The sequence below is a fragment of the Mucilaginibacter auburnensis genome (assembly GCF_002797815.1).
Lineage (GTDB): Bacteria > Bacteroidota > Bacteroidia > Sphingobacteriales > Sphingobacteriaceae > Mucilaginibacter > Mucilaginibacter auburnensis.
In genome coordinates this window covers 749,731-865,073 of record NZ_PGFJ01000001.1, presented here as the reverse complement: position 1 = coordinate 865,073, position 115,343 = coordinate 749,731, and the positions used below count along the sequence as shown (strand labels likewise).

General features: G+C 41.8%; 109 protein-coding genes (2 of these 109 only partly in view). 31 read left to right on the top strand and 78 right to left on the bottom strand.

Annotation, left to right across the window (positions count from 1 at the left end; genetic code table 11):
- The 4 genes from CLV57_RS03825 to CLV57_RS03810 form a co-directional block, all read left to right on the top strand.
- Window positions 1–846 carry the 3' end of a TonB-dependent receptor gene (locus CLV57_RS03825; protein WP_100340023.1) on the top strand. It extends 1,944 nt beyond the left edge of the window, so 846 of the gene's 2,790 nt are visible here — the last part of the coding sequence; its start codon lies off the left edge, out of view; the stop codon is at window positions 844–846.
- A 9-nt stretch (window positions 847–855) separates the two neighbouring features.
- Window positions 856–1,626, top strand: a complete 771-nt coding sequence (locus CLV57_RS03820; protein WP_100340022.1) for a GLPGLI family protein — start codon at window positions 856–858, stop codon at window positions 1,624–1,626.
- A gap of 30 nt (window positions 1,627–1,656) precedes the next feature.
- A complete protein-coding gene (gene nhaA / locus CLV57_RS03815; protein WP_100340021.1) occupies window positions 1,657–2,970 on the top strand; it encodes a Na+/H+ antiporter NhaA in 1,314 nt (437 codons plus the stop codon).
- 81 nt (window positions 2,971–3,051) lie between these two features.
- Window positions 3,052–3,648, top strand: a complete 597-nt coding sequence (locus CLV57_RS03810) for a hypothetical protein (RefSeq protein ID WP_100340020.1) — start codon at window positions 3,052–3,054, stop codon at window positions 3,646–3,648.
- Here CLV57_RS03810 and CLV57_RS03805 read toward each other — a convergent pair.
- On the bottom strand, window positions 3,645–4,406 hold the full coding sequence (locus CLV57_RS03805; protein ID WP_100340019.1) for a glycosyltransferase family 2 protein: 762 nt from the start codon (window positions 4,404–4,406) through the stop codon (window positions 3,645–3,647). The genes CLV57_RS03810 and CLV57_RS03805 overlap by 4 nt on opposite strands.
- The gene (locus CLV57_RS03800; RefSeq protein WP_100340018.1) at window positions 4,403–5,668 is read right to left on the bottom strand and encodes a glycosyltransferase family 4 protein; all 1,266 of its coding nucleotides are present in this window, start codon (window positions 5,666–5,668) and stop codon (window positions 4,403–4,405) included. The genes CLV57_RS03805 and CLV57_RS03800 overlap by 4 nt, the downstream gene beginning before the upstream one ends.
- 48 nt (window positions 5,669–5,716) lie before the next feature.
- On the opposite strand from CLV57_RS03800, the gene CLV57_RS03795 reads away from it, so the two are divergent.
- Window positions 5,717–6,238 (top strand): serine acetyltransferase, encoded by a 522-nt coding sequence (locus CLV57_RS03795; protein WP_100340017.1) that lies wholly within the window; start codon window positions 5,717–5,719, stop codon window positions 6,236–6,238.
- 20 nt (window positions 6,239–6,258) lie between these two features.
- Window positions 6,259–7,005: a class I SAM-dependent methyltransferase gene (locus CLV57_RS03790; protein ID WP_100340016.1), complete on the top strand. Its 747-nt coding sequence runs from the start codon at window positions 6,259–6,261 to the stop codon at window positions 7,003–7,005.
- 40 nt (window positions 7,006–7,045) lie between these two features.
- Here the strand turns inward: CLV57_RS03790 and CLV57_RS03785 are convergent, their stop codons facing one another.
- The 8 genes from CLV57_RS03785 to typA form a co-directional block, all read right to left on the bottom strand.
- The gene (locus CLV57_RS03785; RefSeq protein ID WP_100340015.1) at window positions 7,046–7,972 is read right to left on the bottom strand and encodes a glycosyltransferase family protein; all 927 of its coding nucleotides are present in this window, start codon (window positions 7,970–7,972) and stop codon (window positions 7,046–7,048) included.
- A complete protein-coding gene (locus tag CLV57_RS03780; protein WP_100340014.1) occupies window positions 7,972–9,462 on the bottom strand; it encodes an oligosaccharide flippase family protein in 1,491 nt (496 codons plus the stop codon). Before CLV57_RS03780 ends, CLV57_RS03785 begins: the two co-directional genes overlap by 1 nt.
- Before the next feature lie 8 nt (window positions 9,463–9,470).
- Window positions 9,471–10,235: a TylF/MycF/NovP-related O-methyltransferase gene (locus CLV57_RS03775; RefSeq protein ID WP_100340013.1), complete on the bottom strand. Its 765-nt coding sequence runs from the start codon at window positions 10,233–10,235 to the stop codon at window positions 9,471–9,473.
- Window position 10,236: 1 nt separating this feature from the next.
- Window positions 10,237–11,364: a glycosyltransferase gene (locus CLV57_RS03770; protein WP_100340012.1), complete on the bottom strand. Its 1,128-nt coding sequence runs from the start codon at window positions 11,362–11,364 to the stop codon at window positions 10,237–10,239.
- On the bottom strand, window positions 11,365–12,051 hold the full coding sequence (locus CLV57_RS03765; RefSeq protein ID WP_100340011.1) for a class I SAM-dependent methyltransferase: 687 nt from the start codon (window positions 12,049–12,051) through the stop codon (window positions 11,365–11,367). It abuts the gene before it with no gap.
- Between the two features lie 42 nt (window positions 12,052–12,093).
- The gene (locus CLV57_RS03760) at window positions 12,094–13,107 is read right to left on the bottom strand and encodes a LamG-like jellyroll fold domain-containing protein (RefSeq protein ID WP_100340010.1); all 1,014 of its coding nucleotides are present in this window, start codon (window positions 13,105–13,107) and stop codon (window positions 12,094–12,096) included.
- A gap of 73 nt (window positions 13,108–13,180) precedes the next feature.
- Window positions 13,181–13,942, bottom strand: a complete 762-nt coding sequence (locus CLV57_RS03755; protein WP_157799058.1) for a hypothetical protein — start codon at window positions 13,940–13,942, stop codon at window positions 13,181–13,183.
- A 98-nt stretch (window positions 13,943–14,040) separates the two neighbouring features.
- A complete protein-coding gene (typA, locus tag CLV57_RS03750; RefSeq protein WP_100340008.1) occupies window positions 14,041–15,849 on the bottom strand; it encodes a translational GTPase TypA in 1,809 nt (602 codons plus the stop codon).
- Between the two features lie 179 nt (window positions 15,850–16,028).
- On the opposite strand from typA, the gene CLV57_RS03745 reads away from it, so the two are divergent.
- Complete coding sequence (locus CLV57_RS03745; protein WP_100340007.1) at window positions 16,029–16,184, top strand: FeoB-associated Cys-rich membrane protein; 156 nt, start codon at window positions 16,029–16,031, stop codon at window positions 16,182–16,184.
- A 66-nt stretch (window positions 16,185–16,250) separates the two neighbouring features.
- Window positions 16,251–19,613, top strand: coding sequence for a glycosyltransferase (locus tag CLV57_RS03740; protein WP_100340006.1), 3,363 nt, complete (start codon window positions 16,251–16,253; stop codon window positions 19,611–19,613).
- Window positions 19,614–19,874: 261 nt separating this feature from the next.
- Here CLV57_RS03740 and ispF read toward each other — a convergent pair whose 3' ends face one another.
- Together ispF and porV are read right to left on the bottom strand one after the other, a co-directional pair.
- On the bottom strand, window positions 19,875–20,357 hold the full coding sequence (ispF, locus tag CLV57_RS03735; RefSeq protein WP_100340005.1) for a 2-C-methyl-D-erythritol 2,4-cyclodiphosphate synthase: 483 nt from the start codon (window positions 20,355–20,357) through the stop codon (window positions 19,875–19,877).
- A gap of 8 nt (window positions 20,358–20,365) precedes the next feature.
- On the bottom strand, window positions 20,366–21,529 hold the full coding sequence (gene porV, locus CLV57_RS03730; RefSeq protein ID WP_100340004.1) for a type IX secretion system outer membrane channel protein PorV: 1,164 nt from the start codon (window positions 21,527–21,529) through the stop codon (window positions 20,366–20,368).
- Between the two features lie 246 nt (window positions 21,530–21,775).
- On the opposite strand from porV, the gene CLV57_RS03725 reads away from it, so the two are divergent.
- Window positions 21,776–23,416, top strand: a complete 1,641-nt coding sequence (locus tag CLV57_RS03725; protein ID WP_100340003.1) for an SUMF1/EgtB/PvdO family nonheme iron enzyme — start codon at window positions 21,776–21,778, stop codon at window positions 23,414–23,416.
- Window positions 23,417–23,548: 132 nt separating this feature from the next.
- Here CLV57_RS03725 and CLV57_RS03720 read toward each other — a convergent pair whose 3' ends face one another.
- From CLV57_RS03720 to CLV57_RS03585, 28 genes are all read right to left on the bottom strand, one after another.
- Window positions 23,549–24,208, bottom strand: coding sequence for a DUF4159 domain-containing protein (locus CLV57_RS03720; protein ID WP_100340002.1), 660 nt, complete (start codon window positions 24,206–24,208; stop codon window positions 23,549–23,551).
- Between the two features lie 2 nt (window positions 24,209–24,210).
- Window positions 24,211–24,921, bottom strand: a complete 711-nt coding sequence (locus CLV57_RS03715) for a 16S rRNA (uracil(1498)-N(3))-methyltransferase (protein ID WP_100340001.1) — start codon at window positions 24,919–24,921, stop codon at window positions 24,211–24,213.
- A gap of 15 nt (window positions 24,922–24,936) precedes the next feature.
- Entirely contained in the window at window positions 24,937–26,277 is a 1,341-nt protein-coding gene (locus CLV57_RS03710; protein ID WP_100340000.1) for a hemolysin family protein, read from the bottom strand.
- Window positions 26,277–26,828: an inorganic diphosphatase gene (locus CLV57_RS03705; RefSeq protein WP_100339999.1), complete on the bottom strand. Its 552-nt coding sequence runs from the start codon at window positions 26,826–26,828 to the stop codon at window positions 26,277–26,279. The genes CLV57_RS03710 and CLV57_RS03705 overlap by 1 nt, the downstream gene beginning before the upstream one ends.
- Window positions 26,829–26,837: 9 nt before the next feature.
- Window positions 26,838–27,476, bottom strand: coding sequence for a DedA family protein (locus CLV57_RS03700; RefSeq protein ID WP_100339998.1), 639 nt, complete (start codon window positions 27,474–27,476; stop codon window positions 26,838–26,840).
- A 62-nt stretch (window positions 27,477–27,538) separates the two neighbouring features.
- Window positions 27,539–28,915, bottom strand: coding sequence for an NADH-quinone oxidoreductase subunit N (locus CLV57_RS03695; protein ID WP_100339997.1), 1,377 nt, complete (start codon window positions 28,913–28,915; stop codon window positions 27,539–27,541).
- Window positions 28,916–28,921: 6 nt separating this feature from the next.
- Window positions 28,922–30,370, bottom strand: a complete 1,449-nt coding sequence (locus tag CLV57_RS03690; protein WP_100339996.1) for a complex I subunit 4 family protein — start codon at window positions 30,368–30,370, stop codon at window positions 28,922–28,924.
- Between the two features lies 1 nt (window position 30,371).
- On the bottom strand, window positions 30,372–32,279 hold the full coding sequence (nuoL, locus tag CLV57_RS03685; protein WP_100339995.1) for an NADH-quinone oxidoreductase subunit L: 1,908 nt from the start codon (window positions 32,277–32,279) through the stop codon (window positions 30,372–30,374).
- A 97-nt stretch (window positions 32,280–32,376) separates the two neighbouring features.
- The gene (nuoK, locus tag CLV57_RS03680; protein WP_100339994.1) at window positions 32,377–32,706 is read right to left on the bottom strand and encodes an NADH-quinone oxidoreductase subunit NuoK; all 330 of its coding nucleotides are present in this window, start codon (window positions 32,704–32,706) and stop codon (window positions 32,377–32,379) included.
- Window positions 32,706–33,209 (bottom strand): NADH-quinone oxidoreductase subunit J family protein, encoded by a 504-nt coding sequence (locus tag CLV57_RS03675; RefSeq protein WP_100339993.1) that lies wholly within the window; start codon window positions 33,207–33,209, stop codon window positions 32,706–32,708. Before CLV57_RS03675 ends, nuoK begins: the two co-directional genes overlap by 1 nt.
- 59 nt (window positions 33,210–33,268) lie before the next feature.
- Window positions 33,269–33,766, bottom strand: a complete 498-nt coding sequence (locus CLV57_RS03670) for a NuoI/complex I 23 kDa subunit family protein (RefSeq protein ID WP_100339992.1) — start codon at window positions 33,764–33,766, stop codon at window positions 33,269–33,271.
- A 1-nt stretch (window position 33,767) separates the two neighbouring features.
- Window positions 33,768–34,820 (bottom strand): NADH-quinone oxidoreductase subunit NuoH, encoded by a 1,053-nt coding sequence (nuoH, locus tag CLV57_RS03665; protein ID WP_100339991.1) that lies wholly within the window; start codon window positions 34,818–34,820, stop codon window positions 33,768–33,770.
- Entirely contained in the window at window positions 34,820–35,827 is a 1,008-nt protein-coding gene (locus tag CLV57_RS03660) for a 2Fe-2S iron-sulfur cluster-binding protein (protein WP_100339990.1), read from the bottom strand. Before CLV57_RS03660 ends, nuoH begins: the two co-directional genes overlap by 1 nt.
- 132 nt (window positions 35,828–35,959) lie before the next feature.
- Window positions 35,960–37,321, bottom strand: a complete 1,362-nt coding sequence (nuoF, locus tag CLV57_RS03655) for an NADH-quinone oxidoreductase subunit NuoF (protein ID WP_100339989.1) — start codon at window positions 37,319–37,321, stop codon at window positions 35,960–35,962.
- Complete coding sequence (locus tag CLV57_RS03650) at window positions 37,321–37,848, bottom strand: NADH-quinone oxidoreductase subunit NuoE family protein (protein ID WP_100339988.1); 528 nt, start codon at window positions 37,846–37,848, stop codon at window positions 37,321–37,323. Before CLV57_RS03650 ends, nuoF begins: the two co-directional genes overlap by 1 nt.
- The gene (locus CLV57_RS03645; RefSeq protein ID WP_100339987.1) at window positions 37,841–39,052 is read right to left on the bottom strand and encodes an NADH-quinone oxidoreductase subunit D; all 1,212 of its coding nucleotides are present in this window, start codon (window positions 39,050–39,052) and stop codon (window positions 37,841–37,843) included. The genes CLV57_RS03650 and CLV57_RS03645 overlap by 8 nt, the downstream gene beginning before the upstream one ends.
- A 3-nt stretch (window positions 39,053–39,055) precedes the next feature.
- Complete coding sequence (locus CLV57_RS03640) at window positions 39,056–39,559, bottom strand: NADH-quinone oxidoreductase subunit C (RefSeq protein WP_100339986.1); 504 nt, start codon at window positions 39,557–39,559, stop codon at window positions 39,056–39,058.
- Window positions 39,559–40,101: an NADH-quinone oxidoreductase subunit B gene (locus tag CLV57_RS03635; RefSeq protein WP_100339985.1), complete on the bottom strand. Its 543-nt coding sequence runs from the start codon at window positions 40,099–40,101 to the stop codon at window positions 39,559–39,561. Before CLV57_RS03635 ends, CLV57_RS03640 begins: the two co-directional genes overlap by 1 nt.
- Before the next feature lie 457 nt (window positions 40,102–40,558).
- Complete coding sequence (locus tag CLV57_RS03630) at window positions 40,559–40,930, bottom strand: NADH-quinone oxidoreductase subunit A (RefSeq protein ID WP_100339984.1); 372 nt, start codon at window positions 40,928–40,930, stop codon at window positions 40,559–40,561.
- A gap of 81 nt (window positions 40,931–41,011) precedes the next feature.
- Window positions 41,012–42,718, bottom strand: a complete 1,707-nt coding sequence (locus tag CLV57_RS03625; protein ID WP_100339983.1) for a tetratricopeptide repeat protein — start codon at window positions 42,716–42,718, stop codon at window positions 41,012–41,014.
- Window positions 42,719–42,751: 33 nt separating this feature from the next.
- Window positions 42,752–43,654, bottom strand: coding sequence for a PstS family phosphate ABC transporter substrate-binding protein (locus CLV57_RS03620; RefSeq protein WP_100339982.1), 903 nt, complete (start codon window positions 43,652–43,654; stop codon window positions 42,752–42,754).
- A complete protein-coding gene (locus tag CLV57_RS03615) occupies window positions 43,644–43,874 on the bottom strand; it encodes a hypothetical protein (protein WP_100339981.1) in 231 nt (76 codons plus the stop codon). The genes CLV57_RS03620 and CLV57_RS03615 overlap by 11 nt, the downstream gene beginning before the upstream one ends.
- A gap of 6 nt (window positions 43,875–43,880) precedes the next feature.
- Window positions 43,881–44,708, bottom strand: coding sequence for an energy transducer TonB (locus CLV57_RS03610; RefSeq protein ID WP_100339980.1), 828 nt, complete (start codon window positions 44,706–44,708; stop codon window positions 43,881–43,883).
- Between the two features lie 48 nt (window positions 44,709–44,756).
- Window positions 44,757–45,296: an ExbD/TolR family protein gene (locus CLV57_RS03605; RefSeq protein WP_100339979.1), complete on the bottom strand. Its 540-nt coding sequence runs from the start codon at window positions 45,294–45,296 to the stop codon at window positions 44,757–44,759.
- Window positions 45,297–45,302: 6 nt separating this feature from the next.
- Complete coding sequence (locus CLV57_RS03600) at window positions 45,303–45,917, bottom strand: biopolymer transporter ExbD (RefSeq protein WP_100339978.1); 615 nt, start codon at window positions 45,915–45,917, stop codon at window positions 45,303–45,305.
- An 88-nt stretch (window positions 45,918–46,005) separates the two neighbouring features.
- Window positions 46,006–46,836, bottom strand: a complete 831-nt coding sequence (locus CLV57_RS03595) for a MotA/TolQ/ExbB proton channel family protein (RefSeq protein WP_100339977.1) — start codon at window positions 46,834–46,836, stop codon at window positions 46,006–46,008.
- 496 nt (window positions 46,837–47,332) lie between these two features.
- On the bottom strand, window positions 47,333–47,674 hold the full coding sequence (locus CLV57_RS03590) for a translation initiation factor (RefSeq protein ID WP_100339976.1): 342 nt from the start codon (window positions 47,672–47,674) through the stop codon (window positions 47,333–47,335).
- Window positions 47,674–48,570, bottom strand: coding sequence for a diacylglycerol/lipid kinase family protein (locus CLV57_RS03585; RefSeq protein WP_100339975.1), 897 nt, complete (start codon window positions 48,568–48,570; stop codon window positions 47,674–47,676). The genes CLV57_RS03590 and CLV57_RS03585 overlap by 1 nt, the downstream gene beginning before the upstream one ends.
- A 230-nt stretch (window positions 48,571–48,800) precedes the next feature.
- On the opposite strand from CLV57_RS03585, the gene metK reads away from it, so the two are divergent.
- The 4 genes from metK to CLV57_RS18480 all read left to right on the top strand — a co-directional run bounded on the left by metK (window position 48,801) and on the right by CLV57_RS18480 (window position 51,700).
- Window positions 48,801–50,051, top strand: coding sequence for a methionine adenosyltransferase (gene metK, locus CLV57_RS03575; RefSeq protein WP_100339973.1), 1,251 nt, complete (start codon window positions 48,801–48,803; stop codon window positions 50,049–50,051).
- A 48-nt stretch (window positions 50,052–50,099) separates the two neighbouring features.
- A complete protein-coding gene (locus CLV57_RS03570) occupies window positions 50,100–50,669 on the top strand; it encodes an NUDIX domain-containing protein (RefSeq protein ID WP_100339972.1) in 570 nt (189 codons plus the stop codon).
- 36 nt (window positions 50,670–50,705) lie between these two features.
- Complete coding sequence (locus CLV57_RS03565) at window positions 50,706–51,440, top strand: lysophospholipid acyltransferase family protein (protein ID WP_100339971.1); 735 nt, start codon at window positions 50,706–50,708, stop codon at window positions 51,438–51,440.
- Between the two features lie 86 nt (window positions 51,441–51,526).
- Complete coding sequence (locus tag CLV57_RS18480; protein WP_169927056.1) at window positions 51,527–51,700, top strand: hypothetical protein; 174 nt, start codon at window positions 51,527–51,529, stop codon at window positions 51,698–51,700.
- A 24-nt stretch (window positions 51,701–51,724) separates the two neighbouring features.
- Here CLV57_RS18480 and CLV57_RS03560 read toward each other — a convergent pair whose 3' ends face one another.
- Window positions 51,725–52,213, bottom strand: a complete 489-nt coding sequence (locus CLV57_RS03560) for a hypothetical protein (protein WP_100339970.1) — start codon at window positions 52,211–52,213, stop codon at window positions 51,725–51,727.
- Between the two features lie 103 nt (window positions 52,214–52,316).
- On the opposite strand from CLV57_RS03560, the gene CLV57_RS03555 reads away from it, so the two are divergent.
- From CLV57_RS03555 to CLV57_RS03545, 3 genes are all read left to right on the top strand, one after another.
- Window positions 52,317–53,417, top strand: a complete 1,101-nt coding sequence (locus CLV57_RS03555; RefSeq protein WP_100339969.1) for an AI-2E family transporter — start codon at window positions 52,317–52,319, stop codon at window positions 53,415–53,417.
- A gap of 61 nt (window positions 53,418–53,478) precedes the next feature.
- The gene (locus CLV57_RS03550) at window positions 53,479–54,201 is read left to right on the top strand and encodes a DUF2490 domain-containing protein (RefSeq protein ID WP_100339968.1); all 723 of its coding nucleotides are present in this window, start codon (window positions 53,479–53,481) and stop codon (window positions 54,199–54,201) included.
- A gap of 2 nt (window positions 54,202–54,203) precedes the next feature.
- Window positions 54,204–54,881 carry a GNAT family N-acetyltransferase gene (locus tag CLV57_RS03545; RefSeq protein WP_100339967.1) on the top strand — a complete coding sequence of 226 codons (678 nt, stop codon included), beginning with the start codon at window positions 54,204–54,206 and terminating at the stop codon, window positions 54,879–54,881.
- Between the two features lie 71 nt (window positions 54,882–54,952).
- Here the strand turns inward: CLV57_RS03545 and CLV57_RS03540 are convergent, their stop codons facing one another.
- From CLV57_RS03540 to CLV57_RS03505, 8 genes are all read right to left on the bottom strand, one after another.
- Window positions 54,953–56,794 (bottom strand): RagB/SusD family nutrient uptake outer membrane protein, encoded by a 1,842-nt coding sequence (locus CLV57_RS03540; RefSeq protein WP_100339966.1) that lies wholly within the window; start codon window positions 56,792–56,794, stop codon window positions 54,953–54,955.
- A gap of 11 nt (window positions 56,795–56,805) precedes the next feature.
- Entirely contained in the window at window positions 56,806–60,213 is a 3,408-nt protein-coding gene (locus CLV57_RS03535; RefSeq protein ID WP_169927055.1) for a TonB-dependent receptor, read from the bottom strand.
- 244 nt (window positions 60,214–60,457) lie between these two features.
- Complete coding sequence (locus tag CLV57_RS03530; protein ID WP_100339964.1) at window positions 60,458–61,540, bottom strand: FecR family protein; 1,083 nt, start codon at window positions 61,538–61,540, stop codon at window positions 60,458–60,460.
- A gap of 88 nt (window positions 61,541–61,628) precedes the next feature.
- A complete protein-coding gene (locus CLV57_RS03525) occupies window positions 61,629–62,219 on the bottom strand; it encodes an RNA polymerase sigma-70 factor (RefSeq protein ID WP_100339963.1) in 591 nt (196 codons plus the stop codon).
- A 339-nt stretch (window positions 62,220–62,558) separates the two neighbouring features.
- Window positions 62,559–63,674 (bottom strand): Gfo/Idh/MocA family protein, encoded by a 1,116-nt coding sequence (locus tag CLV57_RS03520; protein ID WP_100339962.1) that lies wholly within the window; start codon window positions 63,672–63,674, stop codon window positions 62,559–62,561.
- 5 nt (window positions 63,675–63,679) lie between these two features.
- Complete coding sequence (locus tag CLV57_RS03515) at window positions 63,680–64,570, bottom strand: sugar phosphate isomerase/epimerase family protein (RefSeq protein ID WP_100339961.1); 891 nt, start codon at window positions 64,568–64,570, stop codon at window positions 63,680–63,682.
- A 4-nt stretch (window positions 64,571–64,574) separates the two neighbouring features.
- On the bottom strand, window positions 64,575–66,131 hold the full coding sequence (locus CLV57_RS03510) for an MFS transporter (RefSeq protein ID WP_100339960.1): 1,557 nt from the start codon (window positions 66,129–66,131) through the stop codon (window positions 64,575–64,577).
- A 69-nt stretch (window positions 66,132–66,200) separates the two neighbouring features.
- The gene (locus tag CLV57_RS03505) at window positions 66,201–69,170 is read right to left on the bottom strand and encodes a PVC-type heme-binding CxxCH protein (protein ID WP_100339959.1); all 2,970 of its coding nucleotides are present in this window, start codon (window positions 69,168–69,170) and stop codon (window positions 66,201–66,203) included.
- Between the two features lie 143 nt (window positions 69,171–69,313).
- Between CLV57_RS03505 and CLV57_RS03500 the strand changes: the two genes are divergently transcribed.
- Complete coding sequence (locus CLV57_RS03500; RefSeq protein WP_100339958.1) at window positions 69,314–70,189, top strand: AraC family transcriptional regulator; 876 nt, start codon at window positions 69,314–69,316, stop codon at window positions 70,187–70,189.
- Here the strand turns inward: CLV57_RS03500 and CLV57_RS03495 are convergent.
- The 4 genes from CLV57_RS03495 to CLV57_RS03480 are packed head-to-tail and all read right to left on the bottom strand — an operon-like array spanning window position 70,181 to window position 74,210.
- Window positions 70,181–70,672 (bottom strand): GNAT family N-acetyltransferase, encoded by a 492-nt coding sequence (locus CLV57_RS03495; protein WP_100339957.1) that lies wholly within the window; start codon window positions 70,670–70,672, stop codon window positions 70,181–70,183. The two genes, CLV57_RS03500 and CLV57_RS03495, sit on opposite strands and share 9 nt — an antisense overlap.
- A gap of 3 nt (window positions 70,673–70,675) precedes the next feature.
- Window positions 70,676–71,422, bottom strand: a complete 747-nt coding sequence (locus CLV57_RS03490; protein ID WP_100339956.1) for an ABC transporter ATP-binding protein — start codon at window positions 71,420–71,422, stop codon at window positions 70,676–70,678.
- Between the two features lies 1 nt (window position 71,423).
- Complete coding sequence (locus tag CLV57_RS03485) at window positions 71,424–72,899, bottom strand: DUF5687 family protein (RefSeq protein ID WP_100339955.1); 1,476 nt, start codon at window positions 72,897–72,899, stop codon at window positions 71,424–71,426.
- Window positions 72,900–72,929: 30 nt separating this feature from the next.
- A complete protein-coding gene (locus CLV57_RS03480; RefSeq protein WP_100339954.1) occupies window positions 72,930–74,210 on the bottom strand; it encodes a replication-associated recombination protein A in 1,281 nt (426 codons plus the stop codon).
- Between the two features lie 146 nt (window positions 74,211–74,356).
- On the opposite strand from CLV57_RS03480, the gene CLV57_RS03475 reads away from it, so the two are divergent.
- Window positions 74,357–75,055, top strand: a complete 699-nt coding sequence (locus tag CLV57_RS03475; protein WP_100339953.1) for a MarC family protein — start codon at window positions 74,357–74,359, stop codon at window positions 75,053–75,055.
- Window positions 75,056–75,124: 69 nt separating this feature from the next.
- Here the strand turns inward: CLV57_RS03475 and efp are convergent, their stop codons facing one another.
- The 7 genes from efp to CLV57_RS03440 form a co-directional block, all read right to left on the bottom strand.
- Complete coding sequence (gene efp, locus CLV57_RS03470; protein ID WP_100339952.1) at window positions 75,125–75,688, bottom strand: elongation factor P; 564 nt, start codon at window positions 75,686–75,688, stop codon at window positions 75,125–75,127.
- Window positions 75,689–75,875: 187 nt separating this feature from the next.
- Complete coding sequence (locus tag CLV57_RS03465; RefSeq protein WP_100339951.1) at window positions 75,876–77,027, bottom strand: glycosyltransferase; 1,152 nt, start codon at window positions 77,025–77,027, stop codon at window positions 75,876–75,878.
- Window positions 77,028–77,031: 4 nt separating this feature from the next.
- The gene (locus tag CLV57_RS03460; RefSeq protein WP_245856846.1) at window positions 77,032–77,661 is read right to left on the bottom strand and encodes an ABC transporter ATP-binding protein; all 630 of its coding nucleotides are present in this window, start codon (window positions 77,659–77,661) and stop codon (window positions 77,032–77,034) included.
- Window positions 77,662–77,727: 66 nt separating this feature from the next.
- Window positions 77,728–78,510 carry an acyl-ACP--UDP-N-acetylglucosamine O-acyltransferase gene (gene lpxA, locus CLV57_RS03455; protein WP_100339950.1) on the bottom strand — a complete coding sequence of 261 codons (783 nt, stop codon included), beginning with the start codon at window positions 78,508–78,510 and terminating at the stop codon, window positions 77,728–77,730.
- A 9-nt stretch (window positions 78,511–78,519) separates the two neighbouring features.
- A complete protein-coding gene (locus CLV57_RS03450) occupies window positions 78,520–79,920 on the bottom strand; it encodes a bifunctional UDP-3-O-[3-hydroxymyristoyl] N-acetylglucosamine deacetylase/3-hydroxyacyl-ACP dehydratase (RefSeq protein ID WP_100339949.1) in 1,401 nt (466 codons plus the stop codon).
- A gap of 69 nt (window positions 79,921–79,989) precedes the next feature.
- A complete protein-coding gene (lpxD, locus tag CLV57_RS03445) occupies window positions 79,990–81,030 on the bottom strand; it encodes a UDP-3-O-(3-hydroxymyristoyl)glucosamine N-acyltransferase (protein ID WP_100339948.1) in 1,041 nt (346 codons plus the stop codon).
- Between the two features lie 105 nt (window positions 81,031–81,135).
- The gene (locus CLV57_RS03440) at window positions 81,136–82,371 is read right to left on the bottom strand and encodes an HD domain-containing protein (RefSeq protein ID WP_100339947.1); all 1,236 of its coding nucleotides are present in this window, start codon (window positions 82,369–82,371) and stop codon (window positions 81,136–81,138) included.
- 177 nt (window positions 82,372–82,548) lie between these two features.
- On the opposite strand from CLV57_RS03440, the gene porX reads away from it, so the two are divergent.
- The 3 genes from porX to CLV57_RS03425 are packed head-to-tail and all read left to right on the top strand — an operon-like array spanning window position 82,549 to window position 86,198.
- Window positions 82,549–84,102 (top strand): T9SS response regulator signal transducer PorX, encoded by a 1,554-nt coding sequence (porX, locus tag CLV57_RS03435; protein WP_100339946.1) that lies wholly within the window; start codon window positions 82,549–82,551, stop codon window positions 84,100–84,102.
- Between the two features lie 44 nt (window positions 84,103–84,146).
- Window positions 84,147–84,677: a GNAT family N-acetyltransferase gene (locus tag CLV57_RS03430; RefSeq protein WP_100339945.1), complete on the top strand. Its 531-nt coding sequence runs from the start codon at window positions 84,147–84,149 to the stop codon at window positions 84,675–84,677.
- A 15-nt stretch (window positions 84,678–84,692) separates the two neighbouring features.
- Complete coding sequence (locus CLV57_RS03425) at window positions 84,693–86,198, top strand: NAD(P)H-hydrate dehydratase (protein ID WP_100339944.1); 1,506 nt, start codon at window positions 84,693–84,695, stop codon at window positions 86,196–86,198.
- Between the two features lie 295 nt (window positions 86,199–86,493).
- On the opposite strand, the gene CLV57_RS03420 is transcribed toward CLV57_RS03425, so the two are convergent.
- The 4 genes from CLV57_RS03420 to CLV57_RS03405 all read right to left on the bottom strand — a co-directional run bounded on the left by CLV57_RS03420 (window position 86,494) and on the right by CLV57_RS03405 (window position 89,753).
- Window positions 86,494–87,318: an anti-sigma factor gene (locus CLV57_RS03420; protein WP_100339943.1), complete on the bottom strand. Its 825-nt coding sequence runs from the start codon at window positions 87,316–87,318 to the stop codon at window positions 86,494–86,496.
- A 6-nt stretch (window positions 87,319–87,324) separates the two neighbouring features.
- A complete protein-coding gene (locus tag CLV57_RS03415; protein WP_100339942.1) occupies window positions 87,325–87,876 on the bottom strand; it encodes an RNA polymerase sigma factor in 552 nt (183 codons plus the stop codon).
- A gap of 24 nt (window positions 87,877–87,900) precedes the next feature.
- Window positions 87,901–88,779 carry a lipoyl synthase gene (gene lipA / locus CLV57_RS03410; protein WP_100339941.1) on the bottom strand — a complete coding sequence of 293 codons (879 nt, stop codon included), beginning with the start codon at window positions 88,777–88,779 and terminating at the stop codon, window positions 87,901–87,903.
- 95 nt (window positions 88,780–88,874) lie between these two features.
- Window positions 88,875–89,753, bottom strand: a complete 879-nt coding sequence (locus CLV57_RS03405; RefSeq protein ID WP_100339940.1) for a glutamate--tRNA ligase family protein — start codon at window positions 89,751–89,753, stop codon at window positions 88,875–88,877.
- A gap of 200 nt (window positions 89,754–89,953) precedes the next feature.
- On the opposite strand from CLV57_RS03405, the gene CLV57_RS03400 reads away from it, so the two are divergent.
- Window positions 89,954–90,223 carry a hypothetical protein gene (locus tag CLV57_RS03400; RefSeq protein ID WP_100339939.1) on the top strand — a complete coding sequence of 90 codons (270 nt, stop codon included), beginning with the start codon at window positions 89,954–89,956 and terminating at the stop codon, window positions 90,221–90,223.
- 6 nt (window positions 90,224–90,229) lie between these two features.
- Here the strand turns inward: CLV57_RS03400 and CLV57_RS03395 are convergent, their stop codons facing one another.
- Both CLV57_RS03395 and CLV57_RS03390 read right to left on the bottom strand, forming a co-directional pair.
- Complete coding sequence (locus CLV57_RS03395; RefSeq protein WP_100339938.1) at window positions 90,230–91,450, bottom strand: PDZ domain-containing protein; 1,221 nt, start codon at window positions 91,448–91,450, stop codon at window positions 90,230–90,232.
- A gap of 78 nt (window positions 91,451–91,528) precedes the next feature.
- The gene (locus CLV57_RS03390; protein ID WP_100339937.1) at window positions 91,529–92,506 is read right to left on the bottom strand and encodes a YihY/virulence factor BrkB family protein; all 978 of its coding nucleotides are present in this window, start codon (window positions 92,504–92,506) and stop codon (window positions 91,529–91,531) included.
- Between the two features lie 57 nt (window positions 92,507–92,563).
- Between CLV57_RS03390 and CLV57_RS03385 the strand changes: the two genes are divergently transcribed.
- Window positions 92,564–93,157, top strand: a complete 594-nt coding sequence (locus tag CLV57_RS03385; protein ID WP_100339936.1) for a histidine phosphatase family protein — start codon at window positions 92,564–92,566, stop codon at window positions 93,155–93,157.
- On the opposite strand, the gene CLV57_RS03380 is transcribed toward CLV57_RS03385, so the two are convergent.
- Window positions 93,154–94,380, bottom strand: coding sequence for an alanine dehydrogenase (locus CLV57_RS03380; RefSeq protein ID WP_100339935.1), 1,227 nt, complete (start codon window positions 94,378–94,380; stop codon window positions 93,154–93,156). The genes CLV57_RS03385 and CLV57_RS03380 overlap by 4 nt on opposite strands.
- 39 nt (window positions 94,381–94,419) lie before the next feature.
- Window positions 94,420–94,836: a tRNA (adenosine(37)-N6)-threonylcarbamoyltransferase complex ATPase subunit type 1 TsaE gene (gene tsaE / locus CLV57_RS03375; protein ID WP_100339934.1), complete on the bottom strand. Its 417-nt coding sequence runs from the start codon at window positions 94,834–94,836 to the stop codon at window positions 94,420–94,422.
- Window positions 94,837–94,907: 71 nt separating this feature from the next.
- Here tsaE and CLV57_RS03370 point away from each other — a divergent pair, with 71 nt between their 5' ends.
- The 4 genes from CLV57_RS03370 (at window position 94,908) to infB (ending at window position 100,193) form a co-directional block, all read left to right on the top strand.
- Window positions 94,908–95,321 carry a hypothetical protein gene (locus CLV57_RS03370; RefSeq protein WP_100339933.1) on the top strand — a complete coding sequence of 138 codons (414 nt, stop codon included), beginning with the start codon at window positions 94,908–94,910 and terminating at the stop codon, window positions 95,319–95,321.
- A 136-nt stretch (window positions 95,322–95,457) separates the two neighbouring features.
- Window positions 95,458–95,928 carry a ribosome maturation factor RimP gene (locus CLV57_RS03365; protein WP_100341295.1) on the top strand — a complete coding sequence of 157 codons (471 nt, stop codon included), beginning with the start codon at window positions 95,458–95,460 and terminating at the stop codon, window positions 95,926–95,928.
- 4 nt (window positions 95,929–95,932) lie between these two features.
- Window positions 95,933–97,168 carry a transcription termination factor NusA gene (gene nusA / locus CLV57_RS03360; protein WP_100339932.1) on the top strand — a complete coding sequence of 412 codons (1,236 nt, stop codon included), beginning with the start codon at window positions 95,933–95,935 and terminating at the stop codon, window positions 97,166–97,168.
- 73 nt (window positions 97,169–97,241) lie between these two features.
- Window positions 97,242–100,193: a translation initiation factor IF-2 gene (gene infB / locus CLV57_RS03355; RefSeq protein WP_100339931.1), complete on the top strand. Its 2,952-nt coding sequence runs from the start codon at window positions 97,242–97,244 to the stop codon at window positions 100,191–100,193.
- A 48-nt stretch (window positions 100,194–100,241) separates the two neighbouring features.
- On the opposite strand, the gene CLV57_RS03350 is transcribed toward infB, so the two are convergent.
- The 5 genes from CLV57_RS03350 to recJ all read right to left on the bottom strand — a co-directional run bounded on the left by CLV57_RS03350 (window position 100,242) and on the right by recJ (window position 105,812).
- Window positions 100,242–101,018 (bottom strand): enoyl-CoA hydratase/isomerase family protein, encoded by a 777-nt coding sequence (locus CLV57_RS03350; RefSeq protein ID WP_100339930.1) that lies wholly within the window; start codon window positions 101,016–101,018, stop codon window positions 100,242–100,244.
- Window positions 101,019–101,050: 32 nt separating this feature from the next.
- Window positions 101,051–101,428 (bottom strand): lysozyme inhibitor LprI family protein, encoded by a 378-nt coding sequence (locus tag CLV57_RS03345; protein ID WP_100339929.1) that lies wholly within the window; start codon window positions 101,426–101,428, stop codon window positions 101,051–101,053.
- A 290-nt stretch (window positions 101,429–101,718) separates the two neighbouring features.
- Window positions 101,719–103,239, bottom strand: a complete 1,521-nt coding sequence (locus CLV57_RS03335) for a GH3 auxin-responsive promoter family protein (RefSeq protein WP_100339927.1) — start codon at window positions 103,237–103,239, stop codon at window positions 101,719–101,721.
- 16 nt (window positions 103,240–103,255) lie between these two features.
- Window positions 103,256–104,017: an LPS export ABC transporter ATP-binding protein gene (lptB, locus tag CLV57_RS03330; protein WP_100339926.1), complete on the bottom strand. Its 762-nt coding sequence runs from the start codon at window positions 104,015–104,017 to the stop codon at window positions 103,256–103,258.
- A 91-nt stretch (window positions 104,018–104,108) separates the two neighbouring features.
- Window positions 104,109–105,812: a single-stranded-DNA-specific exonuclease RecJ gene (gene recJ / locus CLV57_RS03325; protein WP_100339925.1), complete on the bottom strand. Its 1,704-nt coding sequence runs from the start codon at window positions 105,810–105,812 to the stop codon at window positions 104,109–104,111.
- Between the two features lie 185 nt (window positions 105,813–105,997).
- Between recJ and CLV57_RS03320 the strand changes: the two genes are divergently transcribed.
- The 4 genes from CLV57_RS03320 (at window position 105,998) to CLV57_RS03305 (ending at window position 108,918) form a co-directional block, all read left to right on the top strand.
- Window positions 105,998–106,759 carry an MBL fold metallo-hydrolase gene (locus CLV57_RS03320; protein ID WP_100339924.1) on the top strand — a complete coding sequence of 254 codons (762 nt, stop codon included), beginning with the start codon at window positions 105,998–106,000 and terminating at the stop codon, window positions 106,757–106,759.
- 11 nt (window positions 106,760–106,770) lie between these two features.
- On the top strand, window positions 106,771–107,712 hold the full coding sequence (locus CLV57_RS03315) for an NAD(P)-dependent oxidoreductase (RefSeq protein WP_100339923.1): 942 nt from the start codon (window positions 106,771–106,773) through the stop codon (window positions 107,710–107,712).
- Window positions 107,713–107,964: 252 nt separating this feature from the next.
- A complete protein-coding gene (gene greA, locus CLV57_RS03310; RefSeq protein WP_100341294.1) occupies window positions 107,965–108,438 on the top strand; it encodes a transcription elongation factor GreA in 474 nt (157 codons plus the stop codon).
- 87 nt (window positions 108,439–108,525) lie between these two features.
- Window positions 108,526–108,918, top strand: coding sequence for an HIT family protein (locus CLV57_RS03305; RefSeq protein WP_100339922.1), 393 nt, complete (start codon window positions 108,526–108,528; stop codon window positions 108,916–108,918).
- 38 nt (window positions 108,919–108,956) lie between these two features.
- On the opposite strand, the gene ruvC is transcribed toward CLV57_RS03305, so the two are convergent.
- The 5 genes from ruvC to hisS all read right to left on the bottom strand — a co-directional run.
- Window positions 108,957–109,535 (bottom strand): crossover junction endodeoxyribonuclease RuvC, encoded by a 579-nt coding sequence (gene ruvC / locus CLV57_RS03300; RefSeq protein ID WP_100339921.1) that lies wholly within the window; start codon window positions 109,533–109,535, stop codon window positions 108,957–108,959.
- Window positions 109,536–109,686: 151 nt separating this feature from the next.
- Entirely contained in the window at window positions 109,687–110,319 is a 633-nt protein-coding gene (gene aat / locus CLV57_RS03295; RefSeq protein WP_100339920.1) for a leucyl/phenylalanyl-tRNA--protein transferase, read from the bottom strand.
- Window positions 110,320–110,329: 10 nt separating this feature from the next.
- A complete protein-coding gene (locus tag CLV57_RS03290; protein ID WP_100339919.1) occupies window positions 110,330–112,252 on the bottom strand; it encodes a DUF3857 domain-containing transglutaminase family protein in 1,923 nt (640 codons plus the stop codon).
- Between the two features lie 3 nt (window positions 112,253–112,255).
- Window positions 112,256–114,214 (bottom strand): DUF3857 domain-containing protein, encoded by a 1,959-nt coding sequence (locus tag CLV57_RS03285; RefSeq protein WP_100339918.1) that lies wholly within the window; start codon window positions 114,212–114,214, stop codon window positions 112,256–112,258.
- Window positions 114,215–114,292: 78 nt separating this feature from the next.
- A protein-coding gene (gene hisS, locus CLV57_RS03280) for a histidine--tRNA ligase (protein WP_100339917.1) crosses the window boundary here: on the bottom strand, window positions 114,293–115,343 show its 3' portion. It continues 314 nt past the right edge of the window; only the last 1,051 of its 1,365 coding nucleotides appear in the window; the start codon falls outside the window, past its right edge; the stop codon is at window positions 114,293–114,295.

Sequence of the window (115,343 nt, the reverse complement as noted above, 5' to 3'; positions counted from 1 at the left end):
AACTCTCAGCCCTCAATTGATCAGATACAACCCATACGCATAAATACCAATCCCTTGTATATAGTTGTGGGTAACCCAAATCTTGGTCCGTCGTTTAGGCACAACATAAGCGCAAGCTATAATATGTCTCAGGAAATCAGCGGCAAATCTTTATATATTTCAGGATCCTACAGCCTGGTGGTTAACAACCTGATATCAAAAGTTGACGTTGACAATAACGGGCGTACTGTTAGCCAAGCTGTTAACCTTACTGATAAAAGCCCCATGAACTATAGAGTGTACGCACAAATGGGGAGAAAGTTTGGCATTGTAAATACAAGCTTAACCCTTCAAACTTATGGCAACACATCATATAGCTACACCAACAATGCGCTGAACCAATCAAAAAACACCACTTACGAGATTACCGGAAGTCTAAATCTGTATAAAGCCAATAAATATTCCATAAGCGTAGATGGCGGACCAAGCTATACGTTCAACACTCAGTCACTACAGTCATTTAACAGCTACAATTCTGCGGGTGCAAATGCTTACGCTTATTTCAGTTTATACTTACCGGGTAAGTTCCAGCTTAGCACCGATTTTCAGTACTACTATCAGGCCGCTATAAAAGATGCGCCTGCGGTTAATCGCCCCATGTTAAGCGCCAGTATACACAAGAACTTCTTAAAAAACGAAAGTCTTAAATTTTCTATAACCGGTAATAATCTGTTCAACCGCGACCAAAACTTTCGTAGCATAATGCCTAATGGCTTCAACCAGAGCAATTACGCCAGTATACGCAGGTATTTTATGGTCACACTATCCTGGGACTTTACAAAATTTGGAACAACCTCAACCAATTGATCGCATAACATGAAAAAGATAATTATAACCCTATGCCTTATTTTTATTGCAAGCAGCTTGTTAAGGGCGCAAAACGTGGGTAATAACATAACGAGTGGCATTATTGAGTTTGAAAAAAAGGTAAACATGCATGCCATTACCAAAGGGCAGCTTGGCAACCCGCCCGAAGAATACCGGTTACAGGAAATTGAAGTTTTTAAAAAAACCACACCTCAATTTAAATCATTCAGCAGTACACTTGTATTTGCCGACAATAAGAGTTTATACACACCAACGCCGGCAGGTAACTACCCCAACCTGTACAGAAACCCAATGGGACTACAGCTAAATACGGTTTATGCTGATTTAAATACCAATAGTTTAACCGCGCAAAAAGAAATTTACGGCGATTTATTTCTGGTTAAAGACAGTCTGCGCAAAATAACCTGGCGCTTGACAGGCGAAACTCAGGAGGTTGCAGGATATACCTGCCGCCGGGCCAACGGTATTATACTTGACTCGGTATATCTGGTGGCCTTTTATACCGATAAAATATGGTTTAGCGGCGGCCCCGAATCATTTACAGGTTTGCCCGGAATGATATTGAAAATTGCCATGCCGCACGAGAATATAATTTGGACTGCTACAAAAGTAACCGCTCAAACTATAGCGCCGGGTGTTATTATTCCGCCTAAAAAAGGAACCAGTATTCAACCAAAACAACTAAAGGAAAAACTTCAACAACATATGCAGGGTTGGGGGCCGGTAGGCGACTATGAGTTAAAGGCGTTTATGCTATAGTGCCGCCATTCAAAATCTTATCTTTGGGACATGATGGAAAAATCGCCTATTGATAAACTCATACAACCCGTTAACCGCTTTATTCATTTAGAATACACAAGCGGCATTGTGTTGTTTCTTGGGGTAGTTATAGCCCTTGTTTGGGTTAACTCTCCTTTTAGCGAGAGCTATCACCACCTATGGGAAATTGAGTTTTCGTTAGGGTTTGACAAAAGCGTACTGAGCCATCCGCTGCATTTATGGATAAACGATGGCCTGATGGCGATCTTCTTTTTCGTAATAGGACTGGAACTCAAACGTGAGTTTATTGCAGGCGAGCTTTCAACGTTAAATAAAGCGGCCCTGCCAATGGTGGCAGCGTTAGGTGGTATGCTGGTGCCTGCCGGCATTTATGCATTGTTCAACAACGGCACTGAAGGATCGCATGGCTGGGGTATACCCATGGCTACTGATATTGCCTTTGCCTTGGCTCTGCTTTCAATGGCCGGTAAACACATTCCATCTTCCATAAAAGTATTTCTATCTGCCCTTGCCGTAGCTGATGACCTGGGCGCTGTTTTGGTCATTGCTTTCTTTTACAGCTCAGGCATTGTCTGGATGCCCTTACTTATAGGTGGTATTTTTCTGCTGGTTTTGGCCATTGGCAACTTATTAGGTATACGCAACTCTGCCTTTTATTTGATTATCGGGTTTGCCGTGTGGGTTGGCTTCCTGTTATCAGGCGTACATCCAACCATAGCTGGTGTTTTAGTTGCTTTTACTATCCCGGCCCGCACCAAGATCAACGAAAAACAGTATGCAAAAAGTTTAAGAAAACTATCGGATGAGTTTGATGATGAAATACCTAACTGCAGCACGCTTACCACACCAAAACAACATGACACCATTGAGCAGGTAAAAGCATTGAGCTTAGCCGCGCAAACACCACTTCAAAAGATAGAGACAGCGCTACACCCGTGGGTGGCCTTTGTAATTATGCCACTATTTGCACTGGCTAACGCGGGGATCATTATTGGAGCCGATTTCTTTACACAATTAACCAACCCCGTGAGCATCGGTGTATCAGCCGGTTTGGTTGTAGGTAAATTTACAGGCGTACTGTTATTTACCTGGCTAATGGTTAAAACAGGTATAACAGCTTTGCCGCAAGGTGCCAACTGGAAGCACATAATGGGTGTTGCCTTACTGGCGGGCATTGGTTTTACCATGTCGTTATTTGTATCGGCACTGGCGTTTACTGATGAGCAGCGCATTGAACAGGCTAAAGCCGGCATTCTGGTGGCATCGCTAATAGCGGGTATTTTAGGCATTGTTGTTTTAAAAGCCCAAAAACGCGGCAAGTAATAAGTTATTTTTAAAATCGATGTAACGCTGATCAGGGTCTTTTCGTCTTATACGCCAAAACACCTTATACTCAATTACATCATGTTTAAAAAATACATATTCGCCGTACTCCTTTTAGCATTTATAAGCTGCAAAAAAGACAAGGTACAACCCACACCCGAGCAACCTGCCTTTATTGATCCGGAGATGACCTATATAGATCTTACCGGCAAAAGCGTTGGCTGGGGACAAACATTAGCTATTGATTTTGACGGAAACAAAAAAACAGATCTGCTTTTTTACACTGAACTTCATTCTGTAGAGTTTAATACAAAAACCCTAAGGAAATATTTTGTAGGCGGCGGTGTGGCATGCAAGATGGCCGCTTTAATAGAAAATGAAACCACACCCGATTTAGATAAAGGTGCAAAAATATCACATACTGATCTACCTAATTATGAGTGGCATCCTGCTTTAGGCTTTACTTTAATGCAACATGTTACAGCAGGCGATCAAACCTACTGGGAAGGCTCATGGAAAGACCGCGATCATAGATACCTTCCATTTGAATTGGTGATAAACGGCAAAAACCACTTAGGCTGGATTGAACTTTTCGCTGATACCAAAACCGATAAACTGGTATTCTATCGCGCAGCTATAAGCAAAGAGCCGCAAACAGTTATCAGAGCGGGATATTAATCGTTTGTGCGCCGATTGAGCAGCCAGTACCAGCCTAAATTGAAAGCAATAACAGCGTGATTAAATACGGTAGGCAACAAGCCATAGTGTTTTTTCATGATATCAAACCGCTCCAATAAGCTTTGGCGGTGTTTCTTTTTTGACATGCCCCCAACCAGATATTTTGCAACATACCTGCGTACGTTCACTATTTTCTTAGCTTTTTTTGCCGCTTTCAGGATCCAATCTATATCTGCACTGAGTTGGTATTTGCTATCATAAGGCTCAACCAATGCACGCTTGATGTAAATAGCCTGGTGACTAACGCTCATGCCGTACTTAAATCCTTTCCATGTAAAGGCTTCCGGGGCGGCATGGCGGCGGCGGCCAAGATTGTTACCCTGCGCATCCATCATTTCCGTTTCGCCGTAATAAATGTCGGCATCCTCTCCTGAAGCAAAAACCTGTTTAACGGTATCGGGCGCGTAAAACTCATCGCCCGAATTCATGAAGATAATGTAGTCTCCGGTTGCCAAAGCCAGGCCCTTGTTCATGGCATCATAAATGCCTTTATCTTTTTCACTTACTAACTTCGCTAATCTATCCTGATACTTTTTAATGATCTGCAAAGTACCGTCAGTTGATCCTCCGTCAATTACTATATACTCAATTGAAGTGTAAGTTTGGGTTAAAACCGACAGCATGGTGCGCTCAATGTCCTTTACGTTATTGTAAACAACGGTAATTACAGAAAGTACAGGTTGCGCCTTTTGTGTCATGCTTGTAAAACGGACTGATAGAGTTGATTATATTGATTCGCGATAGCGCTATTGTTGTAGTTATCCAAGACCTTTTGCCGGGCGCTTTTCGAAAGCGTATCAGCATCGCCACTAAACAGTACATGCCTTATGCCATCAGCTATCCCCTGCGCCGACTTAAGCGGTGCCAGGTAGCCGTTCTGTAAATGGTCAACCATTTCCGGAATGCCGCCTGTTTCAAAAGCTACAACAGGTGTTCCGCAAGCCATAGCTTCCATTACCATATTGGGCAGGTTGTCTTCTATCGATGTGGTAACAAAAGTATCAGCCATACTGTAAACCTCGGCCAGTATGCTTTCCTGATTAATAATATTTAACTGATGCACCTTAAACGGTAAAGTACTTACATCAAAATGCTTGTTTTTACCAAAGATGACCACCTCTATATTTTCGCTGTTTTGGTTTTGCTTTAACAGTTGAAGCGCTTCTACCAGATATTTAATTCCCTTACGCTTATCATTAATATTGGCTGCTCCAAATAATACAATTTTAGCATTGGAGCTAACTCCATATTTCGCCCTTAGCGATTGCTTATCAAACGGCGAAAAAACATCAACATCAATTGGGTTAGGAATATTGATGATGTTGAACCTGTTTAATAATGAACTTGTTTTTGCCACACCCGCCAGCCAATTGCTGCAACCCACAAAGGTTATGTTATCTGCACGGGCATACATGGCATCTTTACGTAACCAACCCATCCGCGACAGGTCATCCTCATCTGCATCGCGCAGCAAAGGGCAGTTGCCGCATTTTGTTCTGTAGCCATCACAGTCTCCTGAGTAATGGCAGCCACCGGTAAACGTCCACATATCGTGCATGGTCCACACAATAGGTTTGCCTGTGTTGATCAACGCTTTCAGGTCATTAATTGAGAGAAAGCCCGAGTTGGTCCAATGTAGATGCAAAATATCGGCCTGCTTTACCAGGGGATGATCAGCAATGCTGGTTCCCGCGTTTGCGGTTGAAAAAGCAAAACGAACTGTTTCATCTTTTTCATGAAAAAACATAAAGGGTATGCGCTCAGCAAAAAAGGTGTATTGCGCTTTCCACTTACTCAACTTACTATTAACCAGTCCTGTTACAGCGGCATTATCTGTTTTTTTGTACTGCACCAGCATATTGGCATCAACACCTTGCGACAGCAGCGCCTTTAAAAGGCGCGTGCAGGCCGCTGGGGCACCGCCCCCGGCATCGGCCGTGTTGATGATGGTAACTTTCATTAGCACAATAATACGCTGAAAAATTTTACTTTTGAGGTATATACGTCAATGAACGCCATAGCCTACTTATTTCAGGACCGCAAAGCTAACCGGAAGAATTTCAAGGGGCAACTGGTGCTTTTTTTATTCAGGCTGGCATCGCTCATTAACCGCAGCATGGTCGCCAAGGTGATATTTTACCCTTACCTGCTTTTTTACCGTTATTTGGTTGACTGGTGCTGGGGCATTGAATTACCACGTAAACTGCAAGCCGGCAAAGGTTTGATCATCTATCACGGCCATGCATTGGTGCTTAACCAAGGCGTTGTACTGGGTGACAATGTGGTGCTGCGCAACTCGGTTACTATAGGACATAAAAAACTGGCCGATGGCACTTTGAGCCGTTGCCCGCGCATTGGTAATAATGTTGATATTGGCGCCAATGTGATAATCATAGGCGATATTGAAATTGGCAATAATGTGGTGATCGGCGCAGGTTCGGTGATAGTCAAAAGTGTACCTTCTGATTGTACTGTTGTGGGCAATCCTGCAAGGATATTAGAGAAAAAAGAAACTTTACGTTTTATTTAAATACAGGCTGAAGCTGATAAATGGAGAATAACTTAACCGACCGTTCGTTCTGGAAATCATTTTGGGAATCAAGGATCGGCCTTATTTTTAATATAAAACCCAATTATGTTTTTGGCGACATACTCGCCGGCATCATCAAACAAAAAAATGCCAAAACTGCCATTGAACTGGGTGGCTTTCCGGGCTATTATGCCATTTATCTAAAGAAATATCAAAACCTTGACACCACCCTGCTGGATTATTTTATTCATGAGGGACTGGTTAATGAGCTACTAACTGCCAACGGATTAAAACAAGGCGATATCAATATTATTGAAGCGGACCTGTTTAACTATACTCCTGAACAGCAATATGACATGGTGCTCTCCTTTGGATTAATTGAACACTTTGCCAATACCAAAGGTATTATACAAACACATCTTTCTTTCATAAAACCCGGCGGCACTTTATTTATTACCCTGCCCAACTTTACAGGGGTGAATGGCTGGGTACAGCGTAAATTTGATAAGGAAAATTACGATAAGCACTACATCCAAAGCATGAATCCTACCCTGCTTGCCAACTATTGCCGCGAGTTAGGCTTGAAAAATGTTGAGGCGTACTATTACGGCGGCTTTTCTATCTGGCTGGAAAATAAAGCTCATCAATCGGCCATTACAAAAGGGTTTGTTAAAGGCCTGTGGTTTGCCGGAAAAGTTATCAGTAAGGTTATACCTATGGAAAGCAAGCTAATGTCGCCTTATATTGTGGTGAAAGCTGAGGCTTAGTAAATAGTTGATTGGTGATTAGAGAATAGTTGATTGGTGATTAGAGATTAGTTTTCTTCTGTGCATATTTTATTTTCCACTGCTTTATCAGGCGCAAACCGCGTTGTAATAAGGTTCCTTTACGATTTTTCAGGAAATGTTTAATGGCTGCGTGAGCCTTAGCATCCTCTTTAACTTCTGCAGGGAATTGCTTAACAGGCCTATCGGAAATATTTACACCATACATGTGCTCAATGTTGGAGTGAACACCCGTCCCATCATGCCCAATGTTATGTACCAGCGATTTTGAGGGGTGCAAGGCCAGTCCGCCTTTTAAAAATATAGAGGCGTACCAGCGTATGGCCCAGGAATTGTTTTTACCGGCCTTGAACTCCAGCATCTGTTTCCAAAAGTTTCCGGCACCATCAACGGAGAAAGCTTGAATTTTATTTCTGTCAAACTGCGCCATGAGCTTATCTACATCCGGCTCAAAATTATTCCATGCCCGCTGCCAGGTGGCCCAACCCCAACTTGTAGCTATAGGATGGAAAAATGTTTCGGGCAAGGTGTTATCAGCTAACGGAAACATGTAGGCTCCAATATGCATGGCCTTATCGTTGGTAGCATAACGGGAAAGTGCCTCATTAAAATACTCTAAAGAATAAGGAGACGACAGCAGATCATCTTCAAAGACGATCACTTTTCCGTACTCGTTCACCAGTTGTGTAACGCCGTCAATTATAGAGTTAGCCAAGCCCATGTTTCGCGATCGGGTAACCAACTTAACCGATTTAAATCCGGTTACCTGTCCGGCCAGTTCGCGTACCTCATTTACCTTGGCCTCGTCTGTGGGCGTTTTGGCTCCATCAGAAAAGATATATAAACGCGATTCGTCTGCCAATACGTTTTTTTGCAGATAAGCTAACGTACGACGGGTATGGTCGGGCCGGTTATATACAAAAAGCGCTATGGGTGCCAAAGATTGCATTAAAATTTATTTTTTACTAAAGCCAGTGTTTTGTCTACTTTTTCATTTATATCAGGCGATATTTTGAACAGGTAAGTTAACAAACCATAACAAGCCGCTGTTATACCGCTACGCATAATTATATCCAAATAGAGGTTAGGCATTCGCCATAAATAATACCCTGCTGCAAAGCTAACTGCCGAAATAACAATAACCAACAAATGCCTGTAACCAAATGGCTGCATTTTAAACCGGTATTTAATGTAGAACCATGTTATAAAATTGAGTATACCCATGGTAATTAAATAAGCTATAGCAGCGCCGAGTCCTCCATACTGAGGTATCAATACATAATTTAAGCCCACACAAATTGCACTTGCAATTAATACCATTAAAGTAACCAGCTTGTACTTATGCGATGTAGAAATGATGTAAGTGTTCAATCCGCCGGTTATATCAACCATAAAGCCAAGCCCAATTACAATAAACAAGCTGAAATATTCGGGATTGGTGAATTCTTTATTTCTGGCTAAAGCGTAAAGGTTTTCCCTGTTCACAATTATACCGATGAATAATAGCGCGCCAACAACCATTTGCACAATAGAGGTTTTGCTGTAAACTTCATTAATGTTAGCCATGTTGTTTGACTTCCATGAGTCGGCAACAATGGCGTACGTTGTGCGGCTTAAGGCTTGAGCCGGTACACTGATGATCATTGCTATATTGAAGTACCAGCTGTAAATACCCTGCTCCTTTTCGCTAACCATAGCGGTTATCATTAAAGTATCAACCTTTTGCAGCAGCACATACACCGCGCTTGATAAAAGTGTGAACAAACCAAAGTTCATCACCTCTTTCTTTTTTATAGCTTTAAAACGATAATCTTCAACCTTGTGAGAGAAGTTGCCACTTGCCGCAATATTAATAAAAAGCAGTAATGAGATGAGTCCGTTACTTACAATATACAGCATAATGAAATCTGAAAAATCTATCCATTTAAGTGATATCATTATCAGATAAAAAGTGGTAAGTAAACGCAGAACTACATTTTGCAGCACATTAGAAAAAATGGTGCGGTATACTATCCGCCCCGTCATTTCCAAAAAGTTGAACGCTATAACAAAAAATGCAAGGGGAATGATATAGTAGAAATACTTAGGTAACAAAAGTGAATCATCATACACCTTAAGTATTCCTGTACGAAAAACCACATACAATAATGTTGCGCCAACAAACCCTATTAAAGAAAGACTCGCGGCCCAATGGATAAAGCCGTTGTGTCGCAGATCATTTGTACGGTAAAACGGAAAGTATTTTGCCAGCATGCTTGGCACACCCATTGAAGCCACTAATGAATACAGTACAGATATAGTAATAATAAGATTGTAAAATCCGTATTCGGAAGCGTTAGTAAAAAACGGAAACAGCAAAACAGTATTTACGTAGGCTATTACCATACCCGCGTAAGATATGATGGTGTTTTTATAGGCCTGCGCTTTTACTATTCCCATTTAGCTGATTAATATTTTATACCAATGCGCCCTGTATAATCAATACGGTTAAGCAGTAACGGTAATTTGTGCGCAGCAATATATTCGTCAACCGCTTTACGTGCACCTTCCCAATGTCCATAATCATCAATAATGATAACTCCGCCCGGTACCAGTAAAGGGTACAGGTGCTCTAACTCATGTTTGGTGCTTTCGTACCAATCCGTGTCTAAACGTAACAAAGCAATTTTACCGGGCAATGTCTGCGGAATGGTGTCTTCCACTTTACCTTTCACGTAATGTACTTTATCAGCAGGGTAATTCAGGCTGCCCACGTTATTCTGCACCTCCTCTAAAGCTGAGTAGCACCACACCGATGTAGCATCTTCCTTCTCGCTGCTTTGCAATAAGGCATCAGCCGCGTGTCCGCTTAGTTCCTTATCATGTTCTGTAGGTTCAGACATCCCCTCAAAAGTATCATACAAATAAACTGTACGGCTTTTATCACCGGCTTTCATCAATGTATCTATAGCTGCCATGGTGCTCCCACCGCGCCATACCCCGCACTCCACAAAATCGCCTTCAATGTTATTTTTAATCAGATAGTTTACGGCGTTCACCAGCGATGCAATCCGCTCGGGCGTAGTCATGGTGTAAGGTTTTACCTTTTGGAAGGTTGCAACAGTTTCGCTGTCAAAGTCGGCGGGTAAGCCGTCTTTAACCAACCTGCCGTCAGGCTTTACCAGGTCGTAACCATAGCTTTTTAATGTATTGCGTACAAGTTTTCGTAACATGTTATTTTTTATGTTTTATTGCGCTTTCAAGGGCTGCTGTCAGTGTTTTTATTCTGTCTCTCACATCGTAATTTTGACGAATATGTGCTGCTTCCTTTGCACCTAAGTCTGCTGCCAAATCTACGTCTTCAGCAATTTTGATCATATAATTGGCCATGCCTTCAACATCATGCTCGGGTACCAGGTATCCCGTTTCGCCGTTGATCACGGCTTCTTTAATACCAGCGTGCTGTGTGCTTACAATAGCTAAACCACAAGCGCCGGCCTCTAATATAGTATTAGGGGTGCCTTCCATGTCGCCATCAGCGGCAGTTACCGAATGTTGTACAAAGCAACGCATTTGCTGCATTAATTGCTGCACCTCATTTGTTTTAAGCACACCGGTAAATTCAACTTTATCTGCAAGGTTTAACTGTTCAACCAACTGCTTTGTGGGCTGTAACAGCGCACCATCACCTACCATCCACAAACGCGCGTTTGGCTGCTTTTGTATAAGCTGATGAAAGGCCCGCACCACAGATGATGGCGACTTCTTCTCTACAAATCTTCCAACCGATAAAAAATTGGGTTTAGAGCTTGCAACATCTACCTGTTTAAACAAGGCTGTATTAACGCCATAAGGGTTTAGCAATATTTTATCTGCCGGTGCCCCCATGCGTTTTAGTGCATCAACCATTTCATTTGATACTGCTACTATAGTGTTGGCGTAATTAAACATTTTGCCGTATAGTGTAATGTACTTTTCAATTGTTCCTTTATGATGCGCATCGGCGCCATGAAAATGAACCACCAAGGGCACATTGGCCATACGGCATGCCTCGGTTACCATCGCCCCAACTATACCGTATTCGGCCAGCACCACATCAATTTTAGTACGAATAAGATATTTGCTTAATGCCCGTGTACGTACACCTATATTGAGTTTATTGAATAATCTTTTTTGAATAAGAAAGCTGATCATACCCAAAACCGACGAGATAAGAAAACGGTCCTGATGATCATATACCGGAAATGCGCCGCCATACAACACCTTTTTATTGCCGGGCAAACGGTTGATATGCTCCTGAATAAATGTTTCAGAAAAAGCGCTTTTGTTGGGTTTTATTATGCAGAGGTTTAGCTCTTCCATTTACCTGGATGGCTTTTGGGCAATAACAACATATAAAGATGCGTCCCTGTCTCGCTGTGTTTGTGAATTCATTTTGTTAAACAGTCTTATTTTTAACTGCATAACAAAAGCGAAAGGGGGCACCAAAAACTTAGGCAACTTGTTAATGATGGCATCCTGCAACAGTTGCAAACCGCTGGCAGCCAATCCCATTATTCCGTGAAACGACTTTACTACAAAGCCCGAATCCTGAACTGTTTTTCTTAAACCGGCGCTTGTCCAACGCCAGTAATCATTGGGTGTAGGGTGGTAATACCAATAGCCGTGTGTAGTTAAAATAATTGAACCTCCCGGTTTTAAAATGCGTAACGCTTCCTGCAAATAGCCCGATGGCGAATCAACATGCTCTAAAACCTGGTTAGATAATATGATGTCGGCGTAATTATCCGGCAGGGTTGTTTTGCTGTCAAAATCAATATAATGCTCCGCTCTGGGGTTCAAATCAAGATCCACACCCAGATACTTTCCCACTTTAGGTTCAATAACCGACCGGTAAGGCATATCACCGCAACCAAAATCAACCAATAAGAGATCTTTGCTGTTAGCTGTTAACTGATCAATTGTTTTTAAAGTAGCGTTGCGCAAATGTGTAAGATGCACATAACGCGGATGAAACAAGGATGGGTGCAGGCGGTCGTTACCATTCATCCTGCTAAGTTAAACCTTTATTTATAATGACAGATTAACCAATTAATTTTTATGCGTGTACAAGCGTTTTACTTGTGTTGCAGTAAGTAATCTGTTATATATCCGCACATCATCCATTGCGCCTCTCACAACGTAACCATTATCTGAAACATAAGGATTATCTCTGCCGATATATAAATCCGCTAAAATATAAGCTTTGGGCGACGGAATGCCGTTTGTAATTGTATCCAATTCGCCATCTACATAAATAGTTATTTGACCAATATATAACTTGTAGGTTGCCGTAACCATATGCCATTGCCCCAATCCAACAGTTTTCACACCTCGTGCACTAAGACTGCTTCCACCAGGGCCGAAGGTAACTATTCCTGTTGCAGCCTCGCCACCAGAACCTGTTACACCCCAGGCCCATCCATTATCATTACCGGTAATGTGCTTTGTTAAAAGATTATTGCCGTAAGAACTATTATAAGTATCTAACTTCACCCATGCATTAAGCGTAAAATCGGTGTTATTTAACCGCAATTCCGGCTTATCTCTTACCATCATGTAGCTTGTTGAGCCATTCAAATAAAACGCCGAGTTACGGTTGCCAAACCTGTCGGCAGTAGCAGCAATGTCTGCATAATAGGCAATATCATTCACTCTGCCCGATGAATCTTTGCCGCTGTTATGAAACGGGTAATAAGCTATCATCCCCATTTCAATACTGTCTTTTACCGTAACCTTGCAATTTATTGAAATTGTATTGGTTAAATTGCTTACCGAAACCGTTGTTACACCCGGCTTTTTACCCGTTAACAAACCAACTTTTGATATCGACAGCACATTCGTATCTGACGAATTCCAGCGTATTGAATCTAAAGAATAATTGGATGGCGATATGGTTAAGGGTACGTTCCGTTTTTCTCCAACGTAAATACTAAGCGTATCTTTCCCAATTAAAATGGATTTTAACCTGTCAATAGGTAAAACATCAGTTTCACTTTTCTTACAACCGGCAATAAAAGCAACGGCGAAAATTAAAAATGGGAGAGATACAATAAATCTTTTCATGATAAGCGTTAGATCAACACTCAAAAATAACAAATAACCGCTACACGAAAGCCAACCAAAGCGAATATTCCTGTTACATCCGCTTTTTATAGATCATAATGTAGTTGGTTTTGGTAACGGTATCTTTATACCAAAGCTTTAGCGAATCTGTCGTCAGCTTTTCTACCATGTATGATTTTTCCGTTTTCTTGCCTTTGTCCAATATCAGATCGCAGTCGGGTGGCGCTATGCCCCATGTTCCTACAGTTATAGCCCCGTTATTTTGAGCAACATAGCCCGCGTCGGGATTAAACCTGATGTATCCTTTTGGATTAGAGATCTGCCTGTTGGTTACTCCGCTGGCACTATAATTAACGCTTCGGGTTTCTATATTATCCCACTGAAACGCCAGCTTATTCATGTCAGGACATTTAAACGACGAATAATGCAATGTTGTGGTAACATTACCCGCCACCTCACTAATCACCAATGAGTCGGTGGTTAATTTTTTAACCGTGTATTTATGGGCTGCTCCAACAGCAGGGGTCAGAATAAAATTGCAGTCTTTATCAACAGACCATTTGCCGCTTGATGGTTCAGGGTCACCCAACAGTTTATATGTTGAATTAAAGTTGATGTCAAAGTAACCGTAAGCAGGTATAATAAAGGTCTTTTTAGCGCCGGATGCATCCGTGTAATTAACACGCGAGTAAACTGCTGCCCATTTTTTTTGATAATATAAGGTTGAATTGCGCAAACAAACGTCAGACTCTACAACCGTTTGTATAGGTTTTTTACAGGCGCACACGCACAAATACAGCGCCCATAACATAAAGAAGGGGTATTTTCTTAGCATTTTGGTTTAATCAATATGCTAATATAAAGCTATTTAAAATTAAAATCAAACAAAAAGAGCTCCATTAAGGAGCTCTTTTTTATCATTTTATTAAAATATTACGACTGGAACTTTTTAGCGTTGATTCTACGCTCGTTCTCATTCAAATATATTTTACGCAAGCGGATGCTTTGAGGTGTTACTTCAATGTACTCATCAGCCTGGATATACTCCATTGATTCTTCTAATGAGAACTTGATAGCAGGTGCAATACGCACGTTAGTATCACTACCTGATGCACGCATGTTGGTTAACTGCTTGCCTTTGGTTAAGTTAATAACCAAATCATTATCGCGTATGTGCTCACCTAACACCTGGCCTTCATAAATATCAACACCCGGATCAATAAAGAACCTGCCTCTGTCTTGCAACTTGTCAATAGCAAAAGCAGTAGTTTTACCGGTATCCATTGATACCAATACACCATTTAAACGACCAGGGATCTGACCTTTCCAAGGCTCATATGCTTTAAAACGGTGCGCCATAATAGCCTCGCCGCCTGTTGCTGTTAATACGTTGTTACGTAAACCGATGATACCGCGTGCCGGTATTTCAAACTCAAGGTGTTGCAGGTCACCTTTAGGTTCCATTACTAACAAATCGCCTTTGCGTTGTGTTACCAATTCAATCACCTTACCGGCAACATCAGCAGGAACGTCAACTATTAAAGTTTCAACCGGCTCACATTTAACGCCGTTTATTTCTTTAACAATAACCTGAGGCTGACCTACCTGTAACTCATATCCTTCACGACGCATGGTCTCGATCAATACTGATAAGTGAAGAATACCACGACCATACACCAGGTATGAATCAGGCGACTCGGTTTCAACAACTTTAAGCGCCAGGTTTTTCTCCATCTCTTTGTACAAACGGTCACGTAAGTGACGAGAAGTTACAAATTTACCTTCTTTACCAAAGAAAGGTGAAGTGTTGATGGTGAACAACATGTTCATGGTAGGCTCGTCAATTTTAATAACCTCTAATTGCTCAGGGTTTTCAAAATCAGCAATGGTATCGCCAATATCAAAACCATCAATACCTACAACTGCACAAATATCGCCCGCGCTAACTTCGGTAGCTTTAACCTTACCCAAGCCTTCAAAAGTATATAGTTCTTTTATTCTGGTTTTTTGAATAGTACCATCACGTTTCACCAATGATACCGGCATGTTCTCTTTAATGGTACCGCGTGCAACACGACCGATAGCTATACGACCCACAAATGATGAGTAATCTAACGATGTGATCTGCATTTGCAAAGTACCTTCATTAATAGGCGCCGGAGGAATGTTTTCCAAAATAGCATCCATCAACGGGAAGATATCAGTAGTTGGTTTTTTGTAATCTGTGCTCATCCAACCTTGTTTTGATGAACCGTAAATTACCGGGAAATCCAGTTGCTCCTCTGTAGCTTCAAGGTTAAAGAACAATTCAAATATTTGCTCGTAAACTTCTTCAGGGCGGCAGTTCTCTTTATCCACTTTGTTAACAACCACAATTGGTTTTAAGCCTAAAGCCAAAGCCTTTTGGGTTACAAAGCGTGTTTGCGGCATGGCGCCTTCAAAAGCGTCGCAAAGCAATAGTACGCCGTCGGCCATTTTCAAAACGCGTTCCACCTCGCCGCCAAAGTCGGCGTGACCCGGTGTATCAATAATATTGATCTTTACGTCTTTGTATTTAACCGATACGTTTTTGGAAACAATAGTGATACCGCGCTCGCGCTCCAGATCATTGTTATCCAGTATCAACTCACCCGTTTGCTCATTATCTCTGAATATGGCGCAGCTGTGTAAAATTTTGTCAACCAGTGTAGTTTTACCGTGGTCAACGTGTGCGATGATCGCTATGTTCCTTATTTTTTGCATGTATGCCTATAAAATTTGGCGCAAAGGTACAGTTAATTTACTTTAAATGAAAGACTTTGTATTTACAATGCAGATGATTTAACATCCGCGCTAAGTAAAATTCATCATCTCAACAACATAAATGCCCTTTAAACGTATATTGATTAGTGCTAATAGCACGTATTTAGTAATTTTGCGCCATGAACATTCAGTTGCTTATAGTTGTACTTTTATTTGCCGGTGCCTTGTTTTATGTAGCACGCATGGCTTATAAAGCTTTGTTTGTAAAGAAGGGTTGCGGCAGTAACTGTAAATGCGGAGTTGATTTTTCGAGCATCGGTCCCGACAAAAAATAGCTAACGCATGCTGTATAATTACAGCGATGGCCTTTTATGCAAAACCCTTAAACTTTACAGAATTTAATGCGGCATAAACAAATTTTTCAGGCTGACACACCCAAGAGATGGAATAAAATAAAGTGGATAAGTCGTATACTCATATTTGTATTAATATGCGGTGTTGTGGCAGCTGCCATAACAGTAACATCTCAAACTTATCCTGAGCTCCCCAATCTTAATCCTGCCCCTAAGCGCATTAGCGACGAAGAATTAGAACAATACAAAAAGTCTACACGCTACAAAGATTATAAGATAGACAAAAAACAGCTTCAAACCCTTGAAGCCAAAAGGCACAACCAGCTAAAGCATGCCAACAACAAAGAGCGTATCAATGCCGCTTTTTACCGCGAATGGGAAACACAGGCTTACAACTCGCTGAAAGAAAACATAGGCAAGCTGGACATGGTGGTAACCGAAGGTTTTTTTATAAACCCGAAAGCTGATACAATTGGCGCACGCATGGATACCGGGCTTTTAAATATCAACAAAAGGTACAATAAGCCCGTAGTTGTTTCTATATCCAACTACGTTAATTATGACAATGTAAACGGCGATTTTGATGTAGACGATGTTGTACGCATCACCGGCAACAAAGCACTGCGGAAAGTATTCATCAACAGCATTATTAAGCAGTTAAAAAAATACAATTTACGCGGTATTAATCTTGATATAAATAATATACCTAACCGCAACGGCGCCCAGTACCGTGCTTTTCAGGAAGACCTGTACAATATGCTTCATCCGCTGGGTTTTCTGGTAACACAAAACGTTATACCAGATGATGACACGTACGACCTGAAACACCTGCAACGTTTTAACGACTACCTGTTTGTAATGGCCATTGACCAGCACACCGAAGATAGCAATGCCGGAGACATCTCTCACCAGCACTGGGTAGAGGAGCAACTGGATAGGGTGTGCGAGATCGTTCCAAGCGAAAAGGTTATTTTAACCATTGCAGGAGGCGGAGTTGACTGGCCCAAAAATAGTGTAGGCACATCTATTGGTTACCAGGCGGCTGTAAGTACAGCAGAGCAATATCAAAAAAAGGTAATTTTTGATCCCGTATCTGCCAACTTGCATTACAAATATATAGGTCCTGATAGTATTGAGCATACTGTTTACTTTGTTGATGCAGCTGCCAATTTTAACATCATGCGCATGGCCGACGATTGGGATACCGGCGGCATCGCCTTGTGGCGCTTAGGTTCGGAAGATCCGCGGTTATGGAAGTTTTTCCAAAAAAACCTGGCTTTAGCATCACTAAAAAAAACAGGCCTGGATGTTCAGGAGCTTAATAACGTTGCCTTAAACAATAAGATAGACTACACAGGCAATGGCGAGGTACTGGAGATCATTACTACGCCATCTAAAGGCAACATCAATCTAAAAATTGACACCAACAGCTACGTCATAACCAATCAGGAATACCTAAAGCTCCCCACCAAATACGTTATTAAAAAATTTGGCTACAAGCCGGGCAAAGTAGTTTTAACCTTTGATGATGGCCCCGACCCTGACTTTACACCACGTATCCTGGAGATATTAAAGAGAGAAAAGGTACCTGCCTCCTTCTTTGTGGTGGGTGCCATGGTTGAAAAGAACATCCCGCTTTTAAAACGCATTCATGATGAAGGGTACGAAATAGGGAACCACACCTTTTTACATCCCGATATATCAAAAGTGAGTTTAGACAGGGTGATACTGGAGCTGAATGCTACCCGTAAATTGATAGAATCTATTACAGGGCACAGCACGATACTTTTCCGTCCGCCGTTTAATGCCGATGCCGAGCCACAAACGCTTGATGAGGTAATTCCGGTTGCTGAAAGCCGTAAACAAAATTACATCACCATTGGCGAATCAATAGACCCATGGGATTGGCAGCCCGGTGTTACCGCGCAACAGATAATTGACCGTACCAAACGCGATTTTGATAAAGGGTCCATGATATTACTGCACGATGCAGGTGGCGACACCCGGGAAGCCACTGTGCAGGCATTGCCCGAGATCATCAGGTTTTACAAATCAAAGGGCTACGAGTTTACTACCATTGCCGATATCCTTGATAAAAAGAAGGAGGAGTTGATGCCGCCTATAAAAGATGACGCCAACAGCGGCGTTATAGGTACTTTTTATGATGCGGTAGTGGTAGGTTTCTTCTTTGGCAACTGGTTCCTGTTTTACGTTTTCCTTTCGGCTATATTTTTAGCTATTGGCCGCATTGTACTGATAGGTGTTTTAGCCATAAGGCAGCGCAGCGAGAATGAGAAGTCTAAGGCATACAAGCAGTTCAAACCCGTTCCGGTAAGTATTATTGTTCCAGCTTATAACGAGGAGGTAACAGTAGTCAAATCGCTCAGAAGCCTATTGAATATAGACTACCCCGAGTTCGAGCTTATTTTTATTGACGATGGTTCTAAGGATAATACGCTTAAAGTAGTTACCGAAGAGTTTGCTGATGAAAAACGGATCACTATTTTAACCAAGCCTAACGGCGGCAAGGCATCGGCCCTTAACTTTGGTATAGCCCATGCCAAATATGATTTTGCTGTTTGTATTGATGCCGATACCCAGTTGAAAAACGATGCCGTTTATCACCTCATGACCTACTTTACCGATGATGAAGTAGGCGCGGTTGCCGGCACGGTTAAAGTGGGTAATGAAACCAATATTATAACCAAGTGGCAATCTATTGAATACATAACCGCTCAGAATATGGACCGCAGGGCCTTTGACCTGATCAACAGTATAACGGTTGTGCCGGGTGCCATTGGCGCTTTTCGTAAATCAGCAGTTGATGAGGCAGGTGGCTTTACATCTGATACTTTGGCAGAAGATTGCGACCTGACCATGCGCATTTTGAAATGCGGTTACATTATTAGAAACGCCGCCGAAGCTGTGGCTTATACAGAAGCACCGGAAACATTAGGCGGACTGCTTAAACAGCGTTTCAGGTGGAGCTTTGGCGTAATACAAAGTTTCTGGAAAAACCGTAACGCGCTGTTCAACAAAAAATTCAAATCCTTCGGCATGGTGGGTATGCCTAATATCCTTATTTTCCAGATCATACTGCCGCTGTTCTCTCCACTGGCTGATTTGATGATGATCTTCGGCCTGTTTGGCGATAAGCCATGGAAGATACTCTCCTATTACGTTGCTTTTGTTTTGATAGACTTTATAGTGTCTATCATAGCATTCTGGATGGAGAAGGAGAGTTATAAGAAGCTGGTATACATTATTCCGCAACGGTTTATCTGGCGGCAATTAATGTACTACATCCTTTTTAAAGCCATACGCAAAGCGGTAAAAGGCGAACTAAGCACCTGGGGCGATTTGAAACGCACAGGCAATGTAAAGGAAGATATAGTTACAGGAGGCGATTAAGCTAATGTGGCGGTAAAAGGTTAATGGATTTACTTAGTGTACTGAAAGCTGTCCCAGTTGGTGGACCAAAAAGGCAGAAAAGATTAAAAATTTACAGTTTATTAATTATCAATAACTTGAGCTTATCTTATAGCTAAGCTTACTGACTTTTAAGTTGTACCAACAGAGAATTAGATTATTTTATGAATTGATTTACAGGTATTTATAAAATACAAAAATCATCTTGTCGCATCTATGCACGGGACAACTTAGTGTAATTAACTAAACTCTTTCTATTAAGCAGGTAGCGTAAGCAACAACACCTTCCTGGCGGCCTATAAAGCCCATGGTTTCATTGGTTGTAGCTTTAATGGAGATGTCATCTTCATCAATACCCGCCGCGGCAGCAATGTTCTTTTTCATTTCCGGTATATGCGGGTTGATCTTGGGTGCTTCAAGGCAGATCATGGAGTCGATATTGCCTATTGCCCAGCCTTTTTCTTTTAATAGTTCTAAAACATGCTGTAACAACACCAGGCTGCTTATGCCTTTCCACCTGTTGTCTGTATTAGAAAAATGGAAGCCTATGTCGCGCAGGTTGGCCGCACCCAATAAAGCATCGCAAATGGCATGCAGCAATACATCGGCATCGGAGTGGCCGTAAGCCCCTGAATGATGTTCTAATTTAACACCGCCTAAAATAAACGGATGCTGATCTTTTAACTGGTGTACATCAAACCCAAACCCTACACGAATTTTACCCATTGTATAAATTATTTTTTGTTGCCAAAACTAACACCAATGCTAACACGCAACGTATTGGCTAACGGACTGTTTTTTTGGCTGGCAGCCAGGTAAGAAAAATCAAAGCGGTAAATATCGTATTTAAGACCCAAGCCTAATGTGGCATACTGCCTGCCACCTTTTGAAGGATTCTCGTAAAAATATCCGCCTCTTAAAGCAAACTGCTGGTTGTACCAGTACTCCAGTCCCGAGGCAATGCTCACTTCCCTTATCTCCTCCTTAAAGCCTCCGGGAGCGTCTGTAAATGAGCCAAAGATACCCGATGGAACCGACACATCCGGGTTACGCCCTGATATGATATTGCCATTGGCATCGCGCAGGGGTGGCGTTGGCACAAGTAGTTTATTAAAATCAACTGTTAAGGTAATCTGGTTATAATCATCAATATTCCAGGTATCAGCAGCTCCTAACTTTAAGTTAGTAGGCAGAAAGTACGAAGGCCCGCCTTCAGAATATTTAACCTTGGTACCAATATTTGATATGTTGGCGCCAAATGCAAATATGCCATCAGTACCGAATTGCTCCATTGGTTTTTTATAGAACATGGAAATATCAGCAGCAAAAGCGTTTGCAGGTTTAATACCTTGTGTAGTGCCTGTTGCAAATGAAGCGTTTGACAGATCTGAATGTATAAACCGCATGGTTAGGCCCAGCGAAAGGTTATTGCCGAACTTACGCGCCAGCGAAGCATCAATTGAATATTCATTAGGCCGGTAAACACCTTGATTAAGTTGATTTTGATCAACCAGTTGTATATCGCCGAGATTGAAATATCTCACAGAAGCGCCTATAACGTTCCTATCGTCAAGCTTATGCCCGAAACTTAAATAGGATAAACTAACATCGGGCACCAGGCCTCTTAACCAGGGGCTGTAAGATGCGGAAACACCAAAATCATTATCAATAAAAGCTAATTTTGATGGGTTCCAAAAATTGGCGTTAACATCGCTGGAAATGGCTACACCGGCATCGCCCATTGCGCCTGAGCGCGAATCGGGAGAAATATTAAGAAACGGAACGGCTGTAGGAATTGCGCCGTAGCCGCTGCCATCTGTATTTGTTTGCGCTTTTACACCCGACGGCGCAACAGCTAAAACGAACAATATAGCTAAGCCACCAATAAAAAACTTCATTATGTTAGTGTTTAAATTAACAAGGGTTAAATATACTTGAATTTATCACTTCGAGCCAACAACTTTTCTATTCGTGTGTATTACTTTTGCAACATCTTTAAAGCAGTATGCGTAAAACAATTGCATCAAAAGCTTTTAATATGGCGCAGTAACTTTTTGATTAGCTTTTTACTTTAAAATAATTAAATTTACCCCTATATATATTTATTAATTTTTTCCCCTGCTACTATATATAACTGTAAAAATATGAAATTACTTTTTACTCGTACTGCTTTTGTAATGTTGGGCGTAGCAACATTATTGAGCAGCTGTAGTAATAAACAAAAATCCCAAAAAACGGGCATTCCTTATAACGACCGCAAATTTGGTTACCAAAAATTCCGTCAAACGCATCCGGCTCCGGGTCCGGGTCTTGTAGCTATTGAAGGCGGAACATTTGTTTTAGGCGGTAGCGCAGATCAGGATGTTACGTACGAATATAACAACGTTCGCAGAAGAGTAACTATCCCGGCATTTTACATGGATGAGGCGGAAGTTTCTAATCAGGATTGGTTGGATTATCTATCATGGATCAGAATGACCTTCCCCAATGATCACGAATTCTATTACAACGCTTTGCCAGATACACTGGTTTGGCGCAGACCGCTATCATACAATGAGCCTTACGTAAACAATTACCTTCGCCACCCTGCGTTTCAGGATTATCCGGTTGTTGGCGTTACCTGGGATCAGGCTAAGGAGTATTGCCAATGGCGTACTGACCGTACCAACGAATTTATCTTACAGCAACAAGGCATTATTTTAAATCCCCGCGCGCAAAAAAGCAATCAGGCTAATGCCGCAAACGCCCAGCAGATCGCGCCGTTTAATACAGACATGTACCTTAACAATCAAATTAGGGGTGCAGGAATTGATGGTAAACGTATGCCTGTTGATATAAATCCTTCAGCTGCACCTACGGCAGGTGGCAGCAAAAAGCAGGTAAGAACTGTGCGCGTTGAAGACGGCATTTTAAAACCGGCTTACAGGTTGCCTACAGAAGCCGAATGGGAATACGCTGCCCTGTCACTTAACGGTAATACGCAATTTGAAAATATTAATGATGGCAAAGTTTATCCATGGAATGGCTTAGGCGTTCGTTCGCCGCAAAAAGCAACCCGTGGTTTAATATTGGCCAACTTTAAGCGTGGTAATGGTGATAATGCCGGTGTAGGTGGTTACCTGAATGATAAGGCGTTTATAACCGCTCCTGTACGCTCTTACCAGCCAAACGATTTTGGTTTGTATAACATGGCAGGTAATGTTAACGAGTGGGTAGAAGACACCTACCGTCAAATGTCATTTGAAGACGTTGATGCCTTTAATCCTTTCCGTGGTAACCAGTTTGCTGATAAACGTTTGGCCAACGCAAGCACCGGTCAATACGCTAAAGACAAATATGGTCGCCCAATAAAAGATCCGGCAAAAGCCGCAAGAAAAATGACCTATGCTGAATTAATTGCATCTCAACGTGCAGATAGTTTAGCCAATGCTGCGCCAAGCACTACTAATGGTGCAGGCAACGGTAATGGCCAGGCTCCTGTACCATTTGTTACTAAAGATCCGTTGGCTGGAAAGCCATACAATGCTGATGCTCGTGGTTTTAGGGATAGCGTAAATACTAATTTATATGGAATTACAACATTGGTAAACGACCGCTCAAAGGTGTACAAGGGTGGCTCGTGGAATGATTTGGCTTACTGGTTAAACCCGGCAACACGCAGGTTTATGGATCAGGGCGAATCAAGTGCTGAAGTTGGTTTCCGTTGTGCAATGGATCTTGTTGGCGCACCCGAGATCAGCCCTGGTGGCAAACCTCACTTCAGCGTAAAAAAGGCAGGAAAATAACGGTAACATAGCTTAATAATCAGATAAACAGAAATGGCCTCTTGAATACAAGAGGCCATTTCTGTTTATGATGGCTGCTTTTTTAAGTTAATCTAAGTATAATTTATCTCCACAGTACGCTTAAGTTGCGAATTACTGCGTAAGAACGTATTGTATCAAGTTGGCGCCCATACGTAGCGCTTTTAAACGCGATTCCTGCGTATCGCCGGCATAAGTACCCAGATCTTCCCAACCATTGCCCAGATCGCACTCAAACGAATAAAAACACACCAGCCTGCCTTTGTATATCAATCCAAAACCCTGCGGACGTTTGCCGTCATGCTCATGTACTTTAGGCAGGCCTGTAGGGAAACTGAATTTTTGATGGTAAATAGGATAATTTACCGGCAATTCCACAAAGTCCAGTTCAGGGAAAACCTTCTTCATTTGCGGACGAATAAATTTATCCAGGCCGTAATTATCATCAATATGCAAAAAGCCGCCACCTGTCAAGTACTTGCGTAGGTTCTTTGCTTCCTGGTCTGAAAAGATAACGTTGCCGTGGCCGGTCATAAAAACAAAAGGATAATCAAATAGTTGCGCGCTACCCGGCTCCACAACCTCGTCTTCGCGGTCAAAATTCGTTTTCAGGTTTTCGTTGCAAAACTTTATGAGGTTTGGCAAGGCAGTGCGATCGCCATACCAGTCGCCACCACCGCTATACTTGAGTTTAGCCATTTTATAAGTGGGCGCGTTGAAACTGCTTAAGGTAAGTAACCCCACAGCAACACCCATGTACCACAACTTTTTCATCGTTATTTCCGGTTTAAGAAATTGATCTCAAAGCAGGCTTCCAGCGCGGCAGTCTCGGTCCGCAGCCTGCTTTCACCTAAAGTTATGGCTTTAAATCCGTTTTGCAAAGCACCCTCTACCTCCGCCGGGCTAAAATCGCCCTCCGGTCCTATTAATATTACATAAGCGCTTTGTTTCTCTACCTCCGCGGCTAATCCGGTCTTGCTTTCATCCATACAATGAGCAATGAACTTTTGCCCTTCAAACTGTTGTTTTACAAATTGGTTAAAAGCAATGGGCGCATTTAAAATAGGGTGGTAAGCTTTTAATGATTGCTTTATGGCAGAAGTTATAATTTTAGCTGATCGCTCAATTTTAACCTCTTTGCGTTCGGAGCGCTGACAAATAATGGGGGTTATTTCGTCAATTCCTATCTCGGTGGCTTTTTCCAAAAACCATTCAAAACGCTCAATATTTTTAGTTGGGGCAATGGCTATGTGCAGGTAATGATTACGCTTGCCGAATCCTGTTTGCACACTATTGATTTTAAGAATAGTACGCTTAGGATGAGCCTCGCTGATCTCAGCGTTGTATAGTCCTCCCCGTCCATCAATCAATTGAACCCGATCACCAACCTGAAGTCTTAAAACCCTTATACAATGCTTACTCTCCTCCTCATTAAGGAAGTACATTGGATGTGAGGCATCAATATCGGGTGTGTAAAAAAGGTGCATACAGTAAACAGCAGATCAATGCAAATCTACTGTATCTTCCTCGTTTAATAATAACTCGAGTTTAACAGACTCAATGTTCTGATCAGATTTCTTCAAAACGGTAATATTGTAGCCGTTAGATTCTTTTTGTTCCCCCACATCGGGTATTTTACCAAATATATCACCTAACCAACCCGATACCGTATCAAAGTCGCCATCTTCAGGAAGATCATGAGGCAAATGCTCGTTCACATCATAAATAGGCGCCAAAGCGTTCACAATAAACTCGCGCTCATTGATCACTTCTACAATTGGCTTTTCTTCATCGTACTCGTCCTGTATCTCGCCAACCAGCTCTTCAACAATGTCTTCGAGGGTAACCATACCGGCAGTACCACCAAACTCATCAGATACGATAGCTATCTGAATTCGTTTTTGCTGCAGCTCGGCCATCAGATCATTGATCTTCTTTGTCTCGGGGATAAAGTAAGGCTTACGGATGATGTCCTTTAATACAATCTCCTCGTTTCGGGCCAAAAGCGGCAAAATATCCTTGGTATGAACAATACCAACAATCTTATCTATAACATCATCATAAACGGGCATACGCGAATAACCTTCGGTAATGAGTTTTTCTAATAACTCATCTTTTTCCGTACTGATCTCAATACCCGAAATTTTGGTGCGGGGCACCATGATGTTTTTAACCACGCGCTCGTTAAAATCAAATACGTTCTGGATCAACTCATGCTCTGACGAGTCGAGCGCGCCGGTTTCACGCCCCTGCTCTAACAAGTATTGCAGTTCTTCTGAACTGTGATGCGCTTCGTGCCCGGCAACCGGGTTTATACCAAATATCTTCAGCATAAAATTAGCGAAGCCATTAAGTACCCAAATAGCAGGTTTAAATACTACATAGAATACTCTCAGCGGTAATGATACCGCCATTACTGTTTTAACCGATTGCTGTATAGCTAACGATTTAGGAGCTAACTCCCCAAAAACAATATGAAAAATAGTAATTGTAGCAAAGGCTATAACATGGCTTGCTGTAATAACACCAGGAGCTAACTCTACGTTGAACACCTGAAAAAGGTTGATCATAAGAGCTGTTACCACCTCTTCACCAACTACACCCAAACCAAGTGAGGCGATGGTAATACCTAATTGTGTTGCAGCCAGATAACCATCTAAATTATGCATTATGCCGCGTGCAACACGGGCAATGCTGTTACCCGTTTTTGCACGCAGCTCTATTTGTGATGCGCGAACTTTAACCATGGCAAATTCCGCAGCAACGAAAAAGCCATTTAACAGCACCAAAAATAAGGTTGCAAATACGCTGAAGCCGCTAATATGATAATCGCCGGGGTCCATTAAACATTTATTGGTGAAGGAAAGGTAGCTTTGTAAAGCTCAATGCTTTCGGCAATTACCTTATGTGCATAGCGTTTACCAAGCATGTGCTCAATGGTAACGTTTTTACCTTCAAGCTTTTTGTAATCTTTGAAGAAACGAACAATCTCTGTCATAGTATGCGGAGGTAATTCGTTAAGATCATCGATATAATTTACAGACATGTCGTTTTTAGCAACTGCAATAATCTTGTCGTCTTGCTCACCATTGTCAACCATGTGCATAACACCTATTACTTTAGCTTCGATCATTGACATAGGGAAAACGTCAATTGAGCAAAGTACTAAAATATCCAATGGGTCTTTATCGTCGCAATAAGTTTGCGGAATAAAACCGTAATTGGCCGGGTACATTACAGATGAAAATAAAACCCTGTCTAATTTAAGCAGACCTGACTCTTTGTCGATTTCATACTTTGCTTTTGAGCCTTTCGGTATCTCAATTATCGCGTTAACAATTTCAGGAACGTTCTCGCCGATAGAAACGCCGTGCCAGGGGTGTTGTGTAGCCATATTTATTTTTTATGTTTTTTCAGTATTAGTTGTCTTTCTTCTTATAAAGGCAATTAACAATGGTATTGATGTGATAACTATTAGTCCTATTACAATATATTCAAGGTAATCGTTCAGCTGCGGATACCGCCGCCCTAAGAAATAACCCGATAAAATAAAGGTGCAAGTCCACGCAATACCACCCGCCAGGTTATACAAGGTAAATCGCTTAAAATCTACCTTAACAACGCCTGCAAAGATAGGTGCAAAAGTTCTTATTATAGGGAAAAATCTTCCTAAAACTAATGCCATTCCGCCATGTTTTTTATAAAATTCTTCCGCAACCGTTATATAACGCTTTTTAAAGAACCACGAATCGTTTTTTTTGAAGAGCATAGGCCCTGCGCGATAGCCAAACCAGTAGCCCGTGTAGTTACCCAGTACACCTGCCGCAATAACCGAAAACAGTAAAGTACCTAATTGCACATCTATCATTCCAGAAGCGCAAAGCAACCCCGCCATGAATAAGAGATAGTCGCCGGGAAGGAAAAATCCGAAGAACAACCCCGTTTCGGCAAAGACCACAACCAGCAAAAAATAAAACCCTCCTTTGCTTAAAATGGTCTTAGCATCGGTCAGGGTTTGCAGGTATTCCCAAAAATTTTCCATTAACGATATTTGTAAAACTACAAATATTAAATCAATTAGAAGGGAACTTTAGTTTTAATGAATTAAATAAGCTTTGCAATCAGATCGGGATAGATGCCTATCACTAACGTTGCCGCAGCTGCAATTGCAAACACTACAACATAATTTACAGGCACGGTTAGCGACGTACGATCTTCCTGACGGAAATACATTGCTACAATTACCCTGAAATAATAGAATATGCTGATAATGGCATTAATAACTGCTAAAACAGTTATCCATATTTGCCACTTGCTTATTGTACCGCTAAACATGTAAAACTTACCTATAAAGCCTGCTGTTAATGGTATACCTGCCAACGAAAGCATTGCTACGGTAACTACCAACGCTAAAAACGGATTGCTTTTACCCAAACCATTAAAGCTCTCAAAACTATCGCTGCCGGTTTGTTGCTGCACTAAAATAAGCGCACCAAAAGCAATAATAGACGCTACAGAATATGCGCTGCCATAAATGAATATAGAGGCTACCGATGTTCCGCCTAAAGCAACTAAGGCAAATAACATGTAACCCGCATGCGAGATACTTGAATAAGCCAACATGCGCTTAAAGCTTTTCTGATATAATGCGGTTATGTTGCCAATAAACAGCGTTAAGATGATAATAACTGATAAAGGCTGCATCCAGAAACCACTTGCCGCGCCGAATGATACAGAGAACAAACGGTAAAATGCCGCGAAGCCTGCAACCTTTACTACAGTTGACATAAACGCTGTGATAAGTGTTGGAGATCCCTCATATACGTCTGGTGTCCAGAAGTGGAAAGGAGCAGCACCAACCTTAAAGCAAAGACCAATCAAGATCAGCATCATGCCGGTGAATGACAACCAGTCAATTTTAACATCGTGTGTCATCCAGTTGCGGATCTCCTCCAGGTTAAAAGAACCTGTAGCGCCGTAGATCAATGTGATACCGAACAATAAAAAGCCTGTTGAAAAAGCACCCATCAGGAAGTATTTCAAAGCAGCCTCGTTTGAAGCAAAGTCTTTCTTTTTGATACCTGCCAGGATATATAAACTAACAGACATGATCTCAATACCAATGAATAACATTGACAGATTATAGTAAGATACCATTACAATGATACCGGCCAATGAAAACAATATCACCGCGTAATACTCAGCCACATGCGAACTGATACGCTCAAAATAATCTTTAGATAGTAATAGAATGAGAAGGGTTGATATGATAGCTACAGACGAGAAAATAACCGAAAAGTTATTAAACAGCATCATCCCATTAAAAATTGGAGTAGCACCGTCATTCCAGTGGCCTATTGCCATTCCAAGTGCAACCAGTAAACCAACAACGGTAACCGGCAGCAATGCCTTTTGCATTTTATACAGCCCCAGGTAAAGCAGTACAATAGGTAAAACAGATATAACTATTAAAGTATTCATAACAAACTACCTGAGATTTACAGTATTTATCAAATTATTCACCGCCGCTTCTGAGATGTGCAGGATAGGCTGCGGATAAACACCTATAACAATAATTAACGCGCAGATAATGGCCAGCGCTAACGCTTCCGTTCCTTTAACATCTGTAAAAACAGCTGTAAGGTCATTGGTTTCGCCTTGCATAACACCTTTATACATGCGCAGCATGTATACCGCGCCAAATATGATGGTCAAGCCAGCTACAGCAGCTAACCAGATGTTGTATTGGTAAACGCTGTTCAGCAATAAAAACTCACCTATGAAACCATTGGTTAACGGCAATGCAACAGTACCCAATACAATTATTAAAAACGCGATGGAGAAAAATGGTGCGTTTTTAGCAATACCGCCCAGTTGAGATATCTCACGTGTATTTAAACGGCGACTGATGATATCCCAAATAAAGAACATACCCACCACGTTTATGCCGTGGCTAAGCATTTGCACCATTGCACCCTGCAAGCCTTGCACGTTCCAGGCAAAAATACCTGCTGCTATCAAGCCAACGTGCGCTATTGATGAGTAGGCCACTAAACGTTTGCCATCTTTTTGCGTAAAGGCAATGATAGAAGCGTAAACTATACCTACTATTGAAAGTATAATAGTTAGGTTTTGCCATTCAAAAGCGCTGATAGGCGCATTGGGCACCATCCATCTGATAACACCATAGATACCCATTTTTAACATGATACCTGATAACATCATGGTACCTGCTGAAGGTGATTCGGTATAGGTATCGGGCTGCCAGGTATGGAAAGGGAACACCGGCATTTTGATAGCAAATGCCAGAAAGAATGCCCAGAACACCCAAACCTGCTCCTGAGGCGATAAGCCTGCATGCATAAAACCTTCCAGACTATATAGCTTACCCGGTGTATGGAAGTACAGGTAAATTATTGCCAATAACATAAATAATGAACCGGCAAAAGTGTAAATGAAAAACTTCAAGGTAATGCGGATACGGTCCTGACCGCCCCACATAGCGCAGATAAAGTAAATTGGTATCAGCGCAGCTTCCCATCCAACATAGAATAAAAATCCGTCAAGCGCGGTAAATACAACCAGCATTGCCGCCTGCATAAACAATATGAGTGCATAAAAAGCACCGGCATTACTGTAGGTGTGTTTGTAAGTAGTTAAAATGATCAACGGCACTAAAACCGTTGTGAGTAACACCATTATCATACTGATGCCATCAATACCTGCAGTGAAGTAAACGCCTATTCTGCTTATCCATGGTACATCAATTAAAAACTGTGTGCTGGCATCGGGTACAAAATTGCTTAGAAAATACAAGGCTACTGCCAGTTCAACCACCGAGAAAAATAGCGCGGCATGCTTAGCTGCATCGTTTTTAAGGAAAGCAACAGCAAGCGCTGCAATTACCGGCAAAAATATAAGTATACTAACCGTCATTTTAAATTACACTTGTTAAGCTATATAACAGTATGGCAACTATGCCTGCCACCATCATAAAAATGTAGAAACCAACGTTACCGGCCTGCAATAAGCGTAAGCTCTTGCTGGCCTCAACAGACCCTTTTCCAAGGCTGTTCACAAACCCGTCGATACCCAACTTGTCAATTACTTTATAGAAGAAGCCAGATAACCAATCTAAAGGCTTGCGGATAATGGCATCATATAACTCGTCAACATAAAACTTGTTATATGATAAACTCGCCAATGCCGGGCGTTCTTCGCCATCTTCAACCGGCACATGCGCGCCTTTTACGTAACGAGAGTAGGCATAACCCATAGCTATGAAAGCAACGAGTACTGATATTCCCATCAGCAACCATTCTGTGCTTTGATCTAACTCATGTTCGCCCATTAACTTGTTAGAGGCTTCAAATACCGGAGTTAAAAAAGCATTCAACTCATGATGGCCCCACAAAACATGCGGTACGCCTATAAAACCACCAATTATTGACAATACGGCCAACACAATTAATGGAATAGTCATGCTTGAAGGCGACTCATGCAGATGATGCTCCTGCTCATGTGTCCCGCGGAACTTACCCCAGAAGGTTAAGTACATCATCCGGAACATGTAGAATGAAGTAAGCATAGCGGTAATAACACCCACTACATAGTAAATAGGATTGTGCGCGTAAGCAGCCGCTAAAATTTCATCTTTTGAAAAGAAACCAGCGAATGGTGGGATACCTGCAATGGCAATAGTACCGATCAGCATGGTAAAGAAAGTAACTTTGATCTTACCTTTCAAACCGCCCATTCTGCGCATATCCTGTTCACCGCTCATGGCGTGGATAACAGAACCCGCCCCAAGGAACAATAAAGCTTTAAAGAAGGCATGTGTTAGCACGTGGAAGAATGCACCTGTGTAAGCGCCAACACCCAAACCTAAAAACATATAACCTAATTGCGACACTGTTGAGTAAGCCAGTACCTTTTTAATATCTGTTTGCGTAAGTGCAATCAAAGCAGCAAACGCTGCGGTAGCCAAACCAACAATAGCAATCACCTCAAGTGTTTCAGGGGCCATTGTGAACAGGATGTTGGAGCGTGCAATCATGTAAATACCTGCTGTAACCATGGTTGCAGCATGGATCAATGCTGATACAGGCGTTGGACCGGCCATCGCATCCGGCAGCCAGGTAAACAACGGCAACTGTGCTGATTTGCCTGTAGCACCTACAAACAATAATATAGTAATCAGCACCAACGGCGCACCGCCGGCACCTAATGTTTCAGCTTTTGCAAATACTTCAGCGTAGCTGATGCTTCCGAAGTGTTGGAATATTAAAAAGATAGCGATAAGGAAACCTAAGTCGCCCACACGGTTCATGATGAATGCTTTTTTAGCAGCATCGGCATAACTTGGATTGGTGAACCAGAAACCGATAAGCAAATATGAGCACAGACCTACACCCTCCCAACCAATAAACATGATGAGGTAGTTAGCGCCCATAACCAACAGCAACATGAAGAAAACAAACAGGTTTAGATAAGCAAAGAACTTACCGAAGCCTTTGTCATCATGCATGTAACCGGTAGAATATAAATGAATAAGAAAACCTACACCTGTAATGATGAGCAGCATAATTGAGCTCAACTGATCAACCAGGAAAGAGAAATCAACATGAAGCGAGCCAACGCTGAACCAGGTGAACAGATCTGCATGGATTGGAGCTCCGGTTGATTTGATCTGAAAGAAAGTGGCTATGCTCAAGCCAAAAGAGATAAGAATAACCAGACTGCCAATAGCGCCGATCAATCCTTTAGATAACGAATTACGACCGATGCCATTGATAACAAAACCAAGCAGTGGTAATAAAGGAATAAGCCAGATATATTTATCCATAATGTTTGCCCCCTAACCCCCTAAAGGGGGAATGATGGTGGTTACTTTTCTTTTTATATTTTATACCCTTTGATGCCCCCTTCAGGGGGATGGGGATTTACCATTTCAACCTGTTCAGCACGTTAATATCTACCGAATTGGTATTGCGATAGATCATTACGATGATGGCTAAACCTACTGCAACTTCAGCAGCGGCCAGTGCCATAATAAAGAATACGAACACTTGTCCGGCTGCATCGCCACGGTATACTGAAAATGCTGTCAACAGCAGGTTTACCGCATTCAGCATCAGCTCAACCGACATGAAAATTACGATAGCATTGCGGCGTAGCAGTACACCAATAACACCAATTGAAAATATGATGGCGCTTAAAAGGATGTAATGATTAAGCGGAACACCCAGCATAGTATTAGTTAAACTTTCCATCACGCAGCGTTTGGTTCTTTATCTTTAGTTGCCAATAAAACAGCGCCCACCATCGCTGATAGCAATAGAATAGAGGCAATTTCAAAAGGCAATAAATATTCGTTGAATAGTACTTTGCCCAGGTTTTTAACTAAACCCAGATCAGGGTTTTTCATCAATACCGGGTTTGATGCTCCAAGGGCTTTTATAGAAGCTACAAGCGTTAAAAAAAAACATCCGCCACCAATAACGGCAGCAATTTTTACGATGTTGGATTTAGCCGGTTCAGCATCCTTGTTAAGGTTGATCAACATGAGCGTATAAAGGAACAATACCAATATAGCACCCATGTAAACTATAAAATTTACTACAGCTAAAAACTGTGCGTTTAGCAAAATGTAGTGTATAGTGAACGTAAAAAAGGTAATGATCAGGTATAAAATGCTGTGCACCGGGTTTTTTGCGCTAATTACCATAACGGCAAAAAATATAGACAAAAACGCTACAACGTAAAATGGATTCATGGTTATCTTTTAACGTACCCTATGCCCTTGAAAAAGTTGGGCAAAGGTATAAAACTTCTTTATTGATTTAAGGGGGCCTCCACTAATTTGTCCTTACCGTATATAAAATCTTTGCGTAAGTAGTCTGAAGGCACAATATCACCATCCAGATAAATAGCCTCTTTAGGGCAAGCCTCCTCGCATAAACCGCAAAAAATGCAACGCAGCATGTTTATTTCATAAACCGCAGCATACTTTTCTTCACGGTATAAATGCTCTTCACCTTTTTGGCGCTCGGCAGCTGTCATGGTAATAGCCTCAGCCGGGCATGATAACGCGCACAAGCCACAAGCGGTACAACGCTCTTTACCATTCTCATCGCGCTTAAGCGAGTGCATACCTCTGAAATTTTCAGAGAACTCGCGCTTTTCTTCGGGATAGCTGATGGTTACCGGCTTTTTAAAAAAGTGTTTTATAGTGATAGAAAGGCCTTTTGCAATAGCAGGAAGATAAGCACGCTCTAATAAATTAAGCGGCTTTGATTCCAATACCTTTCTTTTATTACTTAATGGTTCCATATTATCCTCTAATAAAAGTCATCCACAAACCTGTAATTATAATATTTGCTATAGCCAACGGAATTAAGGTTTTCCAACCTAAGTCCATCAATTGGTCATAACGAAAGCGCGGGATAGTCCATCTTATCCACATAAAGAAGAAGATGAAACCAAATATTTTCCCGAACAATAATACAACCCCTAAAATGGCGGCAACGTTAGTGCCTGCTGCTGATGATACAAGATCCATAAACGGATAATTGTAGCCACCAAAGTAAAGCGTAGCCATTACTGCTGATGAGATGAACATGTTAATATATTCAGCAAACAGATAAAAGCCCAGTTTCATTGATGAATACTCAGTGTGATAACCACCTACCAGCTCGGTTTCGCACTCAGGTAAGTCAAACGGTGAGCGGTTGGTCTCGGCAAACGCACAAACAATGAATAATAGGAAACCTAAGGGCTGTTTAAAGAAGTTCCAGCTAAACCAGCCGTCAGCCCAAAACCCATGCTGCTGAGAAGCTATATCTCCCAAACTCATTGTACCGGTAACCATGATCAAAGCGATGATGGAAAGGCCCATTGAAATCTCGTAGCTGATGTTTTGCGATGCAGCACGAATAGCTCCTAACAACGAGTATTTATTGTTGGATGCCCAACCGCCTATCATGATGCCGTAAACGCCTAATGATACCACACCAAATATGTAAAGGATACCTACGTTAATATCAGTAACCTGCAGATCAATCACTGTTGAACCGATAGTTAATTGCTGTCCCCATGGAATAACTGCAGAGCCTATACAAGCCGTGAAGATGGCTAACGACGGACCTACAATGAACAGGAACGGTGTGGCATTTTTAGGGATGATCTCTTCTTTTAGGAACATTTTACCACCGTCTGCAAGAGGTTGTAAAATACCCCATGGGCCAGCACGGTTAGGGCCTACCCTATCTTGAAAAAAAGCAGCCAGTTTACGCTCTGCGTATGTAGAGTACATGGCCACTACCAGACTGATAGCGAAAATGATCACTATCAAAGTAAATTTTATAAGGATATCAGTAACTTCCATTATAAACGTGTCTCCCTTTCAAACTGTGTTTTGTTAGCTTCCTGTAAAACAGGGTTGGTTTTAACAACCGGCAATGGTTGAAACTCATAGTGATTTGCACTGATAACCGATTGATGAGATACTTTACGTGGGCCTTCAATTACCCAATCAGAAGTCTTCTTTTTATCAAAACGGCACTCGTTGCAAATAAATTCTTCTACTTCACCCCACTGGTCTTTACGTGCAGTTACTCGGATAACGTCCTCTCCTTTATACCAAAGTGTTACTTTACCATTGCAGTTCTCATGGTTGCAATCGCGATGTGCTTCAACAGGTTTGGTAAACCAAACACGGTTTTTAAAGCGGAAAGTTTTATCAGTTAAAGCGCCTACCGGGCACACGTCAATAACGTTTCCTGAGAAATCATTATCAACGGCTGCTTGTATGTAAGTAGATATTTCTGAGTGATCGCCACGGTTTAGGATACCATGTATACGATGATCTGTTATCTGATCAGCAGTGAAAACGCAACGGTAGCAAAGTATACAACGCGTCATGTGCAATTGTATCTTATCGCCAATGTCAATTTTCTCAAAAGTACGGCGGTCAAACTCATAACGGGTTTTAGCAGCACCGTGCTCAAAGCCTAAGTCTTGTAAGTGGCACTCACCGGCCTGATCGCACACCGGGCAGTCTAATGGGTGATTGATCAATAAAAACTCAACTACTCCCTTACGCGCCTCAACAACCTCCGGTGAAGTAATGTTCTTCACCTCCATGCCGTCCATCACCGTAGTACGGCATGATGCTACCAGTTTAGGCATAGGGCGAGGATCTTTTTCAGAACCTTTGCTTACCTGCACTAAACAAGTACGGCACTTACCGCCACTACCTTTTAATTTTGAGTAATAGCACATAGCAGGCGGAACAATATCGCCACCTATTTGCCTTGCAGCATTAAGAATGGTTGTTCCGGGATCTACTTCAACGGGAATACCGTCTATGGTTACTTTATGTTTATCTGACATTATTAATTAAGGTCAAAAATTTTATAATTCTCAGTTGTCATGTTGAGCGATAGCGAAACATCTTTTTACGCTTTGCTAAGCCGCTTGTATAAGATCCTTCGCTATCGCTCAGGATGACAATATTATTTTAACTTAAGCCGCAGGCTCAGGTTTTGGTAACGGATCAGCATAATGCGCTAAACCGTAGTTTCTGGTTACGGCTTCTGCAGCGTGCGATACGTGCCACTCAAACTCATCCCTGAAGTGACGTATAGCGCTGGCAACCGGCCATGCTGCCGCATCACCCAGCGGACAAATTGTATTTCCTTCTATTTTCTTTGATACATCAACCAACAGGTCCATGTCAGCCATGCTGCCATGCCCCATCTCCAGGCGATGCAATACTTTTTCCATCCAGCCGGTACCTTCACGGCAAGGCGAACATTGTCCGCAGCTTTCATGATGATAGAAACGGGCAAAGTTCCAGGTATTACGAACAATACAAGCGTCTTCATCAAATGCGATGAAACCACCCGAACCCATCATGGTACCGGTAGCGAAACCACCATCAGCCAATGACTCATAGCTCATTAAGCGACCCTCGCCAGCTGCAGTTTTCATGAACAGGTTAGCAGGCAAAATTGGCACCGATGAACCACCCGCAACTACCGCTTTAAGGCGTTTGCCATTGGCAATACCACCGCAGTACTCATCGCTGTATAAAAACTCTTCTACCGGCAGGCCTAAGTCAATTTCATAAACACCTGGCTTAGCCAAATTACCCCCTGCAGATATCAGCTTGGTACCTGTGCTTCTACCGATGCCTATTTTAGCGTACTCTTCGCCACCATCATTAATGATGGGAACTACAGCCGCAATTGACTCAACGTTGTTTACTACAGTAGGGCAACCGTACAAACCAGCAATAGCCGGAAATGGTGGTTTAATACGCGGATTACCACGTTTTCCTTCCAATGATTCTAACAAAGCAGTTTCTTCACCGCAGATATAAGCACCGCCTCCCGGCTGAACATACAACTCCAGGTCATAACCACTGCCTAAAATATTTTTACCTAAAAAACCCGCTGCCTTTGCTTCGACTATGGCTTTTTCAAGAATGCGTATCTGCGGCATCATTTCACCGCGAACGTAGATGTAAGATGTGTTTGCTCCTAAAGCATAACTTGACGTGATCATACCCTCAATCAATGCATGAGGAATATGCGTCATCAGATAACGGTCTTTGAAAGTACCGGGCTCAGACTCATCGCCATTGCAAACGAGGTAACGTGGAACGCCCTCTGGCTTAGCTAAAAAGCTCCATTTCATACCGGTAGGGAAACCGGCACCACCACGACCACGCAAACCCGATTTTTTAACTTCTTCAACCACTTCATCAGGGGTCATCTGTTTCAAAGCCTTCTCAACAGATCTGTAACCACCTTTTTGGCGGTATACATCAAAAGTGTTGATGCCGGGTACGTTTATATGTTCTAATAGTAATTTGCGTCCCATTAGTTATTCGCCTTAGCTTTTAAATCTTCAATCAATTGATCAACCGACTCATTGGTCAGTTTTTCATAAAAAGTGTACTCAGGGCCAATTTGTAAAACCGGGCCAAAGCCACATGCAGCCAAACACTCAACACCTCTCCAGCTGAATAAACCATCAGGTGTTACCTCGCCCTCTTTAACACCCAGCTTTTGCTCAATATGATCCATTATTTTTTCGGCGCCTACCAGGCAACAAGGGCCGGTACGACAAACCTCTAAAGCATATTTGCCTTGCGGTCGCATAAAGTACATGGTATAAAAGGTGGCTACCTCATATACCTCAACAGGCTGAATGCTTAAATATTCGGCAACTTTATCCATTGCCGGAGCGCTTACCCAACCAAATTCGGCTTGTACCAAATGGAGTATAGGCAACAACGCCGATTTTTGTTTTCCTTCAGGATAACGGGTAACAATTTCGGCAAACTTAGCGGTCAGTTCGGCTGAAAACTCAACCGGAACCATTTCGGTATCTTCAACTCTAAGCATCTAACTCTCCGGCTATAATATTTAAACTACTCATGTTAATAATCGCATCTGAAAGCAACATACCGGCACTCATTGGAGCATACATCTGGTAATTAATGAAACTCGGTCTGCGGAAGTGCAACCTGTAAGGAGAACGTCCACCATCATTGATCAGATAGAAGCCTAACTCGCCATTGGCGCCTTCAACGGAATGATAAACCTCGGTAACCGGGGTATCAATCTCACCCATCACTATTTTAAAGTGATAGATAAGGGCTTCCATGTTATTGTATACTTCCTCTTTTGGAGGCAGGTAAAATTCGGGAACATCAGCGTGGAAAATATCGCCGGGCTCTTTTTCTAATTTAACCAAAGCTTGCTCAATTAAGCGAAGGCTCTGCCACATTTCTTCGTTACGTACCAGGAAACGTGAGTAAACGTCGCCATTCTCGCCAACCGGAACCTCAAAGTCGAAATCCTCGTAGCTTGAATATGGGTTCATGGCCCGCACGTCATAATCTACGCCGGCAGCACGCAATAACGGACCACTCCAGCTATAGCTTAAGGCATCTTCGGCAGTAACTGCGGCAACGCCTTTGGTACGATCAACAAATATGCGGTTGCGGGTAAACAGCGATTCAAATTCTTTTAATGTTTTAGGAAATTCCACCAAAAACTTACGCAGCTTAGCAAAAGCTTTGGTGTTGAAGTTACGCTCAAAACCACCTATACGACCGATGTTGGTAGTTAAGCGGGAACCGCAAACTTCTTCGTAAATTTCATAAATAGACTCACGGAACTCCATCATGTACAAGAAGCCCGTGAAAGCGCCTGTATCTACACCTAATACACCGTTACACACAATATGATCGGCAATACGGGCAAGCTCCATTACAATAATGCGCAGGTAGTCAACACGCTTTGGTGTTTGTATACCTAACAGTTTTTCAACCGTCATGTGCCAACCCATGTTGTTAATTGGCGATGAACAATAGTTCAAACGGTCTGTTAACGGTGTTATCTGGTAGAACGGACGATGCTCAGCTATTTTTTCAAATGCGCGGTGAATATAGCCAATGGTTGAAACCCCACTTACTATGCGCTCGCCATCTATCTGCAACACGTTTTGGAAAACGCCATGCGTAGCCGGGTGCGTTGGGCCTAAGTTAAGCGTTGAAAGTTCGCTTTGCGGATCGTTATCTATATATACCGGATGGTTCTCCATGCTCTATCTTCCAAAAAAATAATCCTTTTTGTCAACTCTGTTCGGATCTTCCAGCGGGAACTCTTTCCGCATAGGGAAGGCGGTCATATCATCAACATTCAATATTCTGCGCAGGTCGGGGTGGCCGTCAAATATAACCCCGAATAAATCGTAGGTTTCGCGCTCCATCCAGTTGGCGCCATTCCACAAGGTTGTTGCGGTTGGTATATGGCAGTTATTGCCGTCAATAAATACTTTTATTCGAACACGTATATTGTTTACAAGGCTATGCACATGGTAAACAACACCAATGGTAAGCTCCTGCTCCGGATAATGTACCGCGGTTATATCAGTTAAATAAATAAATTGCAGAACCGGCGAGCTTTTCAAGAACGATAACAGGTCAATTATGGTCTCCTTAGAGGTCTGTAGTGTAAGCAAACCGTATGGCTCACCAATTACCGTGATCTTGTCGCCAAATTGGGTATTAATGTTATTTAAAAGTTCTTCGTTAGTTATCTTACCCATTATTGAATTCCGTATGAAGCTAATAATTTCTGGTATTCGGGAGTTTCGCGTCGGCGGGTTGATTCTGTTTTAACCAACTCCTGTATGTGCATAAAGCCATCAATAATAGCTTCTGGACGCGGAGGGCAACCCGGAACGTAAACGTCAACCGGAATGATCTCATCTATACCTTGTAAAACCGAATATGTATCAAAAATACCACCGCTTGAAGCGCATGCGCCTACTGCAATAACCCAGCGTGGCTCTGCCATTTGCAGGTAAACCTGGCGCAGCACCGGAGCCATTTTTTTGGCGATGGTTCCCATTACCATTAACAGATCGGCCTGGCGTGGTGAAAAGCTCAAACGCTCGGCACCAAAACGGGAAAGGTCATAATGGGAAGCCATGGTGGCCATAAACTCAATGCCGCAGCATGAAGTAGCAAACGGTAAAGGCCAAAGCGAATTTGCACGAGCCAATCCTACTGCCTTATCTAATGATGTTGCAAAAAATCCTGCCCCCTCTACTCCCGCAGGAGCCCCAACTATTTGAATATCACTCATGACTTATAATTATCAAATACCTTACCCAAACCCTACAGTTTGGATGCGCAAATTTATGATAAAATACCTTGTTAATGGTACACTAAAGGCCCATCTCAATATATTTAGAATTATTCTAAACAAACTGTAGTTGCTTGGTTAAATCCATTTAAATATGATGTATCAGTTAAACGAAGCATTTCATAGAAACACGTAGCAGATGAAAGGTCTGTAACACCTTTTAAGCAAAGCAGCCTGAATACCAATACTCTAAAGAATCATCATGAAACAACTTGCAACAACTTTTAAGTATGGAAACTCACACCCAAATGGTTATTAACATACTATTTATCAAGATATTGCGAAACACCTAAATAGGCGTTGATTTTGTAACACTTGAGGGATCGGGCGCAGCTTAATAAAGCAGTACTGCATGCATATTAAAACAAAAGGGGTAGCCAAGTACCCCTTTATATTTTTAGTCCCAATTAAGGGCTTTCTTTTTAATAACGTATATAAAACCGGCTAACAGCGTGCCCATAAATATGAACATTTCTATCATTCCCGGCTTACCGAGGTCTTTAAAATTTACTGCCCATGGGTACATAAATATTACCTCCACATCAAATAGTACAAATAGTATAGCTACCAGGAAATATTTAATGGAGATAGGTGTACGTGCGTTACCAACAACCTCAATGCCAGATTCAAATGGTGTTAGCTTATCATCTGTTACGCGCTTAGGGCCTAACTTGTGCGTGCCAAACATAGTTAACACAACAAAACCAAGCGCCACCAGCATTTGGAAAATAATAGGTAAGTAATTTACCGGTAAACTTTGAGCTTCCATGGTGCAAATATACAAAGGCCGGATAAATAACAAAGGCTTCTTTTATGAAAGAAGCCTTTGTTATTTATTAGAATTATTTAATTATTTGCTTTTTGCACCTGCTTTTTGCTTAAAGTAAGCATCAGCAACAGCATCGTCAGGCTTTAATTCTTTTGCTTTATTAAAATACTCGGTTGCTTTTACATCATCCTTTTCTTTATAGCCATAATAGTTGCCCATATAATCATAAGCTTCTACCAAAGCATTTTTTAACCTTGCTTCAGAAGCTGCTGTAACCTTTGGAGCCTGTATTTCTATGTATTTTTCATAGAAAGGTTTTGCTAAACCTTTAATGTTATTACGGTCAGCATCTTTGATCTCAGCTATACGAGCCCGGTACAATTGTGCATCAGCAACAGTTGGCGCTTTTTGAGCTACGTATGATAAAGCTGAATCAGCTTTAACTAACAAGGTTGTGTCAGGTGCTTTTGCATCGTATGCAAAGTAATAGTAAAAACCTTTGTAAAAATTCTCGTTAAGCAACGGCTTATTAACTTTGCCGGTAAATTCAGCGTAAGTATCAGCTAAGTCTTTATAGTATTTTTTGCTTTGAGGGCGTGTTTTAAGCACGTTGATGATCTCGTTATACGCCATCTCAGCAGCAGTGCTATCAACCTCTACAGCTTTTTTCAAAGTAGCTATACCTTTTGTAGTATCTTGTCCGCTTGCAATTTGCGCACGACCCAAGTATAAGTAATCTCTTGGAATAATACGTTTAGGATCTGCTTTAGAGAACCAGTTTTGTAATGCAGTAACGGCAGCTTTAGGGTCTTTGTTCTCCTGAGCAGCATAGCCTAAGTAGCGATAAACACGTGCATTAGTACTTGCTGAACTTGCTAATTTAGCAGCAATTTTTTGCACTTCATCCCATTTACCTGCACGTACCAGGAAGTCGGCGTAACGTAATAAAGTTTCGTCAGACTGGTCTGTAAGGTTCAGATAAGTTTTGTAATGAGCAACAGCCGAGTTAATTTTCTCTACTGCAACTTTACGGTTGGTAGCTGCTTCGCGGTTTTCGCTTTCTGCCCACTCACGGTAAGCCGGACCAAAGTTAGGATCTATAGTAACTGCAGCCTGAAATTGCTTGTCGGCTTGTTCAAAGCTGTCGGCATATTTCCATAATACACCAATAGCAGTGTTAGCTATGGCAGATTTTGGCTCAAGCGTTAAAGCTTGCTGGTAATTAGTGTAAGCATCATTGCTTTTTAATTGAGAACGGTAAGCATTACCTAACTCAATGTATATATCAGCATCTTTCTCATTTGCTGCTTTGCCTTTGTTTAAAGCGTCAATAGCTGCAGTTGCGTCCTGGGCCGATACCTTACCATCCTGGGCACCTAATAAATAACCTTTACCTATGTAAAGGAAAGGAGTTGAATCTTTCTTTTTAACTAAGCCGAAGGCCTGGTTAAAGTTAGAAGTAGTACCTGCGGCATCATTGGCTAAATGAGCTGCTGTGCCTAAACCAACATAATTAAGTGCCGACTTCGGATCGGCAGCGATACCTTTATTAAATACAGCTTTAGCTGAATCAACATAGTCTTGCGACAGGTAAACCCAACCTAACTGAAAAAACGCTTCTGCGTTAGTAGGCTGCGTAACCGTAAGGTTTTTAAGCATTGCTTTAGCTTTCTGATATTGCTCGGCATCAATTGCTTTTTTGGCATCAGAAAGACTTTGTGCAAAAACTGATGACCCCACAAGCGCCAAGCCTGCTGCAGCCGTAGCTATTTTATTGATCATTTTCATCTTCTTACTTTTTAATTTATTATCTACGTCTGGTTAAAAATTCTTCTTCAAACTGATCTCCCGTGTGGGGATCGAATCAGGCAGTATACCCGATCTTAAAATAATCCGCTGACCGCGGTCGCTTAAAATAAAGTAAGCAAACCCTGTGCCTAAACCCATTTTACCTGTACTATTAATTACGTATAAATTGCGGGTGAGCGGATATTGATTTAGAGCGAGAGTTGTTTGCGATGGTTTAAAGTAACCTGTCTTTTTAGTGTCATCCTTTACTGCAACTATTTTCACTTTACTTACAGCATCAGCAAAATCTTCATCCGGATCATTCAACCAACTAAAACCGGTTATGCCTATTGAGTTGGTGTGCGAGGCAACATATCTTATTACCTCTTTATTGTCTTTAAGCGCGTAGATGTTACGCCCTTTTAATTCCTTAATGCCTGCAAAGTCCTTTAAATACCTTGCAAGACTTGAATTAGCGTTATCAAAAACAACGTTCACATCCGTTTGAGATTGCCCGCTCAGCGTTTTTTTAATCTCACCTAAGGTAATTAACGTATCTGTTGAAGCATTATTTACTATAAGTGTTACTGCGTCAATGGCAAACCTGTCTGTTTGAGGTGGCAGAGTTCTATCAACCAAGATCTTGGTCTCATCTGCCGTTAACTCACGCGAAGTGATTGCAAGACGTACGCTGTCATTTAACAACATTCTTAGCACACGGTTCTCTGTTCCGTAAACAATATTGACCTTGGCACTATCATTTGAATGTTCAAAAATGTAGGCTTCTTCGTCAACAATGGGTGCAAAAGATTCGTCAGCAGCAATGGTTATCTTTCCAATCTGTGTTGTTTCGCGTTGTTTGTCGCCGCCCTTTCTGTTGCAGCTGATGGCTACAGAAGCGCCAAGCATTAACAAACAAAAATTTTTAAACCTCATCAGGATCTTTCTTTAATAACCTTGCAAATCTTAACGCGGCGTATATAATAATAAGTACACCAAATCCTGTTCTTCTGTATCCTTCCAGCTGTGGCAACATATCTTTCCAAAATATCACCATTAAGCCAAATCCAAGTACAGCAACAGATGTTATAGCTCCTAAAATAAGCAAAAACCGCCTTTTGAGCGATTTTTGCTTATTATCAAATCTTGTTGGCATTACATTTTACTCCTCGGAGCCTAATGTAAAGTTAATTGGTACAGTGTATTGCACACGTACCGGACGGCCGTTCTGAATACCCGGAGTCCACTTAGGCGATTTTTGCAAAACGCGTATAGCTTCATCTTTCAGGGTTTGGCTCGGACCACGTACTGCACTGATATCAGTTAAGCTACCATCTCTTTCTACTACGAAAGACACAAATACTTTACCCTGTACGTTGTTCTCTCTGTCAACACCCGGATATTTAATATTTTTCTCCAGGTATTTACCAAAGGCGCCAAGACCACCAGGGAATCCCGGAGGAGTTTCAACCGAAACAAATATTTTGTTTGGCTCTTCCTCGGTAACCTGCTTAATGTCTGCATTACCAACAGGCTCATCAATACGGATCTCCGCGTTCGGATCACCTTTTTGATTATTCTGACCCGGATCAGCAACTTTAAGCTCCTGAACGGTAGGCGGCTCTTCTTTAACCTCATTATCAGGTTTTACAACCGGAGGTGGGAATTTAACCTGATCAACTTTTGGTTTTGGCGGCTCCGGTGGTGGCGGAGGCGGAATTTTCTTTTGTTCTTCTGGTGGCGGTGGGGTTAAAACAACGTCGGTCATTTTAACTTTCACGTCCGCCTTGGGAATGAATCCATCAATCATGTTGATGATTGTTTTTAAAGACACAACAAATACGAAGAAGACAATACCCAAAATAAGCGCGCGATTTGTGTTACGCGGGTTTGACTTTCTTAGCTCGTAAGCTCCGTATGCTTTGTTACGTCCGGTAAAAACAACATCGATCCATTCCTGCTTTAGTATGTCTAATTTAGATCCCAGCATTTTGGCGATTTTTAATTTTTAACGTTTTAGTTATTTATATTATTACTATTAATAAATACCGTCGCGCTGAAGTAATCCTATTTCAGCTTGAGTTATATCTACAATAGCACGAGATTGGTTACCTACCACGTTCAACTCATCCATGATGCTTACCATGTTTTCATAAGTTGACTTGTCGCTTGGTTTTACCAACACGATCATTTCTTTGCCGCCTGACGCTGCCTTTACTTCTGCAGCTTTATCAATCAAAGCTTTGCGGATACCATTTTTACCATAACCCTCAACAACCGGAGCTGTAAGCGGGTTTGATGGCTGGCCCATATACCACTCTAATTTGTTATTAGAACCTAACAAAATTGTCATAGTACGAGACTCAGGAACCGGCAACTGGTTATTATTTTTTTCATCTTTATCCGGCATTACCAGGTCCATTGCCTTTGGTTTTTGGAGGGTAGTGGTAAGGATGAAGAAAGTGATCAATAAGAAAGCCAAATCCACCATGGCTGTTAAGTCCACACGGGTTGACTGCTTCTTACTTCGAACTTTCTTGTCGCCTTTACCCCCGCCGGAGGTGTCTAATTCTGCCATTTCTCTTTATTTTTGCGCTGATTTAAGCGATGTAATTAAACTGAATTTGTTTACCTGTTGCTTTTGCAACGTTTTAATGATTTTGGCAATAGTTGGGTATTCTTCTTTACTGTCACCTTTTATAGCCACCTTCAATTCGGCGTTTGCAACTGCTTTATCAGCTATACGTGTTTGACGTACCCAGTTGAACAGTTCATTATTGTCTGTAGTATCAACAGGTATACCAGGTTGTTTAACGTTTGAACGCTCAGCAGCCGGTAAAGCAAGCAATTGTTTTAACTGATTCATCGGAACACCAAAACTTTCAGTGTTTGCAAATGCAGCCAGTTCTTCCTGTGTAAAAGTCTGACCGTATTTTTCTCCCATCAGCTTCAATGTTTCCATTTTAAGCTCGGGGCCTGCAATACTGTAAAAAGCTTTGCCTTGTCCAACAAGTATCATTGCAAAATCGCTTTCTGGCAATGCAATTTCAGCTGTAGCAGCAGGAACCGTTGTTTGAATAGGATCCTGTGTTTTAGGCTTGGCCGATAATATAAAGAAGGTAAGCAGCAGGAACGCCACGTCGCACATTGCGGTCATGTCAATTGCCGTACTCTTTCTTTTTACTTTTGCTCTAGGCATATTTAATTTCCTTTACTATTAGTGTTTATACTTAATTAATTTATATGCTGCCCCTGTATTACAGGGGCAGGCAGGCAAACACTAAAATTTATTTTGCTTTGTGAGATGCAGCAAATGTTTGTACAATGCTGAAACCGGTTTCGTCGATAGCGTAAGTTAAGCCGTCGATTTTTGAAGTGAACAGGTTGTACATAACAATTGATACAGTTGAGGTAGTAATACCCATAGCGGTATTTACAAGTGCCTCAGAAATAGCTTGTGATAATTTTGCAGTATTAGTTGCAGAACCAGATAACTCGGCGAAGGCCTTGATCATACCGATTACCGTACCTAATAGACCTGTTAAAGTACCGATAGAAACCAAAGTAGCAATGATAGTTAAGTTTTGCTCTAACATTGGCATCTCCAAAGCTGTTGCTTCTTCAATGTCTTTTTGGATCGATAAAGTTTTCTGGTCTAAGTCTAAATGAGCGTCTTGCTCCATTTCTTTGTATTTTTTCAAACCAGATTTAATAACGTTAGCTACAGAACCTTTTTGTTTATCGCACTCTGCAGAAGCAGCATCAATGTTACCTGCATTAAGGAAACCTTGAATTCTTCTAACAAAAGCGTCAACGTTACCGGTACCAGAAGCTTTACCAATTACGATAAATCTTTCAATTGAGAAAACGATAACCATCAAAATGTATGACATACCCAGTGGTACAAGGTAACCACCTGAGTGTACTGTTCCGAAGATGTCTGTTGGCTCACCGTCTACGTCACCACCTTTGTAGTGGCTTGGATCACCTAATATAAAAATGAAGATTAAAATAGCTACAGCAATACAAATTGGAATAGCCAGGCTTGCAAAAATACCGCTTTTGCTTGAGCTCTCTTGTTTAACAGTAGTAGTTGGTTTTGTTGGTGCGTTTGCCATTACTTTAAATTTTAGTTTTGATTTTAGTTTTTGTTTATGTTTTGAATTTATTTAATGTGCTTTTTTTTTGAGGATAACAAAATTAAAATTTTAATGAAATAAAAAAACCGTTTTGCTATTCTTTAACAATTATTTAATGTACAAAATCCACCGCTCGTTATCTTTTCCACGGTGCAAAATATTGCTTTTATTAAACATTTTTACAATGAAACCCATTATTTTTTTAAATAGCAAGCATTACAATGCATATTTTCTGTAATTATGCTGTTATAGTATACTTTTTTATTTGTTAGTTACATGTTGTAACAATAAACACATTAGTTGCACATCGTTTGGCAAACTAAATAGCTTTTTTATAAGTACGCCTGCAAATAAAATATACAAACGGTTTAATTGGCGCTGCAATAATAGCTATTACAAATATAACTAAAGAAATAGTTATTTTATTATTTCTGATACAATTATTTTTTCAGGTTTTTAAAAATTGGCTAATTTCTTACCCACCCGCCTTTTTTGCCTTGTATCCATCGGCAAGTAACATGGCTAATATTTTATCTCTAAAATCGCCCTGTATCAATATTTCTCCATCTTTAACCGAGCCGCCAACCCCACATTTGGTTTTAAGCTTCTTACCAAGTTCGGCCATATCAGCAGCTGTGCCTGTAAAACCGGTAATTGCTGTGACCATCTTACCTCCGCCTTTTCTATCTAAAAAGATCTTGAGGTTTTGTTGGCGCGCCGCTAAAGTTTCCTGCTCCGCAGTATCGTTATTATTTATATTCAGTTCCGGATCAGTTGAATAAACCAGCCCCGAAAAATCATTCATTTTTTTTGCCATCAGTTACCTGGTTTGTTAAAACTATCACCTACTATAACATTTAAGGTGCCCGGCTTTACTTTTATATCAACCAACGCTCCCATTGTTACCGGTTCGCCGTCCAGATGCATCGGGCCTGCAAAATCGCGTTTAACGGTAATGTTTTGCCCTTTTATGATCTGTACAAAGCTTGATCCATCAGCAGTTTTGGTAAACATGCGCACAACCAACTCAGGAAAACGATATAGTGGGAACGGCTTTACTATACAAACATCAAGCGACCCATCCTGCACCGAAGCCTTTGGCGAAATATGTGCATTATTACCGTATTGCGATGAATTGGCAATACTCAAAATAAATGCCTTCTGAGCATAATTAACGCCGTCAATTGTTAAATAGTATGTATGTGATTGATAATTTAAGATCTCCGTTAAAGCTGACTTTGCATACCTTAAAAAACCACGCTTTTTACCATCTGCAAAAACATGGCCTATGTGGGCGTCAAAACCTAAGCCTGCTACATTAAAAAAAGGCATTCCGTTAGCTTCCGCCGAGTCAATGGCTTCAACGCGCATTTCATTAAGGTTGAGTATGGCTTCCTTTATGTTCATAGGTATCTGCAAAAACCTTGATAAACCATTACCTGATCCGCAAGGGATTATACCCAATACAACCTGGCTGCCAACCAGTCCGGCGGCTGTTTCATTAACAGTTCCGTCTCCACCTACTGCTACTACCACATCATATGTGCCAACAGCCTCTGCCGCAGCGTGCCGTGCATGGGCAACACCGGTTGTAAATATAATGGTAGCTTCAAATAGCGTTTTATCCAAAAACCTGGCTATCTGCCCCGGCACATCGTCTTTTTTCTTCCCGCCAGAAATTGGATTAATAATAAATAATACTTTCTTTTTCAACTACCTGTTAATTAAGCTGCCAAAAGTAATTGTATTTTCTGCTTTGTGAAAATTGTTTTATTTTTGGCCCGCTGATAGTGGACTGATTTAGCTGCCCTTACGCTTATTTTATTAAGGGCCGGATTGCAACCACGTAAAAAAGTGCTAAAACCATCTTCTTTACCCAGGTCAAACTTGTTAAACCACTCAGCCAGCAATCATTTTTAGTACTTTTATTTTATAAAAATAACATGCCTTATTTATTTACATCAGAGTCGGTATCGGAAGGACATCCGGATAAAGTTGCTGACCAGATATCAGATGCTTTAATTGACAACTTTCTGGCTTTCGACCCTGAATCAAAAGTAGCCTGCGAAACCCTTGTTACTACCGGACAGGTGGTATTAGCCGGTGAAGTGAAATCAAAAGCTTATTTAGATGTACAAAAAATTGCCCGCGAAGTGATCAACAAAATTGGTTACACTAAAGGCGAATATATGTTTGATGGCAGCTCATGCGGTGTGCTTTCGGCTATACATGAGCAATCTCCGGATATTAATCAGGGTGTTGACCGTCAGGCTAAAGAAGAGCAGGGTGCCGGCGACCAGGGTATGATGTTTGGTTACGCTACCAGCGAGACTGACAACTACATGCCTTTAGCGCTTGACATTGCTCATGCTTTATTGATAGAGCTGGCTGCTGTACGTCGCGAAAATGGCGAGATTAAATACTTGCGTCCGGATGCGAAATCGCAAGTTACACTGGAATATGATGACAACAATCAGCCTGTTCGTATAGATGCTATCGTTATATCAACCCAGCACGATGATTTTGACGAGGAGCAAACCATGTTGGCTAAAATAAAACAGGATATGATCAATATTCTTATCCCGAGGGTAAAGGCTAAGTATCCTAAATACGCGCATTTTTTCAATAACGATATTAAATACCACATTAACCCAACTGGTAAATTTGTTATCGGCGGTCCGCATGGCGATACCGGCTTAACCGGCCGTAAAATTATTGTGGATACTTATGGCGGCAAAGGCGCACATGGTGGAGGTGCTTTCTCAGGAAAAGATCCTTCAAAAGTTGACCGTTCTGCTGCTTATGCTACCCGCCACATAGCTAAAAACCTGGTTGCTGCAGGGGTTTGCAGTGAGGTATTGGTACAGGTATCATACGCTATTGGTGTTGCGCAGCCGATGGGTATTTACGTAAACACTTATGGCACCGCAAAAGTTGCTTTGAATGATGGTGAAATAGCTAAAAAAGTGGAAGGCATTTTTAATATGACACCTTATGCCATTGAAACACGCTTTAAATTACGTAACCCCATATACAGCGAAACTGCAGCATATGGTCACTTTGGTAAACCAAGCACAACTGTAAGCAAAAACTTCACTCATCATGATGGTTCTGTAATTACTCGTGAGGTAGAGCTATTTACATGGGAAAAACTGGATTATGTAGATCAGGTAAAAGCAGCCTTTGGTTTATAACAATTGATATTATTTTTAATTTAGGGCGGTTAAATACCGCCCTTTTTTATGTTTAATGCTGAAGAAAACCCCTGGCAGATCCTTTCGGAGCAAAACGTTTACGATAACAAATGGATCAATGTAACCGAATATCAGGTTATCAATCCATCCGGCAACCCAGGTATTTACGGTAAAGTGCATTTTAAAAACAGGGCCATAGGCGTGCTTCCGTTAGATGCAGATATGAACACGTATCTGGTGGGCCAGTACCGCTTTGTGTTGAACCAATACAGTTGGGAGATGCCCGAAGGAGGTGGCCCGCTTAACGAAGAACCAATAGATGCTGCTAAACGCGAATTGCTGGAAGAAACCGGATTAAAAGCCCGAAACTGGACGGAATTGCAGCGCATGCACCTCAGTAATTCTGTAAGCGATGAATTTGCCATCATTTATTTAGCTACAGGCTTAGAGCAGTTTGAACCCGAACCTGAGGATACGGAGCAACTGATTACACGTAAAATTGCTTTTGATGAAGTATATAATATGGTGTGCAATGCTAAAATAACAGATTCAATGACTGTAGCCGCTGTTTTACGCACCAAACTAATGTTACTTGAAGGTACGCTACCGCTACAATAATTAAATATTTATAATTTAGCCGCTTCATAATACGGCATGAAAAAACTTTTAGGATACTTTTTATCGCCAATAACCATTGTACTTTTCTTTTTGGTATTGTGCATTTTTCAACCTATACAATGGCTGTGCTATAAACTTGGCGGATACCACGCCCACAAACGTTCGGTTGATATATTAAATTTTTGCCTTACATCTACCATTTATTTTTTGTTTGACTCCGTTACGTTTATCAACAAGCAAAACTTACCCGAAGGTCGTTCTATCATTTTTTTAGCCAATCATCAAAGCCTGTTAGATATACCACCGCTTATATGGCACCTGCGTAAATACCACGCAAAGTTTATATCAAAAATTGAGCTCACAAAAAATATCCCCTCCATATCTTACAACTTAAAGGTTGGCGGTGGCGCTAACATTGACCGTAAAGACCAGCGCCAGTCCATCACCGAACTAATGAAGTTAGGGCAACGGATGAAAGACAATACCTGGTCAACAGTAATTTTTCCGGAAGGCACCCGCTCTGCCGACGGCACAATGCGTAAGTTTCAATCAGCCGGAATAGCAACTATTTTAAAAAAGTGTCCTAATGCGTTGTTGGTACCAATAGTGATTAATAATTCATGGCAAATAGTTAGATATGGTGTTTACCCACTCAACACGTTCACTAATGTTACCATTGAAGTGCTTAAACCAATTGAACCTAACGGGCAGCCTGTTGATGAGCTGGTAACATTGGCCGAAACGCAAATAAAAACGTACTTAGGTCAGTAAGTTAATTATCAGGATCAACACATTAAAAATTAACATTTTAGTAATTTTCAAGTAAATGTAACTGCCTATTTTCAGCGCATATTATTATGGAAACTGCAATTAACTATTGGTGGCTGCTACCGGTTTTAATATTGTTGCTGATATTGGTAGGCTGGATGATACGCAGAAATGCTACCGACGAAAAAAAATTTGAAAAGGAGTTAATAGATTCAGAAATGAAGCCCCGCAAGCATAATGAACATGACAGCGAAACTCCATAATCTATCCTTAATATTGCCTGTGCCTTATTTCTTTTTAAGATCAACAGTTGGCTTGTAGCTTACTGTGTAACCTGCATTATTATCAGTTTGTTCGCGCCCGGTTTTTGTATTTAACTTGAGCGGTTTCTGTAGCAAGGTATTGCCTTTCATTAAAAATTGCAAGGCAAGAGTATCCTTCATCCCTTCCTGCATAAATGTCCAAACAGCATTAACGGTATCCCCTTTTAACGTTCCGCTTAGATCGCCCTTACGGCTGTCCTTCTCAAAAGGATGCCAATACATCTGGCCGGTAACTTTATCATCTTTTACCACAAGTTCTACGCTGGTAGTATCCTGATCCTTAGCTCCCTCGGTACGAACGAAACACATGGAAGCAGCCTCACCGGCAACAGGGGTTGCCAGCGTATCGCCATTGATCACTGTGTCTCCATCCTTATCTTTTTTCTCTGATGATGTACATGCCGATGCAGCAACTGCTAAGGCTACCGGTATAATGAAATTTCTAATTCTCATATCTTTATTAGTTTAAGCAAATAAGTAACATTGAAACATGTTTGCTATAATAATGTTTACCAAAAGCAATTACCATTTTAATAAGTAGCGTTATCCAAAGCAAATGCCACAAACTCCACCCAGCTATTTACCCCGCATAAGCCATGTGTTATTTATCATAATAGCCGCTACAGCTATACTATTTGTTGCAAAACCGGTGTTGGTGCCGCTGGCTTTCGCTTTAGTTTTTGCAATGTTATTAATACCACTTTGCCGCCGAATGGAAAAATGGGGTATTAATCGCGGTTTGGCAACCGTGCTATGTATACTGCTTCTGCTATTAAGTGTCGCTATTATTATTGGCTTGCTGTCGTGGCAATTGTCATCGCTTATAGATGACATGGGCAATATTGAGCAGCGTATAACACAAATGGTGCGCAAACTTCAGCAATACATCAGAGATTATACCGGTATTGATCGTAACCAACAACAGGAAATGATCAAGGAGGTAAACAAAGATGGCTCCGGCAGCATGATTACTGAAATTACATCTGCTTTAACAGGGGTTATGGTTGACGGGATACTTACTATAGTTTACATCTTTTTGTTAATGTACTTCAGAGACCATTTGATGCAGTTTATAAGAAAAGCGGTGCCCGCTACGCAACGCGGTAACGTTGCAGACATGGTACATTGCGCAAGCGACGTATCGCAAAAATATCTTACAGGTTTGGCGCAAATGATAGTTACACTATGGATAATGTATTCCATTGGATTTTCTATAGTTGGTGTGAAGTCTGCTATCTTTTTCGCCGTTTTGTGCGGAACGCTTGAGATCATCCCTTTTGTTGGCAATTTAACAGGCACCGCAGTAACGGTGTTGATGGGTGTTGTACAAGGGGGAGATTTTAAACTGATAGCCGGCATTTTAATAACTTACGGGCTGGTACAGTTTATACAATCGTACGTATTAGAGCCGTTAGTAGTTGGCAGGGGCGTTAACCTGAATCCGCTTTTTACCATAGTGGGTATTGTTATTGGCGAGGCGGTTTGGGGTATACCAGGCATGGTGCTTGCCGTACCTATATTTGGTATGATGAAAATATTTTTTGATCACTTTGAATCGCTCAAACCTTATGGCTTTCTGTTAGGATGCAATGATAATGAAGATGATTCAAAAGGAATTTTTGATAAGCTACGCGGCCTTTTTACAGGTAAAAAATAGTATTAATTGCTTCGGGGTTTAGTATAATTGCAATTACCAATTTCTTGTGGAAAACCCTGTTATGAAGTTTAAAATTTTGCTCATTATATTTTTTGTCAACTTAACTGCCATTGGAGCTGCCAGCGCGCAAACTAACGAGCTTTCTGGTTGGGCGGCGTGGTTTCATACCCAAAGGTTCAATAAGCACTGGGGCATGGCATTTGACGGGCACCTGCGCTCATCGCACCATGTCGGGTATCTTAAAACGGTGTTGTTACGCCCATCCATTAACTATTACTTTGGCAATAAAAACATTGCTTTAGGTTATGCCTACATTGGAGCTAACAGCCGCAACGGAGAAATCAAAACATTCAGACCGGAAAACCGCCTTTTTGAGCAGTTCACAATAGTTCAACCAGCCGGGTCAAACGCGCAGATAACACACCGCTTAAGACTTGAACAACGCTTTTTAGGCGAGACGACAACGCAACAAAGCGTTTTTTCACAGCGTTTGAGATATTTTGCGCGGGGTGTAATCCCACTCAATACAAAACAAGCGCCTTTTACGCAAGGCACATATCTTGCATTGCAAAATGAGTTGTTTGTTAACGTGCAAAATAAAGATAAAGTAAACAAGCATTTCCTTGATCAGAATCGGGCATTTGTTGGTATTGGTCATCGCTTTAGCAAAATGGTTGACCTCGAAGCCGGATACCTTAATCAATACATTAAACAGCCCACAAGCTACACTATTAACCACGTAGTGCAGGTAACGTTGTACACCCGGTTTGGCAACAGTAAGTAGTTATGGAAGATGTGTTAAACAATCCGGTTTGGTATGCGCTAAACACGCACAATGCCAAGCTGGCTTACGGTTTTGATAACGCAAAGTATTTTAACACGGATGTTTCTCCATTTATAGGGTTACGTGACAATGACATAGATCACTTCGACCAACTATATCCAGTACTTAACGAAGGCAGAATATGCCTTTTAGCATCTACTGTATTGCTGGATATCCCCGCTAAGTGGACTACAATAGCATTTGTTCCCGGAGTGCAAATGGTGCATAACAACATTAAGATACCAGCGCTTGACTTTCACCCGTTAAAGCCCTTATCAGAAAGCAATTGTGCTGATATGTTGGCCTTAACCCAATTAACCAACCCAGGCCCCTTCGGCAACAATACCATACAATTTGGCCATTATGAGGGAATTTTTGACGATGGAAATTTGGTAGCGATGGCCGGGCAACGTATGCATGTACCAGGTTATGCAGAAATAAGCGCGGTATGTACACATCCTGATTTTACCAGTAAAGGCTATGCAAGGCAATTACTTATCAGCCAGATCAACCGTATCATATTAACAGGAGAAACGCCGTTTCTACATTGCAGATCGGACAATAAACGCGCGATTCAACTGTACAACTCGCTTGGCTTTTCGGAACGGTCGGCTATGCATTTCTACATACTGAAAAAATAAGATCTTATATTTTTTTTAAAAAAAGGGGCTGCTTAAAAAAGCAGCCCCCGCCCAGTAGATCAGTTAAATTATTAGTAACCGGGGTTTTGTTGTCCTTTTAGTTTAGGATTCACATCCATTACTGCCTGAGGAACAGGATTCATGTACATTTTTGGTGTGAATTTATGGAACTGAGGCACAATTGGCACTACGTCGTATTGCCAAACGCCGCTGTTATCAGCAGGAACAGTGTTAGTGATCTTCATAGCGTGCAGATCAACATTTAAAACTGTTTCAGCTGTTTTCCAACGGATAATGTCATAAAAACGTTTAGCTTCAAATGCGAACTCTATGCGACGCTGATCTCTTATCTCGTCACGCATCTGGGATTGGGTCATGCTACCAACAGGAATTGCAGGTAAGTCAGTTCCGGGACGAGTTCTGATAGCATTAACAGCTGCATAAACCGATGCATCTGGTACGCCTACAGCCTCATTTTGAGCTTCGGCATAACCTAACAATACCTCAGCATAACGATAGTAAACATAGTTTTGTCCGCTTTGATTACCACCTTCCGGAGCAAGGTTATTCAATTTCTTTTTGAAGAAATAGCCTGTATTTGTATTATCGGTTGTTCCAAAGTCAATTTCATTTTTTGATGGCTTAACCTTATCTATACGGGTATATATAACATCTGAAGTTGCCATCCAATCTTGTTTGTAGGTAGCACCATCGAACACGATGAAGTCGTAGAAACGTTTTTCACGACCAACGTAAGGTTTTTGTGGATCGTATCCAGAAGCTGGATTAACCGTTTTTACGCCCCCCGGGTAAATAAACGGAGGTAATCCGTTAGCCATTCTGTAGGTATCAACTAACTCCTGAGTTGGGTTATAGTTACCCCAAGTGTGGTAAACACCCAAGATGTAAACAGGACCGCCATATTGATCAACGTTGTTTCTTAACTGACCAAGCTCCTGGCCACCTGCAACTTGTTGTCTGTCCCAAATCACCTCTGAGTTGTACTCATTAGCAACGTACCAGAACTCGCTCATTTTTGGATACAGGCTGTATTGAGTATAAGTATCCATAAACTTTTTGAAGGTAGCAGCAGCTGTTGCCCAACGGTTGACATCATAGTTTCCGTAGCTTACAAATTTGCCCGGATCTGACAATACATAAGATGCTGAGTTAAACAATGGACTTGCTGCATATAATTGCAACCAACCTTTAACCATTAACGCTGCGCCTAAAGTAGCTCTACCAGCATCAGGGTTACCATTGTTATACTTAACCGCCAATTTGTTATTTGCTATAATGGCATCCATCTCGCTTACCACAAAGTTAAGTGTCTCTTCAAAGGTGTTACGACCGAAGAATATTTCACTTCCATCCAAATTAGTTAACACTTTTGTTATAATAGGCACGCCACCAACATGTTGCCATAACATACCGTACCAGTAAGCTCTTAAAAAGCGCGCTTCATCAATACGTTTTGCTGCCCATGTAGGCGTAAACACATTACCTTTGTTTTCAGTAACTTTTTGTATAAAAAGGTTACATCTTCTTATGCGTTGATACGTTCTGTCCCAATCTGCCCAAGAGCCGTTACTACCACCCTGTGTTTCGCCCATTGGCAAACCGCCATTATTGCTGGCATCAACGTTACCTTGCCTCCAGGCCCATGAGCGCCAGTAAATACCACCATTGTTATCATCTGTAAAGCTATCCAGATAATCGGGCGTATTATGCATAGCCGTGAGCTGACCATAAATACCATTTAGAAATATATCTGCGTTAGTCTCTGACGCCCACTGTGTAGTTTCATCTATTGCTGACTTGTTTACATTCTCATTAAGATATTTCTTGCAAGAGAATGTTGTGGTCAACGTGGCTACCAGAGCCATCTTTATTAAAAATTTTGTACTTCTCATTTCTATTTAGATTAAAAAGTTGCGTTTAAACCAAAAGTCCAGGTTCTTTGTATAGGCCATGCAGTATCAGATCCGGATGTTGAACCTGCACCTGTAGCGTTGCTGTTTGCATATCCGCCAGCCAGCTCAGGATCAATAAATTTAAGTTTACTGATAGTGAACAAATTTTGGCCTGTTACATATAATCTAATTGATTTAATTTTAAGAGCCTTGATAACAGATTGCGGAATAGTATAACCTAACGTTGCAGTTCTTAAGCGTAAATAACTGCCGTCTTTCAACCAAAAATCAGAACCCTGCATGTCATTATTATAAGGTGCAGATGATGCTCTTGGGTATTTTGCACTCATATCATTAGATGGGGTCCAACGGTTGTCATAATACTCATAACCGGTGTTACTGCTATTGTTGCTGAAAGGAACTGTAAGGAAGTTTTGCACCCCGATTAAAGTTTTTGCAGCGCCCTGGAAGAAGAAGCTTGCGTCAAAACCTTTCCAGTTAGCACCTAAGGTGAAACCATAAGTAATTAAAGGGGTTGGGTTGTAACCAAGATAAGTCTCATCGTTTGCATCTATTTTACCGTCAGGTACGCCGTTAGGACCAGAAAGGTCAGCATATTTAACGTTACCCGGACGTAAAACCGCATCAAATTGGTTTACTGTGTAACCATCTGCAGCATTAATCACACCGTCTCCGTTCTTGTCATCAGAAAGATGGAACAAGCCTAATGATTTATAACCAAATTGAGCACCTAACTGACGTCCGGTTCTGCGGCGATTTGGATTATTAAAGGTAGCAGCACTCTCGTAAGTTTGCAACAATTTATTATTAGCATAAGTAAAGTTACCGCTTAAACTTAACTGTAACCCGTTAGCAAACTTGTGCTGAGTTCCGGCGGTGATCTCAATACCATTAGCTTCCATTATACCTCCGTTAACCTGAGACAAGCCAATACCATACTCTTTTGACACTACTGTTTGAGGGTTTACAAGCATGTTTGAACGCCTTTGTTTGAATAAGCCCACTTCTAAATTCAGCTTACCTTTAAACAAAACTGATTCAAAACCAATATCTGTTTTTTGTGCAACCTCCCAGGTTAGTAGTGGGTTAGCCTGCGTGTTTGGCGAGGTGCCTTGTAGCAAAGTACCGGCGCCAAAAGCGTAGTTATTATTATTCAACTGGTAAGAATCCTGCCATTGGAAATTACCACCTGAAACCAGGTTACCGGTTTTACCCCAAGAACCTCTGATTTTAAAGTAATTGATCCAACCAACGTTTCTCATAAAGTCCTCGTTGCTTAATACCCAACCGGCAGAAAATGCAGGGAAAAAGGCATAACGTTTGCCCGGAGCAAAGGCGAAGTGACCATCATAACGACCTGTAGCTTCTACCGTGTATTTTCCATCGTAGGTATCGCTCAAACGATAAACATAGCCAAGTTGGCTTGTTGTACTTGAAGTTCCTGAAATGCTATAATCATTTTTATTAGAGCTACCAAAGTTCAACTCATCCAAATCAATAGCATAATTGTTAATGCGGGCATTAAAGTTGTTAGCTTTACTGTTCCTCGCTTCAGCAACTATCAAACCGTTAATATCGTGTTTACCAAAAGTGTCATGGTAAGTTAAATAACCCTGATACGTGAAGTTTTTACCTCTGTCATAGTACTCTTGCAAGTAGGTGTATGCAACCAATCCTTCAGATGTTGAGGCAGCTCTGCTATAAGTGTAAGGGGTGGTGTTGTAATTGGCCACGTAGTAGTAGAAAGGCTTGTGGTATTGTTTACGATACCAGTTGTTAGGGTCGTAGCTAACCACACCTTTAATGCTTAAACCTTTTATTGGCAATTTTTGATCAATGCTTGCGCTCATTAATTGTTGATCATAATTACCTCTTGAATAACCACCAGACATTAGCGTAGCATAAGGGCTTAAACCGTTTGACGCACCCCATAAACCATTACTGTATTTGTAAACGTCGGTAGGGATGTATTTGTAAGTTGAACGTAAAAGGTTAGTTGGGTTATGACCAGGGTCAAGACCACGATCTATCTCGCTTGATCCGTTAATTGAAACCTGGAAAGTAGTTGTATTAGTAACCTTAGCTTCCAGGTTCATGTTATATGTATAACGGGTATAATTGATCTGCGGGAACATACCGTCTTGGTAAAAGAAGCCCAGGTTAGAATAATATTTTATTCTGTCTGTACCACCACTCAACTGTACATTGTGGCTTTGCATTGGAGCATTCTTTTTGATAAAGTCGGTAGTGTTGTTACGAGGGTAACGATCCGGATCTTTTTTGCTGTTTGCATCCCAGTTATTGATCTTATCATCTGAATTGATTTGGCCACCGCCGCCGTTTTTTGAAGCTTCGTTAACCAATCGCATGTAATCTTCGGCAACTAACACCTTAGGCATGTAAGTACCGTTTTGAATACCGTAATATGAGTTCAATGAAATAACTGGCGCACCTGTTTTACCTTGTTTGGTAGTGATCAAAATTACACCATTTGCACCACCTAAACCGTAAGGAGCAGTTGCAGCAGCATCTTTCAACACAGTTACAGTCTCAATTGCGTTTGGATCTACCTGGTTAATGTTATCACGTCTAACGTTATCAACAATGATAAGTGGCGCAGAGTTACCTGTAGTACTTAAACCACGCACCAAAAGGTTGCTGTTACCTGCACTACCTGGCTGACCACCGTTTGATTGGCGGCCGGTTACACCTGCTACCCTACCTAAAACAGAGTTTGAGATGTTTGGCACAGGCGCCTGAACTAATTCAGCACCTTTTACACTGCTAACAGCACCTGTTACTGATGCACGTTTTTGGGTGCCATAACCTACAACTACTACTTCATTTAAGGTTGCATTTTCTTCCTCAAGTGTTACATTGACAGAAGTTTGTGTACCAACCGGAATCTCCTTAGGTACAAAGCCAATAAATCTAACAACTATAACAGAGTTTCTGTCAGCAACGCTGATTGAGTAATTACCGTCGCCATCGGTAACAGTTGAATTTGTTGGGTTACTTTTCTCAAAAACTGTAACGCCCGGCATAGGCTGGTTTTTATTGTCAGTAACTTTACCTCTAACTGTAATGGCAATTGCCACAGGCTTGGTAATCAAAACCAAATTTGCGTTTACTTTGAAAGTAAGGTCGCTTTCTGCAAGCGCTTGAGCAACTATCTGATTGATAGTGGCATCGTTAGCCTGTAAACTAACTTTGTTGCTTACGGCATCAACTACAGCGTCACTGTATAAAAAACGATAATCTGATTTTTTAGCGATTTCTTTAAGAGCCGTTTTTAAAGATACATTATGTAAATTGATGCTGATCTTATCCTGGCTATATCCTTTTGAAAAGCTCTGAAGTGTAGAAATTATGACAAGCAGCAATATACATTTTGACATAATAAGAAACTTTAGTATGCGTTTATTTCGCACCCTTAGGGCGGCGGAAATATTTTTTTTCATAATTTTGTATTGGTTGGTTTTTAACTATGTTCTCTTTACTGTAAATAGTTAAGACAGCGGCTACTAAGCGGGGGGTGCGCCAACACCTTCCGCTATTTTTTTGCACTATCTTACGAGGGGTAGGTAAGCTTTTTTATATCATATTTTTCTCCTTATAAATTAGGTTATAGTTGGTTTATCTTTATTTGAAAATGGTTATGCGTTTATTATCCTCCGTCCTAAACTTGAACTGTGTAGTTGAGGTTAACTGAAAATATTTGAATGCATCACTAACAGTTTCATTAGTGAATGTTCCTGAGAACACTAAACTCCTCAATGATTCGTCTTCAAAGCTTATATTAACATTGTAATAGCGCTCCATCCTGGCTGCAATGTCATCAAATGTTTCAGATTCGAATGCAAGTTTCTTCTCTATCCATTGAGCCTCAACCGGAAGCGGATCTTCATCCTTATAATGAATATTACTTAACGTAATTAATGGAATAGACATCATTCGCTCTCTTGCACTTACCTTGTCAAGAGATTTTTCCTCGGTATTATTACGTACAATTATTTTCTCGCTCGGCTTTAATATTATTTTTTTATCCGGATGATTTATCAGCGTTACCTCTATCGAGCCATGAACAAGCGCTGCTTCTGATTTTTTTTCATTAGAAAAAGCGCGTACATTGAATGCAGTACCTAAAACACGCAAACTCAACGATGCTGTATTTACCACAAACGGATGTTTTTTATCTTTCTTCACGTCAAAAAAAGCTTCTCCAACTAAACTCACCTCCCTCAATTTCACCCCAAACTTTTTCTTATCATAAATAAGATTACTCTTAGCATTTAGCCAAACCTTTGTACCATCAGGCAAAGTAAGCTGCCGGGTTGCTTTCGCAGGTGTTTCTACCTGCGCCAACAGTGCGTTTGCACTGTCAATGCTTCTACGCATAAAAAGCGCCATACAAACAAAACAGATCACAAAAACAGACGCTGCCGCAAACCACAACATACCCCGCCTTTTAGCAGAGGGCAGATCAACTACCTTAACTTCTGTGATTAGATTTTTCTTAAATCGTTGCCAACGCGCGTCAATTTCTTCTTCAGATTTGCCAACCGTGTCAACATTTACTGTATGCAGCATCTGCTCCAGGCCACCAATAGCATCAAAGCCTTCTTCGCTCCCTGCTATCAGCGACTGCAACTCCTCAAGTTCTTGCGGAGTAGCTTCGCCCGAAACCTTTTTACCAAGTAGTATCCAAATACGATTAGCGACCATTGCGGTAAGGATACATTTTAAAGCTGGTTACCCCAGTAAAAATTTAAATTTTTATAATTTTCTTGTTACTTAAACGATGTAGTTACGTTTAATTAAAAATGATTGATTTCAAAGCGCTGTGGATCAATGGCTTTTTATTTGCCGCAATATTCTGGCTTATTTTTTTTAAAGCATTCCCCATATGGTACTCAACGTTCTTAACAGTAACGTTCAGTATTTCCGCCACTTCTTTATACTTTAAGCCATCCTCTTTAACTAACTTAAATACCAGTTTGCATTGCGGGGACAACTCTGCAATAGATTTATTGATAATGGCAAGCAACTCAAGCGACATCAGTTCCTCCTGAATAGTAGGTGTAGTGTCCCGTATATCAAAATGTTCATCAATATGAATATAGCTGATCTTACCTGCTTTACTTAATTGCCTTAACGAAGCATTCTTTACAGAAACGTACAAATAAACGGTGAAGTTATTAACGTGGCTAAGCTCCCTGCGCTTTTGCCACACATTAAGCATCACATCATCATACACCTCATTTGCGATCTCATCAGATTTTACTATAGACAGAGCAAGCCTGAACAGACGATTGTAATAGCTTTTGTAAATTTTTTCAAAAGCAGTTTGATCGTCTTTAAAGATCACTTTACGAATAGCTTCCTGTAAATCCTCAGTTATCATATTGCAAATACAATAGTACGCGAAAGCACCTGCGCGCTAATACACCCTGAATTGTAACAAATAATTTATAATTGGTTATTATTTCGAAATTAGATAATTAATTCAAACAAAACACAAAGTTTTTTTTAATTTTTTTTTAATAGTGTTTTAAATTAACACAATACCCTTTTAATAGCCTGTAAATGGGGATTTTACTGATACTTTTACAAAGCCCTTAACGCAACTAACAAAAAAAATAGCGTTATAACACATAACAGAAAAGGAGGCTTACGCCTCCTTTTCTCCCGATTATACTAAAATGGGCCCGAACCTACTGGTAAAGCCGGGCCAACCTTAGCCTTATTTTGCCAGCGTAAATTCCGGCAGGTTTATTTTTTTTCCACCATCCATTGCAGACTCGTGCGCCAAAATACCTACGCAGGTTATGTTGGCTGATTGCCTTGCATTTGGGAACGGTTCGCGCTTGTTAACAAGAGCGGACACAAATTCATTTACCAGGTGCGGATGTGAACCACCGTGGCCCGATCCCTGTAAAAATGATAAATGCTGATTGCTATCGCCGTCATAAACACCACCTGTTGTAAACGCCTGTATCTCTTCTGGCAGTAAGTGAGCGTAATCTGGTATAGTTACCGTCTCAGGCACTTCGCCTGTATGAATTACTGATGGCTGGTGCTCGATCAGTGTCCACTCAAATGATTTTTTTGAGCCGTATACGTCAAAGCTTTCGCGATACTGGCGGGCAGTGTTAAACAAGGAACGTGTTACCTCTGCAGCCAGATCAGAATCTTTAAATTTGATATGACAGCTTTCAATAGCGAAAGGTGAACCATACTTAGGTATTAAATGCGCATCAATTGTTCCTGAACCAAAGCACGATACGTATTCTGCATCTGCACCCGCTAAAGCAACTACCGGACCAACGCAATGCGTTGCATAGTGCATTGGAGGCAAGCCTTCCCAATAGCCCGGCCAGCCTGCCATTTCCTGCTGGTGCGATGCACGCAAGAATTGCAGTTTACCCAACTCGCCATTCTCATAAAGCTCTTTTACAAACAAAAACTCGCGGCTATATACCACGGTTTCCATCATCATGTAAGTAAGACCCGTTTCCTGAACAGCCTCAACTATCTGGCGGCACTCTTCAACCGTAGTAGCCATAGGTACTGTACAGGCTACGTGCTTACCGGCGCGTAAAGCTTTGATAGACTGCTCGGCGTGATTTTGAATAGGGGTGTTTATGTGTACCGCATCTACGTTAGGGTCAAGCAACAATTCATCATAATTGGTATAGCGTTTTTCAATGCCGAAAGCGTCGCCCACCTCATTTAACTTCTTTTCATCGCGTTGGCAAATAGCGTACATGTTTGCATTTTTATGACGCTGGTAAATAGGAATAAACTCAGCCCCGAAACCAAGGCCCACTATAGCAACATTAATTGTTTTGTTCTGCATAAATTTTATAAACTATATTGTTGAATTTTAACAGGCTCTGCTGCCCATTTCTTTAAAAAACTTAAACCTTCGATAGCAAACTTGTCCTGGCTTTCGGCTAATGGATGCCATATGCATACTGCTTGTGCCAACTCTTTATTATTGGGTGTAAAGCTCTCTATAGAGATGGTGCCTGTATAGCCAATTTCTTCTAAAGCTTTGCGGTAAGCCGCCCAGTTGGTTTGGCCCGTACCCGGTGTACCTCTATAGTTGTCAGCAACTTGCACATGTAAAAGTTTATCTCCGGCTAACTTAATAGCAGCCTCCAAACTTGGTTCTTCAATGTTCATGTGAAAACCATCCAGTAGTATTTTTGCTGCCGGATGATCAATATCATTCACTAAACGCACAACATCTTCGCAAGTGTTTACGAGGTCAGACTCAAAGCGGTTCAATGGTTCAAGCGCAATATCCAATCCACGCTCTGCGGCCATTTGACAAACTATACGCAGGTTATTAACAGCCATATCCCATTCTGCCCGGCGTTGTTCTGGCGGCAACATGCGCGCCTTACCTACAGCCGAGTACATTGGGCCGGCAAAAAATTTCACATCCCATAAAACACAAAGATCCATGCAGGCGGCAATGTATTTAAAGCAGTTTTCGTGTACAGCAGGGTCCTCATTGGTTAAATCCCGGGTTGGGCCAAATGCACCACAAACCAACGCCTTAAGTCCATAATGCGCTAAAGCTGCCTTAACTTTCTCACCATCCACCAATTCCGGGTCTTCCAAAGCAATCTCAACGGCATCATATCCCATGCCGGCTATTTTTGAAAACAGCTCATCAATTGACGATGTTTGGAAAGGTGACGTCCACAACCACGTGCTTACACCAAATTTTATATCTAAAGGCATTCTGTTAAATCTTAATTATGTCTTCTTCCTGTCGTTTTAATGTAATTGCCTTATAGCCACCTTTCGTACGGAAGTATAATATCAGCAATACAAAGCTCACAAACATCACTATCGGGAATACAAGCACATTCTGCAAGGCTTCTTTTTTAGCACCATCCTGAACAGTTTTAACAATCCCCTGCTCCTCTGTACTTGCTGCAGCCAATTTAGTTTGATCAATTCCTTCATAATCGCCAAAAACACTTGTCTTTTTTTCAGTTACATAAGTTGAGTGTATAGCGGTATTGTTTGCAGCATCGTACTTGGCTATATTCTTATCTATTGACCTATCCTGCATAAAGCCTAAAATACCCGCGCCAATAACGCCGGCGGCTATCATGCCTAAACCACCCGTAATATTCAATGTTAATGCGCCGCCCTTAGGGAAACGCTCTGAAACCATACCCAGCATGGTTGGCCAAAAGAAAGTTTTAGCTATACCATAAATAGTTGCCGCAACTAATACCATTACGCCTGATGATACTGATAATAAGTACAAGCCTATTATGGCTATTGCCGAACACAAAGCCAATAAACCCGGCGATGATGCCATGTGTGATATTGGCCCGGCAAAAAACCTCAAAACGAGCATAATTAACGACGTGTAAACTAATACCCAACCCGCCTGTATACCAATTTTTTCGGTTTCGGGCTCCATTAAACCGCTTATCCAACTATCGGTACCTAATTCGGTAATTGCAAGCGGTATCATTATCAAAAGGAATATCACAAACAAGGGTTGACCTAAACTGCGTGTATATAAGCCAAAGCCTGCTGCTATTACAAGTGTAGCTACTATGCTTACCGGAGCAGACCATCCAATTACCGCACCCAGCTGAAATACAATTAATGCAGTAATAATGAGTGCTCCCAATGCACCAACTTCCTGTAGCATTTCCTTGTAAGATACGCCTGCCTGCACACGTTCATTAAGCGGAAATTTGCAGAAAAACGTTATTAACGCATAAACTACCGTAGGTATAAATATCAGCGCAATTTTGTATTCCCAGCCGGTACTTTCGCCCAGTAGCAATCCCATTATACCTCCTAAAACCAGGCCACCTGCCCAGCCAGCGTGTAAGCGACTTAACCATTTCACCTTGTCGTTAGGAAACATGGTAGCAACTACGGGGTTGGCCACTGCCTCCACAGTACCTGCACTGAGGGCGGCAATAAATGTACCTATGTACAACGTCCAATAGCCGGTAGCAAAAATGGTTAGTATGGTTGATGTGAAGTGGCAAATCACACCAAATATCATGGCGGTTTTATAGCCGATTTTATCAATTATTAAACTGAACAATACTATACTGATAGCAAATGGCCACAGGCCCACCCCAGATATTTCTCCTAATTGAGTTTGTGTTAAATTGAACTGATGCCCCCAACTCGGTAGTACTATTGCGCGTAGTACAAAACCAAATGCGGTTGTTACCAACGCAATAAAACACGCATAAAAAACTTTCATATCAGGTTTAGCGGCCTGATGGGTATTTGCAGATGTAGCTGTTTGAGCTGCCATGTTATTTAAGTTAAAAACCTGTCAACCGGTTTACCCGGTTTGACAGGCCTGTATTTAGGTTTATGCAAATTATCTTTGTTGCGGAGGTCCCTGACCAGGTGTTACTGTCAACACGCCGTTCATTATTCTCCAGTGACCCGGGAAAGAACAGATGAATGGATAATCACCGGCCTCTGTAGGAACTCTGAATCTGATCTTAACGGTTTCACCCGGATTGATCAGCTTTGTAGAGAATAGCACTTCAGGCATTTTAGGTATGTAATTCATTTCAATACCTTTTGGATCCTGAGCAAGCTTATCGGCGGCTGCGCCAACTTTTTCAAGGCTGCCTTTTTGAAGTATCAGCAAGTTATGCTGCATAAAATCAGGATTGGTAAATTCTATTTCTACAACACCACCCGCTCTTGCAGTAATTACCTTGGTGTCAAACTTCATTTCGTTCTGTATAACACCAATTTTCACAGCTTGAACCCTGTTTGCAGGTACACGTGCAAGTGCTTCAGCCTCTACGCTCTCTTTATTTTTAGCAAGGATAGTCTCAGCAGCGCCTTTTACATGTTTAGCCACGCCTACCTCTAAGGCCATGGCTATCCATTTATCTTTAGCATTAGCAGGGTCTTTTTGAGCAGCTAATAATAATGTACCTACCTCGTCAGACTGTGGCATATCTGCCAACACCAATATCATGTCCTTGCGGGCATTAAGGTCAGCATCCTTCAATACATTTGCGCCTAACAATGCTTTTGAGGTTCTTTCTGTTGCAGGCAAAACCTGAGCTGCTGCTTTACGCACACCGGCAGCCGGATGTTTAAGCGCACCTTCAGCAACGGTTAACGCTTCTGCGTTTGAACCATTTAATAAGCCTAAGCCGTGCAGTGTCCATAACGCATGGATAGCTGTTGGATTTAAGCCTATTTCATCAAGCTTGGTATCATGGATCAACTCATATAATTTAGGTGCGATCGCCTTGTTACCCGACTCAACAATTAAACGCTGAGCGGTCATGCGCCAAAACATGTTATCGCTTTTTAACCCTTTGATCAGATCGTCAGGATTATTTTTATCCAGTTTTTTAATCTCTGAAGGTTTAGCCCCCTCCCAAATTACACGATAGATACGGCCGTGCGTACGGTCACGCAGCGGGTTTACGTAAGCGTTACCTTTACCGTTTTGGAAACCCTTAGGCACCGGGTTATGCTGAATGATGTAGTTATACCAGTCTGCTACCCAAAGCGCCCCATCCGGACCAACTTCTGAGTGTACAGGAGCCATCCATTCGTCTGCACTGGCCAAGAAGCTCCAGCCATCCTGCTCTTTAAAGCCCGATCCGTCTCTTTCCAATATGGAACGGTGAATAACACGCGCGGTAGGCTCGTTAACAAAGGCAATACGATTCCAGTACTCTTTAGGGAAATTACGTGCGGTATAAAGGTTGTGACCGGCAGCAGCAGTAAAGCCATCAAATACGTCAACCTGACGCAGATTTTTGGTAACCGCGTGTACGCCGTAGTGACCGTCTATTTTTAATATTGAAGTAGCCGCAGGCAGACCAATGGTTGCCAACTGGCGTTGGTTTATACCCAGGTAGTCGCTATGTGAGTTGTTGGCTGTTGAGTAAAACACATCGTTGTTTTCTGAAAAGCCAACCCCCCAGGTATTATTGCTCAGGTTACCCACATGCTCCATCCATTTACCATCAGGAGAAAAACGGAACGCAGCGTTGCTTATTCTCATTTGCTTACCGCCAACAGTCCCGTTAAAGCCTGAGTAACCTACAGTACCCCAAATAGCATTATCAAAGCCATAGTGTAAGCTTGATGCTACGGCGTGCGTATCATTAAAGCCCCAACCTGTTATAATAGGCTCTCTTATATCAGCTTTATCATCGCCGTTAGTATCTTTTAAAAATAAAGTAACAGGCGCTTGCGCAACAATTACGCCGCCGTTAGCAAATACTATACTGGTAGGCAGGTTTAATTTATCAGCAAAAATGGTGAACTTATCAGCTTTGCCATCGCCATTGGTGTCTTCGCATATCTTGATACGGTCTGCACCCTGATCTTTGTTCTCTAATACTGTGTTAGGGTAATCAACCGTTTCAACCACCCATAAACGTCCTTTTTCATCAAAGGCCATAGCAATAGGCTTTTCAATTTGCGGCTCTTGCGCAAATAATTGCATTTTAAAACCAACAGGCAATTGGGTTAGCAGTTGAGATTCTTCGGGAGTGGTTACAGCCTGCAGTTTTGGAGCCGGATCGCGTTTCTCGTAGTTAGGGATTTCAGCATCGGTATAAGCAGGTTGTGGCTTCTTTAACTTAGCCAGATTTTTCTCTGCATCCTTACCAACAGCCCACAAGATACCGTTGTAAACCAGCTTTTTAAAGCCAGGATTGTTAAATGTTTTTTCGTTGTGACCATAAGCGGTATAAAACACACGGCCCTTGCCATAGGTGTTAGTCCAGGTGTAAGGTTCGTGATGATCGCCTTCTACTCTTTCGGTCAATACATGTATAGCCGGATTGATCTTGGTGTGTACATAGGTTTCATCCCAGGTTGTAAACGGCTGCAGATCTTTAGTGATCTGATGCTTTTTGTCAACAATTACAGATGGGAACGAATCAGTTTTATGCGATTTGAACTGGCCGCCTATTAACTTAACCACCTCATCATTATTACGGAAGCAGAAAGATGCCGAGTGCAGCGGGATAAAACCTTTACCACTCTTAACAAAGCTCAACAATGCTTCTGCCTGCGAATCGGTTATTTTATCATAATTGGCATACACTATCAAGCCATCATATTTAGGCAGGGTAGTGTTATTTAGGTCGTTAACATCTGTTGTATAAGTAATGTTAATACCGCTTTTGAAATACTCTTTTGACAGTATTTCAGCCAGCTTTTCTGAGTCGTGGTTTTTGGCCACATGCCCCAGAAATAAAAGTTCCAGCCTGCGTGGCGGTTCACTTTTAAGAAAGGTGCCTTTAAAGCTGATTACTGCCACCAGGCAGATCACAGCAAGTGCAATGTATTTTTTCATGAACTTGGGTAAAATTGGTTTTTAGCTCATCGAGTTAAGCTTAAAACAAATATGATAAAGTTATTCATTCCTTTTTTATCAAAAACCGACTGTTTTTTACCATCCAATAACTATTTTAGTGTTGATTAGTGCAATAATAAGTTATGAAGACCGCCATACACAAGTCATCAATACCTGAATCACAGATATTTACAGTTAAATACCTGGAAGAACACTACTTTGACCCTGTATGGCATTCGCATTCAGAATATCAGTTATTTGTCCCCCTTGAGGGCACCGGCACCCGCTTTATTGGCGATAGTATCAAAAATTTTACACCAAATGAGCTGATACTCATTGGGTCAAACCTGCCGCACCTCTGGCGAAGCGATGAAGCTTATTTTGAAAAGCACGCGCCTTTAAAGGTTAAGGGTATAGTTATTTACTTGCAGGAAAGTTTTTTGGGAGAACATTTAATGGTAAAAGATGAAATGCTTCAACTGCGGAACTTCTTCAAAAAATCATCGCGCGGATTGGAGTTTCATGGCAAAGTGAAAACAACGGTTATTGATATGATGAAAGAATTGCTTACCCTATCCGGGTTGCCGGCACTTATACATCTGCTTAAAATATTGAACCTGCTTGCCGAAACCAAAAGCTATAATTTTATATCGCATAATGAATATATAGAGCCCTTTAAAAAGGATGAAGCCGACCGCATGAACAGCGTTTATGAATACATACTGAAAAACTACCGGAAAAAGATCAACCTGAATGAAGTAGCTGACTTGGTTTGTATGACCCCTACCTCATTTAGCCGCTACTTTGCCTCGGCTAACAACAAGGGTTTTTCAAAATTTATTACAGAGTTAAGAGTTAAACACGCTTGCAAACTGCTTACAGAAACCGAATTGAGCGTAGCTGCTATTGCAGAACGCACCGGTTTTAAAACACTCTCCAATTTTAATAAGCATTTTAAGGACGAAATGAAGAAAAAGCCAACAGACTATAAAAAGGAATTTTTACAAATATTAAGTTAACTGCTTGCGCATAACGTAATCATTTAAAAAGTAGTCTCCCATTGGGATGTCTATCTCATATGCTATCTCAAATCCCATTTTATCATAAAACGTTTTTGCCGGATTTAATCTGTGCACATTCAGCTCTAATGTTGTAGCGCCAAGTTGCTTTACTTGTGCAATAACGCGGTTAAGCAAAGCCTTACCAAAACCCTTTCCATGGGTAGATGGCAAACAGTAAAGCTTGTGCAATCGATAAATCGCGTCATCATCAGTTGGACCATAAGCAGCAAAGCCTACCGGGCGCACTCCGTCCAAGGTCAAAAGATAAGTTTGCTCTTTCTGTTCTATTTGCTCTCTAAGCACCTCGCTTGAATACCTATCACTTAACATAAAGCTAATTTGCTCAGCTGATATTATGGGTGAGTAGTTCGGCCACCAAATATCTTCTGCCAATTGGCGGATGATTTCAACATCATTTACATTTGCCTGCCTGATCAGCATAAATTAGTGGTTTTCTTCCGGATCAATAACAGTTGATGAATGATGGACCGACTGACCGATAGCGAAGTATTCTTCCAGCTCAGACAGAGTTGATGAGCTTGTAGCCATATCTTTTATAATACGTCCTTTTTCCATCAGGATGATGCGATCACACACATCGGTAACGTGGTTCAGGTCATGGCTTGATACCAGTGTGGTTACTCCCTTGCTTTTGTTTATATCTTTAATAATATTTTTAAGACGATACTGCGTGGTGGGGTCAATATTAGCAAAAGGTTCATCAAGCATTAATAACTGAGGTGTTTGCAGCAGACAGGACACAATGCCCACCTTAGCTTGATTACCCTTTGACAAGTCGCGGATGTATTTACCTTTTTTTAGGATCTCTCCATTGAAAAACTCTCCGTAATGCATGAGCACCTCATCCACCTGCGCACGGGTTTGATTGTGCAGTCCGCCAATAAAATAAAAGTACTCTTCGGGTGTGAGGTAGTCTATCAAAAAGCCTTCATCAAGGTATGCGCCGGTATATTCTTTCCAATGTTCACCACCTGCTACAGGTTTCCCTTCTGACAAAACTTCGCCCGCATCCGGTCTGATCAGGTCAAGCATCATGCGGAATAACGTTGTTTTACCTGCACCATTGTTACCAACCAGTCCGATGCTTTCGCCTTTGTTTATTTCCAGTTGAGGCACATTCACCACAATTACACCGTTATAAACTTTTTTTATGTCTTTTACCTGTATCATGTTATTTGTTTCTAAAACCTTCAGTTATGGTGTATTTTCTGTTATAAAAATCCTGCACCAGTTTGCCTATCCAGAAGTTCCGGCTGGCAATTCCTGCAACTCCAATTATTGCCATAACTGCTAAACCCGCATTTTGTAAATGTAACAGCGCAAAAGGCGTGTAAATTAAATAAGGCGCGGCCATTAACGGGAAAGATAACAGCATTTGCGTAGCGCCTACTCCCTCCCAATTAAAAGATGCGCCCTTGCTAAGGTCAATACGCCTGGCGTTGCGGTTAGCAAAGAACAAAACAATGTAAATGTTTATACCCAGGTTCCATATATACATAACGGCATGTATCAAAACCGTTCGCCAGCCAAAATACGCATATGGCGTAGTAAGCACTAAGGCCACAGTTGAGACCGTAGTAAACAACAATATTTTAGCTTTCAGAAAATCTGTAAAGCTAACTTTACTCACCATCAGACCGTCAAAATGGGCGGCCTGCCAACTGTACAAAAACTGACCGTAACTGATTATGAAAAAGCCGGTCATGAACATTCCCACAAATACCTTGGGCCAGTCAGAGTGAGCAAAAGCCGGATTCTTATAAAATACCAATCCATAACATAAAAACACAGCCGACATGATAAATGCCGAACGCGGACGCTTGTTGCGCAATATCAGTTTTATCTCATTAGCCACCTGATCGCCAATGGCGCCGAAGCGGTCAAGTATGGGGTACTCGGTACTGGTTTTATAAGAAGCTTTTTTACGCGAAAGCTCCTCCAGGTATAAGTTTCTTTTTAGATAAAAAAAGTTCAGCGCAAACATTCCTGCAGCTAATGCTACCGGTATTAAAGCTAACGCCGGGTGCTTTAATACGTTCCCAAAAAACAGATAAGATATGTTGCGGATTGAATATAAATGCCATGAAAAATCGCCGGCAATCAGCAAGGCTAATACACCTGTAAATATGATAAACACCCAGCCGTTCAGGTTAGCCTTCCGCTTTATGTATATGGCGAGATAGTTATTAAAGACACTGATGGCCAAAACGGAAATAATGAAACCAACTGCTGCGCCGCCCCAGTTAGGCACTATCACTTTAAAGATGAAAGGGAACGCCAGAATAAAAGGCCAAAGATTGAAAAAAGAGAATAAAGCCGTAAAAGCCAGATAACCAACTATCAAATTACGCCTTACCGGCAAATGCAAATAAGGTTGCACCCGCAATGTTGGCAGCTCCTGTAATTGCAAACGAGATAGCAGATCAAATAAAAAGTAAATTAAAACAAACCCACAAAAAACAACTGTCAAATCCTCGTTGGGAAATCTGTCTTCTATGATCTTATCCATAAGAAAACCAACCACCAGAAAACTAATAAGGAAATATAGGATGAGCAACCCCATAAATATGCGCACACCTATGCTTTTACCTGTATTTTTTGAACGCCAGAAAGCTTTTAGTTCATGCCTTAGGAAAGTTGATATCATGTGGGGATCAGTTTATTGGAGCTCAAGATACTAATATTTATACCTGTCGCCCCAGAGTTTTTTTAACTTTTCTTTTGACTCATTCTCCCGCGCGTTGTTACCGGGTTCATAAATTTTGGTTCCCTTAATGGCATCAGGGAGGAAATCAATATTTACAAAGTTGCCTTCATAACTGTGGGCATATTTGTAATCTTTACCGTAGCCGATATTCTTCATGAGCTTGGTGGGGGCATTCCGTAAGTGCAATGGCACAGGCAGATCACCTGTTTGCTTAACCAGACTTAACGCCGCGCCAATAGCCGTTGTAGCCGAGTTACTCTTAGCCGATGTAGCCAGGTAAATAGCAGTCTGCGATAAGATAAGTTGCGACTCGGGCATACCGATAACATTTACTGAGTTGAAGCAGGCCTGTGCCAGCAGTAAGGCGTTTGGGTTGGCATTGCCGATGTCTTCTGATGCCAATATCAACATACGGCGGGCAATGAAAAGCGGGTCTTCCCCGCCTGCTATCATGCGGGCCAGCCAATATACCGCACCGTTAGGGTCGCTGCCGCGCATAGATTTGATGAATGCCGAGATAATATCATAATGCTGCTCGCCAGCTTTATCATACAGCGCCATGTTTTGCTGCACATGGTCAAGCACAGTTTTGTTGTTGATCTCGATGGTTTTGCCAGATATGGCGTTCACCAGCAGGTCGAATATATTGAGAAGCTTACGGGCATCGCCGCCAGACAAGCGCAGCAGCGCCTCGTTCTCCTTTATGGTGATCTTCTTTTTGCTTAGCACTACGTCTTCGCGCATGGCCTTATTGAGCAGGCCCATCAGGTCATTTTCTTCCAGATGTTGTAAAATATAAACCTGGCAGCGCGATAGCAACGCCGAGATCACCTCGAATGATGGGTTCTCGGTAGTGGCGCCTATTAACGTAACTATTCCTCGTTCCACCGCACCAAGCAGCGAGTCTTGCTGCGATTTGGAAAAACGGTGGATCTCATCAATAAACAGTACAGGTAGGGCATCGCCTTCGTCGCGAAGGCGCGAGGCCGTTTCTATAACCTCCCTTATATCTTTCACGCCGGAGTTAATTGCGCTTAAGGAAAAGAAAGGCCTGTCTTGCGTTTGCGATATAATGTAGGCCAGCGTTGTTTTTCCTACACCCGGCGGCCCCCAGAACAGCATAGATGGCAGCACGCCGCTTTCAATGGCTTTGCGCAAAACCGCTCCTTGCCCAACAAGATGTTTCTGACCCACATAATTATCCAGGTTTTCGGGGCGCATGCGCTCGGCTAATGGCGGCAGATTGTTCATGATGGTAAAGTTAGCGCATGCGCTTTCTAAATCCTAAAAAGGTTAGTAAAAACTAATCTTCCCGAATTTGATAGTTAAAATGAAACACCGCAGTTTGTGTGATAAAGCATTAATTTTTGTAAGTTTAAATATTTAACATCTGCATTATGCCCGAGTACTTAAACTCATTTATTCATTTGGTATTTATTGGTTTTGTGGCATTGTTTCCGGTCGTGAACCCTGTAGGAACAGCGTTTATTGTCAACCCTTATTTTGAATCGCTTACGCAGAAGGAGCGTTTGAACGCGGTAAAAAAAATAACCCTATATGCGTTTTTAGTGTGCATGGTAACTTTACTCATCGGGCATTGGATACTGGAGCTTTTTGGGATATCTATACCCATTATCCAACTGGCCGGTGGAATAATGATCTGCAAGATAGGCTGGGAATCACTATCATCAGACGAAAGCGAGCCTGACACATCAACTCCGGTTAATACATCTGATGCAGAGGTTGTTTCCGCCAACTTTACGCGCATAGAAGGGCAACTGTTTTTTCCTATCACCTTCCCTATGACCACCGGCGCAGGCACCATTGCGGTTTTGTTTACCCTGAGCGCCAATGGTGCCGACAGGGCCTTCAGCAATTATCTCATCAATATAGGCGCGCTGCTTATTTCAGTTTTAGGCATTTGTATACTCATCTACCTGTTTTTTGCCAACACTAAACGGATGATCAGCTACATTGGCTCGCGTAATGAAAAGATCATCAACCGCTTAATGTCATTCCTGATATTTTGTGTAGGATTGCAAATTGCCTCGGGCGGTATTATCAATTTGGTTAAGACACATTTTTTGATGAAGTGATGCAGAAAACAAAAAAGCCTCCAAAATTGGAGGCTCCTATATTTATGCTACTCTTAAGGGATAAGCCGATTATCCTTTTACACGCTCAACGTAAGTACCGTTAGTCGTGTCAACTTTAACTTTGTCGCCAATGTTAATGAACAATGGCACGTTGATCTCTGCACCGGTTTCAACGGTTGCTTTTTTCAAGGCGCCGCTTGAGGTATCGCCTTTAACCGCAGGTTCGGTGTAAGTAATTTCTAACTCGGCTGACCCCGGGATCTGACCCATAATAGGCTCTTCGCTTTCAAAAGCAACAATAAGGTTCATTCCTTCTTTAAGGAATTTTACCGCCGGACCAAATAATGATTTTGGCACGTTGTGCTGATCGTAAGTAGTATTGTCCATTATCACCAACTGATCGCCATCCTCATAAAGGTATTGGTAATCATTGGTTTCAACGCGGGCAATATCAACCTCTTCGTCTGTACGGAAACGGTATTCAACCAGTTTACCGGTTTTTACGTTACGCATACGGGCCTGGTAAAATGCACGCAGGTTGCCGGGTGTGCGGTGTATAAATTCTTCTACCTGTATCAACTCGCCATTAAAGCGCAGTATATTTCCGTTTCTTACGTCAGATGCTTTTGCCATTACAATATTATTGAGGCGCAAACTTAGGGAGTTAAGGCGAGAGTTGCAAATGGTGGGTTATTAGTATTTATATGTGGGGGTGGTGGCTCTGGTCCGGGTGAACCACCAAGAGCCCTAAGAACCACCAAGAACCCAAAGAGCCACCAAGAACCACTAAGAGCCACCAAGAGCTACTGACAAAATCCTGTCAGTAATTACTACCCTCTTTAAGCATTTTGAGCGAATAAAAGCTATCACGCCAGTAAATACCACCCTGTTTAAGTGTTATCAGCATCGATTTTAAAAATATATACCCCATTAGCCCACCTGCAAATGGTATTACAAACGCGTACCACCATTTATTGGGCTTAATAGTAAGCATGTAAATTATTTGAGCGAATAGTACCGCGCCCGCCAATAGCTTAATATTAACACCGCCAAAAATAAGCATAACGGGTATAGGCAAAGTAAAACAAACTATGCAAGCCATAATAAAACCTATTGCCATAACCGGATTATAACCAGCCGTTGCGAAGGTGTTCTTCATTAAACCGTCAACAAACTGTTTCAAACTGGTGTACCATTCCAGACCGATGGCTTCCCTTCCTCCTAAAACACCCTGCCGCAAGCCGGCCATTTTAATGTTTTTACCGAGCATCACATCATCGTCCGGCCGCAATTTAATATTGGCGTGTGTGCCTGCCTTCTCATAGGCGCTACGCTTTACCAGGCAAAATGCGCCAACCCCAATGTGCGCCTTTGTACCTGGCTTAATGGCATCCCAGGGCCGCAAGTAGATCATGAGCATAATGGTGAATGATGACAGCACACTATTAAGCAAGCCCGATCTGGATATTATGTTGGGTAGCACTGCAAGGTTATCCAAATTGTTGTTTATAGCGTAGCCCACGGCTTTGCTAATAGCGTCCGGTTGATATTCCACATCAGCATCAGTAAATAGCATCCATTCTTCGGTACTTGAAAGGTAGCCCTGATATAAGGCATTATTTTTACCTAACCAACCATGGGGCAGATCAGCAATAGTTGTTACCGTTAGCTGTGGGTACTTTGCATTTAACTTACTTAAAATCTCACCGGTACTATCAGTCGAGCGATCGTTTACCGCGATGATGCGATAATTAGGATAATTGATATTACAAACGCTTTGCAACGCGTTTTCCAGATTCTCTTCCTCGTTACGCACCGGGATAATAATTGCCAGGGGTGGAAAAGCGTTGCTGAGCGGCTGATCCTTCAGCATCTTTATTTTCTTAAATCCAATTATCAGGTAAACAACAACACCTATCCAGGTAGCACCCGCAACAATACCATATATCTCAAGCAGGGTGTTTATGGTCATGCTGTTATTTATAGTCTGATATACTTAAGCGGTGTTTACAAAAACTGTACTCATGTTCCTGGTTAGAGCAAACTATGGTTAGCCTTCCGGCTGAGAAACGCTCAACCAGATTGAGGTACCAGTCTACGCCCTGGTTATCCAGATTTGATGTAGGTTCGTCCAGCATCAACATAGGCGTGTCAGAACAAAAGGCCAGCGCGAGTTTTAAACGCTGTTTCATTCCCGAAGAAAAGTATTTAATAAGTTTGGCTTTGCTGCCCGGTAAGCTAAGCAGTTCTATTAAGTTTTCTTTGGTGATACCGGCCTGGTAGTTTTTAAATTTGAAATGAAAGTCTATCATCTCTTCCAATGAGAATTCCTCAATCAACTCAAGGTAGGGAGCAGCTAAACTCAGGTAATTGAAAACTTTTTCCACCTCCAGCGCCAGTCCATCAAGGGCAAACTCAATTTTACCGGTTGAAGGCCCTAAACTACCATTTAAAATTTGCAGCAGCGTTGATTTACCCGAACCATTAGGCCCAAGTACTGCATAGCTTTCGCCGGTAGTAAAAGTATAATCGATCCCCTTAAATATCCAGTCGCGGTTAAAGCGGCGGCCTATTTGATTGAGGGAGATGGTTAGTTGGTTGTCCATAGTCCATAGTCGATAGACCATAGTAAATTGCTCCATGGACTATCGACTATCGTCCATGGACTTATGTTAAATTCCAAACCCCTTCATAATACCACGTTGCGAGTTCGATACGAAATTGACTATCTCGTCGCGTTCAACAGTTGGCTTAAATTCGGCCTCAATAATATCAAGGGCTTTGGTTACATTGTATTTTTTAAGGAAGATGATCCGGTAGATCTCCTGTATCTCGTTAATGGTTGCTGCTGAAAAACCTCTCCTACGCAAGCCAACTGAGTTAATACCAATATATGACAATGGTTCACGGCCAGCTTTTGTAAAAGGAGGTACATCTTTACGTACTAACGAGCCGCCCGATATCATGCTATGCGCACCGATCTCTACAAACTGATGCACTGCTGATGTTCCGCCAATGAAAGCGTGATCATAAACATTGATGTGCCCTGCCAGCTGCACAGAGTTAGCTATGATCACATTATCGCCAATAACACAATCATGGGCTACGTGCACGTAAGCCATCAACAAGCAATTACTGCCAATTGTGGTAGTGTTTTTATCAAGAGCGGTACCGCGGTTAAGGGTTACGCATTCGCGGATAACGGTATTATCGCCAACGGTAACGGTGCTGGGTTCGCCTTTGTATTTCAGATCCTGCGGTGGTGCAGAAACAACAGCCCCCGGAAAAATGCGACAATTTTTGCCAATACGTGCACCATCCATTATCACCGAGTTTGAACCTATCCAGGTACCTTCTCCAACCTCCACATCCTTGTGGATAGTAACAAAAGGTTCAATCACAACATTGTCGGCTATTTTGGCCTGCGGATGTATATATGCTAAGGGTTGGATCATGTTCTGTTATTACGAATTTTGTTTTCTTACTATCTGCGCCATTAACTCGGCCTCTACTACCACCCGCTCACCTACTGTACCAATGCCCTTCATCTGCGCAATACCGCGGCGGATAGGCGCTAACAGGTTACAATGGAATATTAACGTATCGCCGGGCACAACCTTATCTTTAAACCGCGCATTTTCTATTTTTAAGAATAAGGTGATGTAATTTTCAGGATCGGGAACAGTGTTCAGAACCAAAATTCCGCCGGTTTGTGCCATAGCCTCAATTTGTAATACACCCGGGAAAAGCGGTGCATCAGGGAAGTGTCCTTTAAATATTTCCTCGTTCATGGTAACATTCTTCAAACCTACTACGTGGCTTTTTGAAAGCTCCAGAATTTTATCGATCAGCAACATAGGCTGACGGTGAGGTAATATCTTCATGATCTGCACGGTATCATAAACCGGCTTCATGTTAGGATCATACACCTTAAAGTGCTTGCGGCTACGCTCTTTTTTGATCAGCGTTTTTATTTTTTTGGCGAAAGCAACGTTTGCAGCGTGTCCGGGTCTTGCAGCCATAATATGCCCGCGCAGTGGGACACCTACCAGCGCCAGATCACCGATCATATCCAGCAGTTTGTGGCGTGCGGGCTCGTTTTGATGGCGCAGTTCAATATTGTTTAAGATGCCCTGCGGAGCAACTTTTATGTCTTTACGGTTAAATAGTTTAGCCAGGTGTTGTAATTCCGACTCGTCAACATTCTTATCAACCACTACAATGGCATTATTAAGATCGCCGCCTTTTATCAGGTCGTGCTTTAACAGCATTTCCAGTTCATGCAAAAAGCAAAATGTACGGCTTGACGCAATCTCTTTAACAAATTCGGTTATACTTGATATAGTAGCATGCTGGCTGCCCAATACCTGCGAGTTATAGTCAACCATACAGGTAAAGCGGTAATCATCCAAAGGCATGGCTACCATGTCTACCTTGCGGTCTGGTTCCGAGTAATGTATGTTGTAAGGAATATGATAATATTCACGATCAGCATCCTGCTCAACCAAACCTGCATTTAATATGGCGTCAACAAACTGAATAGAACTTCCGTCCATGATGGGTGTTTCCGGACCATCCATATCAATCAGCACATTGTCTATCTCCAAGCCAACCAAGGCTGCCAAAACATGCTCAATTGTACTCACGCTCGCACCGTTTTGCGACAAGGTAGTACCTCGTGAAGTATCGGTAACATTATCAACATCGGCATCAATAACCGGCATTCCCTCTACATCTACCCTCCTGAATTTATAGCCATGGTTCTCGGGTGCAGGGTTGAAGGTCATGGTTACTTTCTCGCCTGTGTGTAAACCCGCGCCAGATACAGTTACCGGCGCCTTGATAGTTCTTTGTTTAATGTTCATCTTTTAGTCATTGGTCATTGGATATTAGTCATTAGGCTTCAATCTAACTAATCAACTAATCTCCAATCACTATTCACCAGCCTTCAGCTGCGCTATTATTTTTTCTAATTCGTTTACCCGCTTCTCCAGTTCAGGCAGGCGTTGTATCACAATGTTTGACCGCATCTGGCTGCCGTAAGCAAACGCCGGCGAACCAGCCACCTTGGTATTTTCTTCCTTAATGGTTTTGCCTATGCCTGATTGTGCCTGGGCCTGTGTACCTTTTGCCAGGCTGATATGCCCAACCACACCAACCTGGCCGCCTAACAATACGTTCTCGCCAAGTTTGGTACTGCCAGATATGCCGGTTTGTGCGGCTATTACCGTATTGGCGCCAATTTCAACGTTGTGAGCTATTTGCACCAAATTATCCAGTTTCACACCGTTATGCAATACAGTTGATCCCATAGTAGCGCGATCAACAGTTGTGTTTGAACCAACCTCAACGTCATTTGCCAGCACCACATTACCTATTTGCGGTATTTTAGTGTAGGTACCATCAGGGTTAGGCGCAAAGCCAAAACCATCGCTGCCTATAACCGCGCCGGAGTGTATGATAACATTGTTACCTAACACACAATCAAAATACACCTTTACATTGGCAAAAAGTGTACAATCGTTGCCGATAGTTACATTATCGCCTACATATGTGTGCGGATAGATCTTGCTATTGTTACCAATCTTTACACCCGGGCCAATATACGCGAACGCACCTACGTAAACGTTTTCGCCTAAAGTGGCTGTTTCGTGTATAAAGCTGGGTTGTTCAATACCTTCTTTATGTAATTTATAGGTGTTATACTTCTCAAGCAATATGGTAAAGGCGCTGTAAGCATTCTCTACCCTTATTAATGTAGCCTTTACAGGAGCGCTTAACTGTAAATTGCTGTTTACAATAGCAATTGAGGCATCTGTGGTGTACAGGTGCTGCTCATATTTTGGATTAGACAGAAAAGTTAAACTACCCGGAGTTCCCTCCTCTATTTTAGCGAGGCGGTTAACGGTAACAAGCGGGTCGCCCTCAACCGTTCCGTTTAATACAAATGCTATATCCTGTGCTGTAAACTGCATTGCGGCAAATTTATTAAAATTAGTGATTAGTTGATTAGTGATTGGTGATTAGGTGTCATCAGTCTATTTTTAACGGTTAAAAACTAATCTCTAATCACAAATCACCTAATCTCTGGCTACCAAATCTTTACTATAACAAAGTATGTATTTCTTAACCGTTTTAGCCAGGGCCTCTAAATTAGAGTTATCGCTGGCGGCGGCAATATCTATTATACTTCCATTCTTCATTAATATACGTATGTTTCCATCGCCTGGTTGATAGGCATCATTCCTTATAGAATCACCAAATACAAAATACCCGGCATCCTCCTTTGAAATATTGTAGCGCGATGCTGCCCTTTCGGTCAATTCATCAATGTAGCCTGCTGCTATAGGCTGGGCGGTAATATCTACATGAAAAAGCTTGCGCTGTACAAAATCTGTACACAGCTTGGCCAGTACAAAATCTTCATGCGTAGCCCAAACTTTTACTGCCGACATGATATCGGTATCATCTAAAGCTGTGAATATTTCCAGGTGATGATCAGCCAGCAGTGACGCATCGCCGGTAATTTTATTGGTTAACAGGTGCTCCAACGCAGGTGTGGCAAAAAGCCTGTGCCCTTGCATAACCAATTTTCGTGCGCGTTGTAATATTTTAACCAGTAATTGCTCGCCGGCAATAACCGTTTTATGCAGATATACCTGCCAGTACATCAGGCGGCGGGCAATTAAAAATTTCTCAACCGAGTAAATGCCTTTTTCTTCAATGGCTATATGCCCATCTTTTACATTCAGCATTTTGATGATGCGATCTGAACTGATCACACCTTCGGATACTCCGGTAAAAAAACTATCGCGGTTCAAGTAATCCAGTCTATCCATATCCAGCTGACTTGAAACCAGTTCGTGCAAAAAGCCCTTTGCGTACGTGCCTTTAAATATGCTGATGGCAGTAGTTAACCGACCATCAAACTGCTTGTTGAGCCGGTCCATCAGCATAACAGAGATATCCTCATGCGAGATTCCTTCAACCAGCGTATGTTCTAAAGCGTGAGAGAAGGGACCATGACCAACATCATGTAATAATATAGCAATGGTTACGCCTTCCTCCTCGTCAGGGGTTATCTCGTGTCCTTTTGAGCGCAATACCTCAAGGGATAACTTCATCAGATGCATAGCACCCAGCGCATGATGAAAACGGGTATGCAAAGCGCCGGGGTAAACCAGGTGGGTCATGCCCAATTGTTTAATATACCTTAGTCGCTGAAAATATGGGTGTTCGATCAGGTCAAAAACCAGATCGGTTGGTATGGTGATAAACCCGTAAACCGGGTCGTTAATTATCTTTCGCTTATTCAAATGCAGATTTTATATTGCAAAAATGACAAAATAAAATAAATAAAGCGATTAACACCCTTATGTTAATTTTTGTTAATTAAGCTATAAAACCGTAACAATTAACTTGCTTTGGGGTTAATTGAAAGCTAAGCCTTATTTTTATGGCAGCCGCTATTATTTGACTTTACAATACATACCATGCAAGATACCAACATACTTTGGGCCGACGACGAAATAGATCTGTTAAAACCACACGTGCTTTTTCTAAATGAAAAAGGATATAAGGTGACTACCGTAACCAATGGTAATGATGCCATTGAAGCTTTTACCAATGCCTATTTCGATCTGGTTTTTTTGGATGAGAATATGCCCGGCCTAACCGGTATTGAAACACTGGCGCGCATCAAAAATATTAATAACGATGTACCGATTGTAATGATCACCAAAAGCGAGGAAGAGTATTTGATGGAAGACGCTATCGGTTCAAAAATTGATGATTACCTTATTAAACCGGTGCACCCCAAACAGATATTGCTCACCATAAAAAAACTAACGGAGAATAAGCGTCTGGTAACCGAACGTACCACCATGGCTTATCAGCAGGATTTCCGGAACCTGGGTATTACTTTAAATGACAACCTGAGCTACCAGGAGTGGGTTGATGTTTACAAGAAATTGATATACTGGGAATTGGAGCTGCAGCAGCTGGAAGACGCAGGTATGCATGAAATATTAACCATGCAAAAGGCCGAGGCCAATACACAGTTCTGCAAGTTTGTTGAGAAGAACTATCTTGGATGGCTCAAAAATCCGGAAGACGCGCCGATAAATTCAAGTCAGCTGTTCCGGAAAAAAGTATTTCCTAAACTGGATGGTAAAGGCCCGCTGTTTTTTATACTGATAGATAATTTGCGCTATGATCAGTTCAAGATCATTAATCCTATCATCTCAGAATATTTCCGTTTGGAGGAAGAAGATACTTATTATAGTATACTGCCTACCGCCACCCAATATGCACGAAACTCCATTTTCGCCGGCCTGATGCCGCTGGATATGGAGAAACGCTTCCCTGATAAATGGCAAAATGATGAAGACGAAGGCGGAAAGAACCTGTTTGAAGCTGATTTCCTGGCTGATCAGCTCAGCAGAGTATTGCGCAAAGACGTTAAGCACTCTTACCATAAAATATTGAACCTGGACGAAGGCCGCAATCTGAATGATACGGTTAGCAATTTACTGAAAAACGATCTGAATGTAGTGGTTTACAACTTTGTTGACATGCTGTCTCACGCGCGTACTGATATGCAAATGATACGCGAGCTGGCCAGCGACGATGCAGCTTACCGCTCTTTAACACTATCTTGGTTTGAGCACTCGCCACTGTTAGACCTGCTTAAGTTTCTAAGTACCAAACAGGCGCGTGTTATTATCTCTACAGACCATGGCACCATCCGTGTAAAAAAACCAAGCAAGTTAATTGGCGACCGCAATACCAATACCAACTTACGTTACAAACAGGGCCGTAATCTTAATTTTAACGCGAAAGACGTTTTCCATATACGCAACCCGCATGACGCTATGCTGCCTAAACTGCATGTAAGTTCAAGTTTTGTTTTTGCTAAAGAGGATACCTTTTTTGTTTACCCTAACAACTACAACCACTTTGTTAATTTTTATAACGAGACCTTTCAGCATGGGGGTATCTCTTTAGAAGAAATGATCATCCCGGTAGTTACTTACGGGCCGAAATAGGAATAATTAACTTAAAATTTAAACGGTTATACCTATTTTTAAGCATGGTATTAACCGGAAGTAATTTCATCCTCAGGCGCTGGGAGGTTGGCGATGCACCGTCGCTGCGAAAAAATGGTAACGACGAACGTGTTTCATCAATGCTTCTTGATCGGTTTCCAGCCCCATATACACTGGAAGATGCTGAAGCATTTATCAACCTGAAAATACCTGAAGAACCTGTAACCAACTTTGCTTTAGAGATTGAAGGTGAAGTGGCCGGTGTGATCGGGGTTGATATGAGGGCAGACATCTATCGCAAAACACCGCTGTTGGGGTATTGGATAAGCCCCACATTTAGCGGGAAAGGTATAATGACCGAAGCTGTAAAGCTTATTGCGGATTACGCTTTTTCAAATCTTGATGTTATTTGCATACAGGCTAATACTTTAGGTAACAACATAGCTTCAATGCGGGTGTTAGAGAAGGCCGGCTTTAAAAAACAAGGCATATTAACTGCATCCGTTATAAAAAATGGATTAATTTTAGACGAGTGCATTTACACCCTACATCCGCCTAAAACAAAATCCCGGTAATTCAATTCATTTACTATGCTGCCCTTACTAACTGCCCAACAAATTCGAGAAGCCGATGCCTATACCATCAGTAATGAGCCTGTAAGTTCAATTGATCTGATGGAGCGGGCCTCTAAAGCGTTTGTTGGTTGGTTTGTAAATCATTACCCTGATCGAAAAGAAAGCATAGCTGTTTATTGCGGCTCAGGCAACAATGGCGGCGACGGGCTGGCCATTTCACGCATGTTGTTTGAGCATGGCTATACCCAACTTGATGTTAAAATAGCAAGCTACTCCAATCGTTCAACAGCCGATTTTGACACCAACTTAGCCCGTTTAATTCAACTGGCTATTCCAATCACCGCACTTTTACCCGGCGAAGATCTTCTGCAGGAAAATGCTGCGATTATTATAGACGCGCTTTTAGGCACAGGTTTAAATAAAGCTTTAAGCGGCGATTATGAAAAGCTTGCCAAATTCATTAACGGTTTATCAGCAGGAAAAGTAGCTGTTGATATTCCAACAGGTTTTTTTGCGGATGGAGAGATGCCCGTCGATGCGCCTGTTATTAAGGCCGATGTTGTGATCTCGTTTCAACAACCCAAGATCAATTTCCTGCTGCCTGATTCGGCAAAGTATGTAGATTGCTGGCAAACGGTTAACATTGGACTAAGCGAGACTTTTACCAATTCTCTCGATTCTCCCTATCAATTTCTTGAGGAAAAGGATGCAAGAGCGTTAATTAAGCCGCGGCATCATTTCAGTAACAAAGGCACTTATGGGCACGCATTCATTATTGCCGGTGAAGCTGAAACCATGGGTGCAGCACTGCTGAGTTCGTCTGCATGTTTATATGCAGGTGCAGGGTTAACTACGGCATGCATACCGCAAGCCGGTTTATTCGCATTAAACAGTTCCCATCCGGAAATTATGGCCGTTTTGCGGCAGGATGATGAACAACTAAATATTGAATGGGATAAATATACAGCTGTTGGTATTGGCCCGGGATTGGGTAAGAAAGCAATTGCACTTCAACTATTAAGTGATGTATTGGAGCGTTTTTGCAACCCTATAGTTGCAGATGCTGATGCGCTTAATTTATTAGCCGAAAACCCCATCCTGTTAAAAAAACTACCTGCAGAGAGTATTTTGACGCCGCATATGAAAGAATTTGACCGCTTGTTTGGTGAGCACAATAACTGGTGGCAACGCATGCAAACGGCGCGTGTAAAAGCTGCGGAGTTGGGTATTAATATAGTTTTGAAGAATGATTATACCCTTATAATTACGCCTCACGGCAAGGTTTACTTTAATTCAACAAGTAACCCTGCCATGGCAACGGGAGGTATGGGCGATGTATTAACCGGGATTATAACCTCATTGATTGCACAAAAATACCAACCTGAGGAAGCCTGCCTGCTTGGTGTATATATTCACGGTAAAGCTGGCGATGAACTGGCGCTTCCCGACCGGGCCTATGTGGTTACGCCAACCCAGATAGCCAACAGGTTGCCTGCTACAATGGCAAAATTGTTGGCATAAAAAAAACGGAGGCGAGTATCACACCTCCGTTTTCCTAACATATTAACTGATCTTATAAAGAACTAATACTCTCGCTTTGTTTAACTATAAGACACCCATTATATAGGTTTCGTTACAGTAAAATGAATGTTTTTTTTCAAAAACGTTACCAAAAATGCGTTCGGCAGCACAATGCGTTTCATTTTACTTTTAAACCAAACGCTTTCAAGCCAAAAATGGTATATCAACATCCATTTTTAACAATTTTTAACTAAAACAGAAAAAAAAGAAGATTTTTTTGAGAAATCCCGTCAGATTAAAACTGACCAATTACCACCATTTCGTTCATGGTTGGGTTAACACTGCCGCCTCGAGGCTCAAGTGTTACAGCAAATGCGCTTGCCAGTGCAACAGGTTTCATAGGCACCATATCAACCGAGTCGGCTATAGCTTTGTCAAACACTCCAAGGTCAACAGGTTTGCCGTTAACAATCGCCCATAGCTGGTACTGGTGGTTAGTATCATTTTTAGGGAGTTCAGTACCTCCCATGTCAATCATTACTTTCTTTTTAACAGGGCTCCACGCAACGGTCATTTTAGCGGAAGGCATTTTGTCAGTGCCTTTTAAGGTAAGAAGTTTAAAAGATGGATCTCTGAAAACGCTGATTTCTTCGCCCATTTGGTTGATAACCTTACTAAACCTTTCATTTTGCGTATTCAGCACTAACAACTGCTGATTGCTGTGCTGCAGCTTATTGTAAACGTTATAAAGTGCAACAAGGCTACCTATGAGCATAACCAGGCTTGCCGCGAACGCGTATTTATAAAAACTGCCTTTGCCCGGAGGATTTAACTGAACAACATTAGCTTCAGGCTGCGTGCGTTTCTTATCAAAGGTTGTATCATCAGCAAAATTGGTTAACACACTGCCAAGCGTTCTGGCGCGGTGCTGCTCAGATGGTTGAACTGCATTTTCTTCGGCATAGAACTCCATAGCTTGCTCTACCTCATGCAGCTCTGCTTTTATTGCAGGATGAGTGGCCGCCATTTGCTCTACCTGGACGCGTTCTTCGGGGCTAACATCCCCTAAAACATACAGCTCAAGTATGCCGGATTCAATATATGCTTTTACTTCGTTCAACTTTCGTTAATTAAAATACTTCCTTAACTCAATAATGGCTGTTCTTAACCGCGTTTTTATTGTTCCAAGCGGTATGCCCAGTTCTTCGGCGGCCTCTACGTGGGTATAACCTTTAAAGTATACCAGATCAAGTATGGCCTGCTGCTCGGGCTTCAAGGTTTTCACCATGTCTTTTATTCCCAGCAATTCGGGTTTGTAAACCGTATTTCTTTGCTCGTCAATGAAAGTTACGTTATTTTCTATCTCCTGGTTTTTAGTTTGGTTTTTAAAATCGCGCGATCGCAGCTTATCAATAGAAAGATTACGCGCAATGTTTACCATCCAGGTAAAAAGTCTGCCCTTTTCAGGGCTGTAGGCAGCAAATGAGTGCCATATTTTCACAAACGTTTCCTGCAAAACATCTTCGGCTGTAGGGGTATCATTAATAATGCGCGAAATAACGCCAAACAATGAAGCTGAGTACATATCATACAAAGCATCAATGGCTATTTTTTCACGCCTTTGCAGGGCCAGAACGAGTTCTTCTTCTGTAAGAGATATTTTCCTTTTTTTACTCAACGGGATGAATATAAAAAGGATATGTTAGATTTCAAACAGATGTTTTTCAGCATGGTAAGATGAACGCACCAATGGGCCGCTCTCTACATACCTGAATCCTTTACTTAATCCAACTTCTTTATAAAATGCAAATTGATCAGGATGTATCCAGTCAACCACCGGGTGATGATTACGTGTAGGCTGTAAATATTGGCCTAAAGTTAAAATGTGTACGCCCGCAGCCAAAAGGTCGTCCATGGCTTCTAAAACGTCAGCCTCTGTTTCACCTAAACCCAGCATAATGCCCGATTTTGTACGTAAACCTGCTTCTGATATCTGCTTTAAAGCTTCTAAACTGCGATCATATTTTGCTTGTATGCGTACCTCGCGGGTAAGTCGCCTAACGGTCTCCAAATTGTGAGATACCACCTCGGGGCGGGTTTCCAATACACGGGCCAGATTATTCCATATGCCTCTAAAATCAGGTAGCAATGTTTCTAAAGTAGTATCAGGACTTTCGCGGCGAATAGCATTGATGGTTTCTGCCCAAATAATAGAGCCTCCATCTTTTAAATCATCGCGGTCAACCGACGTAATAACACAATGCTTAACCTGCATTAACTTAACAGAATTGGCCACACGGTTAGGCTCATCAGTATCAACAGCCAACGGCCTGCCGGTTGCAACTGCGCAAAACGAGCATGAACGGGTACAAATATTACCTAATATCATAAAGGTAGCTGTGCCCGCGCCCCAGCACTCGCCCATGTTTGGGCAATTGCCGCTTTCGCAAATAGTATGCAGTTTATGGTTATCAACCAAACTACGTACATGCGCATATTCTTTTCCCGTAGGAAGCTTCACTCTCAACCAATCTGGTTTGCGTGTTTGTTGATTAGCAGGAATTACCGGCAATTCTATCATATTACAAAAGTATATAAAAACCTTTTAAAGCATTAGGTATACGGCGCAAATATTACAGCCATTTGATGCAATACTTTACGAAATAGCGTGCTCAATTACAACAAAAGGCTGTTAGAAATGTCTGCCAGATCAGCACATGGCGCTGCAAGGCCCAAGGTCTCTCCTATTTTATTGTAGATAATTGCGGAGGTTGCGCCTTGTGCACGCAGGTATTGTAAAGATGTTGAACCGGCAGACTTGGATAGTTTATCAACGCCGTTAACAGTTAGCAATTGATGATGATGAAACGTTGCGTTACTAAATTGATACAGATCAAGTACCCTGGCCAGGTAGTGCTGCGCTATGGTGGAAGGCCATAGATCCTCTCCTCGAACTATCAGGTCAACGCCAAAATGCACATCATCAATTAACGAAGAAAGCTGATAGGCAGAATGTCCGTCCTTTTTCCTCACTATAAAATTTTTCATTTCGGAAGGTAGGTTAAACTCAACCCTGCCGTTTGCGAGTGTGTTAATTGATACCGGCTCATTGTCCGTTATTAATCGCCAGGCTGAGTTAGGTGTATTAAGAGGATAAGAACTTTCTGCACATTTACAGATGTAGCCTGGTGTTTGTAACTGTTTACGCGAACAAGTGCAGGCAAAAACCAGTTTTCTTTTAGCTAACTCATCGAGTGCAGGGTTATAAAGCTCCAATCGTTGTAATTGCGACCATTGATTTTGAAATTCAGCCGCGCTGCCCGGGCCTATCTGCCATTGAATATTTAAAAATTTGAGTGTTTCAAAAACATCCTCAACATACCGCGATTCTACACGGTCGCGGTCAAGGTCGTCAATACGCAGTAGCAGACTCGCATTGGTATTTTTTGCAATAGCGGCGGTAAGTACAAACGATAGGGCATTGCCTAAATGCAAATATCCGCTGGGTGTTGGCGCTATCCTTGTTAACCTGAACTTTTCACCCCAATTGCTCATATAGAACAAAATTAAGCAGATTTATAAAGCAATACGCATAAATATTAACCGGCACATACGTTTTAAACATTATTTGCCGTTTTAATATTGTGATGCAAGGATGGGTGTGGTTGGAAAATTTAACAACTGTTTATAAATGAGCGCGATATAACGAAACCTATATTTTAATTTTTCGTTAAACTTATAAAAACTTATTAGGCATGAACAACATAAGCAATCTGCACAGCAAGGTACACACATGGCTAAGCACCATTGGCTTCCGTTTAAATACATCGCAAACTAATAAGCGGAGTAAAATAACAACCAACCACTACTTTTTTGAAACATTTAACCTATTAGAAAAAAGCAAATGGGGTGAGCAGGAAAAATCAAAGTATTTGTGCTTTGATATGTACGGCGAAAAAATAAATGTGCGCTCACTGCTTGATCTGCAAACCGCCTTTTTTGAAAATATAAGTCAGTTAAAATAACCGGTATTATATACGGCGTTTCAAGGTTATAACAACACGATCGGTAAGCTTTCCCCGGGATATTTCTACAAGAACATTTCTGCCGTCTTTTGATTTAAAAAGATCGTCAACTTGTTGTAAACTCATTCTGTTAACCGGCTTGAAGTTAATTGAAAGTATTTCATCATTTGGCAGTATGCCCACATCAGCGGCAGCTGAACCAGGATCAACTTTTTCAACAATAAGGCGGTTAAAATTTTTGCCTGCGGCATGGTAGCTCATCCCGCTCATATCATGCTCCGAAACTTCTTTAAAATTAAGGTTGGGCTTTAAACACATCATGCCATTTTGATAATCAAATATAATATCAAAGCGTTTTAAAATCCCCATACCTATACTGCCATCACGTTGCACAGTTGTTTTAAATGCGGGATCATCTGACGGAAAAGATGTTATCAAATTGCAAATTTGAAACTTTCCTATATTAATATAACCTACTCTGCCTAAATAGCCATTTATCAATCCATTAAGGCCAACTCCCAAATTGCCGGGTATGCAATTTTCGGGTATTTGACCAGCGCCTTCTAAAGACAACGCATGCCCTGCTCCCAAATCAATTAATAATTTTTTTTCGTTTAACTTACCATCAGCCACATTTACTTCGGTATGTATATATGGTTTGTTTTCTTCAACAGTTAACGGCAATATTTCTGCCTTTCTGAATATCCGCATTTTCCCAGGTGGTGTAACCACAAGGGTACTATCGGTAAAACTAACTTTCACTGCAAGGCGGTTGAAAAAGTCATGCCCTATAAGGCCGTGTATAGGAATGCCCGCGTAATCAGATAAGCCAAAAAAGTCATCCTGTAAAATAGCTGCCGATAAATTTTGGCTAACCAAGCTGCCCGCAATATTTACCTTGATAAGCGGCGCTACAACAGCTTCATATTGCTCGCGTTCACCCAGTCCGTTAATTTTAATTGTGCGTTTATTGGCAATATGCATCGAGTCAATAAGTGTATGGTCTGTTATAAGCATAATGCCTACACCTGTATCTAACACAAAATTGTAAGGGCCGCTGTTGTTAATTTTAAGCTGAATAACAACCATACTCCGCACCATCTTAAACGGAACATAAACGCGCTTTTTGCCGTCGGTAATATCAAAGTGTTGCGCCTGTACCTTTGCACTCCAAAGTGCTGATACAGCAAACACAAATAATAGAATATAACGCGCACCTCGGGGCATAATCTATTGGGCATTTACAATTGGAAAATAAATTTACATATTTTCTATTGTAAACGTACATCAGCTCAAGGCGTCATTTTATTGCTTATTTTCTTCCTTATCTTTCAGCTTACCTTCTAATTCAGGATTTTGGGGCGGAAGTTCTTTTACATTGGCTTCCACCTCAGTGTGCCTTATATAAACCGCATATGGCGCAGGCTCAATTTTACTACCTATGGCTTCGGCGTAAACCTGCGTAAATTCGGCACCTATATACAATATAGCTGATGTGTAGTAGATCCAAACTAAAATAACTATAATAGATCCCGCAGCGCCATACGCAGAACCCGGTGCAACGTTTTGTATATAGATACCTATTAAAAATTGCCCTAACATAAAAAGTATCGCGGTAAAAAAAGCACCAATACGTACATCCTTCCACCTGATATTTACATCCGGCAGAAATTTAAATATTATAGCAAACAGTACCGATATCACTATTGCTTCGATAGCCATATTAACCCCCTTCAATATCAAACCTGTTATTACAGGCAGAAAGTGTTCAATACGCGCGCTCAAAGCGTCCATTAAAAGGTTAATTAAAAGAGATGCCAGTAACAAAAAACCAAGGCTGATAATTAAAGAGAAAGACAGAAAACGGTTTTGCAGCATTTTAACCCAACCCTTTTTGGGTTTTGCTTTAACGCGCCATATAATATTTAATGAATCCTGTATCTCAATAAAAATGCTGCTGGCGCCCAACATAAGCGTTACCACACCCAACACAAAGCCAAAAGTACTTTTGCCACTTAGCTTAAGTGCAGTAACAGTTGAATGTATTTGAGTTGCTGCATCTCTACCGATGTACGTGCCAAGGTCCTGATACAACACATCACCTTTGGCAACAGGGAACAATCCAACAATCGCTATAAGTAAAAACAACAAGGGAGCTATTGAAAATACTGTGTAGTAAGCCAGTGAGGCACTCAGCTTTAAACCATTATCATTTGAAAAACTCGCGAATGTTGCTGTTAAAACCTTCCAGCATCTTTTAGCGTATGCTTTATTAATTGTCATGTTAATTAGGATATATTTGTGTATAACGCACTAACTTTTTAAATATACTTTTTGCTTATGAAAACCAACGCTTCAACCATTGGCTTGTTTAAAGTGTTTTTATTTTGCGTATTACTAAGCAATTTTAATGCCTTTGCACAAAAAACATTTGTATGGATAGTAATGCCTGGCGAGACTGTAGGCAAACAAGATTACCTAAACAGCGCGGGGCAGGCACGTGCAGAAGAACTGGCTAAAATATTAAAGCGTGAAAAAATACAGGCTATTTACACCATTGATAGCAAAGCAGCCCAACAAACTGCCAACCCATTAGCGCAAAAAGCTAAAGTATCACCACAAGTGTATGCTGATAGCATAGCAGCACTTGCTGATAAAATAAAAAAGAATTTTCACGGAAATAAAGTACTTGTTATAGCTAAGGCCGCTAACATTATCCCGTTGTTAAAATCACTTGGGGTCAAAGCACCTTTTTCGGCTGTACAAAATGATGATAACGACTTGTTGTTCGCGCTTACACTAAACACCAACTCAGATAAAGCTGAACTCTTCATTAACCATTACGGCAAAGCACAACACTCAACAGAGATACCCCAACAATTTATATTGGAGAATTTTTATCCATCATTTGTTCCGCCAATGAACAATCATTAATGGTGTGACACGATCAATAGGTCAAGATCCTTACACGGCAAAGAAAAACGTTCGGCAATATGCTTATTTGTTAAATTACCCTGATAAATATATACAGCATCGCGCACGCCTGCCTTTTGCCAGATAACATTTTTAATCCCCCCCTGCTCACCAATATCAAGCAATATAGGTGCAAAAATATTGGTCAATGCGTACGTAGCGGTGCGCGCAACACGAGAGGCTATGTTAGGTACACAATAATGTATAACATCATACTTACGGAAAACCGGATGCGTATGGTTGGTAATTTCAGAGGTTTCAAAGCAGCCACCCTGATCAATACTTACATCAATAATAACAGAGTTGGGTTTCATGCGGCTAACCGTTTCTTCCGAAACAATACATGGGCTGCGGCCATCTTCGGCACGCATGGCGCCAATGGCCACATCGCAGGTGGTTATGGCTTTTTCTAAAACAATAGGCTGCACTACTGATGTAAATACCCGTGCGCCAATATTATTTTGCAATCGGCGAAGCTTGTAAATAGATGGGTCAAAAACCTTAACCTCTGCACCTAATGATATGGCAGTACGGGCCGCATATTCTCCAACCGTACCAGCGCCTAATATTACAATCTCAGTTGGAGGAACCCCGGTTATACCCCCCAGCATCAAACCCTTTCCACCAAAAATATTACTCAGGTATTCGGCAGCAATCAAAATAGAAGTGGCACCAACTATTTCGCTCATAGCACGTACTACCGGCAATGAGTCGCCTTCGTCGCGCAGGTCCTCAAAGCAGAGCGCAGTTATTTTTTTGGCCATCATAGCCTGCAAGCACTCCGCTTTCATGGTAGAAATTTGCAAAGCAGACAGCAGTATCTGCCCAGGCTTCATCAGCTCAATTTCCTGCATGGTTGGCGGGGCAATTTTAATGATAATGTCGGCCTCGTAAACCTTTTTGGTATCAAAAACTATTTCTGCGCCCTGTTCGGCGTAATCTTTATCTAAAAATTTAGCTGCTTTGCCGGCATTGCTTTCCAGCATAACATCGTGCCCGTTGTTAACCAGCAAGGCTACCGAAAGGGGAGTGAGTGGAATGCGGTTTTCCTGAAAAGAAGTCTCTTTAGGTATGCCTATATAAAGTTTATTTTTTTTGCTTTTTACAGCCAGCAGCGCTTCCTGAGGTTGCATTAAGGCTTGTTTGGCTACATCTGAGAACCCACTGTATTTCCCTGAACTCATAACGTGTTTTTTATGGCTGATGAAGATATGAAAAATACATCACACTTTTTCAAAGCTGATGTTCCTTGCAGTATCATTTATTACACTAATGGTTACGTTGACATAATTGAGCGGAAGCATATCCGGTATTTTCTCCGGCCACTCAATAAAGCAATAATCGCCAGAGTAAAAATACTCCTCGCAACCCATGTCCAAAGCTTCTGTTTGGGTTTTAAGTCGGTAAAAGTCAAAATGAAAAATCCGACCCGCATTTGCGTTGTACTCATTAACAATTACAAAAGTTGGACTGCTAACAGCTCCGCTAACGCCCAACTCGGCACAAAGCGCTTTAATGAGTGTGGTTTTACCCGCGCCCATATCGCCATAGAATAAAAATATGCGCTCGTTACCAGCCAGGCTTAAAAGCTGTTGCGCAATTGCAGGCAGATCTGTTATTGATGTTGCTTTTAGTTGCATTGAACGCAAAAGTAAGTAAAACAACGGGCAATTAACATCCAATCAATGTGTAACTTTGTGTTAGCGAACAAATGAGAAAACTTTATGCTTTATTTTTTTTGGCAGTTGTCGGCTGCAGTCGTTCTACGCCGGTTTTAGTTAAAACGGAATTGGTTAACAACGGCATTACACTAAAAATAACGGGGCCGGACTCAACCATACTCAATGATATTGCGCGTGGTGACAGCACGGGATTGCAAGCGCTTTTCCCTGTTTACAGCATGCCTGCTGATACCGATATGAAAGACTTTCAGGACCAGCAACCAGGAAAATATTTGCTCAAAAACGGCGGAGTGTTTTTTACACCTGACACTCCTTTTAAACACCAGCAAACCTATTTTTTACGCTATTATGATTATGCCTTAAGTGGTAATGTTTGGGAGTTTATAAAAACCAATAACCATAAAGGGAAACCGCCGCATGCAGATTACACATTTACGCCATAGGGTATTGATTATCAAATAAAATTTATTATATTTGCATCGAAAAATCACAAAAGAGGGGGCCGTTAGCCCCCTCTTTTAGTTAACAATAATTTTTTGGCGCTGCAGCCGCATGCTAAACGCGCCAATTGAGGTAGATATGAATATTGAAAAAAGGGTAGCCGAACTGGTTAATGAAAAGATAGCCGAGATTGAACGCCCAGACCTGTTTTTAGTAAGCGTTAGCCTGCAAAGTAACGGCAAGCTGATAATACTGGTTGATGGCGACCAAGGTATTGGCATTGGCGAGTGTGCACAGATAAGCCGTTACGTTGGCTTTAAGCTTGAAGAAGAGGATGTTATTAAAACTGCGTATAACCTGGAGGTTTCATCCCCGGGTATTGATACGCCGCTCACACAGGCAAGGCAGTATACAAAAAATATCGGTCGTACACTGGCCATAAAAATGGCCGATGGCACCAAGCGTGAAGGCAAGCTGAACGGCTTAACCGAAGATGAGCTACAAGTTGAAGAACAAATAAAACAAAAAGGGAAAAAGGCGGAAGCAATTGAAAGCATTATCCCTTTGCACCAAATAACCGAAACAAAAGTTGTAATATCATTTAAGTAAAAGAATGAGCAATATTAATTTGATCGATTCCTTTCAGGAATTTAAAGATTTTAAGAACATTGACCGCCCTACCATGATGAGCGTGCTTGAAGACGTTTTCAGAAGCATGATCCGCAAAAAATATGGTACAGACGAAAACTGCGACGTTATTGTGAACACTGATAACGGTGACTTGGAAATATGGCGCACACGTACGGTTATGGAAGATGGGTTTAGTGAGGATGATGACCTGGAGATAGAACTGGCTGAGGCGCGTAAATATGATGAGGACCTGGAGGTTGGCGACGATTATGTTGAGTTGATCACTTTAGAAAGCTTTGGTCGCCGTGCTATTTTAGCCGCGCGCCAAACACTGGTTTCAAAAATTCTGGAACTGGAGAAAGACGAGATATTCAAAAAATACAAAGACCGTGTTGGCGAGATAGTTACCGGCGAGGTTTACCAGGTTTGGAAAAAAGAAACTTTGGTACTTGATGATGAAGGCAACGAATTATTGTTACCTAAAACAGAGCAAATACCTGCCGACTACTTTAAAAAGGGGGATAGCGTAAAAGCGATAGTTTACAAGGTTGATATGATGAACGCTAACCCGAAGATCATCATTTCCCGTACAGCTCCTGAGTTTTTACAGCGCTTATTTGAGCTGGAGGTTCCGGAGATTTTTGACGGCTTGATCACTATCAAAAAGATAGTTCGTGAACCAGGTGAACGCGCTAAGGTTGCAGTTGAATCATATGATGACCGGATTGATCCGGTAGGTGCCTGCGTGGGTATGAAAGGCTCGCGTATACACGGCATCGTTCGTGAATTGAAAAACGAAAATATAGACGTAATAAACTTTACCAACAATATTCAGTTATACATACAGCGTGCTTTATCTCCTGCAAAAATCACTTCTATTAAATTAGATGATGAGAAAAAAACAGCTGCTGTTTACTTAAAGCCAGATCAGGTATCGTTGGCTATTGGCCGTGGTGGTCATAACATTAAACTGGCAGGTAAATTAACCGGCTATGAAATTGATGTCTATCGTGAAGCGGATGAGCATGATGAGGATGTGGATATTGAAGAGTTTGCAGATGAAATTGACAGCTGGATACTTGACGAGTTTAAACGTGTAGGCTTAGATACTGCAAAATCAGTATTGGCGCTATCCGTGAATGAGCTTGTTAAGCGTACCGACCTGGAGGAAGAAACAATTAAAGATGTTTTAGCAATACTAAAAGCTGAGTTTGAATAAAATAATATAAGGCGAATTAAAAATCGTATTTTTGCTAAAGCATAGAAGACAATAACAAGAGAAAGAGGAATAAATGTCCGAAGACAAATCTATAAAATTAATAAAAGCAGTAAAGGAACTCAACATTGGCATGGGCACCATTGTAGACTTTTTGGCCGGTAAAGGCTTTAAAGTGGATAAACAGCCTATGGCTAAACTGAGTACAGAAATGTACAGCGCGTTGTTGAAGGAGTTTGCTGTTGACAAAAGTATTAAAGAAGAAGCCAAGCAGATCAGCATAGGCAAGATCAGGAAGGAGGAGGCTACAGCACCTGTTGAGAAACAGCCCGAGCCACGCCGTTCCAAAGATTTTGAGAACGAAGAGATACTGATCAAAAATGCAGGTCAGTTTGCTGTCCCTGCTGCAACTACTACGCCTAAGCCAACACCTCCGCCTGCGCCAGAACGTACTGAGAATACCGGTACTGATTCGCTTCCGGGAGTGAAAGTTGTAGGTAAAATAGATCTGAACAACTTACACGGACGCCCTCAAGTAACTGAAAGTAAGCCGGAGCCGCAAGCGCCGGCACCTGTTGCGGAAGCGCCGAAACCGGCACCGCAGCCAGAACCGGCAAAACCTGCCGAACCGGAAGCGGTTAAACCTGTTGTTGCAGAAACACCTGCACCACAACCTCCGGTTGCCGCGCCAAAAGTTGACACACCGGCACCGGTAACACCGCTTCCGGCTGCAGCTCCTGTAGCACCGCAACAACCAGTGGTTGGCGAAGAGAACGAAGTAATTCGTGCTAAAGCGGAGCGTTTAAGCGGGCCTAACATTGTAGGTAGAATTACTTTGCCTGTTAACGAGCCAAAACGCAATCCGGTAGCATCGTCTTCAAACGCTAACGCTGATCATAAACGCAAGCGTAAACGTAAAGAAGGCGGTCCGCAACAAGGCGGACAAGGTGGTCAGGGTAACAACCAGGGCCAACAAGGTCAAGGTGGTGGCCAGGGCAATAACAACCAAGGCCGTCCTGATTTTAGAAATAACAGACCTGGTGGCAATAATCAGGGCCGTCCTGATTTCAGGAATAACCGTAATGCTCCACCATCTACGCCTAAAGAAGAGCCAACAGAAAAAGATATACAAGATCAAATTAAAGCCACACTTGCCCGTTTAAGCGGCGCAGGTAAATCGGGTAAGTTTGCTCAGCGTGCTAAATTCCGCCGTCAAAAACGTGATGATGTTGCTGCATCTGCTGATGAGGCAGCAATGGAACAAGAAGCACAGTCACGCGTGCTGAAAGTTACCGAGTTTGTTACGGCAAACGAGTTGGCTATAATGATGGACGTTCAGGTAACGCAGATCATTTCAACCTGTATGAGCTTAGGCATGTTCGTATCTATCAACCAAAGGTTAGATGCGGAAACGCTTAGCATTGTTGCCGAGGAGTTTGGTTACAAGGTTGAATTTGTTAAACCTCAGGATGAGGAGGCTAACCTCGATCAGCCGGATGATCCGGCAGACCTGGTACCACGTGCGCCAATTGTAACCATAATGGGTCACGTTGACCACGGTAAAACATCGTTACTTGACTTTATACGTAAAACCAATGTAATTGGTGGCGAGGCCGGTGGTATAACCCAGCACATTGGTGCTTATGAGGTTACCTTGCCTGATAATAAAGGAAAAATTACCTTCCTGGATACACCGGGTCACGAGGCGTTTACCGCCATGCGTGCAAGGGGTGCACAGGTAACAGATATTGTAATTATAGTTATCGCTGCAGACGATAGCGTGATGCCGCAAACCCGCGAGGCAATAAACCACGCGCAGGCTGCAGGCGCACCAATCATCTTCGCTTTTAACAAAATTGATAAGCCTGGTGCTAATGCAGACAAGGTGCGTGAGCAACTATCCGCCATGAATATTTTGGTAGAGGAATGGGGCGGTAAATATCAAACTCAGGAAATATCAGCTAAAACGGGTTTAAACGTTGAGTTGTTATTAGAGAAAGTATTGCTTGAAGCGGAGTTATTGGAGCTGAAAGCTAACCCTAACAAACGTGCCGTAGGTACCGTAATTGAGGCAGCTTTAGATAAGGGCCGCGGTATTGTAACCACTATATTGGTACAATCTGGTATGTTAAAAGTGGGCGATCCAATACTGGCAGGTTGCTACAGTGGTAGGGTTAAGGCCCTGACCAATGAGCGCGGTCAGCGTGTTAATTCTGCAGGGCCATCAACCCCGGTACAGGTATTGGGTATGCAGGGTGCACCAACAGCTGGTGATAAATTCAACGCGCTTGAAAGCGAGGTTGAAGCACGCGAGATTGCCAACAAACGTATGCAATTACAGCGTGAGCAGGGCTTACGTACACAAAAACACATCACACTTGATGAGATCGGTCGTCGTTTAGCGGTAGGTAACTTTAAAGAACTTAACCTGATTGTTAAAGGTGACGTGGATGGTTCTATTGAGGCGCTATCCGACTCATTATTGAAATTATCAACAGAGCAAATACAGATCAACGTTATATCTAAAGCAGTGGGTCAGATATCAGAATCAGATGTTTTATTAGCATCTGCATCTGACGCGATCATCATCGGTTTCCAGGTACGCCCTTCAGGTGGTGCGCGTAAACTGGCTGAGCAAGAGCAGATCGATATCAGGCTGTACTCTATCATCTACGACGCTATTAACGAAATTAAAGCGGCAATGGAAGGTATGTTGGCACCTGAGTTTGAAGAGAAAATTGTTGCTAACGTTGAAATACGCGAAACCTTCAAGATCAGCAAAGTTGGTACCATTGCAGGTTGTATGGTGTTAGATGGTAAAATTACCCGTAACAGCAAGATCCGTATAGTACGTGAAGGCGTGGTAATCTACACCGGCGAGCTTGCTTCGTTGAAACGTTACAAAGATGATGTAAAAGAAGTAAATCAAGGTTACGAGTGCGGTTTGAACATTGCCAACTTTAACAATATTGAAGTAGGCGATATAGTAGAAGCATACGAGAATGTAGAAGTTAAACGTAAGTTGTAATAACTTTACCTCATAAAACTAAAATCCCCCGATCACTAGGGGGATTTTTTATTTCCCTCTAAACTGCGGCTTCCTTTTCTCCAAAAAGGCCTTTGTTCCCTCTACCCTATCCTCGGTAGCGAAGCATTGTGTAAAACCGTTAATTTCTGTTTCAAAACCATCGGCGTTACCTGCGGCATTTATAGCTTTTATGGCCGCTGCTACACCCAGAGGTGCGCGGGTTAATATTTTTTGCAGCAGGTCCTCTGCTTTAGGTAATAAATCTCCAGGCTCTACTACGTGGTTAACCAATCCAAAATAAAGCGCCTGTTCGGCTGTCATCATATCGGCAGTTAATATCATTTCAAAAGCCTTGCCTTTCCCTATCAGTTTTGTAAGGCGTTGCGTACCTCCGTAGCCAGGTATTAGGCCCAACGTAAGTTCGGGTAACCCCACTTTTGCATTTTCTGAAGCTACACGGATATGACAGGCCATAGCCAATTCTAATCCGCCACCTAAAGCAAACCCATTTATAGCAGCTATTACAGGTTTATTGCCGTTCTCTATGAAGTTAAAAACTTTATCATGTGCATTACGTGCCATTTGTTCTGCCCCTGCTTTGTCAAGCGCATTTAGCTCGCTTATGTCGGCACCGGCAACAAAGGCTTTCTGTCCGCCCCCGGTTATGATCACGCCACCAATGCTATCATCGGCGAATGCGGCTGCAAATGCAACATGTAATTCGCTTAGCGTTGCTGCATTCAAGGCATTCAATTTACTTTCCCTGTTAATGGTGATGTAAAGTATGCGTTGCTTTTGCTCGGTTAATAAATTCTGGTAACTCATCTTTTATAAGATTACGTCCGCTTAATTACGAATTATAAAGTTAACTGATAAAGCAGCGCCTGCAGCTCCTTAATGCGAGATTGCGTTGTAAGGGTTTTGGCATTTAAAGCCGTCATTGTGGCTATTGAACCACCTTCGTTTATTGACTTCATCATTGCAGCGTGCTGGTCGCGATATACTAACCAGGCATTCTGTACCTTGACAAGCGTTGCGCGTTGTTTGGTGTTACAGGCGGCAACAACTTTCTTGTAGAGCGTATTTAATTGTTTATCGGCAGCGGTAAATTCTTCCTGCGCGCAAAGGTTTAATTCTGTTTGCGTGGTGGCATTGGCGCAGTCAACCTTACGTTGGGCACGAGCGTTAATATTTGCTACTAACATTAATGTAAGAATAAAAAGTATAGCTTTCATATCAATTAAAATTAATAAGAATTTTAGCCAATACCTTTCCTATGCCTTTGTATAGAAGATAAATCAGCAATGAACTGAGCATCAAAATTGTTGAATTAAAAAGGTAGTTAGGCCGTATAGCGGTGTGCCAGCCTGGAGATAGCGAGACAAATAAATCCGAAATAAACACATCCTGCCAAATTAAACGCAATAACACATTGATGCAGATAAAGGTTAGTAATGCAGCAAGTATTTTGATAAGTATAGGTTTATTTTTCATAAAATAATTAATCTGATTGAAATCTGACACACTACTCTACCATTTCCACCACCCTCAATATGGCATCTACATACTCGCGGTTATTGGCTAAGCGCGGCACCTTATGTTGCCCCCCTAACTTGCCTTTCTCCTTCATCCAGTTAAAGAAAGTTCCTTCGGGCATATTGCGTACTATCGGGCGGCGCAGGGCCATGTCTTTAAAGCGTTTGGCATCATAATCTGAATTTACACGACGCAGGGTTTCGTCCATTATATCCACAAATCGCTCAAATTCCGACGGACGTTTTTCGAATTCTATCAGCCATTCGTGGGCTCCGCACTCATCTCCATTGAAATAAACAGGGGCTGCTGTGTAATCACGTATAATAGCATCGGTCTGCATACAAGCTTCCTCTAAAGCACGTTCAGCGTTATCAATTATGACCTCTTCACCAAAGGCATTGATGAAGTGTTTAGTACGCCCGGTTATTTGAATACGGAAGGGATCAAGTGATGTAAATTTAATGGTATCTCCTATCATGTATCGCCATAAACCACCATTGGTACTGATAATAAGCGCGTAGTTTTTACCTATCTGCACTTCATCTAATGTTAGCGTACGCGGATGTTCTTCGCCTAAATTTTCTATTGGCAAAAACTCATAGAAAACGCCATAATCCAACATCAATAGCATTTCGCCCGGTTCTTTGGTATCCTGTATACCGAAAAAGCCTTCCGATGCATTATAAGTTTCGAGGTAATACATATCCTCGCTCGGTATCAGTTTTTTAAACTGCTCACGATAGGGAGTAAAATTAACCGCCCCATGGAAATACATTTCCAGATTGGGCCATACCTCCAACAGATTTTTTTTACCCGTTATCTCCAAAATACGTTTAAACAGCAACAGATTCCAGGTAGGTACACCACTTATGCTGGTTACATTAACATCTTTGGTGGCATACGCCATGCGCTCTATCTTCTCTTCGAAATTTTCCAGCAAAGCAATATCCAGATCAGGGGTGCGGTGAAACTCGGCCCAAAGGGGCAGATTCTTCATCAATACTGCTGAAAGGTCCCCAAAAGAGGTATCCGGACTAAGCTGACTAATCTGATGACTGCCACCTAAGGTCAGGATCTTACCGGTGAACATCCGGGCATCTGGCCGATTGTTAAAATAGATGGTGAGCATATCCCTCCCACCTTTAAAATGGCACTCTTCCAGCGCGTCTTCGCTTACCGGGATAAACTTGCTCCTGTCGTTAGTAGTGCCTGATGATTTGGCAAACCACCTGATCTCGGATGGCCACAACACATTTTGTTCGCCTTGCAGCATACGCTCAATGTAGGGTTTCAGCGTATCGTAAGTTTGTATGGGTACGCGCTCCTTAAACTCGGTAAGGTTGGTAATGCTTTTATAGTGATGCTTTTTACCCCACTCGGTATTTTCTGCACGGGTAACCAGTTGCTCAAACCATTCTTCCTGCACCTCATTTGGATATTTCATAAAAAGCTCGATCTGGTGGATGCGCTTTTTCATGAACCATGTAAATACGGAGTTAAAGAGGGTCATATTAATGGTTTATATTTTAACTGGTTTGTTTCTGACCATCAGCGGTAAATACCTTACGCTTCAACACAAAGTTGGCTCCAAGATATACTTTACGTACCATTTCGTTTTCGGCTAATACTTCGGGGACACCGCTCTCCAATATTTTGCCTTCAAACAGCAAATAAGCCCTATCTGTAATAGACAGGGTTTCCTGTACGTTGTGGTCAGTTATTAATATACCAATATTGCGGTACTTTAGTTTGGCTACCATTGATTGAATTTCTTCTACGGCAATGGGGTCAACACCTGCAAATGGTTCATCTAACAGTATAAAATTAGGTTCGGCTGCTAAAGCGCGGGCAATTTCGGTACGGCGGCGCTCACCTCCGGATAACAAGTCGCCACGGTTACGGCGCACCTTGTGTAAACTGAACTCATCTATCAACATTTCCAGTTTTTCCTGTTGCTGAACTTTAGAAAAACTACCCATTTCCAATACAGCCTTAATATTATCCTCAACAGTCAGTTTCCTGAAAACAGATGCCTCCTGCGCCAGGTAACCAATGCCTTTTTGCGCGCGACGATACATTGGATCGGTTGTAATGTCTTGGTCATCCAAATAGATGGTGCCCTCGTTTGGTTTTATCAGGCCAACAATCATATAAAACGATGTGGTTTTACCGGCACCATTAGGCCCAAGCAAACCCACTATCTCACCCTGTTCCACGTTAAATGAAACATCATTAACAACAGTACGCTGTTTATATTTTTTTATTAAATGTTCTGCTCTTAGTTGCATTGTCTGAACTATGATTGGTATGATTAAAAGATTATATGAGTAAATCTGTACTTGTCAAACCCTGATCACTAATCAACTAATCTCTGATTAACTAATCTCTAACCCTTATCCCTTTTATATTTAACTGTATGGTTCGTCTTTCGCGCCATACGTTTTCTTCAATACTATAGCAAATATCAAAAGGCACATCCCTTTTTATTTTTGATGCGTATTCGCCATGGTTAAAGGCAATGCAATCAAAATGTGCCGAGCCGGGTTGCATCACCGTCATTTTAATGTGGTTACTACCTACTATTGCCGGACTACCGCTAACATACACATTTTTACTAATGAACACCGGTGCCATGTTCTCCGGCCCAAACGGCGCAAACTGGTTCAGTATCCTGAAAAACTTAGGCTCTATCTGTTCTAAACGCAATTCGGCATCTATTTGTATTTGCTGTATAAGTTGCTCATTGGTTATGGTGCTGCTAACCACCTCTTCAAACCTGTCAATAAAGGCAGGTACATTTTCCGGCTCAAGTGTTAAACCCGCGGCGTACTTATGCCCGCCAAACTGTAACAGCAGATCGCTGCAGCCGCAAAGCGCCTCGTAAAGGTCGTAACCCAAAACCGAGCGTGCCGAACCGGCCACATGTCCGTTAGATTGCGTTAACACTACTGTTGGGCGGTAATATTTTTCAGTAAGTCGCGAAGCCACAATGCCTATCACGCCCTTGTGCCAGTTCTCGTTAAATACGACGGTAGATTTACGACTGATCATCACATCGTCACTACCTATCATTTCCAGTGCCTGGTCGGTTATAGTAAGATCGTGTTCTTTACGCTCTGTATTTTTTATGTTGATCAGATCACCTTTGAGCTGGGCTTCAGCTTCGTTGCATGCAACTAACAGCTCAACAGCATGTTTGGCATCATCAATACGGCCAGCTGCGTTGATACGCGGCCCCAGTAAAAAAACAATGTCTGATATGGTATAGCTAATGTTTTTACCGGCAACACCCATCAGCGTTTTTAAACCGATGCAGGGCTCAGCATTTAGCCGTTGCAAACCAAAATAAGCCAGCGTTCGATTCTCTCCGGTTATGGGCACAATGTCGCAGGCTATACTTACGGCTACCAGATCTGCGTAGCGAGCTACCTTTTCAAAGTCGATATTATTTTTCTCGGCAAAAGCCTGTATTAATTTAAAGCCAATGCCGCAGCCGGACAGTTCTTTGTAAGGATAATTACAATCGGATTGCTTGGGGTCTAAAACTGCTACCGCATCCGGTATTTCATTGCCGGGGGTATGGTGGTCGCATATCACAAAGTCAACCCCTAAAGTATTGGCATAGGCAACTTTATCAACTGATTTAATACCGCAATCCAATGCTACTATCAGCGTGAATCCGTTTTGCGCGGCGTAGTCAATGCCTTGCTGCGATACACCATAACCTTCTTTATAGCGGTCGGGTATATAATATTCAATAAAACTATGATACTGCTTAAAAAAGCTGTAAACCACCGCTACCGAAGTGGTGCCATCCACGTCGTAATCGCCGTAAATTAAAACCTTTTCTTTGTTGATGATTGCCTGTTCAATGCGCTCAATAGCCTGCTCCATTCCTTTCATCAGGAAGGGATCATGCAGGTGACGAATGTCGGGTCTGAAGAAGTATCTCGCCTCCTCAAAAGTACTTACGCCGCGCTGCAACAGCATAGTACTCAAAACCGGATCGATATTAAGCTCCGCTGCTAACCTATTTACGTCAGCAATAGCCGGAACTTCCTTAATCGACCACCGTTTATTCATATCTTTGTAGCTTAAAACAGTAAATATAGGTTTGGATGTGCGGATTTGAAAATGTGCAGATATGCAAGATTACTTAAACACACACGCTTTCCATTTAAAACTGTTGTAAAATAAGTATTTAATAAAACATAACAATTCAAAAAATATTGCACTTATGCACATTCGCATAAAAGCATAACATACGCATGAAAATATTCGCATTAAGTGAGGGCTCTTACTCGGTAGATGCATCAAAGAAGTTCATTCCCTTCGATCCGCAAAAACACAATTACCGCGACCGTCCCGGTTCGCTGTTTATACATGTTAATCCATTTTTAGTACAAACCGCAACCGATCTTATCGTGATGGATGCTGGTTTGGGTTATAAGGATGAGGACGGCGAGTTAATTTTGCATAAAAATATCCGCAAGGCCGGCTTTGATCCTGAAGATGTAACACTCGTACTCATGTCGCATCTGCATTATGACCACTCTGGCGGTTTGGTGGTTGAGCGCGACGGCAAACTGGAGCCCAGCTTTCCGGGTGCAGAGCATGTAATTAACCGCATGGAATGGGAAACGGCTTACACCAAGGTTTCAGACTCTTACCATACTGAAATATTTGACGTATTACAGCGCTCAGCTAACATTACTTTTATTGAGGACGATGGCGAGTTTAAGGCGGGTATAAAGTATGAACATTCGGGTGGTCATAGTCCATATCATCAGGTATTTTGGTTGACAGACGGTGAAGACAAATGTTTTTTTGGAGGCGATGAACTGCCAGAGCCGGAGCAACTAATAAGAAAATTTATAGCTAAATACGACTATGATGGCCGCAAAGCCATGGAGCTGCGCGAGATCTACGGTACAAAAGCAGCGCAAGAAGGCTGGACTTGCTTATTTTATCATGCTAAGTCAAAGCCAGTTGGCAAGGTGGGTTTAAACGAGAACGGTTTTGTTATTTAATTATTTCTGAAATGGCTCAAAACAATACCATACTGATAGTTGACGATATACACCCCATTTTTATTGAACAGGCGGAAGCTATGGGCTACGTCTGCGACTATCGACCAACTATAAAATTAGCCGAGGCGCTTGAAATTATCAGCACTTATGCCGGCCTGGTTATCCGTTCAAAATTTAACGTTGACAAACGGGTTTTTGATGCTGCCGCGAACCTACGATTTATTTGCCGTGCAGGAGCAGGTATGGACAATATTGATGAGGCTTATGCTAAAGAAAAAAACGTGCTGCTCATTAACGCTTCCGAGGGTAATATGGATGCGGTAGGAGAACACGCTATAGGCTTGCTGCTTTCGTTAATGAATAACTTTAACCAGGCAAACGCGCAGGTAAGGGCAGGCGTTTGGGACAGGGAAGGCAATCGCGGCTATGAATTAAAAGGCAAAACAGTAGGCATTATTGGCTATGGCTTTATGGGCCGTAGCTTTGCCAAAAAGCTTTCTGGCTTTGATGTTAATGTTATTGCTTACGATAAGTACAAAACCGGGTTTAGCGACAAATATGCCCGTGAGGTAAGCATGGAAGAAATTGTTAAGCATGCAGACGTTTTGAGTTTGCACATCCCCTTAACTAAAGAAACTAAAGGACTGATTGATGATGAATATCTGTTCCATTTTAAAAAGCCTATTTTTTTCATTAACACCTCGCGTGGTGGCGTAGCTAAAGTGCAGGCTATTTTGAATGCAATTAAACAAGGCAAAATTTTAGGTGCGGGACTGGATGTTTTAGAAACCGAGAAATTCCCTGCTCTGGCAGAGCAATCCTGGTTTGAAGAATTAAAGCAAAGCGGAAAAGTTTTACTTACCCCACATGTAGCCGGCTGGACATTTGATTCGTACAAAAGAATAAGTGAGGTAATGGCGGGCAAGCTGCGCGTTGCAGAGATTAGTGATTAGTTGATCAGAGATTAGTTAACCATTCAAAAAACTAATCTCTAATCAACCAATTAACTGATCACTATTTTTCGTGCTCTGCATAAAAAATTTGGAGATTAAAATTTAAATCTCTTATCTTCGTTTAATACTGAAAGCAAGACTATATGGGTAATACCTGCATAGTCTTGTTTGTTTTTTATAACGATGCGTCCTTTCTTTAAGCAGGGAGGGCGGTTTTTTTTGGCATTTTTTAACAATAAATTTAAGCGAGTTATGGCAGAGGTAGCATATTTTACCAAAGAAGGTTTAGAGAAATTAAAGCAAGAATTACAGGAACTTAAAACAACCGGTCGTGCTGCAATATCAAACGCTATAGCTGAGGCACGGGATAAAGGCGATCTTTCTGAGAATGCCGAATATGATGCGGCTAAAGAGGCTCAAGGCTTACACGAAGCTAAAATTGCACAAATGGAAGAAATTTTAGCTTCTGCACGTATACTGGATGAGTCAAAATTGGATACATCTAAAGTACTGGCACTCTCTCACGTTAAAATCAAGAACATTAAGAATGGCGCTACCATGAGCTACCAATTAGTAGCTGAAAGCGAAGCCGATATGAAAGCGGGAAAAATTTCTATCACATCACCAATAGCCAAAGGTTTATTAGGCAAAAAAGTTGGTGAGATTGCCGAAATTGCAGTACCTGCCGGCAAAATGGAATTTGAAGTTTTAGAAATAAGTAGATAAATTAATTGCTGAATTATTGAGTTACTGAATTATTGAATTAACATTCAAATCAGTAATTCAATAATTCGATAAAATCAATAACTACCTATGGCAAGCATCTTTTCAAAAATAGTAGCAGGCGATATTCCGGCTTATAAAGTCGCCGAGAGTAATGAGTTTTTGGCATTTTTGGATATTAATCCATTGGTGGAAGGCCATTTGCTGGTGATACCTAAAAAAGAGGTTGATCGGTTGTTTGATCTGGATGATGAAACCTATACCGGCCTAATGATATTTGCCAAGATCATTGCTACTGCCATGAAAAAGGTAATTGCATGCGACCGTATTGGCGTTACTGTAATGGGCTTAGAGGTGCCGCACGCGCACGTTCACCTTATACCGATGAAAGGCATGCATGATATGGACTTTACCCGCCCCAAATTAAATTTCACTCCCGAAGAATTTCAGGCAATAGCTGATAGAATAAGAGAAGCGTTGTAAGCCCCCTCTAATCTCCCCCTGTAGGGGAGACTTTAATGTTACTTCACTATCCGCTTCGCGTTGTCTTTCACAAAAGTTTCCCAACCGGAGTAGTTTTTTTTAGCTCCTGCCTTACCAATGGCAACATTTTGAAACGAATGGCAAACGGCTACAGCCAAACCATCGGTTGCGTCTAAAAAGTCAGGTGTTTCGGTAAAGTTCAGTAAGCGTTGCAGCATGCCTGCTACCTGCTCTTTGGTTGCGTTGCCGTTGCCAGTAATAGATTGCTTTATTTTACGTGGGGAGTATTCGGTAACATCAATATTGCGCGATAATGCCGCTGCCATGGCTACACCCTGTGCCCTCCCCAGTTTTAACATTACCTGTATGTTTTTACCATAAAAAGGGGCTTCAATGGCCAGGCAATCAGGTTTGTAGTTGTCTATTAAGCCAACGGTTTTTTCAAAAATGCGTTGCAGCTTCAGCATATGGTCATCAATTTTATCCATTTTAACCACGCCCAAACTTATCAGCTCTGTTTTGTTACCTATCTGTTTTACTAATCCGTAGCCCATCACCGCGGTGCCGGGGTCAATGCCTAAAATTATACGCTCTTTGCTGTTGTTGTTTTGTTGCATGTTAACTCTTTCAAGCCGAATTTTATTACGCTACAGGTAGCGTTTTTGAAGCGGTGGTGGCTCTGAGCCGGGTGACCCACCGTGAGCCACCGTGAGCCCACCTGAGCCACCACTTTTTTAAAATCGACTATGTAAAGATAGCCATCACCAACTACACATCATTCAACAACCGCATATATTCTTCCCGGCTTATCATCCTTGCACCCATTGATTCAAGATGAGCTGTATGTACCTGGCAATCTATCAAATTATATTTTCCCGTTTGGCAAAGCGTTATTAATGCCACTTTTGAGGCATTGCTCATTTTGCTAAACATACTCTCGCCGCAAAATATGTTACCAACTTCAACGCCATAAGCGCCACCAACTAATTCATTATTCTGCCAAACTTCTACAGAATGTGCAACGCCTGTTTTATGCAGTTCAATGTAGGCTGTTTTCATATCGTCGGTTATCCAGGTGCCGTCCTGCCCTTCTCGCTCAACCTGTGAGCAGGCGTTTATTACTTCTGCAAATGCGGTGTTTGTTGTTACGGTGAAAACTTCTTGTTTAAGTATTCTCTGCATTGATTTACTAATACGCAATTCATTAGGAAACAATACAAAGCGCTCGTGCGGTGCATACCATAAAATGGGAGTATCATCACTATACCAGGGGAAGATGCCGCTTTGGTAGGCCAAGGTGAGGCGTGGTACAGAAAGATCACCGCCCACAGCTAACAAGCCATCGGGCTCTGCCAGTTCCGTGGGCGGAAACATTATGTCTTTAGTCAGCCTGAAAATCATCAAGGCAAAATTATGCCTTCTTGCGTATTACCAGCTTTTTATTTTGGGCTTTAGCAATATTGTCCAGGTACTCCTGCATTTCGGTATACTTTGCAGCAGGTATAACATGACTGGTCAGCACAAATTTAGCGGTGCTTACTATTTTATTTTTCTCTTTGTCATACGCATAGCTAACATCATAACTTCCGTAGCTAAATTTAATGTTAGTATTGGTTGGTAAAGTTTCCACCTCAAAGCCCGCAGGTACTGCAATATTGGTTACACATACCTTTTGCATAGGATGATCAAAATAGAAATCTGTTTTACGCTTTTCAAGTATCGGCACGGTGGCATTGAATAAACTCATTACCTGTGGACGATAAAACCGCTTATCGCCACTCATTACGTCTGTAAACTTGTCGTATTCCAAATCAATATTCAGCTCCTTTACACCGTCTTTATCAAGGGCTTCCTTAAAACTAAACTGCGATGGTTGCTTTAAATTGAGGTAATTGATAAGATAGCCTTTTTGGTCATCAACCTTTTTTGCGGCTAAGGCCAGGTACATATCCCGGTACTCACCTGTACTTTTTATATTGATGGCTGCTTTTGCACCGCCGTCTTCATCTAAAACTACGTTTATCTCGCTGTTAAACTGATGATCCTGGCAGGTACTTTTAGGCGTGTTGACCAATTTTCCTCCTTTATTTGTGATCAGCAGAGCGTTTCGATTCTCGGTGAAAGAACCCAACTTTCCGAATATGGCCGTACTACTGGTACACTCCAGCCATGTAGTATCTCCTTTAAAAGGCACACAAACTACAATGTGATTAAACGGGTCTGCAGGGAATAACGGATCAGCAGGTTCACCATTTGTTTCACCTTGTATAAGCGCGTAATAAGCGGGGATATTTACAGCTTTAAGCATGGCCACCATGTAATTTGACAGTGCCTTACAGTCGCCGTACTTTTTTTGATCAACAAACATTGCCGGGAAAGGCTTAAGCCCGCCAATGCCTAATTGTATACTTACATAGTGCATGTTTTTTTGCATGTACTGATACAAAAATTTAGCTTTTGCCTTGTCGCCAACAATATCTGCGGTCATTTTTCGTATCTCTTCAGCACGTTGAGGGCTTAGATCAAGGCCTTCTGCGTTTAATGCCTGATACCATTTGCCGTAAGATTCCCATGAAGTCAGATCACCGGGCAAGCCATCAAATGAAAACTGATTGGTAGCGAAAACTACATAAGGGTACACACGCCACTCTATTGCGTCATCTTCAGGTTTAAAGGTTTTGAGGTTATGTACGTCCCATTCATACACATCATAATTACCATTTTTTAAAGTGCGTGGAGAAATATTTGTATTGTTGTTTTTGTACCTGAACCCAACCAGCGGAACTGCTGAAACCTTGTAATAAGCATTTTCCACAGCAGTTTCCTCAGGCAAATATTGCCACCTACCCAGATCAAGATAGCTGTTGGTTGAGCGTTCCCAAATAATCTCAACTGTAGTTGGATAACTTGATATGGTGTGGCTCAGCAATAATACGCGATAGTTACTGGCCAGTGTTTGCTCATCGGTTGCAGCCCTGTCATAAAAATCGCTTTTACTATACTTTTTAATAAGCTTACCGTTGGCATCATAAATGAGCACCTTAGCATCGGTTATCTGATTAAACTTTTTATCGTAAGGTAAAGCAACATCGCCATGGTGATCGCCTTTTTGGTCTAAAATAGTTACTATACTATGAAAGGCAACTTCCGTTTTACCCGGCCCCTTCACAATAGTCTCTGTATCGCTAAAACGTACTACCGCGTGCGCATCCTGTTTTAATGAATCTGGAATAGTTGATGCCTTGTATAAATTAGGCGCAATGGGCATAGTCTGCCCCCATGCAGCAGCTGCAGAAAAGCATAGAAAACTTAAAATCTTATACGTTAACTTCATAAACTATGCTTTCTTTAAAATGATCTGCTCATTAAGCATCTCATACAACACCTTCACAAATTCTCTGAAATCCGGATAGTCTTTCTTTAAATAAATTGGGCTGCTAAATTCTACAACATAACGGATGGATATTACACCATCCTGCTCACCTACTATACGGCTCATTGAAATAGATTTATCCGGCATAACTATCTTGCCCGATTTTGGCATAGCATCTACCTTAAAGCCTGCAGGCATTGTGTACCTCCCACCAATAGAAAAGTTTCGGTTATAGCCAAATTCAATATCTGTAAGCCTGTTCTCAGCTAAAAACGGATTTTTTCTGAGCGAAGAAAACAGGTTTGGGTTTAAGTAGATGTAGGTATCATCTGATCCAGATAAATCTGCGGTAAAATTTATAGTATGTAATAGCGGCAAGGTATCTACATCCAGGTTTTCGAATTTTAATGATGCTATTTTAATACCGTTGTCATCATTCCGCAGGTAGTCTATATACTTTTTTTCGCCATCGGTTTTGTAGCGCTCTATTGCATTCAGGCGGTTATAACTTGAGCTCCTTATGTTGGTTGTACCTTCCAGTTTCCCGTCAGGTTTTATTTGAGCGGTTACAAATACCGTTTGGCTTGAAGGTGTCAGTTTTTCTAAAGAAACTATATCATACAGTTCCTTGCCTTTATCAATATACAGGCCTGATGAGTTAAGTAATTCTGCCGGTATCTCATTAAACACATTGTATTTACCTGTAGCATCAAGTACGTATTCTTTGTCTTCTGAAACAGGCATGTATACCACCGCTCTGTTAAACTGTGATAGTGATGTATGGTACGGACGCACCTTGCCGTGTTCGCGCGTGCTTACCACCATAGGGTAAACATCTAAACCTGCCTGTTTTAGTAAATGATACAATATAATGTTGATCTCCGCGGAATTACCTGTTTTCTTTTCCCACGCGGTTGGCGTACCTTCGGTTGTGTACCAACGGTCAACACCATCCCATTTCATGGTATTTTTTACTTCATTAAAAATATAAGCTATTTTATCATCGCCCTTTAATTTAGCAGCATTGGCTAAAATAACCTCTTCGCCTTTAAGCTTTTTCTTTAGCTGTTTTCCAAAATCCTCATCATCTGCCAATATCCCGCCCACTTTAGCCCAAGTGTCTGAATATGTTTTGAAAATACCTGCCTGGTGTGATGTAATATTGGTTAGCTGAAATATTAAACATTGATAATTATCAGCATAAGATGACATGTAGGCTTCGTCAGGCAGCGAATGGATATTTGCCATTGCTCTTTCGTTTTTATCTGACATGTACCCAACCTGTGCTTCAGTTTTTGATGTATTCTTTACAAATGGTTCGTATGTACGTACCTGGGTGCGGTAAGTAAAATACTCAGGTACACTCGTAATATACTCGCTGTATCTAACCGGTATTTTTTGCTGGAAGAACCATGCGGGGAAGTTGGAGTACGACACCGTGTTCCACGCATACTTATATTCAATGATGCTGCCGGCTTTAACATTAGGGAAAGTAAAGGCAATCTCGTTTCTAACTTTGTCAATGTTTTTGGTAAATATCTGGCTTTTATCCAGTTTAATTATTTCTGGCTTGCCGTTAACCAGGTTAATAGTTTGCGCCTGTAAGCCTGTTATGTACTCCAGCCTGTTGCCTCCCTGGTATGGAATGCGTATCTCGGCTTCTTTCATGCCGTTCTCATTGAAAATTTTGATGCGCTTATGCCGTTGGACAATAATGTTAAACTGTTGGTCAAAGTAAAGATCACCTTTGTCAAACAGCACTTCGGCATTGGCGTCTTTTTCAAATTCGCAGGCTTTAAGCTCAAGGTCGGCAACATCAACTTTGCCATAAGGCATTGTACCGGGAACTGCGGGGGTTTGCGATTGAGCACTTACAGCTACAGCAAGGACACTCAAAAAGAGTGTGGCAAGGATTCTATTCATTGTGATATTTTGGTACGGTAAAGATAAATAAAAAAGTGTTGCTCAAAAAACTGTCAACACTTTTCTATTTTAATGATGTTACGCAAACTTGGCCAATATCTGTTCTGATGATAGCTTTTCCTGCGTACCTGTTTGCATATTTTTAACAGTAAGCATGCCTGTTTGCATTTCGTCGCTGCCAATTAAAACTACGTAAGGTATGTTTTTGCTGTTGGCGTAATCCAACTGCTTTTTGATCTTTGCGCCTGCAGGGTACATTTCTACACTAATGCCAGCAGCGCGTAACTCCTGTAATAGCGGGAATGCGTAAAACTCGCCGGTCTTATCAAAGCAGTTGATAAGCACCTGTGTGGTTTGCGCTGTTTCTTCCGGGAAAAGATCGAGCTCTTCCATTACATCATAGATCCTGTCTGCACCAAAGGATATTCCGGCACCGGTCAAGCCTTTTAAGCCGAACATGCCGGTTAGGTCATCATAACGGCCACCGCCGCCGATGCTGCCCATTTGCACTTCGTTGGTTTTTACCTCGAAAATTGCACCGGTGTAGTAGTTAAGTCCGCGGGCGAGGGTAATGTCCAGCTCGCAGTTTGCAGTTTGCAGTTGAGCTAATTTTAGATAGTTAAACACTTCTTCAATTTCATCACAACCTTTAAGGCCGGTTACCGAACTTGCCAACACTTCACGTAATTGAGTTAGCTTTTGTTGCGTGTTGCCTTCTAATAAAATTATTGGTTCAATTTTGTCAATATCTTGCTGTGTAAATCCGCGCGTCAAGAGTTCATTTTTAACGCCATCGAGGCCAATTTTATCCAGTTTGTCTATGGCAACAGTTAGATCAACAATATTATCAGCTTTATCTATAATCTCTGCAATTCCTGATAGAATCTTTCTATTATTGATCTTTACGGTAAAATCTTTTAGTCCGAGGCGGGTAAGCGCTTCATCATAGATCATTACAAACTCAGCCTCATTCAATAGCGAGTCAGAACCAACAACATCGGCGTCGCACTGAAAAAACTCACGGTAGCGACCCTTTTGTGGCCTGTCGGCGCGCCAAACAGGCTGCACCTGGAAACGCTTGAACGGAAAAGTTATTTCGTTTTGATGCTGTACAACGTAGCGGGCAAAA

Coding starts and splice junctions, on each gene's coding strand:
- infB (WP_100339931.1), top strand. CDS start 97,242: ATGTCCGAAGACAAATCTATAAAATTAATAAAAGCAGTAAAGGAACTC.
- CLV57_RS03755 (WP_157799058.1), bottom strand. CDS start 13,942: ATGCTAAGAAAATACCCCTTCTTTATGTTATGGGCGCTGTATTTGTGC.
- CLV57_RS03550 (WP_100339968.1), top strand. CDS start 53,479: ATGAAGTTTAAAATTTTGCTCATTATATTTTTTGTCAACTTAACTGCC.
- CLV57_RS03430 (WP_100339945.1), top strand. CDS start 84,147: ATGGTATTAACCGGAAGTAATTTCATCCTCAGGCGCTGGGAGGTTGGC.
- CLV57_RS03460 (WP_245856846.1), bottom strand. CDS start 77,661: ATGGACAACCAACTAACCATCTCCCTCAATCAAATAGGCCGCCGCTTT.
- porV (WP_100340004.1), bottom strand. CDS start 21,529: ATGAAGTTTTTTATTGGTGGCTTAGCTATATTGTTCGTTTTAGCTGTT.
- metK (WP_100339973.1), top strand. CDS start 48,801: ATGCCTTATTTATTTACATCAGAGTCGGTATCGGAAGGACATCCGGAT.
- CLV57_RS03505 (WP_100339959.1), bottom strand. CDS start 69,170: ATGAAAAAATACATTGCACTTGCTGTGATCTGCCTGGTGGCAGTAATC.
- CLV57_RS03290 (WP_100339919.1), bottom strand. CDS start 112,252: ATGAAGTTAACGTATAAGATTTTAAGTTTTCTATGCTTTTCTGCAGCT.
- CLV57_RS03535 (WP_169927055.1), bottom strand. CDS start 60,213: ATGTCAAAATGTATATTGCTGCTTGTCATAATTTCTACACTTCAGAGC.
- CLV57_RS03780 (WP_100340014.1), bottom strand. CDS start 9,462: ATGGGAATAGTAAAAGCGCAGGCCTATAAAAACACCATCATATCTTAC.
- CLV57_RS03765 (WP_100340011.1), bottom strand. CDS start 12,051: ATGAATGGTAACGACCGCCTGCACCCATCCTTGTTTCATCCGCGTTAT.
- CLV57_RS03490 (WP_100339956.1), bottom strand. CDS start 71,422: ATGATACAGGTAAAAGACATAAAAAAAGTTTATAACGGTGTAATTGTG.
- CLV57_RS03670 (WP_100339992.1), bottom strand. CDS start 33,766: ATGGAACCATTAAGTAATAAAAGAAAGGTATTGGAATCAAAGCCGCTT.
- CLV57_RS03495 (WP_100339957.1), bottom strand. CDS start 70,672: ATGCTGATCAGGCAGGCAAATGTAAATGATGTTGAAATCATCCGCCAA.
- CLV57_RS03705 (WP_100339999.1), bottom strand. CDS start 26,828: ATGGCTACACAACACCCCTGGCACGGCGTTTCTATCGGCGAGAACGTT.
- CLV57_RS03555 (WP_100339969.1), top strand. CDS start 52,317: ATGCCACAAACTCCACCCAGCTATTTACCCCGCATAAGCCATGTGTTA.
- nuoK (WP_100339994.1), bottom strand. CDS start 32,706: ATGGAAAGTTTAACTAATACTATGCTGGGTGTTCCGCTTAATCATTAC.
- CLV57_RS03570 (WP_100339972.1), top strand. CDS start 50,100: ATGTTTAATGCTGAAGAAAACCCCTGGCAGATCCTTTCGGAGCAAAAC.
- CLV57_RS03425 (WP_100339944.1), top strand. CDS start 84,693: ATGCTGCCCTTACTAACTGCCCAACAAATTCGAGAAGCCGATGCCTAT.
- CLV57_RS03390 (WP_100339937.1), bottom strand. CDS start 92,506: ATGACAATTAATAAAGCATACGCTAAAAGATGCTGGAAGGTTTTAACA.
- CLV57_RS03605 (WP_100339979.1), bottom strand. CDS start 45,296: ATGGCAGAATTAGACACCTCCGGCGGGGGTAAAGGCGACAAGAAAGTT.
- CLV57_RS03485 (WP_100339955.1), bottom strand. CDS start 72,899: ATGATATCAACTTTCCTAAGGCATGAACTAAAAGCTTTCTGGCGTTCA.
- CLV57_RS03510 (WP_100339960.1), bottom strand. CDS start 66,131: ATGGCAGCTCAAACAGCTACATCTGCAAATACCCATCAGGCCGCTAAA.
- CLV57_RS03345 (WP_100339929.1), bottom strand. CDS start 101,428: ATGAAAGCTATACTTTTTATTCTTACATTAATGTTAGTAGCAAATATT.
- CLV57_RS03645 (WP_100339987.1), bottom strand. CDS start 39,052: ATGGAGAACCATCCGGTATATATAGATAACGATCCGCAAAGCGAACTT.
- lptB (WP_100339926.1), bottom strand. CDS start 104,017: ATGCAACTAAGAGCAGAACATTTAATAAAAAAATATAAACAGCGTACT.
- CLV57_RS03610 (WP_100339980.1), bottom strand. CDS start 44,708: ATGCTGGGATCTAAATTAGACATACTAAAGCAGGAATGGATCGATGTT.
- aat (WP_100339920.1), bottom strand. CDS start 110,319: ATGATTTTCAGGCTGACTAAAGACATAATGTTTCCGCCCACGGAACTG.
- efp (WP_100339952.1), bottom strand. CDS start 75,688: ATGGCAAAAGCATCTGACGTAAGAAACGGAAATATACTGCGCTTTAAT.
- CLV57_RS03500 (WP_100339958.1), top strand. CDS start 69,314: ATGAAGACCGCCATACACAAGTCATCAATACCTGAATCACAGATATTT.
- CLV57_RS03710 (WP_100340000.1), bottom strand. CDS start 26,277: ATGGACCCCGGCGATTATCATATTAGCGGCTTCAGCGTATTTGCAACC.
- CLV57_RS03520 (WP_100339962.1), bottom strand. CDS start 63,674: ATGCAGAACAAAACAATTAATGTTGCTATAGTGGGCCTTGGTTTCGGG.
- porX (WP_100339946.1), top strand. CDS start 82,549: ATGCAAGATACCAACATACTTTGGGCCGACGACGAAATAGATCTGTTA.
- CLV57_RS03450 (WP_100339949.1), bottom strand. CDS start 79,920: ATGAACATTAAACAAAGAACTATCAAGGCGCCGGTAACTGTATCTGGC.
- ruvC (WP_100339921.1), bottom strand. CDS start 109,535: ATGCAACAAAACAACAACAGCAAAGAGCGTATAATTTTAGGCATTGAC.
- CLV57_RS03745 (WP_100340007.1), top strand. CDS start 16,029: ATGAACATTCAGTTGCTTATAGTTGTACTTTTATTTGCCGGTGCCTTG.
- CLV57_RS03530 (WP_100339964.1), bottom strand. CDS start 61,540: ATGGTCGCTAATCGTATTTGGATACTACTTGGTAAAAAGGTTTCGGGC.
- CLV57_RS03770 (WP_100340012.1), bottom strand. CDS start 11,364: ATGGAAGAGCTAAACCTCTGCATAATAAAACCCAACAAAAGCGCTTTT.
- CLV57_RS03615 (WP_100339981.1), bottom strand. CDS start 43,874: ATGCCAACAAGATTTGATAATAAGCAAAAATCGCTCAAAAGGCGGTTT.
- CLV57_RS03480 (WP_100339954.1), bottom strand. CDS start 74,210: ATGAACAATCTGCCGCCATTAGCCGAGCGCATGCGCCCCGAAAACCTG.
- nuoH (WP_100339991.1), bottom strand. CDS start 34,820: ATGGAAGTTACTGATATCCTTATAAAATTTACTTTGATAGTGATCATT.
- nuoF (WP_100339989.1), bottom strand. CDS start 37,321: ATGGGACGCAAATTACTATTAGAACATATAAACGTACCCGGCATCAAC.
- CLV57_RS03540 (WP_100339966.1), bottom strand. CDS start 56,794: ATGAGAAGTACAAAATTTTTAATAAAGATGGCTCTGGTAGCCACGTTG.
- CLV57_RS03760 (WP_100340010.1), bottom strand. CDS start 13,107: ATGAAAAGATTTATTGTATCTCTCCCATTTTTAATTTTCGCCGTTGCT.
- CLV57_RS03335 (WP_100339927.1), bottom strand. CDS start 103,239: ATGACCCTCTTTAACTCCGTATTTACATGGTTCATGAAAAAGCGCATC.
- CLV57_RS03565 (WP_100339971.1), top strand. CDS start 50,706: ATGAAAAAACTTTTAGGATACTTTTTATCGCCAATAACCATTGTACTT.
- CLV57_RS03675 (WP_100339993.1), bottom strand. CDS start 33,209: ATGAATCCATTTTACGTTGTAGCGTTTTTGTCTATATTTTTTGCCGTT.
- CLV57_RS03795 (WP_100340017.1), top strand. CDS start 5,717: ATGAACGCCATAGCCTACTTATTTCAGGACCGCAAAGCTAACCGGAAG.
- CLV57_RS03285 (WP_100339918.1), bottom strand. CDS start 114,214: ATGAATAGAATCCTTGCCACACTCTTTTTGAGTGTCCTTGCTGTAGCT.
- CLV57_RS03370 (WP_100339933.1), top strand. CDS start 94,908: ATGAGAAAACTTTATGCTTTATTTTTTTTGGCAGTTGTCGGCTGCAGT.
- CLV57_RS03400 (WP_100339939.1), top strand. CDS start 89,954: ATGAACAACATAAGCAATCTGCACAGCAAGGTACACACATGGCTAAGC.
- CLV57_RS03465 (WP_100339951.1), bottom strand. CDS start 77,027: ATGACCATAAACACCCTGCTTGAGATATATGGTATTGTTGCGGGTGCT.
- tsaE (WP_100339934.1), bottom strand. CDS start 94,836: ATGCAACTAAAAGCAACATCAATAACAGATCTGCCTGCAATTGCGCAA.
- CLV57_RS03600 (WP_100339978.1), bottom strand. CDS start 45,917: ATGCCTAGAGCAAAAGTAAAAAGAAAGAGTACGGCAATTGACATGACC.
- lpxA (WP_100339950.1), bottom strand. CDS start 78,510: ATGATCCAACCCTTAGCATATATACATCCGCAGGCCAAAATAGCCGAC.
- CLV57_RS03545 (WP_100339967.1), top strand. CDS start 54,204: ATGGAAGATGTGTTAAACAATCCGGTTTGGTATGCGCTAAACACGCAC.
- CLV57_RS03725 (WP_100340003.1), top strand. CDS start 21,776: ATGAAATTACTTTTTACTCGTACTGCTTTTGTAATGTTGGGCGTAGCA.
- greA (WP_100341294.1), top strand. CDS start 107,965: ATGGCAGAGGTAGCATATTTTACCAAAGAAGGTTTAGAGAAATTAAAG.
- CLV57_RS03650 (WP_100339988.1), bottom strand. CDS start 37,848: ATGCTTAGAGTTGAAGATACCGAAATGGTTCCGGTTGAGTTTTCAGCC.
- CLV57_RS03785 (WP_100340015.1), bottom strand. CDS start 7,972: ATGCAATCTTTGGCACCCATAGCGCTTTTTGTATATAACCGGCCCGAC.
- CLV57_RS03700 (WP_100339998.1), bottom strand. CDS start 27,476: ATGGAAAATTTTTGGGAATACCTGCAAACCCTGACCGATGCTAAGACC.
- CLV57_RS03740 (WP_100340006.1), top strand. CDS start 16,251: ATGCGGCATAAACAAATTTTTCAGGCTGACACACCCAAGAGATGGAAT.
- typA (WP_100340008.1), bottom strand. CDS start 15,849: ATGCAAAAAATAAGGAACATAGCGATCATCGCACACGTTGACCACGGT.
- CLV57_RS03790 (WP_100340016.1), top strand. CDS start 6,259: ATGGAGAATAACTTAACCGACCGTTCGTTCTGGAAATCATTTTGGGAA.
- CLV57_RS03475 (WP_100339953.1), top strand. CDS start 74,357: ATGCCCGAGTACTTAAACTCATTTATTCATTTGGTATTTATTGGTTTT.
- CLV57_RS03690 (WP_100339996.1), bottom strand. CDS start 30,370: ATGACGGTTAGTATACTTATATTTTTGCCGGTAATTGCAGCGCTTGCT.
- CLV57_RS03635 (WP_100339985.1), bottom strand. CDS start 40,101: ATGAGTGATATTCAAATAGTTGGGGCTCCTGCGGGAGTAGAGGGGGCA.
- CLV57_RS03315 (WP_100339923.1), top strand. CDS start 106,771: ATGGCTCAAAACAATACCATACTGATAGTTGACGATATACACCCCATT.
- CLV57_RS03625 (WP_100339983.1), bottom strand. CDS start 42,718: ATGAAAATGATCAATAAAATAGCTACGGCTGCAGCAGGCTTGGCGCTT.
- CLV57_RS03660 (WP_100339990.1), bottom strand. CDS start 35,827: ATGTCAGATAAACATAAAGTAACCATAGACGGTATTCCCGTTGAAGTA.
- CLV57_RS03320 (WP_100339924.1), top strand. CDS start 105,998: ATGAAAATATTCGCATTAAGTGAGGGCTCTTACTCGGTAGATGCATCA.
- CLV57_RS03395 (WP_100339938.1), bottom strand. CDS start 91,450: ATGCCCCGAGGTGCGCGTTATATTCTATTATTTGTGTTTGCTGTATCA.
- nusA (WP_100339932.1), top strand. CDS start 95,933: ATGAGCAATATTAATTTGATCGATTCCTTTCAGGAATTTAAAGATTTT.
- CLV57_RS03805 (WP_100340019.1), bottom strand. CDS start 4,406: ATGACACAAAAGGCGCAACCTGTACTTTCTGTAATTACCGTTGTTTAC.
- CLV57_RS03560 (WP_100339970.1), bottom strand. CDS start 52,213: ATGAGAATTAGAAATTTCATTATACCGGTAGCCTTAGCAGTTGCTGCA.
- CLV57_RS03595 (WP_100339977.1), bottom strand. CDS start 46,836: ATGGCAAACGCACCAACAAAACCAACTACTACTGTTAAACAAGAGAGC.
- CLV57_RS03695 (WP_100339997.1), bottom strand. CDS start 28,915: ATGAATACTTTAATAGTTATATCTGTTTTACCTATTGTACTGCTTTAC.
- CLV57_RS03405 (WP_100339940.1), bottom strand. CDS start 89,753: ATGAGCAATTGGGGTGAAAAGTTCAGGTTAACAAGGATAGCGCCAACA.
- lpxD (WP_100339948.1), bottom strand. CDS start 81,030: ATGCAGTTTACAGCACAGGATATAGCATTTGTATTAAACGGAACGGTT.
- ispF (WP_100340005.1), bottom strand. CDS start 20,357: ATGGGTAAAATTCGTGTAGGGTTTGGGTTTGATGTACACCAGTTAAAA.
- CLV57_RS03800 (WP_100340018.1), bottom strand. CDS start 5,668: ATGAAAGTTACCATCATCAACACGGCCGATGCCGGGGGCGGTGCCCCA.
- CLV57_RS03350 (WP_100339930.1), bottom strand. CDS start 101,018: ATGAGTTACCAGAATTTATTAACCGAGCAAAAGCAACGCATACTTTAC.
- nhaA (WP_100340021.1), top strand. CDS start 1,657: ATGATGGAAAAATCGCCTATTGATAAACTCATACAACCCGTTAACCGC.
- lipA (WP_100339941.1), bottom strand. CDS start 88,779: ATGATAGAATTGCCGGTAATTCCTGCTAATCAACAAACACGCAAACCA.
- CLV57_RS03720 (WP_100340002.1), bottom strand. CDS start 24,208: ATGAAAAAGTTGTGGTACATGGGTGTTGCTGTGGGGTTACTTACCTTA.
- CLV57_RS03715 (WP_100340001.1), bottom strand. CDS start 24,921: ATGCACCTTTTTTACACACCCGATATTGATGCCTCACATCCAATGTAC.
- CLV57_RS03385 (WP_100339936.1), top strand. CDS start 92,564: ATGAAAACCAACGCTTCAACCATTGGCTTGTTTAAAGTGTTTTTATTT.
- CLV57_RS03620 (WP_100339982.1), bottom strand. CDS start 43,654: ATGAGGTTTAAAAATTTTTGTTTGTTAATGCTTGGCGCTTCTGTAGCC.
- CLV57_RS03380 (WP_100339935.1), bottom strand. CDS start 94,380: ATGAGTTCAGGGAAATACAGTGGGTTCTCAGATGTAGCCAAACAAGCC.
- CLV57_RS03305 (WP_100339922.1), top strand. CDS start 108,526: ATGGCAAGCATCTTTTCAAAAATAGTAGCAGGCGATATTCCGGCTTAT.
- CLV57_RS18480 (WP_169927056.1), top strand. CDS start 51,527: ATGGAAACTGCAATTAACTATTGGTGGCTGCTACCGGTTTTAATATTG.
- CLV57_RS03810 (WP_100340020.1), top strand. CDS start 3,052: ATGTTTAAAAAATACATATTCGCCGTACTCCTTTTAGCATTTATAAGC.
- nuoL (WP_100339995.1), bottom strand. CDS start 32,279: ATGGATAAATATATCTGGCTTATTCCTTTATTACCACTGCTTGGTTTT.
- CLV57_RS03515 (WP_100339961.1), bottom strand. CDS start 64,570: ATGCCTTTAGATATAAAATTTGGTGTAAGCACGTGGTTGTGGACGTCA.
- CLV57_RS03775 (WP_100340013.1), bottom strand. CDS start 10,235: ATGTTACGAAAACTTGTACGCAATACATTAAAAAGCTATGGTTACGAC.
- CLV57_RS03640 (WP_100339986.1), bottom strand. CDS start 39,559: ATGGGTAAGATAACTAACGAAGAACTTTTAAATAACATTAATACCCAA.
- CLV57_RS03630 (WP_100339984.1), bottom strand. CDS start 40,930: ATGGAAGCTCAAAGTTTACCGGTAAATTACTTACCTATTATTTTCCAA.
- CLV57_RS03365 (WP_100341295.1), top strand. CDS start 95,458: ATGAATATTGAAAAAAGGGTAGCCGAACTGGTTAATGAAAAGATAGCC.
- CLV57_RS03820 (WP_100340022.1), top strand. CDS start 856: ATGAAAAAGATAATTATAACCCTATGCCTTATTTTTATTGCAAGCAGC.
- recJ (WP_100339925.1), bottom strand. CDS start 105,812: ATGAATAAACGGTGGTCGATTAAGGAAGTTCCGGCTATTGCTGACGTA.
- CLV57_RS03590 (WP_100339976.1), bottom strand. CDS start 47,674: ATGGCAAAAAAAATGAATGATTTTTCGGGGCTGGTTTATTCAACTGAT.
- CLV57_RS03525 (WP_100339963.1), bottom strand. CDS start 62,219: ATGATAACTGAGGATTTACAGGAAGCTATTCGTAAAGTGATCTTTAAA.